Below are 115,343 nucleotides of genomic sequence, written 5' to 3'. Positions count from 1 at the left end.
ATGTAGTTATTTAACTACACAATTTTTTCTGTGAATTATTTTAGGGGAGAAAAACTGAGAAATTTAGTTTAAGAGGAACCATTACTGGAATAAGCAATATCCGCTAAGATTATGATTATGCAGAATCCCTAATGAGTGCCTTTACAAGAAAAGAAAATTTCCACTTGCAAGGGAATGCAATTCTGTCTACATTCGCAGCCCCAACAGCGAAAGTAGCTCAGTTGGTAGAGCACGACCTTGCCAAGGTCGGGGTCGCGAGTTCGAATCTCGTCTTTCGCTCAAATCCTTTCTCTGTAACGGAGTGCACTGATAGTTAAGGGCTTTTTTGCGTCTAACCTCTTCGGCAACAATTAAGTTACATGGTCGTTATTAAACCATTACCTGTTATCTTTATCATACTAATCATAAAACGTAAAAACTAAAAAATTAAGCGATGAAAAAAATTTTGTTAATGTGCTGCTTCGTTGTAGGAATTACAGCAGCGAGCCATGCACAGCAAGGCGGAATGAGAATGAGCCCTGAAGATAGAGCTAAAGCAATGCAAACCCAGTTAAAACTAAGTGATGATCAAACAACTCAAATCACAGCTATTTTAAAAACCTCCGCTGCTCAACGAGATAGCGTAAAAAGTGCTGGTGGCGACAGGACAGCAATGCGCCCGATCCAGATGGCAGCTAATCAAAAAATACAAGCTATACTTACTGATGACCAGAAAGTAGCTTACAAAAAAATGATGGATGATATGCGCGCCAAAATGCAAAATGGCGGCGGCGGTGGCAACTAAGTCTTGCCATCCAAATTAATAAAGAAAGCGCCTCGATAATATCGGGGCGCTTTCTTTATTTTAGCAGAAAATTTACCGGGTGAAATCATCAGAAGCATTTATTGAACAACGATTAGCCGAAAGGAAGCTGGCGGGTTCCTACCGTACGCTTAAGCCGGAAAATTCGCTTGTTGATTTTTGCTCGAATGATTATTTAGGCTTTGCCCGATCATCAGAACTAAAAACTAAAATTGATGCTGAAGTAAATGGACTGCAATTGGCATTGAATGGCTCTACCGGGTCGAGGCTATTGTCGGGTAATTTACAGTATACTGAAGATTTGGAGCGAGAGATAGCATCTTACCACAATAGCGTGGCGGGATTATTGTTTAACTCAGGTTATGATGCTAACGTTGGCTTATTCTCATGTATTGCGCAACGCGGCGATACTATTATTACTGATGAACTAATACATGCCTCTATTATTGACGGGGCACGCCTAAGCCATGCCAACCGTTATACTTTTAAGCATAATGATTTAGATAGCCTGGAAGCCAAATTAAAGCAGGCTAGAGGGAATTGCTATGTAGCCATCGAAAGCGTGTATTCCATGGACGGTGACACTCCTCCTCTATTAGACATACTTCTACTTACAGAGAAATATGATGCTGCTTTAATTGTTGATGAAGCTCACGCCATAGGCCTGCATAAAAAAGGCTTAATTAATAAGCTGGGTATTGAAAATAAAATATTTGCCCGGGTGATAACATTTGGCAAAGCTTTAGGCTGTCATGGTGCCATTGTTTTAGGTAGCGAAGCGTTAAGAAACTACCTAATCAATTTTGCGAGGTCTTTTATCTACACCACTGCTACATCGGTGCACCAAATAGCTTCCATAAAAACAGCATATCAAATGCTACAGCATTCAGACAAAACGATAAAGGCACTGAATAGCAATATTTCCTTATTTAAGGAGAAAATATCAACCGCATCTGCCTTACTTAAAAGCGACAGTGCTATACAGTGCCTGCTGTTAAATGATAACGAACGGGCAAGGGAAGCCGCTTTATATTTACAAAATAAAGGTTTGGATGTACGTGCTATATTAAGCCCCACCGTACCTGCAGGCACCGAACGATTGCGAATTTGCTTGCATGCATATAATACTATTGATGAAATTAATCTATTGACTAAAACCATAAACGAATTAATAAATGCCTGATAAAACGTTATTTATTACAGGAATAGGTACCGGGATAGGTAAAACTATCGTCTCGGCGGTATTGACAGAAAAACTAAAAAGCGACTACTGGAAACCCATACAGTCGGGAGATTTGGATGATAGCGATACCTTAAAAGTAAGGAATTTGGTATCAAACAACACTTCTGTTTTTCATACCGAGGCTTACAGATTGACACAACCTTATTCCCCACATAAATCTGCTGCTATTGATGGAATAACCATCGACCTAAATAAAATCATCGCTCCAAAAACCAACAATAACTTGTTAATTGAAGGAGCAGGCGGCTTAATGGTACCATTAAACGATGAGTATTTAATGATCGACCTGATCAAACAACTCAATGTTGAGGTAGTACTTGTTTCGCAAAATTATTTAGGGAGTATTAATCACACTTTATTATCTGTAGCTCTGTTAAAGCAATATGATATTAAAATAGCCGGAATAATATTTAATGGAAAAACTGATGAGAACTCGGAAAGTTATATTTTAAATTACACCGGGGTAAAATTGTTGGGGCATTTGCACGAATTCGAGACGGTAGATAAAGACGCAATAATAAAAGCTGGCGATTTTATTACCTTGTAAATTGCCAATAAAATATTAGCTTCAAAAACACTATAAGCCAATAAATAAATCATGAAGAATATTACAGTTATAGGTTCAGGGACTATGGGTAATGGTATTGCGCATACCTTCGCTCAGCATGGGTTTAATGTTTCACTGGTAGATATTAATGAGGCTGCATTAAACCGCGCCTTGCAAACTATAACAAATAACCTTGACAGGCAGATAAAAAAAGGCACAATAGATGAGCAAGCAAAAGCTGCTACACTAAACCATATTAAAACTTACACCGATTTAAAAAATGCTGTACAAAACGCAGATCTGGTTATTGAAGCGGCTACAGAAAATAGAGAAATAAAACTTAGTTTGTTTAAACAGTTAAGTGAACTATGTAGCGATAAGGTAATACTAGCTTCCAATACGTCGTCTATATCCATCACTCAAATTGCTTCGGTAACTAAAAATCCGGGAAATGTAATCGGCATGCACTTTATGAATCCAGTACCGTTAATGAAACTGGTTGAAGTAATAAGAGGTTATGCAACTACGAATGAGGTTACTAATACCATTATGCAACTATCCGCAACTTTGGATAAAGTACCAGTAGAAGTAAATGATTACCCCGGCTTTGTGGCTAACCGTATTTTAATGCCGATGATAAATGAAGCGGTTTATACGCTTCACGAAGGCGTTGCCGGGGTTTATGAGATAGATACAGTAATGAAATTAGGAATGGCGCACCCTATGGGGCCTTTGCAACTTGCGGATTTTATAGGGCTGGATGTTTGTTTAGCTATATTGAATGTATTACATAGTGGTTTCGGCAATCCTAAATATGCGCCTTGTCCACTCTTGGTAAATATGGTAACAGCTGGCCAACTGGGCATAAAATCGGGCAGCGGGTTTTATAAATACGCAACTGGCAGTAAGGAGCTAGTAGTTGCCGATAAGTTCAGCAAATAGATTATTAAACCTTTTTGGTAGTTATTTGTCCATACTTATTATCTAGCAAAAAAAATACTTATGAAAACATTACAAAAATTAGGGATCATGACGGCATTAGCGGGTTCTCTATTTATGTCAGCCTGTGCAGGAGAGTATTATGTGAGCAGTCAACCATCAGAAACTGTTTATGTGAGGCCTGGTGCGCCGTACTCTGGTGCAATTTGGATTGATGGTGATTGGGTTTGGAATGGCGGCGTTTATGTGCGCAGGCCCGGCCATTGGGCTCGGCCGCGTGCCGGAAGGGTTTGGGTAGCAGGCAACTGGCACCACGGCCCACGCGGTTATGCATGGCACAGAGGATATTGGAGATAATTAAGTCTCCCATACCCCTTAGGGAGGTCATTAAAATAGAAGGAGTTATTTCATTTTGGAATAGCTCCTTTTTATTTTAATTAATACCTACATGCCTCAACCAAGTTGAAAAGATGATTACATGCAATACTTTCACTAATTTATACAGCTTCGCAAAAACACTAACTCTACTCGTTTTCACTCCAACGTTTGCGTAGATATATACGCTAATTTCCTTCAATTTAAAAGGAATACGTTGTAATATTGAAAAAGTAAATATTATATTAATAATACATAAAGGAACACTAAGTCCTATTTAAACCCTTTATAATCATGAGAATAAAAAAAGCTATTATCATAACCTTAGTTTTTCTAAATTTCTTTACAATGAAAAATATAGCATTGGCTCAAGCTGATCAAAAAGCTGCTGAGCAATGGGTAAAAAGTAAAGTATGGAACAACGGTCTTTTAATAGATGTAAGCCCCTCTGTTAATGCATTGGAATTTTACAAACAGTACAATGCCAATAAAGCCGTTTGGGATAAGGTATTCGCATTCATGAAAAATCAGGATCTAAAAAACCTGGCTCCGGGGAAATATCCGATAGATGATAAAAATGCTTATGCCAGTATTACCCATGATCCTTCTAAAACATTAGAAAATGCGAAATGGGAATCACACCAAAAATATATCGACTTGCAATACGTCATCATCGGAGAAGAAAAAATAGGGGTTGCACCGGTAAGTACCGCTACCGTAATTAATCCCTATAACCCGGCAAAAGACGCGGCTAACTACACAGCCGACGGAACTTATTACTTAGCAACACCAAGTCAGTTCTTTTTATTTTTTCCACCTGATGCTCACCGTCCCAACATCAAAGTTGATGGATATGATACAGTGAAAAAATTAGTTATAAAAATTAAAGTGGTTAATTAATATCTGAGCAGATATAAGCCTACATAATAAAACGGTAAACAATAGCATACTAAAATGATACAAAGTAATTTATTTCAATTTGAGGAGAAATCTGACTGGAAAACAGTTGGTGCGGGAGTACAGCGACAAGTATTGGGATATGACGATAAAGTAATGCTTGTTAAGGTTAAGTTTGAAAAAGACAGCTGTGGGCAATTACATAACCATGCGCACTCGCAAGTAACCTATGTGGAAAGCGGTACTTTTGAAATGACTATGGGAGATACAAAAAAGATCATTAGCAAGGGCGATGGTTATTATGCACCACCCTATACTGTACATGGTTGTGTTTGTCTTGAGGAGGGTATGTTGGTTGATGCATTCAGCCCTTTAAGGTGGGAATTTATAGATACAGATCATAGCCAATACACGTTATAATCATAAAATTCTTATTAGGACAAGATATAATCCTACAACCTTATTCAATTAGTTTTTTCCTAATGATCATTAACTCTTCTAAATGTGTTTAGATTTATGTTGAGCTATGAATGAAAATGTTAGATTTGTAGGTACATCCTTGAAAAAAGATTAACCATTTAAATGATCAGCTATTCCAAACAAAGTCGGTTCACACAGGCAGTAGATTGTATTATATTTGGATTTGACGGTGATACCTTAAAAATTTTATTGATACAACGTGGGTTTGAACCCGAGATGGGTAAATGGAGCCTTATGGGGGGCTTTGTACAACCCGATGAAAGCCTCGATCAGGCATCAAACCGAATACTTAAACAGTTAACAGGCTTAGATGGTATGTATTTGGAACAATTACATACTTTCGGCAATCCACTTCGCGACCCTGTGGAAAGAACAGTATCTACAGCCTACTTTGCCCTGATAGATATTAACAAGTACCAAAAGCAAATAAGTGCAGATTTCCATCCTGAATGGTTCTCGCTTAAACGCATGCCTAAACTTATATTTGATCAGCAAGAAATGGTTGAAATGGCAAAAAGGCGTATTCGCTATAAGGCAGCACTACATCCAATCCTTTTTGAATTGCTGCCTAGTAGGTTTACCATCCCACAATTGCAAAGCCTTTATGAGAGCGTGTACAATACTACTATTGATAAGCGTAATTTCAGTAAACGAATATTGGCTACCGGGTTACTGATTAAACAAGCCGAAAAAGATAAAGCAGGATCAAGAAGAGGCGCATTTTACTATCAGCTGAATATGCAAAATTATTATGCCAAATTCCAGGCATTTTTAAACCTGATCCCCAACCCTACCAACCTGATATTTTAATCGAGAATAAATAATATAATAAAACAGGCATCCCGAAATTGAGATGCCTGTTTTTATTTAGGGTAAGTTTTATACTACCAAAACTTGACGTAAAGTGTTGTAAGTAATAACAACGTTATCACTATAAGCGCCAATGTTGAAGGCTCTACTTTGAACATCGATCTATCTAAAACAAAATGTTTGGGATTAATTTTAGGAGCAAATAAACTTATAACTACCATTACTATCATAGTAAACAAGAAAGACAGCCCCATACAAATCAGGAATGGAATTTCGTAGCCACCATGCCCATTAGGGAAAGCGGTATACAAAAATGTCTCGTGTCCAAATAGAGATGGTGCGTAGTTATTGAACAAAACAGAAGCTAAAAATCCTGTCAGGATACCTGCAATTGCGGCCCCGCCTGTGGTACGCTTCCAAAAAAAGCCCAATATAAATATGGCAAATATACCCGGACTGATAAAGCCGGTATATTTCTGAATAAATGTAAAACCACCCTCGCCACCTATTCCTAAAAGATCTTTCCAGGTAAGTAAAATAGAAAGGAACAAGGCTACACCGATAATGATCTTACCCATGCCAACCATCGATTTCTCATCGGCATCCCTCTTTATGTATTTTTTATAAATATCCATTGTAAATATGGTGGATATACTATTAGCCTTGCCTGCTAATGATGCAACTATGGCTGCCGTTAGGGCCGCTATAGAAAGGCCTTTTAAGCCATTTGGCAAAAACCCAAGCACAGCAGAATAAGCATTATCCGGGTTTAAGTGCCCACCTACTGTCATCTCATGTTGCAGGCCGCCGTTTTTGTATAAAACGTAAGCTGCGATACCTGGCAAAATCACAATAATAGGCATAGCCAGTTTCATCAAACCTGCAAATAAAATACCTGTACGTGCTGTTTTAAGATTGGCACCTAATGCCCTTTGTGTGATATATTGATTGCAACCCCAGTAGTTTAAGTTAACTATCCATTGGCCTGCAAAATACATGGCAATGCCGGGCAGTAAAAGATACTTGTCGACATCCTGCTGTGAGGCGTGCGGGCCGGGTTTAGGTAATATCATTTTAAAGTGATCAGGCGCATTTTTCAGCATGGCGCTAAAGCCCGCTAATGCATCTTTACCCAATCCAAAACGCTCACTAACTAAAGTTAAAGCTATATAGGTAGTAGCTAAACCGCCGATAACCAATACTAAAACTTGTATAACATCAGTAAATCCAATTACTTTCATACCACCAAGGGCGATAATAAGCGAGAACACAGCAAGTGCAATGATGATATAATGAAATGTTTCCTGACTGCCACCGGCCAAACTGTTAATAGCTAATGCGCCCAGGAAAAGAATAGAGGTTAAATTAACAAATACATACAGAAACAGCCAGAAAATAGCCATAATCAAACTTACCGTTTGGTTATACCTTGTTTCCAGAAACTGTGGCATGGTAAATATCTTATTTTTAAGATACACCGGGATAAACCATACCGCTACAATAATAAGCGCGATGGCGGCCACCCATTCATAAGCCGCAACAGCAAGCCCCACCTGGAAACCCTGCCCGCTGGCACCGATAAACTGTTCTGCTGAAATATTGGATGCGATAAGCGATGCGCCAATTGCCCACCAGGTAAGAGAGCCTTCAGCCAAAAAGAAATCGTGACTGCCGGATATGGTAGCTGTTTTTTTACGGCGATATACCCAATAGCCATAACCCGATACTACAAAAAAGTAGATAACGAATATTATGTAATCAATAGCTGAGAACTTATTCATATTTTAATAATTGGTTTAAATTGGTTTAAACCTGCCTATGCTAAATGCCCAACAAGCATAGGCAGGAATATAAAAAGCTATTATTTGTAAGCCGCATCATTCCAGCGCAGCTCATTACGGAACTGATCCAGCTTGGTATCTTTACCAATACGTACAAATTCAATACCTGCTATATCAGCAAAGTCCTGTAAATGTTCAGCCGTTAAATTCTGGCTGTATGCGGTATGGTGTGCACCACCCGCGTATATCCATGCCGCGCAACCTGTTTTCATATCCGGGTATGGTTTCCATAATACCCTTGCTACTGGCAGATTAGGTAAATCATTTTGCGGATCAACAGCTTTAACTTCGTTTATCAGTAAGCGGAAACGATTACCCATGTCGATAATAGATGCATTAAGCGCTTCGCCACCAGCCACGTTAAATACCAGCCTTGCAGGATCTGCTTTACCACCAATACCTAAAGGATGCACCTCTAACGCTGCTTTACCATTAGCTAATGAGGCATCAACCTCCAGCATATGCGAACCTAAAACTAAAGCATTATTAGGATCGAAATGATAGGTATAATCTTCCATAAAAGCATTACCGCCTGGCAATCCGCTGCCCATCACTTTAAAGGCGCGTACCAAGGCTGCTGTTTTCCAGTCGCCTTCACCCGCAAAGCCATAACCATCGGCCATTAAGCGTTGCGAAGCGATGCCCGGCAATTGCGCCATACCATGCAGGTCTTCAAACGTATCAGAAAAACCTTTAAAGCCGCCTTCTTTTAAAAACGACCTCATTCCCAACTCAATTCTGGCTGCTTCATAAACTGAAGAATGTCTTGCACCACCTTTATTAAGGTCGGCATCCATTGTGTACGAGCTTTGATACTCATCAATTAGTTCGTTAATCGCCTCGTCGCTGACTGCGTTTATTACTCCCACTAAATCTCCTATACCATAAGTATTAACAGAGAACCCGAATTTCAACTCCGCCTCAACCTTATCGCCATCGGTAACTGCTACATAACGCATGTTATCGCCAAAACGTGCAAATTTTGCACCTTGCCAATCATACCAGGCAGCGGCTGCACGCGACCATGTACTTATTTGGTCTAATACTTCGGTATCCTGCCAATGGCCAACCACTACCTTGCGATTTTTACGCATGCGCGATACCATAAAACCAAACTCCCTGTCGCCATGCGCGCTTTGGTTCAGATTCATAAAATCCATATCAATGCTGCTCCATGGAATATCGCGGTTATATTGCGTATGCAGGTGCAACATTGGTTTTTGTAAAATGCTTAACCCACGTATCCACATTTTTGCAGGTGAAAAGGTGTGCATCCAGGTAATTATACCAATCACATTCTCAGCCGCATTTGCCTCCTGTATAGTGGCATAAATTTCTTCCGATGATTTGACAATAGGTTTGAAAACTACACGTACAGGTATTTTGCCCGAAGTATCTATTCCTTTTACAATTTCCTGCGAATGTTCTGCAACTTTTTTTAACGTTTCTTCTCCGTACAAGCTCTGGCTTCCGGTTATAAACCAAACTTCAAATATTTTTAGATCGATCATATATATAATTATTGAATTAGCAATTGAGTAAGTGGTGAGTATTAACTGTTCACCAACTTATTGGCCGTAGTATGAATCAGGGCCATGTTTTCTTTCAAAGTGTTTCTTTATCAAGGAATCCTGTAACCGTTTGGCCTGTGGATTGATTTGTTCAGTAAGATAGGCCATATGCGCAACCGCTTCTAATACAGCACTGTTGTACACCGCCTTTTCAGCTGATTTCCCCCAGCTGAACGGCGCATGATTGCCTACCAATACCATCTCAACCTCTTTATGATCCAACCCTTCTTTTTTAAAATGATTCATAATTTGGAATCCGGTCTGATACTCATAATCTCCCTGGATCATTTCATCATTCATGGGTGGCGCGCAAGGTACATCTACGGTTAAATAATCGGCATGTGTTGTACCGAAAATTGGTATGCACCGCTGCGACTGCGCCCAGGCGGTTGCATAGGTAGAGTGGGTATGCACTATTCCGTTAATATCACTCCAATGCTTATAAAGCACCGCATGGGTTTTTGTATCAGATGATGGCCTTAGTTCTCCCTCAATGGTATTACCGTCAAAATCAACAATAACCATTTTTTCCGGTGAAAGATCTTCATAAGGTACACCGCTGGGCTTTATAGCAAATACGCCCAGTTCATGATCGGCCGCGCTAACATTACCAAAGGTAAACAGTACCAGGTTTAGTTTGGGCAGTTGCATATTTGCTTCGTATGCGCTTTGTTTTATATGCTGATATTTGCTCATATTGCTGATATTATTTATGATTATTTAAACTGTTCGCAACCTGAAAAGCCACGAATTCACCTAAACCATTGTATTGCTTATATCTTCTTTTATAAACTTCCTGATATTGTGGGTTGGGATAATATTCTACATCAAAGCCACGGCCCATTGCCGCCATTGCCTCTTCAACAGTTGGATAAATACCCGCGACTACTGCTGCGAACATAGCAGCACCCAAAGCACAAGTGTGTTTAAATTGATGTATGCGGATAGGCATGCCCAGCACATCCGCCATCGTTTGCATAACAAATGGTGATTTTTTAGCCACACCACCGATGCCGATAAGTCCCTTTACGGGTATTCCTTCTGATACAAATCGCTCAACTATGCTTTTAGCCCCAAAGCAAGTAGCTTCGACCAATGCCTTAAACACTCGCGGGGCATCGCTGCCCAAACCTAAACCAGTGATGGCTCCTTTTAATGATTGATCCGCATCAGGTGTACGGCGGCCATTAAACCAATCAATTGCCAGCTCGCTATCTTCCTCAATAGGAAGAAATGATGCTTGCCTGCTAAGTTCGGGTATGATTAATTCGGATAGCTCTAATTTTAATGCTTTCGCGGTTTGTGCATCAATTATGGAAGATTGAGAAAGCAGGTTATCCATAGGCCATGATACGATATTCTTAAACCAGGCATAAGTATCGCCAAAAGCAGATTGACCAGCCTCAAGGCCCACCATACCGGGTATAACGGAACCATTTACTTGTCCGCATATACCGCGTACCAGCTTATCTTTCATTTCATTGACCGGCGCCACCAGAATATCGCAGGTAGAAGTACCCATCACCTTACTTAAATGATACGGCTCTATTTGTCCGCCTACCGCGCCCATATGCGCGTCGAATGCGCCTGTACCAACTATTACATTAGTCGATAATCCAAGTCGCTCAGCCCATTCAGGGCTTAACCTACCTGCCGCCTGGTCTGCGGTATAAGTTTCTGTAAATAATTTTGAAGTAAATCCTTTCAAAACAGGGTCCAGCGTAGCGAAAAACTCATCTGGTGGTAAACCACCAAACTCCTCTGCCCACAGGGCCTTATGCCCTGCTGAGCAACGCCCGCGTTTAATTTCGTTTGCATTTTTGCCTCCTGTTAACAGGAATGGTATCCAATCACAATGCTCAACCCACGAATGTGTTGCTTTTCTAACGCTTTCATCAGCCCTTAAAACATGTAATAGCTTAGCCCAAAACCATTCCGAAGAATAGATGCCGCCAACATATTTAAGATAGTTTATACTGAATTTGGTGGCATGCTCATTAATTTCCGCAGCTTCTTTTACGGCTGTGTGATCTTTCCAAAGCACAAACATGGCATTGGGATTTTCACTAAAAGCCTGCGTTAGCGCAAGTGGTGTTCCGGTTTTATCTACCGCAACCGGAGTTGAACCGGTGGTATCAACCGATAATCCTTTTATATTACCAGCAACAGTCGCGCCGCCAGCGGTTTTAATACAATCCTTTATTGTTATTTCCAGGCCTTCTATATAATCAAGCGGGTGCTGCCTGAATTGATTATTCGGCGCGTCGCAATACAATCCCTTTTGCCAACGTGGATAATTATATACTGATGAAGCTATTTCTTCGCCATTTGTAGCATTGATAATAACGGAGCGGACGGAATCAGAACCATAGTCGACCCCTATAACAAATTTGTCTTTACTCATACTGGTTTATAATACGTGTCGAAATAACACTAATTTATTTACAAATAAAAGTTTTTACATAAAAAAGTTACCTAAAAGATAAAATAGAGTTTATATTACTCAATATAAGCTAAAACTTATAGGCATAGCTCTTAATAATATAGAAAGACAAAATCAACATTGATTAAGTTTATTAGTGTATAATACATACTTATAAAATAGAGCCTGTTGCAGCATATTTTTATATTTGTGCTCTTTACTTTGATTATATATGACTCCAAAAGCTTTGTTATTTGATTTAAACGGCACTATAATAGATGACATGACCTACCATACCAAGGCATGGCTCGACTTGTTTAATAATGAACTGGGCGCTAACCTTACCTGGGAAGATGTTAAAAAAGAAATGTATGGCAAGAATCCGGAAGTACTGGTTAGAGTATTTGGGCCGAATAGATTTACCCAAACTGAGATGGATACACTGTCAATTGAAAAGGAAAAAAAATATCAGCAGGAATTTTTACCTTATTTAAAATTAATACCCGGTTTGCATGAGTTATTGGAAAGCGCTTATCAAAAAAATATCCCTATGGCTATTGGGTCAGCAGCCATTCCGTTTAATATTGATTTTGTGTTGGATAACCTAAATATCCGCCATTACTTTAAAGTAATTGTAAGTGCCGACGATGTTAAAATGAGTAAACCCGACCCGGAAACGTTTTTAAATGCAGCCGAATTACTACAGGTTGACCCATCTGATTGTATTGTTTTTGAAGACACACCTAAAGGCGCTGAAACCGCTTTTAATGCCGGGATGAAATGTATTGTTTTGACCACCACACATCAGAAAGAAGAATTTGCTTATCTTAATAATATTCTAAATTTTTCACCTGATTACGACGATGCTTTTTTTAAAACCTTGTTAACGTAAGCAATATCATAGCAGTACAGAATTTTGAATTAGACTGATATATGTTTTCGGGCACGATTTTTAATTTTATTTACTCAAACGATGTAGTAAATAATAATTCTATAAAGTTTGAAAACGGAGGTTTTCGCCATATTTTTGAAATTCACTTCAGATAAAAGAGCTAGCTATATATTGCATTTTATTGCTCTGCTATCTGTAAGTTACCAATGTATAAACAAACTAATAAAAAGAATTTGGGTAAGGTATTATGCTTTGGCGAATTATTGTTTAGGATCAGTCTTGATGCCGAAGGTAATTGGCTTAAAAAAAATAACGTTCCATTTTATATGGGCGGCGCTGAACTAAACGTTGCTACGGCCTTGGCTTTGTGGGATGTTCCTGTACAATATTTTACAGCCCTGCCGGCTAACCACATGTCGGCACAGATCAGTACGCACTTAAAAGACAAGGGGATTGATTCCGAAAAAACCTATTATCATGGCGAACGGGTAGGTTTATATATTTTGACCAAAGGTGCAGACATAAAAAATGATTCTCTTATCTACGATCGCGCCCATTCTGCATTTGCAGAACTAAAACCCGGCATGATTGATTGGGATAAGGTGCTTGACGGAGTTAGCTGGTTTCATTTCAGCGCTATTTGCCCTGCTGTTAACCAAAACGTAGCAGATGTTTGTAAAGAGGCGTTAATTGCTGCATCCGCAAAAAACATTACCATCTCTATTGATTTGAATTATCGTTCAAAATTATGGAAGTACGGCAAAAGCCCTGAGCAGGTTATACCCGAATTGGTGAGCTATTGCGACCTGGTTATGGGGAATATATGGGCAGCAGAAACAATGCTTGGGATACCTGTTGAGGACGAGTTGTTAAGCATCAATAAAAAAGAAAACTATCTTGAGGCTGCTTTAAAAACTTCACGATACATCACAGAACATTATCCTAAATGCAAAACGGTTGCCAATACATTTAGGTTTGATGCAGATGGAGGCATTACCTACTATACATCGCTATATACCGGTGGTGAATATTATAATACAACCGATTACGCTGCCGCGAAAATAGTAAATAAGGTTGGCAGTGGAGATTGCTTTATGGCAGGCCTTATTTATGGCTTTTATAATCAAAGGTCGCCTGCCGAAATACTTGAATTTGCTACCGCAGCAGCCTTTGACAAATTGTTTTTAGAAGGTGATGCCACTTGCAGAACCAGTGACGAAATTAAAAATGTAATTACTAAATGAGCACCAACCAAAACATAGTTAACAGTATTATAGCGCAGGGCATGCTGCCGCTGTTTTTTCATGAGGACCCGGAAGTAAGCCTGCAAGTTACCCGTGCATTGTACAAGGCTGGTGTAAGAGTGCTTGAATACACCAATCGAGGCCCCGCTGCGCTGGAGAATTTTAGGCTATTAAAAAAAGCGCAACAAGATGAAATGCCGGAACTGATATTAGGTATCGGTACTATAAAAACAGAATCTGAAGCTGTTAATTTTATCAATGCAGGCGCAGATTTTATTGTGGCGCCAATTGTTAACCCAGCAGTGGCAAAAATAGCTCATGACAATGGCTTACTATGGTGCCCTGGCTGTATGACGCCTACCGAAATATTTTTAGCGCAACAACACGGCGCAGGATTAATAAAATTATTCCCGGCTAATATTTTAGGGCATTCTTTCTTGAGTGCGATAAAAGAACTTTTCCCGGGTCAGTTATTTATGCCGACTGGTGGTGTAGAGTTAAACACCGAGAATATAAGCCAATGGTTTAAAGCCGGAGTTTGTGCGGTTGGCTTAGGCAGTAAGCTTATTACCAAAGACATTTTAGCGAAAGGCTTATACGAGCAGCTATTCACCAATACACAACAAGCATTAAATCTGGTGAAAGCATCCAGGTAAAAAATTTACTCATAAGTTATGCTAAAAGAAACAAAGATCAGGAACTACAGATGGATAATTGCTTCGCTCCTGCTTTTTTCTACCACCATCAATTACATGGACAGGCAGGTGATCAGCTATGTAAAGGATTTCTTTTGTACACCAATTGCCAAAGGTGGATTTGGCTGGACTGACAACCAATACTCTTATGTAACTGCATGCTTTACTGCATTCTATGCTGGCATAACTGTTGTTGCTGGCTTGGTTGTTGATAAAATAGGCACAAAATTAGGATTGGCATTATCGCTTATCATATGGTCAGTATTTGGTATTCTCAATGCGTTTGCGGGTAGTTCCGTAGTTACCCATACAGTTATCAGAAGCTTATTTGGTGTTGGCGAAGCGGGCAATTTCCCTGCATCCATAAAAACAGTGGCTGAATGGTTCCCTAAAAAAGAACGCGCCCTGGCAACGGGTATATTTAACAGCGGTTCAAATATAGGCGCCATGATTGCAGCTATTTTTGTACCCTGGTGTTTGATCCATTTTGGTGAAGCTCAGGGATGGAAAATGGCTTACATTATAACTGGAGCTGTTGGATTTTTATGGCTTATTTTTTGGTTCGCTTTATATAACCCACCGGCTAAGTGCAAGTACATCACCAAAGAAGAATTTGACCTTATTCATGAAGATGAGGTCGCTGTACACGCTGCCCCGTCAGAAGATGTGTCCTTGCATCAGAATATTTCATGGGGTAAGTTGTTCCGTTATCCGCAAACCTGGGCCTTTTTTTGGGGTAAGTTTTTAACCGACGGAATATGGTGGTTTTTGCTATTCTGGTTGCCTGATTATTTAAAGAAGCAATTCGGTATGGATATACATCACATTATGTGGCCAACGTTCATCGTGTATTTCGTCTCTATATTTGGCAGTACATTTGGCGGCAACCTGCCGCGGATGATGATAAATCGGGGCACACCAGTATATAAAGCCCGGATGAGGGCCATGTTTATCATCGCTTTATTTCCGTTATTTTTACTACTTACTCAATATTTTGGCAATAAAGAAATATTTGGCTCTTATGCTTCCACTTTAGCTATAGCTGTAATATGTATTGGGGCTGCTGCGCACCAGGCCTGGTCGGCGAATCTCTTTACTACAGTATCCGATATGTTTCCTAAAAAAGCCATTGGTTCAGTAATCGGTATCGGTGGTATGGCAGGGGGTATTGGTGGCGTAGTTATTCAAAGACTCTCAGGTATACTAAACACCTCCTACCCTAAGGATGCTTATATGATCATGTTCTGTATATGTGCAATATCCTATATCCTTGCATGGACAATCATCAGGCTGTTAACTCTAAGACCATCTAAGATAGCGATATAACGACTGTCTTATAAAAAGGATCAGCGGAGTTTAGTTTCGGATAATATCTACTAAAACGTTTGCGTGAAAATAGTAAGGCAATAACTTTATTATTATCACACAACGCTGTACAATTGTAATACTATAAAAAATAAACACCCGTGAAAGTAATACAGAGCGTACATCCAGAAGATTTTAAAAACTATCCAACCGGTTTAATACGGTCGCGTTTTTTGATAGACAAACAGGTACAAGCCGACCAGTTAAACTGTACTTATACTCATTACGACAGAATGATAGTAGGCTTTGCAAATCCTGTAAATTCAAAACTAGAATTGCCAACTTACCCAAACCTGCGTTCAGAATATTTTCTGGAACGCCGCGAGATCGGCATTATCAATGTTGCAGGAGATGGTATTATTACGGTTGATGGCGTAGCTTATGAACTTCATAAACTGGATTGCCTTTATATTGGCAAAGGAGCTAAAGTTGTAACTTTCGCAAGTAAAAACCCTCAGGAACCAGCTGTATTTTATATGCTCTCTGCTCCTGCCCATGCAGTTTATCCAACAACACTATTAAGTAACGAGGATGCAGTAAAAGTAACCTTAGGATCGGCATCAACGGCAAATTATCGCACCATCAATAAATACATCCACCTGGAAGGTATAAAAAGCTGCCAGTTGGTAATGGGCTTAACTATTTTACACGACGGCAGCGTATGGAACACCATGCCACCGCATGTACATGACCGCCGTATGGAAGCTTATTTTTATTTTGACTTACCCCAGGGACAAAAAATATTCCATTATATGGGCGAAGGTGACGAAACAAGACATATCACCATGGATAACTACGATGCCGTAATTTCGCCACCATGGAGCATTCACGCGGGTAGCGGTACATCCAGCTATAGTTTTATATGGGGTATGGCCGGTGAAAACCTAGACTATACTGATATGGATGCTATTGCTATCACCGATATTAGGTAGTATCAGCATAAAACTAACCCGGCCATCGTTGTACTAAACACCGTTTGCATTTCTTCTTCTCTTGGGAGGATAACGATCCATCGTTAACGTAGCAGCGGTTTTACAACCTGAATTACCTTAATTGACATTTAATTTCTTATGTTTACCTAAACGGACTATTACCCAATAGTCCGTTTACTGATATAACCAATTTTTAATATAGTATAATGAATTTTGAGGCTGTTACCATTAAAGATATCGCGAAGGAATTAGGTATATCCGCTTCTGCTGTTTCAAAAGCACTGAAAGATAGCCATGAGATTAGTGAAAAAACAAAAAAGCTAGTTTTAGAGTGTGCCAAAAAACATAACTACCAACCCAACCCAATGGCGCAAAGCCTAAAACGGGGCAATAGTAAATCATTAGGTATTGTTATTTCAACTATTGATAATCAATTTTTTTCACAGGTTATCAGTGGTATCGAGTCTGTGGCATATAGCAAAGGCTATAATGTAATCATTACGCAAACGCATGAATCTTATGATCTGGAGGTTTCTAACGTGCATCACCTTACCGTTAGGGCTATCGATGGGCTATTGATCTCCCTATCTACTGAAACAAAAAACACCGATCATATCAGGAGATTACACGATAAAGGTTTACCCATTGTATTTTTTGATCGCGTAACCGAAGATATTGAAACCCATAAAGTTATTGCTGATAATTTCGGCGGAGCTTACGAAGCCACCAAGAGCTTAATTGATTTAGGTTATCGTAAAATAGCGCATATTACTAATTCGGCACATGTTTCCATTACCATTGCACGCTTAAATGGTTATATCCGTGCTTTGGAAGAAAGTAATATCAGTGTTGAAGATAAGTATATTAAATACTGCGTACATGGTGGCAGGGACATTGCAGAGGTTGAAAAAGTGTTAAATGAGCTGCTTAATTCAAAAGATCGTCCTGATGCCATTTTCGCTGCATCCGACAGGATCACGACAACTACATTAGAGCTTTTACATGATTTAGGGATTAAAATACCTGAAGATATCGCACTTTTAGGCTTTTCGAACACGCACCTGGCTAAGGTACTCAACCCATCGTTAAGCACTGTGTGCCAGCCGGGTTTTGAAATGGGTAAAATAGCCACAGAAATGATTATTAAATTGATTGAAAGCAAACGCCCGGTAACTGAATTTGAAACAGTGGTATTACCTACAGAAGTAATTATCCGCAACTCATCACAACCGGCATCAATCGCCAAATAATCAATTTATTAAATTTACTGTAACGTTGGAGTAAATAATTATGGGCTATGTGTTGGCAGATACTGGTATCTACCCTAATTTTGACATTGGCGATAAACCAATGTGCCTATATTTATGAAACCTTTTTTAGATAAAAACTTTCTTTTACAAAGCAAAACCGCGGAACGTTTATACCATGAATATGCTGCGCATTTACCTATCATCGACTACCATTGCCATCTTGATCCCGCGCAGATCGCGAACAATATAAATTTTGCTAACCTAACGGAGATATGGCTTAAAGGCGATCATTATAAATGGCGTGCCATGCGCGCGAATGGTGTTAATGAGCAATATATTACCGGCAGTAAAACCGATCTGGAAAAGTTTGAGAAATGGGCCGAAACAGTTCCATATACTCTACGCAACCCTTTATACCACTGGACGCACCTGGAATTACAGCGCTATTTTGATGTGCATGATGTAGTGTCGCCCAAAACGGCTAAAACAATATATGAGGAGTGTACCGCTAAACTACAAACAGCTGAATACAGCGTACAAAGCATCATCACAAAAATGAATGTGGAAGTTATTTGTACCACTGATGATCCTATTGATAACCTGGAGTATCACCAGAAAATAAAACAAAGTGATTGGAAAGTTAAAGTGTATCCTGCGTTCAGGCCCGATAAGGCGATGAATGCTGACGATCCAAAATCATTAAACGAATACATTAACAAACTTGAGGCTATTAACGCCAAACCAATTCAAAGCTATAGTGATTACCTCGAGGCATTAAAAAAACGCCACGATTATTTTGCAGAGAATGGCTGTAGTGTATCAGATCATGGTTTAGAGCAAATATATGCCGAAGATTACACCAATGATGAGATTGCTGCCATATTCGCCAAAATACGCAAAGGTGAATCATTGCACGCTGTTGAATCGCTTAAATTCAAATCGGCAATGCTTTATGAATTTGCCATTTGGGATCATGAAAAAAATTGGGTGCAACAATATCACCTAGGCGCGTTACGCAATAATAACGCCCGTGCTTATACTGAAATAGGCCCCGATACCGGTTATGATTCTATTGGTGATTTTACACAAGCACAGGCATTGTCGCGCTTTTTAAATAAGTTGGATACTACAAATCAGTTAGCTAAAACCATTCTTTATAATCTTAATCCGGCTGATAATGAATTGTTCGCGACAATGGCTGGTAATTATAACGATGGCACCGTTGCCGGGAAAATTCAGTTTGGAGCAGCCTGGTGGTTTTTAGATCAAAAAGATGGAATGACCAAGCAAATAAATGCTTTATCAAGTATGGGATTATTAAGCAAACTGGTGGGTATGCTTACCGACTCACGCAGCTTTTTGTCTTATCCAAGGCATGAGTATTTCCGTCGCTTACTTTGTAACTTACTGGCTGAGGATATTGAAAACGGTGAGTTACCTGCAGATATAGAATGGACAGGTAAAATAGTGCAAGACATTTGCTATTACAACGCTAAAAACTACTTCACATTCAAATAAAATTGCCGGGTAACCGGCTTAATTCCCGCATTTTAATGGGCAACTAATTTACGCAAACGTTGAAGTTGTTTTAGTTGCCCATTTACTTCCTTATTGGTTAACAGTGTCTTAATTTTGTTTTAATAGTCACATTGACATATTAATTAATTAAACCAATTGAGCTAATAGATGCATTTGCATCAATCTCGAACAACAACCAATAATATGCTTATTATCAGAAGATTGCTTATTGCTACCTGGTTACTTATTACCTGGTCATTTCTAGCATCTGCACAAACTACATCGTATTCGTGGCAACACTTGCCTATTATTGGCCATACTTCATTTAAGAAAGACACATTTAACATTATAAAGTACGGGGCTAAAGCCGATGGCATCACCCTCAATACCATAAACATTAATAAAGCCATTGCCGATTGCAGTAATAAAGGCGGCGGTGTAGTATTAGTACCACAAGGGTTGTGGCTTACAGGGCCAATCGTGATGAGATCGAATGTGAACTTATATGTTAGCCGTGCCGCGTTATTACAATTTACAAATGATAAAACACAATATCCACTTGTGGAAGGTAATTATGAGGGGCATGCCGCTGTTCGTAACCAATCACCCATCTCAGGTAGCGATCTAAATAATATTGCCATAACCGGCGAAGGTATTATTGACGGACACGGCGAAGCATGGCGTGCAATTGGTAAAGACAGACTAACCGAAAATGAATGGAATGCATTAGTAGCTACAGGCGGCATTGTAAGCCAGAATGGTAATGCCTGGTATCCATCGCAAAGTTATTTAAACGGATTAAGCACGCCTGATGCAGGTATAATAAAACCGGGTAAAAAACTGGCTGATTATCAATCGATGAAAGACTTTTTCAGGCCTAATATGGTGGTATTCACCAACTGTAAAAAGGTTTTGTTGCAGGATGTTACCTTCCAAAATTCTCCGGCTTGGTGCCTGCATACCTTAATTTGTGAAGACCTAACCCTTAAAGGCGTTCATGTACGCAACCCGTGGAATGCGCAAAATGGTGACGGCATTGATGTAGAATCATGCAAGAATGTATTGATTGAAGGCAGCACATTTGAAACAGGTGATGATGGTATCTGCATTAAATCGGGCAGGGATGAAGAAGGACGTAAAAGAGGGAAACCTACTGAGAACGTGATTGTGCGGAACGATGTAGTTTACCGTGCACATGGTGGCTTTGTTATCGGCAGCGAAATGTCAGGCGGGGCACGCAATATTTTTGTATCCGATTGTACTTTCATCGGTACCGACGTTGGCCTTCGATTTAAAACTACCCGCGGTCGTGGTGGAGTTGTTGAAAACATCTACATTAAAAACATCAACATGCGCAATATTGTTACTGATGCCATATTGTTTGATATGTACTATATGGGCAAATCCCCAGGTGAAGCTGAGACCGGTGGCACAGAAACCATTCCTCCTGTAACAGAAGCTACCCCCCAATTCAGGGATTTTTATGTAGACAATGTGGTGTGTATAGGTGCTGAAAAAGGTTTACAGGTAAGAGGCCTGCCCGAAATGAATATCAAAGATATTTATTTGAGCAACCTGATCTTAAAAACCAATAAAGGCGCTGACATTATTGAAGGCAGTAATATCAACCTAAAGAATGTTTATTTTGATTGTAAGGACACTTCTCCGCTTATTAATATAGCCAACAGCAACAATATCAGTTTTGATCATGTTGCTTACTCAAATGCGCAACTGTTATTTTCGGTAAGCGGTAAAAAAACAACTCAGATTAAAGTATCACATACGGATACAAGCAAAGCTGTTGAGGCAACCTCGTTTAAATCTGGTGCAGATAGTAACTCATTTATAAAGACTAATTAGTGTTGAGATGAAAAAGTTAACCCTACTTATCATTTTCTTTTTCGCTTCGATAGGCTTGTTCGCGCAAACCGCCACCTACCCTACCCATTTTACCGTGGCACAGGATGGCAGTGGCAATTTTAAAACTATACAGGAAGCTATTAACGCAGTACGGGATCTTTCACAACAACAGGTCACTATCTTTATTAAGAACGGTATTTATCACGAAAAGCTGGTTATTCCGTCCTGGAAAACAAAAATATCATTAGTGGGCGAGGATAAAGAACATACTATTATTACCAATAATGATTATTCGGGTAAAGCAAATCCAGGCGGGAAGGATGCTTTTGGCAAGGATAAATTCACCACTTACACTTCGTATACAGTTTTAGTACAAGGTAATGATTTTGTCGCCGAGAATTTAACTATCGAAAATACAGCTGGCCGGGTTGGTCAGGCTGTTGCCCTGCATGTTGAGGGCGACAGGTGCATCATCAAAAACTGTAACTTGTTAGGGAACCAGGATACTCTGTACACAGCTACCGAAAATAGCAGGCAATACTACACCGATTGTTTTATACAGGGCACAACAGATTTCATTTTTGGTGAAGCTACAGCCGTTTTCAATCATTGTATTATTAAAAATTTAATCAACTCTTATATTACTGCACCATCTACTACACCGCGTCAGCAGTTTGGGTATGTATTTTTTGATTGTAAGCTGATAGCAGATTCATCTGCAAAAAAAGTGTATCTGGCCCGTCCTTGGAGGCCTTATGCGCGGTCGGTTTATATACATACTGAAATGGGGGCGCAAATAATACCCGTAGGCTGGGATAACTGGCGCAATCCCGATAATGAAAAGACTGCGTTCTTCGCCGAATATGAAAGTGCCGGCCCTGGTGCAAACACCAAAGATCGTGCGGCATGGTCGCATCAATTAACAGCAAAAGAACTCAAAACATATACTATAGCAAACATTCTTTCGGGTAAAGACGACTGGAATGTTGAAGATGTTTTACAGCATTTAAATGATTCTAAATAATATGATCTTATCAAAAAGCAATTTAAAAAACATTCACGTTACGGGATTACAAATACCCGGCGAACAAATTTTTGACCTGCCTGAAAAGGTACTTCAATTTGGAACAGGCGTTTTATTGAGAGGGTTACCTGACTACTTTATTGACAAAGCCAACAAACAAGGTATTTTTAATGGCCGTGTGGTAGTGATCAAATCAACAGATACCGGTTCATCTTCAGAATTTGACAAACAGGATGGATTATACACCATTTATTCAAAAGGCATAGAAAATGGAGCGGAGGTTGAAGAAGCAACTATTTGTTCGGCTATTAGTCGGGTATTATCCGCGACTAATGAATGGCTGGCGATATTGGACGTAGCTAAAAGCCCCGATCTTCAGGTAATTATATCTAACACCACAGAGGTTGGGATACAATTAGTTAAAGAAGAAATCACAGATCAAACGCCTGCTTCCTACCCGGGAAAATTACTTGCCATTTTACATGAACGCTATACAGCATTTAATGGAAGCACGGAAAGCGGGTTGGTTATCATCCCTACGGAACTGATTGTCGACAACGGGAAAAAATTAGAAGCTATTGTAATTGAGCTGGCTCATTTAAACAATTTTGAATTTGAGTTTATAGACTGGCTTGAAAATCACAATACTTTTTGCAATTCATTGGTTGATAGGATTGTTCCGGGCAAACCCGCTAAAGAATTGGCCGCTGAACTGGAGAGTAAACGTGGCTATACCGATGACCTGAATATCATGTCTGAAACTTACAGTCTTTGGGCAATTGAGGGTGATGAGAAAGTAGCTTCGGTATTATCATTCGCCAAAGTGGATAAAGGTGTGGTGATCACACCGGATATTCAATTATTCAGAGAATTGAAATTACGCCTGTTGAACGGCTCACATACCTTAAGTTGTGCGGTTGCATTCCTTTCGGGCTTTAATACCGTTAAAGAGGCTATGGATGATGATAAGTTTTTACAATTTATTAATGGAGTAGCTTATGATGAAATCATTCAGTCCATTCCTTATGAAATAGATCCCCAAATAGCTAAGGACTTTGCAGGTAAAGTATTAGACCGTTTCCGCAACCCGCATATCAGGCACGAATGGTTGAGTATTTCCGTTCAATATTCAGCTAAATTAAAGATGCGTGTGGTACCTTTATTATTAAACTATTATAAACTAAATAATTCGGTACCAGCAAACATGGCATTGGGCTTTGCTGCTTTTATTCGTTTTATGAAAGTGAAGCGTAAAACTGATGGAACTTACGTGGGCTCAGTTAATGGCCTGGAATACACCGTTACCGATAGCCAGACCTCTTATTTTTCAAAAGTATGGAAAGCGCAGGACACCGATTTAATAGTCAATAACATTTTGAGTAATCAACAGCTTTGGGATACTGACCTTACTGCCCTACCGGGTTTTAAACAAGCTGTTATAAATAATCTTAATACATTACTAACCTACGGCATTAAAGAATTGACCGCAGTATAAGTTATCATCATGAAACAAAGAATAACTAAGGTTCATCCTAAAGATAATGTAATGGTAGCCCTCACCGACCTACAAGCCGGTGAAGAACTAACCTACAAGGGAGAAACCTATAAAACGATTGAATTTATCCCCGGTAAACATAAATTCGCCATTAACGATCTGCCCACCGGTACTGAAATTATTATGTACGGGGTATTAGTTGGTATTACACAAAGCGATATTCCTGCTGGCGGCTTATTAACTATTACCAACGTTAAACATGCCGCAAGTGGCTTTTTAACAGGAAACAAGCATGCTCACTGGGATAAACCCGATGCAACCAAATGGGAGTCGGCTACCTTTAATGGTTATCACCGCGAAAACGGAGATGTGGGTACCGCCAATTACTGGTTGGTAATACCCATGGTATTTTGTGAAAACCGCAACATCGAGGTTTTACAGGAAGCATTGGTAAAACCATTGGGGTATGGCCGCAAAAAGACTTATGAGATAAAAGCACAGCAACTGATCGACAAAATTGCTTCCGGCAGTGGCGTGGATGAGGTACTGTTTACAGAGATCGGCAGCGATGATGCTAGTGCGCATCAGCATAAATTATTCCCTAATGTAGATGGCATCAAGTTTTTGACCCACACAGGCGGCTGCGGGGGCACAAGGCAGGATTCAACTACGCTATGTGGTTTATTGGCTGGATATATTACCCACTCCAACGTAGCGGGAGCTACAATATTAAGCTTAGGCTGCCAAAATGCGGAGGTTAAAACCTTACAGGAACAAATTGCCAAGCGCGATCCTAACTTTAAAAAGCCGCTATACATACTGGATCAACAAAAAGTGGGTTTGGAAACAGATTTGATTGAACTCGCCATACGCCAAACTTTAGCAGGCTTGATACAAGCTAACGAAAACACCCGTAAACCGGCACCTTTAAATAAACTGGTTATAGGATTGGAATGTGGTGGTTCGGATGGTTTTTCCGGCATTTCTGCAAATCCTGCCATTGGTTATACATCAGACCTGCTAGTATCGCTTGGCGGAGCGGTTATATTAGCTGAATTCCCTGAATTGTGCGGTGTTGAGCAAAATTTGATCGACCGTTGTGTTGATAAGGATAAGGCGGAACGTTTTTCATCATTAGTGCGTAGCTATAGCCAGCGGGCAGATGAAGCTGGATCAGGTTTTTATATGAACCCGTCGCCGGGTAATATAAAAGATGGTTTAATAACCGATGCGATAAAATCAGCAGGAGCAGCTAAAAAAGGCGGCACTTCACCTGTTACAGACGTACTGGATTATCCTGAAAAAGTAACCAAACCTGGACTTAATCTATTGTGTACGCCGGGTAATGATGTGGAATCAACCACGGCTGAAGTTGGTTCCGGCGCTAACGTTGTATTATTTACAACAGGTTTAGGCACCCCTACCGGCAATCCTATTACACCTGTTATAAAAATTGCGACAAATACCAGTCTTTATAAACGCATGAACGATATTATAGATATTAATACAGGAACTATTGTTGAAGGTGATGAAACCATTGAACAAGCAGGTGAACGTATTTTAGATTATATTATTAAAGTGGCCAGCGGCGATGTAGAAGTTAGCGCGGTAAGACATGGGCAAAACGACTTTATCCCCTGGAAAAGAGGAGTTTCGCTATAATTGAATAAACTTAATTTGTCGCCAATCATCGTTATGAAAAGAATACTCTTTATAATAATTACCTTTTTTGCCACAACTACTTTTGTTAATGCGCAGGATCAGCCATGGTCGCAACGCATGGCAAGTACAGCTATGAAGCTGTGGGTTGACACGAGCAAGGCCCGCTGGACTTACGAACAAGGCGTTGTGCTTAAAGGCATGGAAGGTGTTTGGTTACAAACCGGCGACAAAAAATACTTTAAGTATATCCAAAATTATATGGATGCTTTGGTTGCTGATGATGGAACAATTAAAGGTTATAAGAAGGATGATTATACCCTGGATAATGTTTTGTGCGGGCGATCTGTTTTGCTTTTGTATAACGTGCTGCAGAAGGAAAAATATCATAAAGCACTGTTGCAAATACGTGATCAATTAAGCAACCAACCCCGTACTACGGATGGCGGTTTTTGGCACAAGAAGAGATACACCAGCCAAATGTGGTTAGATGGCTTATATATGGCCGAACCATTTTATGCCGAATATGCCAACACTTTTAAAGAGGATACCGACTTTAATGACATCGCCAGGCAATTCATTTTGATAGATAAACATGCCCGAGATGCAAAAACAGGCTTGTATTATCATGGATGGGACGAAAGCAAATCTGAAAAATGGGCAAATCCACAAACAGGCTTATCTCAAAATATCTGGGGACGGGCTGACGGTTGGTATGCTATGGCTTTGGTTGATGTGCTTGATAAATTCCCGGCAAACAATCCTCACCGGGCTGAATTATTGGCCATATTAAACCGTTTCGCGGCAGCGATTCAAAAATATCAGGACCCAAAATCAGGATTATGGTATCAAATAATGGATAAAGCAGGTGCAACCGGCAATTATCCGGAAGCATCCGCATCATGCATGTTTGTATATACTTTGGCTAAAGGCGCACGTGAAGGATACTTGCCTGCAAGCTATTTAGCAGTCGCTAAAAAAGGGTATAATGGCATTTTAGCTAAATTTATATCAACTGATGCTAATGGACAAGTAAACCTAAACGGAACGGTTAGCGTTGGTGGTTTAGGTGGCAAACCTTACCGCGATGGCAGCTATCAGTATTATCTAAGCGAGAAAGTTGTTCAAAACGACCCAAAAGGCATCGGCGCTTTTATACAAGCCAGTGTTGAGGTCGAGCGTTTAGCGCACATCAACGAGGGCGCAGGAAAAACAGTAACACTCGACAGTTATTTTAACGACGAACATAGAAAAAACAAACTAGGCAAAATCGAATCCTATCATTACAAATGGGGTGAGATGGACAATGACGGCTTCTCCATCTTTGGGCATATTTTTGATAACTATGGGGTAAAGAAAGAGACACTTTTTACCGGACCAACAACGCAGAATCTTAGGAAATCAAGTATCTATATTATTGTTGATCCTGACATCCCGAAGGAAAACCCAAACACTAAATATATTGAAGACGCACATATAAAAGCGATTAGCGAATGGGTACATGCAGGCGGCGTATTATTAATTCTAAATAACGATACAGGCAATGCGGAGTTTAAGCACTTAAATAACCTGATGGCAAAATTTGGCATTCAATATAATGAAGACAGCCGCAACCATGTTCAGGGCGCACAGTTTGAACAAGGGGCAATTTACATCCCCACTGGTAATGAAATATTCAAAACTGCAAAAAAGGTTTATATCAAAGAGATCAGCACGCTTAGGGTAACTTCACCTGCTTATTCAGCTTTAACTGATAAGAATGATGTAATTGTAGCGGTAGCTAAATATGGTAAAGGAACCGTTTTTGCTGTTGGCGACCCGTGGTTTTATAACGAATATACTGATGGGCGCAAACTCCCTTATGGATTCCAGAACTTCGAAGCAGCGAATGACTTGATTAAATGGTCCGTTGAGCAAACAAAAAACAATGCAAGCAAATAAATTCTTGGTCGTTTAAGTACAGTATGTGATATTCGCATAACCATATAAAACCAGCAGATGAAATTGAGGTATTTGTTATTGTGCTTATTTATAGCATTTAGTTACACAACTGTAAAAGCACAATCAACAGAGCTAAAATTCTGCGATTTAACGTGGAATAGTCAAAGTAAAAACTCAAGCGAGTCCATGCCCTGCGGTGGCGGGGATATTGGTTTGAATGTTTGGTGCGAAAACAACGAGATCTATTTCTACATCTCGAAAAGCGGCACGTTTGATGAAAATAATACTTTCTTAAAATTAGGTCGTGTTAGGATCAAGTTATCACCCAATCCATTCTCTGATACTAACTTTAAACAACAGTTATCATTGCAAGATGGTTCAGTTATCATCAATGGTAAAAATGGCAATCTGGCTACTCAAGTTAAGCTATGGGTTGATGTTTACCGGCCGGTAATTCATATCGAAATTAATAGCGATCACCCCGTAAAGGCTGAAGCCGCCTATGAAAGCTGGCGTTATCGTGACCGTGAATCGCACGGACAAGAGAACAATCAAGGTTCGTGGAAATGGGATAACGCGGTACAGGTTAAAACCATTAAAGACAGTATCCGCTTTACAAACAATGCTGTTCAATTCTATCATCAAAATAAAGATACCTCCGTTTTTGATGCTACCGTAAGTGAGGAGGGATTGGAATCAGTAAAATCACAATTATTCAATCCATTGCGTAATCTGATTTTCGGCGGTATGCTAACCGGCGAGGACATGAAACCCGCAGGAAGATATACCGGCAAATATCAAAATACTGATTTTGAAGGTTGGATTTTGCAAAGCGATAAAGCCAAAACGAAACAAGAATTGGAAGTTGACCTTAATACAACCTATGCAGATTCATCTAAAATATGGCAGGAAAGGCTGGATAGTGTAACTCACGATGCCAAAGCAAACCGATCATCGGCACTAAAAGCAACACAAAACTGGTGGAAGCAATTTTGGGAACGCAGCTACATATTCATCAACCCTGATAATACTAATCCTGATAATACTGCATGTCAGGTGGGGCGCAACTACCAGTTGTTCCGTTACATGTTGGGTTGCAATGCATTCGGCAAATACCCAACTAAATTTAATGGGGGATTATTCACTTTTGATCCTGTATACGTAAATCCGTCGTTTAATTTCACCCCTGATTTCAGAAACTGGGGCGGCGGTTTGATGACCGCCCAGAACCAGCGTCTTGTATATTGGCCCATGCTTAAAAACGGTGATTTTTCCATGATGAAACCGCAGTTTGACTTTTATCTCCACTCCTTACATAATGCCGAATTGCGAAGCAAAGTTTATTGGGGACATGAAGGTGCTGCTTTTACCGAGCAAATTGAAAACTTCGGATTACCAAATATGGCCGAATATGGCCTAAAACGCCCAGCTGGTCTTGATAAAGGTGTTGAATACAATGCATGGCTGGAATATACATGGGATACCGTACTTGAATTTTGTCAGATGATGATGGAGACCCAACATTATACCGATGCTGATATCAAACAATATATTCCGTTTATTGAAAGTTGCCTTACTTTTTTTAATGAGCATTACCAGTATTTGGCTAAACAACGGGGCATAAAAACATTTGACGGTGATGGTCATTTGGTACTGTTTCCTGGATCTGGGGCGGAGACATACAAAATGGCCTATAATTCTACGTCGACTATAGCCGGGTTGCAAACTGTCCTTAAAACTTTATTACAATTACCACCGCAGTATTTAACTGCTGAAGAACGTACAAAGTGGGAGACCATGTTAAAACGATTACCTCCGCTCAATTTCCGCGAGTTTAACGGTCATAAAACCATTTCACCTGCCCAATCGTGGGAGCGGATTAACAATGTGGAAACCATGCAGCTTTACCCTGTTTTTCCTTGGGGAATATACGGTGTAGGCAAACCTGATTTGGATATAGCTATAAACACTTGGAAATACGACACGCTTGCCATCAAATTCAGAAGCGGAGTGGGTTGGAAACAAGATAATATTTTTGCTGCCAGAATGGGTCTGACCAAAGAAGCAGCTGATCTAACCACATATAAATTAAAAAACTCAGGCCGCCGCTTTCCTGCATTCTGGGGGCCGGGTTTCGACTGGACTCCTGACCATAACTGGGGCGGATCGGGCATGATAGGATTGCAGGAAATGCTGATGCAGGTTGATGATAAAAAAATCTACCTGTTCCCGGCATGGCCAAAAGACTGGAATGTGCACTTTAAGTTGCATGCGCCTTATAACACCACGGTTGAGGCTACGGTTAAAGATGGAAAAGTAACATCATTAATTGTATTGCCTAAAGAACGCGCAAAGGATGTGGTTAACATGCTTTAGCTACCGATCAAAAGGAATCCACGTTTCCATATCTGCATGTCCGCGGTTATCCCAGGCATAATATGGTATCAAACGGATGCTATGTGTAGTGTTTAGATTGTTTAAGGAAACTTCTTTATATAGTTTATTCTTCCAGTTGTTTTCATTTCTGACTTCGGCTGTACCAGTTAAACTCATAATGTCGCTATTGGCAATTTTAATGAGTTGAGGTTGCAGGTTGGCTTTGTAACTAAGTGCAATATCAACCACTTTTTCTCCTTTTGGCAGATCCTTCGACTCCAGGCAATAAACAATTGGGCCACGCTTTACGGCAACCTGGTTGCGGGCTTCTTCAACCAAAGGGTTGGCTTCCATAAATTTAACCGGCATAGGTAGTTGTAGTTCGACTTGATCACCGGCTTTCCATTTACGGGCTATTTCGGCGTATTCACCAAGGGGTAAGCTGATATTAGTGGACTTGCCATTAACCATCAACACAGCATTTTTACACCATCCGGGGATGCGAAGAAAAACAGAAAAGTTCTTTCCGGATGTTTCGTCAAACCGGATATTGATATTACCATTCCATGGATAAGCCGTAGTTTGCGTTAATTTTATAGCTGAACCATCTTTTAGTTTGGTTGATAATTTATTACCGCCATATAAATTAAACCAAAGCCCTTTATCAGAAATATTGTAGGCATAATTGCTAACCTCGGCAATGGTACGAACCACATTCGGCGGGCAACAATCTGAATAAGCGATATAGCCTACCCTATCCCTAGACCAGCGATCTCTGAAAGGAAGATCATCATTAACGCTTAAAGGATTAGTGTAAAAGAAGCTTTTACCATCTAAACTAATGCCAGATAACATGCCATTGTATAGTGTGAGCTCCATAACATCGGCATACTTAGCATCACCTGTTAGTTGCAGCATGCGCCAGTTCCATAAAACATTGCCTACGCTTGCGCAGGTTTCGTTATGGGCGGTAAGGCTGGGTAATTGATAGTCGCGCCCATAAGCCTGATGTACTTCCTGTACATCTTTCAATAAGTACGAGGTTCCATCGGGCGATACGCCATCATACAATGCACCGCAACCACCTGTAATGTACATTTTGCGGTTAACCACATCATTCCAAACCAGATTTAGTGTGTGCATCAACGTGGTATCGCCGGTTTCGGCATAAACATCCGCAGCACCAGCATATAAATAATTTGCTCTTACCGCATGGCCTGTTGCCTCGGTTTGTTGCCTAAATGGTATGCGATCCTGATTATCATCGGTACCGTCCTTCATTAATCCCCGAATATTAATCAGATTTTTTGCCAACTCCAGGTATTTAGGATCATGTGTGGTGCGATACATCTCAACCACTCCCATATAATGCGATGGACATATGGCATTCCGGGCTAATTCTGGGGATGCTGTTTTGTAGAACCGGTATAGGTAATCAGTTGCCTTGATGGCTACATCTAAAAAGTTCCGTTTGCCTGTTACCCGATAATGAATGCAGGCGGCAGTCATTAAATGGCCCAAGTTGTAGGTTTCAAAGTTCAGCCTGTCTTCAAATGCTTTTGCATCTTTTGGGTGCTTGCGTTCTTCTATTAATGTTGGGGTGTGGATATAACCATCCGCACTTTGAGCTTTTGCTATCAGCGCAATGGTATTATCCATCAATTGATCTAATTTGGGATCATGTGTAGTCGCATACATACTTGCCACGGCCTCAAACAATTTATAAAAATCTCCATCCTGAAATGGCGGCCCAACATGCGAACCGGTATCCAATCCGGCGGCAATTTCAAAGTTTTGGATTGCATGGCCCATCTTTGGGTCGCTGTATATTTTCCATAGGTTGGGGATCATTGTTTCCCGACAAACTTTAAATCTGTCAGCCCAAAAACCTGTTGTCCAGGTTACATCGCCCATGTTAACGCTGCTTAGTTTGGCATACGGGCTAGCTGAGGTATTTACTAAGGCTTTATCCTGCGCATATAAAAAACTTGAAACGAACGTTAATCCTATCAACATCACAAATCCTTTCAGCATATTTCTCATCATCAATAATTCATTAATATTCTAATTTCACAATCCTTACAGGGCCCAATAAGCCTGCCGGTAATAAGGGTTTATCGTCCAATCTGTAAACGGCATTTGTCCAGGTGATTCGTTTATTTCCCGGTAAAGCATGATCGCCGATTAAACGGTTTGCCCAGGTATTGCTTACTTCAATCCTGATCTTGTTATTGCCATTTTTCAAGGCTTTACTAATGTTAACCCGATATGGATACGTCCATGCTGTGCCACAATGGATGCCGTTAACATACACATCTGCAAGGTTATCTACCTTACCCAAGTCGAGCCATATATTGATATTTTCATCACTTTTCCAATTGAAATTCTGAGTATAAGCAGCTGTACCGGAGTAATACTTGATAGCATCATTTGCATTTTGGCTCCAATCGGTTAAGCTATTAAAAGCTACAGATTTTTCAGGGCCTCCGAATGATTTATCGAATTGAACCTGCCAGTTTTCTTTAAGTGTTTGTACGATCTTAATCGATGGAATATTTGAATGTGTTTTCGATGCATTAGCTGTAACAGGTTGCTTCAAAACAATAAATACAGAGCCGTTGGCATCTAAACTTATTGTTAATATAGTTCTTCCGTTTTCAATTTTCCAGTCATCGGCAATTCTTATGTCGCCTGTCAGCGGATCCCATAATTCAGGTACTTTACCTGATGCTCTTAATGATAGGCTTATGGTGTGCTGACGATTATCTTGATTTGAAATAAAATAAGTATCAAACCCTATCCCTGCTCTATGATTCCAAGCAATATTTTCTGCAAAATCACCGGTTGAATCAGCAACGATCACATCCCGGTTTATACCCAACTTATCAAACGTTTCGCCTGTGTAAGGAGCTAGAAGTAACTTTTTGTTTAGGATTGATGAATTGAAAAGCTCATCAGCATTTTGTTTAACGATATTATCATCAGATAAACCGGGCGACTGAGTTGGGTGATCACCCATGATAATAGTTGCCCCATCTTTTACTAATTGTCGAATTTTCTCAATTGCTTGTATCGACATTATACTACTATCTGGTGACATTGGACGGCTACCCGGTATCACTAAAACACCGTAACTTGCCCCACCCGGTAATACAACACGGCCGTTCTTATCAACAGTTGCCAACCTTAACAAAGCATCCAGATTGAATGAATCATAGGCATAACCGCGCATCGGATTTATCCACTGTTGCGGCTCGGCCATGTTTGCTGAACTATTTACCCCATCAGGGATGGTTTGCATTGGTTCGCCTTTATTTTCAAGTCTTATCTTTTCAGATTTCACTCTTTCTTCGCCAAAAATGCCCGGCAATGTACTTACCAATCTTTCCGGCAAAATTGCGCGGCGCGGTGTTTCCTCGCCTGTAAATACAGCCACATCCACTACTGGGTGCCCCATTTGCAGCATGGCCTGGCAACGTTGTACATATTGCACCCATGCTTTGCCGGGTTTCCACCAGGTTTGATCCCGCTGAAAAAAAGAACCAATGCCATCCAAGGTCATCCCCGGTTTACGGTCAAGCCATGGGTTATGTACATCTACGTGAAAGGTAAAACGGTTAATACCAAGCGCGAATTCCCTATCAGCTATGACTTTTAACATGGCGGGATGCTCATCCCACATCAGGCGAAGCTCTGTAAAAGCCTCGGCCTGGATAATATTTTTACCATAGATATGTCCGCCAGAAATCGCATCCAATATATCGTTAGGCTTATCGTGTGTAGGGCTTCGCAACCAAAATTCGCCCATTGGTATATCAACCTGGCTATAATGCAGCATACCGTCGCTCACCATGGTTGGCGCAACGCTCTCGGCACTAAAGCTGCAATCTTGCGCATGTGCCAGTTTAACCATCGTACCAAAAAAGTTATCGGAAACTAATTCGGCAATGGTTTGCCTCACATCACTTAATACTTTTTCTGATACCGATGCGCTTTGTACCGGTACGCCGGCCATTACGGGTAAGTAAGGTAGCAGATCATAGCCCCGACGTTTTTCAAATTCGGCAGCAAATACAGGCGACCAGTTTTGGCTGCCTGCCTCCCAGCTATCTACGTGAAATATTTTCAGAACACGTTTTGCTGTTTGTTGTCCAACCTGTTTAACGGCTTCGCCAAACCACTTATCATACTGTAGTTTTACCGCCGCAGGGTTAAACTTATCACACTCTAAGCCTTTACCAGCTCCGCCTGTTGCATTGGTGTGCCCGGTTGAGGTATAGCCAACCCGTAATATTGTCCAGGTTCCAGCTGGAACCTGCCAGTTTAAAATTCCTTTAATATTCAGTTTATCAGTAATGTCAATAATTTTATCTTTCGGTACGCATAATTCATCAGGTAGTTGCTGGGTGTTGGTACGTTTACTTACCCGCCATACCTCGCCTGTTTTGCCTTCATATTGATGGATCGGTGATTCAGCAGATAGTTCAATACCGGATAATTTTAGTGATGGTTTCCACTTAGCGAAATCCAAATCTTCCGATCCTGGCTCTGAACCCGCTTTATCGTACACAAAACGGAAGAATTTTGCAGTAGTAGGTACAATATCATTGGTGATCTGGGCATCACCATCCTGCCAGCCATGGCGGGGTGGGTCTAACCGGGTTAGGGGTTTAAAGGTCTTACCATCATCACTGACCTCAATCAGTAATCGCTCCGATTCATAGTTGCTGGCATTGGTGTGAATAGTTAACGATCTGCAAGTAAAAGGTTGGGTGAATTCCAGTTGTATCCAACATGGTGTGCTACTGGCAAAATTGGTTTTATTGCCAGCTTCTGCAAGATATTGCACGTTTGCCCCTGTGCTTGCCGTTACTTTAGGTACGATAGTGTTACTGGTGACGCCACTACCGATAGGTGATGGATAAGCCAGAATTTTAATATCCCGGTAATACCCTTTGTAGCTTTGTGGCCTGGTTAAAGTGTCGTGGAATAGCTTTCCGCCACTAACTAAGGTTTTTGTCCATACCACTTTTTGCATAGATAATTCGGGAGTTATCCATGGCCCACCGGCTACCGCGAAACCATCGCAATCATGCAAGGCCAACTTCAATCCTAACCTATCTGCTTCACTAAAAGCAAATTTTACCATATCCCACCATGGTTTGCTTAATTGCTCAATGGGTGGCGTCATATAAGGTGGCGTTGCCGGGCCTTTGATAGTCATTAAATATGCACCTTCGAAACCCTCGGCCTTCATCGATTCCAAATCTGCCGTTATGCCTGCACGCGATACACTTGACTGCATCCAGTACCAGTAAACCCAAGGCTTGGCGTTTTCGGGCGGATGCAGGAAACTTTGTTTAAGCACATCATAATCCTTCTTTTTAACCGCTTGCGAAAAACCATGCAAAGCAAACCAACTATTGCAGCATATAAGAACAAGCCATAAGAGGACGAGCTTTTTCATATTAATTAGCGGCATTAAATTTAATTTCTCTTGATAATTTAACTGCCTTTTGAGCATTGACCGCACCCGGTAACAAGTAGAAACTGTAGCTATAATTCTTTGCAGGTATTTGATATTTATCCAACGGAGCACCTATATCCGACCAACTATCATTACCACCTACACCCATTTGCAGCAGATCAATATTTAAGGTGACATAGCCTGCATCCTTCAGTTTATTGGTATGCCTGGCTGCCTCTATATTTTTCTCGGTATAAGGCCAGGCATTCATGCTAAGTAAACTATCAGCCACCACCAGCAATCCAGTTGAATTTATATCCGATAAATACATCCAACGTACATCTGTGCGGTTGCCTGTTTCCTGTGGCACTACATATGGCTCATTAAACTCATTAATAGGCTGCGAATAAATACCAGCCTCAAAACCTGTACGACGATCAACATAGTTTTCGTACAAACCTCTGCCATACCAACTAATGTTATCATAATTGCGCTTGATACCGCATTGCATACCAACTTCGGGTATGTTTGGCAAACCCGGTTTACAGGTTAAGGCATAATTCACCTTTAACACACCGTTGCCGTTGACTAAATAAGTTACCCGCACTGCCGCACTATCGTTAATAAGTGTGTAGTTGCTGGTTACTTGAACCAATCCGTTTTCTATTCTCTTAGCCGATACATCTTTGAGGTTCAAGCTATCAGCATACCATGGTTTTAATTTTTTATTGGATTTCCATCCACGCTGATCATTATCCGTTAATGGGCGGGTAAAGTGTGGCAATAATGGCGCAAACACTTGTTCCTGATTATTCATAAGGTAAGAACTTAAAGCACCATTGCTTTTGCAGATGGTCACTTTAAAATTTTTGCCACTCATTATATAATTGTTTGGTGTATTCTGTAACTCAACAGAAGCGTAATGCTTAGCGGGGTTGATAATAACCGGCACATGTGTTAACGCAAACTGATCAGCCGCTATTTCAAATCCTTTAGATGCCCATGGTTCGTCTTGTGGCAAAGTGAAATGTAAATCGGCTAGATATTCATGGCCAGCTTTCATAACAGGTAAGTATTGCGCTATGGAAACTGTGGTATCCCCCATTGCCGGAACATTGATCGATGGAATTATTCTCTTCGTGATGATATTTCCATCTTCTCTTACTTGCAATGTTAAAGTATAATAGCCCAATGACCTTACCGAAGACCAATTTTTTATGTTAATAATACCTTTGGCTGTGTCAATCAATTTACATTCGGCCGGTTGGAAAACATGTTTACATTCATACATAGCGGGTTTTGGCCGACCATCGGGTGCTACCAAGCCTTTTATAGTGAAATCATCATAATACTTTTCGCCAAAGTCGCCGCCATAAGCATAATATGGCGTGCCGTTAGCATCCTTTTTTAGTAATCCCTGATCTTTAAACTCCCAGATTGCGCCGCCAATAATGCGTGGTGTATTACGCCATATATCCCAAAACTCTTTTAAATTACCATTGGAATTACCCATAGCATGCGAATACTCGACAAAGAATATAGGACGATGGTCCCCGTTCTTTTGATTTGCCAACAAATCAGCGGTAAATAAGCCTGGATACATCCTGCTGATAATATCTACATAAGGCTCATCAATAGGATTTTGCAACCTGTGTGAATGGTCGTTAGCTTTTGGGTATCTTGGATCATCCGGTGGGATATATCCTTCTGCCTGCGGCGTTCCTTGGGCAGGTTCATAATGCACGGGGCGCGTTATATCAAAATCATGCGTCCATCCTGCCATTGCCGCGTGATTTGGCCCTTCGCCTGCCTCGTTACCTAAACTCCACACGATGATACTAGGATGATTCTTATCGCGCATTACCATACGTGTCATTCTATCCATATAAGCACCGGCCCAGGTTGGATCATTGCTTAATTTTGAACCAAGTCCATGTGTTTCCAGATTAGCCTCGTCTATAACCATGATGCCGTATTGGTCGCACAGATCATAGAAATAAGGATCTTTCGGATAATGGCTGGTGCGGATACAATTAAAGTTGAACCGCTTAACCGTTTGTATGTCACGTAAAATATCCGCACGAGATAAAGCTTTACCTTTTATCGGGTCATGATCGGGCATGTTTACACCATACAGATAGGTAACCTTACCATTGATTAGCAGCTTACTATCAGTCTTGGAAAACTCGATACTGCGGAAACCAACTTTGCAGCTTTTTACCTCTAAAATATGCCCCGTAGTATCCTTTAAGGTAAGTGCCAGTGTGTATAAGTTGGGCTCATCAGTACTCCATTTAGCCGGGTTCTTGATCTTTGCCTCCATTATACCGAATTTAACATTCCCTAACCTTGGATAAATTTCGTTAAGCAGGCTCTCTACACTTTTCTCCATCGGTTTTTCAAGTACAGGCTTGTTATTCTTATCGTACAATTGTGCTTCCAAGGTATAACCATGTACTTCTTCCCCGGTAAGGTTTTCCATTCGGGGCCTTAATTGAAAAAGAGCGTCTTTATAATCCTTATCTAACTTGGCTTGATAAAAGAAATCAGCAATACGCAGCTTAGGTTCGGCTAATAGCATTACTTCGCGGTGGATGCCGCTCAATCGCCACTGATCCTGATCTTCCAGGAAATAGCCATCTGTCCAACGGATAACTTGTACCGATAAAATATTTTCGCCAGGTTGTAAGTATGGTGTTATGTTAAACTCTGATGTTAAAAAACTATCCTCGCCATAACCCAGGAATTTACCATTTAACCAAACCTTAAACCCTGAACTTACTCCGCCAAAACTTAGCGTAATGTTCATATCCTTCCAATTAGCAGGAATGGTGAATATACGCTGATAATTGCCTACACTATTATCGGTTGTAGGCATGTGCGGAGGGTTTACAGGACGGAACGGATAAACCGCACTTTTGTAGATCGGTTTTCCATATCCCTGCATCTCCATGCTTGAGGGAACGATAATCTTTTTCCATCCCTGTACCCTACTCCTGTAAAATTCTTTTGGCGTATCGGCAGGCATAGGAGAATAGGAAAAATCCCAATAACCGTTTAATGACATCATTCTGCCAGACTTGTCCCTATCACCTGTTAAGGCATCCTGTAAATTGCTGTACGAATATGCTGTGGCATGTGCTGCCTGCCTGTTTATACCGTCAACCGATGGATCTTCCCAAGGGTCAAAATGGTATACATCGGGTGCAATTGGAACCGGAGCAGGGGTTTTATCAACTAATTGGGCGTAGGATGCAATGGGCAATAACCCCAGCATTAGCAGCGTATATTTCAGGAAAGATTTCATTTATTACAAGGCGTTATAATCGACTGTAAAATAAGTTCCTTTTAGTACCTGTAGTTCAAATATGTTATCACCTTTCGCTATAATCTTAGCCTGTTTACAGGTTGGTGTAGTTTTGCTTTTAAAACGAAGTATTCCTAAGCCGTCATCACTACTTACTTTAATTTGTTTGGTGCTTACATAAACCTTTATATCGCCATTAGGGGTGGGTACACTTCCCTGCATCCATTGTAAACCACCTAAATTGGGTTCAATTATATAGTCCTTATAACCCGGTGAGGTAGGTTTTACGCCCAAATAGTATTTCCCCAATAGGTAGATCGGACTTGCACCCCAGGCGTGGCATAAGCTTTTGCCGTAAGGCCTGCCATACATGGCGTAAATATTAGCGCCTGTATCTGTGGGGTTATATTCTTCCCAAAATGTAGTTGCGCCCAGTTTTAGCATCCCGCCCCAATAATCCTTCATTTGTTTTAAAACATAGCTTTGCTCGCCCATGGCACATAGCGATTCCAGTTCGTAAAAACGCATATAAGGTGTAGTGATCTTAGGTACATCGTTATTCAGCAATACATATTTTTTAACGTCCTGTTTTTTAGCATCGTCCAAATAATTAAAAAAGATGGAGAACATATTAGCATAGCGGGTAACATTATCTGTTGGTTTACCGTCAATCCGGCTATGAACCAACGCATGTTTCTGTTCATTCCAATAATAGTTGAATATTTTAGCCCGCAAATCAGCGGCTATCGCAGCATACTTTTCAGCACCTGCATCATCATGAGCAATTTTGGCGCATTGTGCCATTGTTTCAAGGCTACGGCAGAATAAGATCTGTTCAAAGCTGACTTCACCTTGTTTACTCAATCCATCGGCCCAATCAATAAAGACCCAGTCGCCTGTTAAACCTTGCATCAAACCATCCTTATCCCGGCGGGAAAGGCAATAGTCCATCATGCTTTGCATGCGCGGGTAATTTTGTTCGATGAATGTTTTATCGCCCGTATACTGGTAATAATCATTAATACCAAGAAACCAGTAAAACGTATAATCCATTATGGTATTGATGTGGCTGGTAACCGGGTCTTTACCGCGCAAAGCAGATAGTGTATGGGTTACCGTTGGCGAATCAAAAAACAAGTAATAATTCATTAAATAGCTTTGGTAGGCGTCTCCGGACCATACCCACCTGTCGCGTTTAATTCCATCAATAAAAAATTCGCGGGTATTTAAGTGTAAAGTGTAAGCCGATACATCCCATATTTTATTGACCTCCTCATCAGAACATTTGAAACTGCCGCGCTGCTTCACCGGCGAGTATTCATAGAGCATGGATACATCATTTATACTGACGTTATCATCATAATAAACAGTTACGTATCTAAATGCCCTTGATCCGCTGAAAGTAAAATCGCCACCGTTTTGATCTATGTCTATTTTATCTGCCAATTCGCAGCGTGCGGTATCCATCGCCTCTTCAGGTGATTCACCAAAGTATAGCGAAACATGTCCTTTTCCTTTTAGTCCGTTGAGTTTGATATAACCAAAAGTTTCTTTCCCAAAATCTACAAACATAGAATGTGGTTTTCTGCTGATGCTGGCTGCTTTATGCTCTTCAACGGGTAAATGATAGGTTGACGGCAATACATTGGGATCTGTAAAATCCCAGCTTCCGGCAAGTAAGTATTTTGTGGCCGATACATCGGAGGTTTTACCGGAGGCATCAATCCATTCTTTATCTTCATAAGTTACCAGCCACGAAGTATCTGATACCAGATGAGTGCCCTGAACAAATATAGCCGGTACATTAGCCTGGTTATATACTTTTAAACTGATGCGGTGTTTCCCTGCGGGGATATGAATTACTTTAGGATAACCACGAATAGTTTTACCATCTAAACTTACGTTATATTGCCCCTCCACATATAATTTAGCGTCTTCAGGTTCGGTGAGTTCAAAATCCTTATGGAAATTCATCAATACGTAGTGGCTGTCCAATTTCCAGAATGGGGGTAGAAAGGTACCGCGCTCTGTACGCCTGGTTTGCATTTTATTACTGAGCCAAACCTCGTAATCACCCGGATACCAGATCCAAGATGCTTTTTGCGCTTTGGCGGCATCGCTAAAAAGCATTAAACCGAGCAACGCAATTAATACAACATATTTTAAGCTACTAGCTTTTTTATCCTTCATAACATTAATGTCCGTTAAATATCAGGTACAGGCATATCATCACAATGATTAAAATGCCCCAGGCAATTTTAACCCGCCTGGTAGGCTTAACAATGGTTACCAGCTTGTCGGGGATGTACATTACAGGGTTTGTATCCAGCAATGAAATAATAATAGCCAATGCCATCAGAAATGCGAAAATGTAAAACGACAGCAATAAATAATGCGGCCAGATGGGGTATTTATCGGGCGTAAAAACCCATAAATACAACACGCCCGTACCCAAACTAAATGCTGAACCAGCGGATAAGACCGTATTAACAGCTTTACGACTGGTCTTTTTCCAAAATACGGTTAATAAGAATACGACAGCCAAAGGCGGTGCAATAAAGCCTAAAACGGACTGGAAGACATCAAATAGGTTAAGTCCTTTTATATTGTCAATAGCCAAAGCTACTGCGACTGCAAACATACAGCCTGCGACTACAGCCATTCGCCCTACCTTTATAATTTGCTTGTTAGTTGCGTTTGGATTGAATTTTTTAACGTAAACATCCATTGTAAACACGGTGCTCAGTGAGTTTAATGACGAACCGATAGTACCTACCAATACAGCTATCAACACTACGATTACTAAACCATTTAATCCCGGAGGGAAAAGATGAGTGACCATGGTCATATAAGCTTCGGCGGGATCTTTTAAGCCCGGATAAAGAATAAAACACAATATCCCAGTAAGGATAAAAAGCGGCAGCGATAGTATTTTAAGCCATGCGATAAAGTTTACGCCCAATTGCCCCTGCTCTAAATTTTTAGCACCTAAAACCGACTGTACCATAGCTTGATCGGTACAAAAGAATGCTATAGCAGAAACAGGGTAGCCTAACAAAATAGCATACCAGGGATATTTTTTATCGCTCGCGGGATGTATCAGATTCCAATAATCATGCGGTACTTTGTGGTACATTGCTGATAGTCCTCCAACCTTTACAACGCCTATTACCGTTAATAATAACGATACTGCTATCAGCAATATCATCTGGAAGAAATTGACCTTGGCTATAGTTTTCAGCCCCCCTGCAAAAGTAAAAAGGCCGGCAAATGATACCAATACAATTACTGATTCCCACATCGGGATGCCTAAGATCTGCCTTACTAAAAACCCACCTGCGAACAAGCCTAATGATAACCACGAGATCAATATTTTGATCAGTGCGTACCATGCAAGTATATTTTGGGTAGAATCGCCATAGCGTTTACCCATAAATTCGGGCATCGTACTTACTTTGGACGCCAAATATTTAGGTGCAAAAACTATTGCCAGTAACAACAAGAAAACAAAGGCATACCAATCGAAATTCACAGCTACTATGCCTGTCGCATACCCAATACTGGCATAAGCCAGTAACATTGACGGACCAACGTTAGTACCCCACATATTAAAGCCGATGCTGGCCCATCCCAATGATTTATTGGCAAGGAAAAGCGTTTCATCTTTATTTTTCTTCTTTGCAAAACTAGATCTATACCCAATAATCATCAGCACGACGATGTATGCCGCTACAATGGCATAATCCAGCGGTGTTAAATTGGTAACCAAACTGCCCATCGCTAATATCATGCGCTTAATTTTTCAGGTGATAATCTGTATTCGGCAAGTATATCAGCAACTTTCACGGGTTGGCCTGTCTTTAATGACTTGTCCATTGCCTGTAACAAAGCAACTGTGCCTATACCTTCTTTAATATCAGGATATGCGGTTTCGCCACTTTCTAAACAATCAGCAAAATATTCAAGATAGTTTTGGTATTCGCCTGCGTGATGACTTTGCCCCTCAAACCTGAAATAATATTTTAACGTTTTATCTCCCCAATAAATAATCTTTTCTTCACCCGTTTTATCTGTTACGGCATAACGAAGTTCATGATAATCCGCCTGGGATGCGCCTTCTGCACATCTTAATATCACACTCATGCCACTATCGCGCTGCGTGGGTTGGGTGTAACCGGTATAAGCGCCGCTTACCCGCGCAATTCGTCCGTCTGCAGCTTTAAAAATAAAGTGCATGGTATCTTCATTCTTTAATCCCGCGATTTTACCATTGTTGCTGATCATACCATAGCCCATTACCTCTTCAACATTTGGCATGTACCAGCGTATAAAATCTACCGGATGGCTTAAACCACCATATAGCCATTTGAATGCATTTTCAAGCGCCCAGGGTTTCTCCAAAAACCAACGATGATCGGCGTGGTAGTGACTTTCAACTGTAATCAGATCGCCTAGCAAACCTTCTTCATAATCTTTCCTTTGCCTTTTTGCAGGTTCAAAAAAACGGGAGCTTTGACCTACAAAAACCTTTTTATCGGTTCTAGCTGCCAGATCAAGCAATTCCTGTGCTTTTGAAAGATCATCAATAAAGGGTTTGGTGCAAATAACATGTTTGTTATGCAGCAATGCCTGTTTTACATGTTCAGCATGTAAATGATCGGGGGTATAAATAGCGACAATATCAATCTCGGAATCATCCAGCATTTTTTGATAACTGGTTGTGTATTGATGGAAATTGAACTCTTCGGCGCGCTGTTTACACATTTCGATGTTTCTATCGCACACCATTTTAAGCTCATACTTATCGCTGTTTAATGCTGCCGACATGGTACTGCGGCCTTCTCCTAATCCTAATATGCCTAATTTTAACATGGTTATTGGTTGCTATCTTTAGCTGTTATTCAATAAATTTCTTTTCGTCAACATTTTTAAAAAACACCCAGGTTTCGCCTTTTTTAGTCCCCGCAATACCTTCCTGATAGTTTTTCATGATATTATTCCAATCGTTAACACGGGGATTATTTTTGGTGGTCAACGGATTTAACTTATCTAAACTCTCGCCTTTGGGAATGCTGATAACCAACATTAACTGTCTGCCGGTTTTAAATGCCAGCAATTGCTGAAAATTGGCATTACAAAATCCCTGTGAAACTTCCGGCCACTTTTGAAACTGTGTAGCATGATAATTAAGATACTCCTGCTGCATCTTTGGGTTGTTTACTAAATTTGCGGTAAGTATAATATTATCCCATTGTTTAGCGACAGTTTTACTGTCGCAATATTTCCTGTTAAAATCGTAGAATGGATTTTGAAACAGAATAACCTGATCCACGGAGAAATCTTTCGCTATACGTTTTTTTAATTGTTCGGGAGAGGCTGTATTTGCATAAACAATTACCCGGTTATTCCATTGCTGGATGCTCTGTATTCCGTAACCCTTCATATCTGCAAAGGCACCAAATTTGAAAGCAGAACCTTTAGGAGAAATGATTTCTACGATCACCGGTTTGCCGACAGATATTTGTGCATTTGAATATCCAAAAGCAACCATTAATAGTAATAAGATGATCAATCGCTTCAGCATGATTAATGATTTATAGGTTGATTGCCGGGGTTAACTTTTATACCTTTTAACAGGTATTGATAAGGTGTCTGCAAACCTGCTGCATCCTTTATACTTTCAGCTACCATAGGGCCATTATTCTCCCAAACATTACCGGGGCCATTGGCATTTTTGAGGAATTTCTCTGACGGGCACCAGTTGTTTTTTATGGTGAAGTATGACGATCCTTCATCGGTATATAGATAAAACCAATGTTCCGGGTCATGAGCATAGGAAACTTTATAGATGCTGTCTACATAATTGCTGTCAATAATAGAATTGGGCTGAGCCGATAAAGTATAGATACCCGCAACATCGTACATGTGCTTAGCGTAGTGATGTATTTTATTCGCACGTATTATATTGTCGCTCATGGCGTTCGCAGCTTTCGTCCAACCCCAGCCTACACTTATCCCTGAATAGGATACATCAAAAATTTCGTTGTGTTCAATTCTTATTCCCTTTACATAACCAGCGCCTATGCCCAGGCATCCCCAATCTTCATTGGTAGCATCTGCAACTAAGTTATTTTCGATATGCTCATTGGTACAAACCTCACGTAACGCTGATGGGTTATAGGGCAAATGCGCTTCAAAAGCCTCATCAGAATAAATGCCGATTTGAATAGCTGTACCGCCTATGTCGGTAAAAAGGTTTCCTTTTATTTCGTCGTCATGCGTACCTCTTGTATAATCCAATGCGGTTGATGCCAGATGGGTAAATATGCAATTCTCAAACCCGGTATGATTTGCATAGGATAACTCCACCGCGGCCGCTGGTCGGCCTACCCATGCCTGGTTTTCTAAACCACTCTTCCCGGGTGTGCCTTTTATTTTTAATTTATAGGCATCCAACAGATACATGCCAGCCTGCAAAGGTACGTGCCCTTTTTGTGATGGGCGAAGCCACGTTGTATTTTCAAAACTAATCCCTTTAAACCGCACAAAGCTTACCGGCCTTTCCATCGTTCCTTCAACCTTTACCAATGTTTCAAGCGATGGCGCGGTTACTTTTGCATCGGCCATATTTTCGCCTTTGCGTGGATAGTAATAAAGCTTATTGGTATGCATATCTTCATACCATTCGCCCGGTCTATTTAAAAATGATAATGAATTAGTTAAATAAAACGCCGAGTTGCCATTCATTTTATGTCCCTTGTCAATCACGGGTGGAGGCCAGGGATGTTCAAATTCTATTTTGCTTTCAGGCTGATAAAATGTTAACCCGGCTTGATTGCCTTTTATGGTGATAGATTTAACCCGCAAATTGGCAATTGCCCACATCTGGTGAATAACCATCTCCATTTGATCTGGATATTTAGGTAAACCACTTCCGGGTATCGGTATCCAAATTTCCTGTTGTTGTTTATCTACCGATAAAATGCGGCTCATTTCTTCATCAGTATTACTTTCCCTCGCACGGATCGCTTTAATACCATTCACCCAAAGTTGCCTGAATAACAAAGCGCAACCTCCTACCTCCGGCATAGCTGCGACCCAAACCTTACCTTGTGCTTCCTTTGGCAAGCCGGAGATATAGGCTGATGCTTTTTTCCAGCCTTTAACCACCGCTCCCCCGCTGATCACTGGTTTTTCACCGGGCGCGTTTTCAATTATTATTGGTGATGTAGAAGTACCGGAATCCTCCGGGCGAATAAATAGCAGTTCATCTAAAACGTACTCCCCGCCTTGTAAAATAATGTTTATGCCGTTCGTTATCGAAGGATCATTTAGCCTGCGCAATTCACGGGCCTGGCGCAAGGCAGCCGCTATGGTAAGTTTCGGTTGATCTTTTGTACCCGGATTATTGTCGTTACCATTTATAGCCACCCATATATTGGCAGCATGGCTCCTCTGTATGCCCATAAAGCATAGTATACAAATACTTAATAATACGGTACGAGCTAACTTCATATTATTGCTGGAAGATTGACTTTACGTAAACTATATTGGCAGTGAAATTCTTCTTTACATTTTTAGGATCGCTGGCATCCCGCGAGCGTTCTATCACCAGCCAGCCGCTCCAACCCATTTTATCCAGTGTTTGCTTAATCTTTTTCAGGTCGATCTTGGTATCATTTTGTAACCATACCCCATCATCATCAGTACAATGAATTTGAATAATGTTGCTTTTGCCCAGTGTTTTCAACTCCTGAACAATATTCCTGTTATTTTTTACCGCATTAGCGAAGTTGAAATAGCTTTTAACCGCCAGTGAGCCAACATCTTTTAGTAATTGTAATTCATCTTTTGCGCTCAATGATGTTTCGATGCCGATGATTACGCCTGCCTGTTCAGCTATTTTACCTGCGGCTTTCAAGCGTTCAACAATAGCAGGCCTGAGTTCAGGATTTTTTATCAGATCACCTTGCACGCCCAACGGCAGGAAGACGACCTTAACATTCATCAGTTTTGCCATATTGATGCAATCCTGAACCGCTTTAACTGCGGTTGGCCTTTGCGCGAAAGACTGGGAATAGAAACCGGTCATTGCCAGGGAACTGATCTGTATGTTTAGTTCCTTTGATTTAGCCAGAAACTGTGTTCTGTTAGAATCTATAGCAAGTTTATTATCGAAGGTTTCCCGATCACCCAAACCGCCCATATCTACTTCAACACCATCAGCACCTAATTCTTTTGTTAATGGGAAAGCGCCAATCTTTTGCCTTTTCAATATCATGATGTCGGCAACGGCAACTTTGTATCGCTTATCATTTTGCGCTAACGCGGATTTAGGGCATAGATTTAGTAACATCAAAAGACTGATGCCTGTAGCAATAAATTTGATCGTTTCTTTTTTCATATCGGCTTAATCAACAGGGTTCTTTTCTCTTGGAGTAGTCGCAAAAACATGCAACAAGTTTTCGTAACCATGTATAGCATCTTTAGGTAAATATTGTCCATGATCGCCAAAAACATACATTAGCGGTTCTTTCTCAATAGTTACCTGGGATTCATCTATTTTGCCGCTTTTGTCCTCAATCTTATGTATATCGAGGTTGAAGTTTTTAGCAACGAACTTATAAAGCGCATTACGTTTTGACGGGCCATAATCATGGCCTTCATTTGGCAGATGCACGTTTTCAACCAGATTAGTTTTACCGTAATAGCCATACATTTTTTGCAGGTAAGGAAAATCATGTTCAGGCATGTGCGCTGTCCAGTCTTTACCATCGGTTATCAATAGCTGCGGATTTGGGGCTGCCATAGCGGCTAGCTCTACGTTATCAGTGCCCCCGCAAACCATGTGTATAGGCATCCCGCTTTCGCAAGGGCATCCACCATAAAAATAAGACGATACGGCAACCACCGGCGCACTTAGTTTAATACGAGGATCTAACGCCGCCATTAAAACGGTATGGCTGCCACCACCGGAGCCGCCGCTGATCCCTAATCTGTTTGGATCAGTTTCTTTTAAAGTCAATAGATAGTCAATAATACGGATGGCACCTAAAGTTTGCACAACCTGGGCTATGCTTGTACGGTGATCTTCGGATTTGAACTGTAATAACGATTCGCCCCAGGCAAAAAGATCATAGCTGTAAGCAATACAACCCATACGAGCCAGCGTTGCGCAACGTAGCTGACAATCGGCGCGATAACGTTGTTTATCCCAATGCCCATCCGGACTTAACATTACCGGGATTTTGCCTTTATAATGCAATGGTTTGTAAAGTGACCCATTGATATATAAACCGGGCAAAATTTCGATAGCTATATTTTCAACCGAGTAACCGTTGTAAATTCTTTTTTGGGTGATGATCGGTTTTGAATCAGGCTTAGCGGGCAAGGGATATAAATCAAGCGCTTTATACAATGCCGGGCGAAGCAATTCCTTTCTTTTTTCCCAACTTGCTTCATCATGGTATAGTTTTGCTATGCTATCCAGCTTTGCCCAGCCATCGGCAACAGACCAAACATTATATTCGTAATCTTTTAATTTGTATGATGTTGGCCCGGTTTTATTGACCTTCATATCTACCGGCGCTAGTACATTATCTAAGGTTTCATCAACTGTGTTTCTGAACCGCCAGTCGGCGTAATTAACATATTTGTCCTTTACCTGGTCTTCCGAATATTTGATCTTCACATGAAACCTGGCCTGTATTTCATCCAATACATCTTTTAATGATTTTCGGTAAAGATGATCGGTATCTTGTTGCGCCCAGATGAGCATCGGCAACAAAGCCAAAGCAATCATCAGCGTGTATAACTTGTAATTCTTCATAGTTTCAATCTTTTAAAGATCCTTTGTATCACCTGTTACTACCGGGGCTGTATAGCCATCTACTTTAGGCCATACACCGTCTTTTATCTCTTTCAACACTAATTTATTTGGATCAATCACTACGTGCTTAATCCGCTGCCTGCGCCAGGTATAAACTATATGTACTAAACCATCCTTAGTTTGAATTACCGATGGGTAAGAGTATTGGCTAATTGGCGAATCTTCCAGTATTAAAGCAGCATACCAGGTTTTACCATCTTTTGATATAGCTACATTCAGCGGCGTACGTGCGCCTTTAGCTAACTTACCCGGAGGCAAAACATGGTTATAAACCAATAATGAACGACCATCTTTTAATGTCACCCCATCAATACCTGAGTTATTATTAGGCAACGATGTTTGTGCAAGCGGCGACCAAGTAACGCCATTATTTTTTGACCAAGTTTCATATATCGCCCTATTCTGCGTGCGGCATAATGCCTGTATGCTGCCATCCCTATGAACCAAAATGGTTGGCTGCAATGTTTTAATGGTCTTGCCATCACCAGCGGGACCGGTTATCGTCCACGTTTGGCACTTGTCCTTGGATAATTCGAAATGAATTTTAGCACCACCATTTTCCGTGCCTGATGGCGATAAAATATTTCCGTTGCCCAACATAACCGGTTTATTTTTTACCGGGCCTAAAATACTATCAGGCAAAGCTTCCTGTGTCGACCAGCTAATCCCGCCATCTTTGGAGATCCTTTGAAAACCTTTCCATTTCGCTGGTGATGGGCCTATTTTATAATACAGAAACAGATCACCATTAGGAACCTGATAAAGAACCGGGTTCCAGCAAGCATAGCGCAGGGTATCATTCTGGATGCCGTTTGCTACATTAATAGCTTCGGTCCATTTACCATTTACTAAGCGGCTTACCCATATACAAACATCAGGATTACGCTCCTTTGTGCCGCCAAACCAAGCAGCTACCAGACCTTGCTTAGTTTCGGCGATGGTGGCCGCATGACATTCAGGATATGGCGCTTTTTCAAAGATGAACTCATCGGTAACCATCCCATGCTGCCATATTTTTAATTGAGCTTTTGTTGTTAAACCAAAGCTCAAACACATCATCGTTATTAATAAACTTCTCTTGTACATCACTATTTACTCCTTACTCAAATAATTACTCGCCGCAAAATGGTAATCGCCCGATCCTATTTCTATTTTCGCTTCACCTTTATCCTGCCCTAAGTATTTAAAACCACTTGCTGCCGGAATTCTTTTTCCACCTTCTCTGATACCGGAAAAACTATTAACAGGCAGGTAAACAACCGCTTTTGAATTCGGGGGGATGGTAATTACCCAATCAAATTGTTTGTCGTGCCTTCTCCAATTGCTTTTTACCAGGCCATAAGGCGTTTGGTAAGATGCACTTACACTATCCAAACCGGCAACTTCGGCAGGTTTCATGATAATGGTTTTAAAACCGGGTTCATCGGCTTTTACTCCGCCCAAATCTTGATAAAACCAGGCGATAAGATCACCTAAGAGCATTACGTGGTTACGCGAGTTCATTGCCGGGGCGGCGGTATCTCCGTTCCATAATTCCCATATAGTTGTTGCTCCCCGTTTAACCATGTAACCCCAGCTTGGGTAATCGTCGTTAGCGGCAATATGGTAAGCGATATCAGGGCGGCCAAAATCTGTTAAGCCACGCATGAGCCACTGTGTGCCTATTACCCCTGTACTTATATGACTTTTGGCATCGATGGTTATTTTATTAACGATATTGTTGAATACCACCTTTTTATCAGCATCAGGCACCATACCGAAATACAGTGGTAGCAGGTTGGCGGTAACTGTATTGTTATCGTACCGCAAAGTCTTTTTATTAAGAAACTTATGATTGAATGCGTTTTTTGCTTCCAATGCTAATGTTGAGAATAACTGTACATCAGCCGGTTTATTAAGCAGTACGGCAAAGTGCTGCATTAAGTACAGCATGCGATAATAGTAAGCTGTAGCAATAAGCTCGCCATTGGTATTGCGCGATGAATCCCTGGAATGGATCAATTCGGGCGATTCGGGTGGCACGCACCAATCGCCGTATTTATCCTTGGTCATCAAGTTATTTTTATCATATTTCTGGCGCATATAACCGAGCCATTTTTTCATGGACGCATAATGTTTTTCAATAGGCGCTTTATCAGCAAACTGATTATATAGCATATCGGCTATCAAAATATAGGTGCCGGGCCACGTCATATTATCGCTGTAATAGTTCCAATACGCAGGTGCCACATCGGGTATCGAACCATCCGGTTTTTGCGATTGTTCAATATCATCCAACCATTTGGCGTACAGGTTTTCATTATCAAACACAAAACTTTCACCTAAAGAACCTGTAGCACGGTCACCCAACCATGGCATGCGTTCGTTGCGCTGTGGGCAATCTACCGGCATACCTTTGTAATCGCTTCGTATGCCCCAATAGGCGTTATGGTATATTTGATTGATTAAAGTATTCGACGTTTCAAACTGGCCAGTGTTAGCCATATCGTCATAAACTACCTGACCGATAAAATCGGATATAGTCGGTGCGCCCGGATATCCGGTTATCTCCACATACCTAAAACCATGATACACAAAAACCGGGTGCCATGTTTCTTCATCGCCACCTTTTAAAATATACACATCGGTTGCTTTGGCATCACGGAGGTTAGCTGTATACAAATCACCATCAGGCTTTAGTGTTTCCGCATAGCAGAGGGTAACTTTGTCGCCACGGTTGCCTTTTACCTTCATTTGCACCCATCCTGCCATATCCTGCCCCATGTCCATTATCCAGGTGCCCGGTTTTAATTGGACTATATTGATCGGCTTAACAGTATCCATTATTTTAATCGGCGCATCCATTTGGGCCTCTATCTTCCCTCCCGGCGCTTCAACCAATTCAGGCTTTAGCCAATTGTTATCGTCGTAGCCTGTTTTATTCCAACCTATTAATTCTTTAGTGGCATCGTATTCTTCACCATCATATTCATTATTCGTTCTTATTGGGCCGTCGGCGGTAAATTTCCAGCTATCGTCGCTGATGATCGTTTTTTTACTGCCATCCTGATAAGTTATTTCCAGTTGTAATAATAGCCTAGGGAATCCAAATTCTTTTATCTTTTTAGGCTTGTATTTTGGCCGCATGGTAAAAAAACGGCCATTACCTAATACCGTACCGATAACATTATCACCTCGTTGAATATCGGCAGTAACATCAAACGTATTATATAATACAGATTGGGTGTAATCTGTGGGCGCTTCCGCCAAAACCTGGTCGCCAATGGTTTTACCGTTGATGTAAAGTTCATAATGACCTAAACCAACGATGTAAACCGTAGCCTTTTTTATTGATTGCGTAGCTTGAAATTGCTTGCGGTAATAACGAGCAGATAACCTTGAAAACTTACTCACGCTATCCCAGGGGAAACCGTGTTCGTAGCCAATCCATTTTGCCTGCCAATCGCTCGGGGTTAATAACCCAACGCTCCAGTTTGCGGGTTGGTTGCTCCATTCGCTTATACCTTTGTTTGTCCATACCCGAACTTTCCAATAACATTGCGAACGGCTGATTAGCGGTTTACCAGCGTAATTAACCATAATGGATTTGTCAGATATTGTTTTACGCGAATCCCACAGGTCACCTTCATTACGTGTCAGTTTCTGCTTTGATGAGGCTACTATAATTTCATAAGCGGTTTGTACTGTATTACGCTGATCGCTGGTTATTTGCCAGCTTAAACGGGGACGCGCTGTACTAATACCTTGCGGATTGTATAGCATTTCGCAACGCAGGTTGCTTATACCAACAGCTGCAACAGCCGAATTGCACATGAAACAGCTAAAAATACCGATTACTAAAAGGACGATATGGAACGATCTTTTTATCATTGGTTATTTACCTGAAAATCAAAATACAGTTGCAGCGATAAGGCATCTTCTATGTGCTTATCGTAGTTAAAATATTGATTCAAGTCACCCGAAGGGCCCATCTTCTCAGGCTTTTGTGATTTTGTGCCGATAGGTGGTATTCCATGCATAAATGAAATATCGCCTGAAGGGAAATCGGGGGCAATGTTGTTATTGTAAGTAAGCTTCGGATATTTTGGGGTGAACAAGCGCATAAACACATCACGGCTATTGCAGATGATGGTAATTGGCTGACCTGTGGTTTTAAGCTTCATCCAATATAGGTTGGAGTAATAACCCTTAAATTCCGGATAGATCAATTTAGTACTATCTTCACCGGTTACAGTATTGTTATAAGTTTTATCCCAAACACCCAGACTTACACCCTTCAACCTGTTTTTCCAAACCCGGTAAGGGCCATCACCCATGTAGTCAACACCTTCTACATCCTTTTCAGGATAGGAGAAGCTTACGCCGAGCAAATTTGCTTCCTCACCAATAGGCCAATATTTAACGTCCAACTTTACCAAACCTGATGGATAGATCAGCCATCGCAGTTGTGCTTCGGTTGTTTTTGGTGCGAAACTGGCTTCAATCACCAGCGTATCGGCTTTATAATAATTGACCAGTTTTATAAAACCAGCTTTACTTTGGCCTTCGGCTAGTATCGGTCCGTTATTAAATGGAATTTCTCCTTTTTTATTTTCTACCTTTTTCAGTACGCCATTGTTGCGGTTGAATTCCAGTTTGATCCCGTTAGCAGATACTTTGTAAAGTGAGTCTGTTTCGGTTATGGTTGGTCTGTTGCCCTTAGTTTCGGGCATCATCCGCTGGGTAATTACCTGGTGGCTACTGATCGGCCAACTCCAGGTAAATAATTCCTGTTTATGGGGATCATAAGCGGTTACATATAACACATCATAATTTTGCCATCCGGCAGGTAAACGCATTTGCAAATCACCATATTGCCCCGGCTGTACATCAGGCGAAGGAATTGAACCTGTCAGCTGATTTTTAGCTATTTGTTGATAAGGATTGCCTAATTTCGCAAGTTTATAAGTGAATGAACATTGCTTTAAATTGGTATAGAAATAGCGGTTCTCCAACCTCAGTTTACCATCAAATTGCGGTGTTATTTCACGAGGTTCTATATGTACAGGGCTCCAGATTTCTTTAATGGTATAAAAGCTGCCTTCCTTTTCATGATATGGGCCTAAAATACCATCAGGACCATGGTCACCGTCAGAATCCAGCTTGCCGTTCTTATCGGTACGTACAACAGCCTCATCGGCAAAAACCCAAATAAAACCACCTGCCGATATAGGCGTATGCCACATCAGTTCCCAATAGTCGTCTAAGCCCGCGCCTGCGCCACCGTCGTATATGCCATGTAGAAACTCTGTCGGAAAATCAACATCATGACCGTGAATAGCGGTGTTATCGCCATAATCATAATTAGGATAGTGCTGTGTGTTGGTGCCTCTGAAAACCGCCCATGGATGGATCAGTGGCCGTTTTTGAATATCAAAATCATCAAACCAATGATCAAGGTTGAAATTGAAACCGCCTTCGTTGCCATTATCCCAGATCACTATGGAAGGATGATTCACATCCTTCAAGATCATTTCTTTAGCCAATTTTGAACCAGCCTGCGTATCATAGGCATGGTGCCAGCCTGTTAACTCATCCAACACGAATAAACCCAGTGAATCGCACACATCCAGAAAATGTTCATCTGGTGGGTAATGAGACATACGAACCGCATTCATATTCATCGCTTTGATAAGCTTTACATCGGCGATGCTTATGTATTTATTCGTTGCACGACCTGTAGTTGGCCAAAAGGAATGATGATTAACACCTTTAAACTTGATTTTAACGTTGTTTACATAAATGCCATCGTGCAAACGTAGTTCAACCGTGCGAAAGCCAAACCGTTGTTGTACGGTATGAATTATTTTTCCGTTGGATTGAAGCGTGAAAACTACATTATATAAATTAGGAAACTCCGGCGTCCACAGTTTAGGCGCAATAAAATGAGTTTTGATTAATGCAGAGGTGTCTCCAGCTTTAACGTTGGTTGAAAAAACAGCACCTGCTTTTTGACCACCAATAGTATAAAACTGTCCGATAATAGTGCCTTTGTTTTTTATATCAGATAATTTAAGCTCAGCTTTAAAATTGCCATCGGCTCTACCATCAACAGCAACATGGTTAATATGCTCTTTGGGCAAAGCTTCTAAAAACACCGGTCTGAATATCCCACCAAAAACCCAAAAATCGCCTTTGCGCTCGGCCGCGTTAACAGACGCATTTGCAGAATATTTAGATACCGTAACTTCTAGTAAATTGCTTTGTCCGTATTTAAGCAGCTTAGTTATATCGTACTTAAAACGATAGAAAGCCCCTTGGTGAATGTCGCCAGCCTGAACGCCGTTGATCATCACTTTAGTATCGGTCATGGAGCCATCGAATACGATATTGACATCTTTCCCCTGCCATGATACGGGTATGTTGAACTGGTATTTATATAGACCTTGTTCTTTCCCTTTAAGGGTGTCTTTATCCAAACCATAATTGTATTTACCGAAACCTTGCAGTTCCCAGTTTGAAGGTACCGGGATGGTTGTCCACTTACCTGAGTTTTGGCCAGCGGTACAATAGAATTGCCAGTTTACAGTATGATCGCTCCCAGTACCTGAAAGGAATTGAATTTGTGTTTTTTGCGCATAGGTATTTACTGCCGAGATGATTAGCAACAAACAAATAAATATTTTAAGACAGGCATATTTCATGCTCAGATTAATTAGCTGTTAATGTGAATTTCAATGGGTTATCTGTCCGGAAAGGCACAGCGGGTAATCCATTTTTATTGTAGAAATTGGGGTCGGCTACTTCCGTCCAGGCGAAACGTACTGCTACCGGGTGAGATACTTCGGGCGATGAAACTACAATCCTATTACCCTCAATTATAGCTTTCGCCATAACAAATTTGCCATCGCTGCCTGCTATTTCAAAATAATCGAGTGGTTTACCATCGTGGCTAACCAGTCCATTGCCTACATATTTAAAATCAAGGATGATCTTATTTCCTTTAACTTCCATGCTTTGATACATAGGTCCTGAGAAAACCATATTCTTTTTGCCATATGTATTGGCTAATGCCTGTAATTCTAGTCTGCGCCCTACCATCCATTTAAAAGCCGGGTGAATGTTGGTTAATGAATCATTCAGATCGGTAGTAACGATCATCCCGGTATGCGGGATTTTAAGCGCCATGGTTTGGGCCTCGCGGAATTCAGGTTCGGTATATATGCTATAGGTTATATTACTTTTAGCTCTGGAGTAATAAAATGGCGCTATCTGCACGTAGTAAAATGGCAGATCTTTATCGTCCCAAATTTGTCGCCACCAATTGATAAGCGCTTCCATTTTATAGGTATAGCTGATGGTTTCGCCTAAGTATGCGCCGCTTTCGCCCTGGTACCACAAAAAACCACGTACGGCATAAGGCGCAACAGGTGCTATCATATTAACATAAAGCTTGCCGGGATCACCATCCACTTTTACATTATTTTGCTTGAAATATGGAATGGCATCGAATGCTTCAGTAGGCATCCATGGTTCTATGCGGCTGCCGCTTATCGCGGAACAGATAATACCAACCGGAACATGCAGATCATGGTTAAGATTCTTCGCGAAAAAATATCCCGCTGCTGAGAAGTTTCGTAAAGCTGTGCCTTCAGCAATATCCCAGCCTGAATGGGTTGAATCGGGCATTCTTAAATTATGTTGGGTAACTAAAAATATCCTGATCTGTGGATTGTGCGCCTTGTCGAGTTCATCAATCGGCGTATTAACGGTAGTAGTATCTGGCCTACGCACTTTGCTATTCTTACGCATTTCGTATGACATATTGGATTGGCCTGAGCATAGCCATACCTCGCCAACTAAAATATTATCGAGTTTAATGGTATTAGTTCCGTTTATTTCCAATACCTGTGGCGTAGCCGATGCGGGCATGGGATCAAGCATTATCTCCCACTTGCCTGAAACATCAGCGGTGGCTTTTTTAACCTGGTTATTGAATTTAACTGTAACATTTTCACCTACAGTCGCCGTTCCCCAAATGGGTACAGGTTTCTCGCGTTGCAGCACCATTCCATTACCCAATATTTTTGGTATAACTGCAACAGCGTAAGTATTTGAAGCCATTGCGCTACAGCTTATTAAGAAAATTATAACTATGTATTTCCTGAGTAGCATTAGTAGGTAGATGTTTTAAATGATTTGATATAAAAAGCAGCAGGCGGAGCCGGTTCACCGGGATTGGGTTGATCATAATCCTGGTCTGTTGGTGTATCAGCAGTCGGGAAGCGTCTTACATCGCCGGTACGGAAAACTATGCGTTCTACGCTAAGTACAGGAGCAAAAAACAGGTTGGTTAATACATCTTTACCATTCACATTTACGGTATAGAAGCGGGTATCGGTATTTAGTTTTATGGTGATGTGATAAGCCTGGTTAGCCACATATTTCATCATATTTTTTGAGCGATATCCTGTTTTAGCCCTGAAGACTCCTGTTGAATCAAAAGTTAGGCGCAAGGCTGCATCACCGGCCGCATTTTGGAACTCAATGTCCAACATACCTGTGTTATTTTGTACGGGGATGATGGTAAAATCAGCTATCAGTTTTTTTGATTCAGGGATTACCCGTTCTGCTTTGGCGTAATCAAATTTATCCCAGTCTTTAAGCGTTAAAGCACGTGAACCATCGGGTGCTTTATCAATGCCTACCGGTGCCCATAACGAGCTGTAGGTATTCCATTGTTCCAATTCTTTTCCAGCTGGCATATCATTAAAAACATCATCGGCTTGTTGGGTCGCAACAGAAGTCAGCGGTACCGGAATTGATGATACCCAGATGTCCTCTTTATTCATGCTGTAGGTAACCCATAGCTTGCCATCGGGCGGTGTACCGTTGCCCTCAATAATTCCCCGGGTGTATTGCGGGCCGTATGATTTATAATTGCCACCGTAGCGCATGGTAGGTATCTCGCCGTTAACCAGTAAAAGGTTGGTATAATTTAACCCATTCTGACTAACCGAAGCCGCCAGCGGCCAGCGAAATTCGGACGGATTATAAACCGTAACATATTTGCCATCGGAAGTTCGTTGTCCCCAAATTTTTGCGTTGCTGGTTACAAACCTTGGTGCACGACTTGCATTGGCAGGCCATGTTTTGCCATTATCTGTACTAATAGCGGTTAAGGCATATTTCCATAGCCCAACCACACGGCCATCGGGCAAGTGATAAAAATTGAACGCTTTATAATCTTTGTGGAGAGGAATTAAAGGATCGGCACGATCTGTTTCTTCTTGCCATTGCATCATCATTAGCGGATTGGTCATTAACTCATCACATGCCTGAACGAATCCTTTATCCTTGCTGATTTTGTAAAAAGGATATGATGTATTGCTCTCATTCCATTTTGGATTGTAATGGATGAAGTAGATCGGGCCGAATTTTCCGTTTGGATAAACCTCACGTACCACCCTGCCTATCCCTTTGCCATCATTCGGATCGTCGTGCGCATCCAAGCATATCCCGTAAAAGCCGAGCGCTAATAACCGTTTTGATTTGGCAGTATAAAAGCCCATGCGCTGATGCATAACGGCATACAGATCTTTCGCAACGCCGGGGTGACCTTCTTTGGTTGTGCCGTCCGGTATCTTGTATTGTGGGAATATAACTGTTGGTTTTGACCACGCTGCGCCATCTTTTGATGTGATAAGCAAAGTTTGACCGGGGGGAACGCTTTCTCCTACTTTATCGCTTAAATACTCTACATAAAAAGTATTATTCCAATAGGCCAACATGGGTTGGTGATTATAGGTAAAACCAAAACCATCTGCTTGCTCGGGGTGTTCCCTGTTTGCTCTAAATATCTGCATGCTATGCACACCTATTACCGGCGTAAGTCTGCCGTTGTGATAGTCGACACTGGCAACGGTGTTGCCTGTGTACCGAACGGTGTCCTGCGCTGTAACTGTGAGGCTAAACCCGGTAATTACAATTAGGATAATATATATTTTAACTTTCAGCATCATATTACATTAATTAGCCGTTGATGCGGCTGCTAACTTTAAGTTTTTTAGCGTCTTCTCGTTTACTTTAAAAATTGTCCCGTGTTTGTGCCCCTGAGGCACGCTAACAGAATCTGCTATATTGGTGAATGTTTTAAAATCGGTTGTACGCATGCAGCCAAATTTTTTGAGGCGGTATGAGTCATAATAAATTAACCAATTTTTGCCTGCTTTTGTTATTGTTGGGCCTTCGGAATACATCTCCGTAAATCGTTTGGAATAGTTGGTATATGGCCCAAGCGGATTATCGCTAAAAGCCACCAAAATGTTGCGGTTTGGCCGGGTATTATCTTTCATCACCAAAACATATTTTCCTTCGGCGATCTTTATAATTTCAGGGTCTATTACACTAAAACCGGGATCAAGAAATAGCTTGGCTGGTGTAAAGGTTTTAAAATCTTTAGTGATGGTGTAATATAACCGGTGATTATTATTCTCGTCCTCCTCGCCTTTGGCAAAACGGAATGGTACTGTTGATGCCCAGGTGATTATAAATTGCTTTTGGGTATCGTCATAAAACAACTCTGGCGCCCAGGCATTAACGGCGGTTGGTTCATCAGCCATTACATTTATGTGTTGCTCAGGCGACCAGTGTATCAGGTCGGCAGATTCGGCATAGCCTATACCGGTATCATTTTTCCATCCGGTTGTCCAAACCAGGTGATAAATACCGTCCGGGCCTTGCTCTATTGAGGGGTCACGGATGATCTTGGCATCGCCTACCTCCGGTTTTATGAAGATGTGGTTTAGATCCGTCCAGTGATAGGCATCATGGCTGTATAGCAATCTTAATCCAGCACTCGCAGGTTCGTTAAAGGACGTAAAAAGGTACACGTCTTTTTTGCTTTTACAGGAAAACAATAGTATCCCTGCTAACACAAAAAGGTATATTTTTTTAGATCCCAACATAACTATTAAGTACGATTTTATATAGCATCAAGTATCAATACCCAGTCGTTACCATTTGCAGGTTGACCGGGAGGATTGAACTTCGCTGTTTTTAATTTGTTAAAAGTGCCAATAAGCGTGGTTTCGCCATTACGCGGATTATACCACGACGCTTTAATTTTTTTACCCGGCAGTTGCCCGGTATTTATATCCATATTACGGCCGGTATAGGTATAAATAAAAGCATAATCTTTACCCCTGGTTGCTATCAACCTGTTATAGCGTTGACCTTGGTTGGCCGCTATTAATGATTGGGCAGGTACACGCTCAAAATAAGGGCGTGAGAGCATCAATTTTTCTAAGTAGACCATTTGCTGCGCACCAGGATCATTGATGGATGTATACCAGTAATCCTTTGATCCATAGGCGCTGCCTTTATCCTTTGGATTATGCATTTGCATTACATCGTTATTGCCGTAAGTATAGCCGCATGCTCCCGCAAAAACCGACCAGTAACCGTAACGCCTTACATCGGCATCCGTCCAACGTGGCAGCGTTATATCATGTAACCCATAAGGGATTTTCTCGTATGATGGTTCGGCATCCAATGTGGGTTTAATTGGTATTTTGTTATAATCGTTTTGAATATAACGCCAGTTGTCTTCGCCATAGCGAAGATCATTTTTTGAAGTATCCTGGCTATAATTCCGGTGGCCGGATTGGATGCTATTGAAGCTTAACCAAGGCTCGTTATGAAACCAAATTGATGATTCTGTTCTCCCACGGGGATGAAAGGTTATCAAATGATTCGGATCAATCACATGAATGGTATTGCCGATGGTATTCCAAACTTTTATGGAATCGCTGCCTGGTATATCGCCCCCATTCATCCAAACCACGTTACTGTATGATTTATAACGATTGGCCAGAAAGGTTGCATAGGCTTTAGCCTGATTTTGGTTGATATGCGCTGATTTTACCACCGAACCCCAAACCGGAACCAATGCGATGTATATTCCTTTTTCTTCAGCTTTTTTCATCACCCAATCAATGTTATTCCAATAGTTATTGGGATAGTTGGCATTAGCGATTTTAGGATTGGTGATATTTCTGTTATTCAGGGCAGAGTCACCATAAAAATCTGTTTCTGAAAGGCTGTGCAAAACCATTACCTGTATTACATTGAACCCTTGTTTACGTCGGGTTTCCAGATATTTCTCAGCATCCTCGCGGTTCAGTTTGGAGAACAAAAGCCATCCGGTATCGCCCATCCAAAAGAAAGGCTTATCATCAGCCTGAAAAAAGCGGTGATTGGCCGATATTTTCAATTCGGGCAATACTTCGGCTTGCTGGCTTTTTATGGAAAGAAGCACACAAGAAATAACACCTACAAGAACAATATTTTTAAACATATTATTTAAATACGGACAAGCCACAAAATAGCTTCTCCCGTTCCGGGATTTTTAATTTCGGTATTGCTACCACCTTTCACCTGTTCTTCATCCGGCAAAACCTCCCCTGTTTTTGGGTTGATCCATTTTGCTTTATAGCTTGCATTTGCAGCCAGATCAAGATGAATACTATTGGTATTGCTGTAAACTATATAACCTTTCGCGGCATTACCCAAGGCCCATTGATCTTTTGGGTTACCCGGTAAATCAACGCTTTGCATTGCTGATGCAGCGGTTAAGAATTGTTTATCTGTGGTAGCTGGCAATGCAGGCAATGATCCTCCCGCAATGAATACCGCCCAGCCAAAATGGTCATAAGCATCGGCTGAATATAAAACTGCTTTAGCCGGGTATTTTTCCTTGTACTCATGCACCGCATGATAAACGTCTTCAAAAGTTGGTGCTTTAGGTTTATAAATGCGTTCTTGCTGGCGTGGCGCAAGGCTTTTGCCGCCTTGTGGGGCGTAAAGCTTGCCATTACCTTCATAATACCAGTAACGGATATCGATAGCATCAATAACTGAAGCTTTTGCAGCATCGGCAAGGATAGCATCCTGAACATCTTTTGTTGCCCCAAGGCAAATTATCTCTTTCTTTTTATGGGTTAGTTCCCATTGTTTAACGGTTTCAACCCAAAATTGCATAAAATGTAATGGACCGGTAAACTCGGCGCTTATGGATTGGATAACCCCGTTGTTATCAGCAAAGTTGTCCATACATTTATTAATGTAGGCAATTAACAATTTACGCCTTGTAGGTTCAGTTTCATCATAAAACTGTTCGGCCATAAACTGGCGTTTGTCGCCTGCATAATTAACCGGCTCAGGGAAACCTGTACTGTTGATGTTATTGGCAGTTCTCCATGGGAAATCAGCATAATGTGCACCTGCTTCAATAATATTGTGCTGGAAGAAATTGTTATGGAAAAGTACTAAGCCTTTTTCATCAGCAATATTGGCAAACTGTTTAAGCCTGCTCCAGTACCAGGTATTGTATTTAGTAAGATCATATTTACTTAAACCATCCCAAGCCAGTTCTTTTCCGCTACGCTGGAAAGGTAATTCATAAAAAGGTGGCCAAACATCGCCATCCATGCGGCGAATGCGCTCATGGTCATCACGACGACGCTCATACCATAAGCCATAGTTATGCTCAAGCACGATGATATTATCTTTTTGCATCCAGGCGGCTACATCTTCTAGATTGTCGGTTAAGCCTGTTCCTGTTCTGCCGGGTACCCAGCGTGTAACATCAGGCTTGGCTTCTTTTAAGTAGTCAGGCTTAACAGTACCGCTCCACCATGGGGCTTCAAAATGCCTGCCTTGTAAAATAGTATTCCCGCGAACAATCCATCCGTTAGTGATACTCATTTTAGGGGCCATTGCTGGTAAAGCAGGTTGTTTATAGCCTATTACATCAATGTTTTTAGCACCTGCCGAAGAGATACTGATTGGATTTCTTTTTGGTGCCTGATCAACCCAATCACCTATTGTAGTAGCTGGTTTACGAGCTGCTGCCAATAGCGCAGCGGCTTCGGCAACTGTTGGGCTGCTTGATGGCTCTGTTTCTATACGCAATATACCTGCTTGCTGACTCACGTCTTTATTTAAGCGATCGGTCAGTTGCGCATAGTAAAAACTACGCGGGCTAAGTATCTCGTTTGATGCTTGCCAGTAACCATCACCGCCAAATTGTGCCCATGTACCGAATGCCCAATTTTGAGCGGTTGGTGGTTGATAGCAGTCTACGTGTGCAGCACTGCAATTCCATAATACGCTGTTTGCAATGTTCCAGCCTGCTCCTTGCTCATCCTGGCCTTTGTTCATATAGCTTAATGGCTCGCCATCAATATTCGCTATATCAAACAAAACACCTGATGACCAGCTATCTATACCGCCGCTGTAGCCTAAAGATTGCCATGCACTGCATTGCACAAAGGCAGTAGGCCCGGGAGTACAATAACCAGTAGCAAAATCATGGATACCATTTACCGAGTAAAGGCGCTGAAAAAGTGTTTGACCGCCGGTTGTCCAGAAGGTATTGCGGCGCTGACCGCCGATCTCGGATATTGGCGACAGCGATTTACAATCTTCAACAGTTACGCGGTTAGCTGTTTCCTGTACAAAAACAGCTGAACCCGCGAAATGCTCAAAAATTACCTGGCGAACCCAGGCATCTGAAACATTTTCCATTGTGATGGCCATCCAACGATGGGCTTCATCTTTAGGGTTGCTTACATCATAAGTTGATTGTAAACGAATATTTTCTATGCCGACCCGGTCAATTCTGCCCGGCCAGTCATATTTTGCTATCAGACCGCCCCCATAGGCGCTATCTAAAGCTGTAGTAATAGGCGCATCAATAGTAACAGTATTACCATTAATGGCCGTTATTTTTCTATCCCAGTAAATATCACGCTCACCAGGTTTCCATGCTAAAGCGGTTAAATCGCCACCGAAATGATCGGTACCTAAGGCAGTGATCCAAGCTTGGGTACTTGGTCTGTGTATCACGATCATATCGCCCGGTTTTAAGCTTTCGGGATTAGCAACGTTAAATGTAAATGCATTTACAGGCACATAACCATCTGTAATTTTAATTTCTTTTGATTTCTTTCTATCGTTTTTACCGGCTACCTGTATTAAGGTTGCGCGGTCTTTTCCGGCACCAAGCAATATAGTACCATCATTCCCCATACCGCTACCGCGAAGTACGACACCTGATGCATTTATTTTTAAGCTTCCGTAAACTTCATAAATACCTTTATTTAATAGTACCGCACCGCGAAAACCATTTGCATCCGCAGGTAAAGAGGCCACATAATCTAATGCTGATTGTATACGTAAAGTGGCATCACCTTTTTTAACCGGAACTACGACCTGTACCGAAACAAAAGGAATAGGCTGATTAGAAGCCATGTAGCCGCAGTACGAAAAATCAGGTATACGATCTCCGTTAGCATCTGCCTTATAAACCAGTTTACCGTCCTTTGAGACGGTAACCGGTGCTTGTTCTTTTTGCGATTTCTTGTTTTTTTGCGCCATTGCGGGGGAACAAAATATTGTTCCCCCAATCAATAGCGACATCAATAAACCGACTGTACTATCTTTTAAAATTCTCATTTTTTAAGTAACGGAATTAATTCAATTTACCTGAACCTGGCATAGGGTGCTCTGCACGGTCGGCCACTGTATTCAAATATACTTCGATATTGCTATAACCTCCGCCATTTTTAGCAGGCTTGGCTGCATCACTTGCATCGTGTGGATTTAAACCATGCGCGATTTCCCATGAATCAGGAATACCGTCGTTATCACTGTCCTTGTAAGGAGTTCCTTTGTACTCCGGATAGCCTCCTACTTGCCAAGGCGCTGTTATAATACCTAGTTTATAAGAGTCTTTTCCTAATTTTCTTACTTTGAACTGGAAATCAGTATCGGTTTTCATTTCCTTGTAAGCGATTTTACCTGTTCTTACCTGTTCTGCAATACGTAAATCGACCGCATCACGATGTGGTAAAGTTGCACCGGCGTTGTTAACCACGAATTTGTAAGCATCCTCTGCCGACATAATAGTTACCGGCGCCATTGGGAACGGCTCATCAGATTTCATGTAGTCTTTATATTTACCTGCATCAGGTAATTCTTTACCACCGTCTTCTTCAACTTGTATACCACCTTTCCACGGATCTTTGGTGATTTCAGGATAGCCTTCCATTATATTACCGCTGGCATACACACGGCCAAAGAATTTTTCTTTAAGCTTGCTCCTGCCTGATTCCGGTTTTAATATACGGTGACCTACCGGTTCATTTTTAGGTGTTACCGGACCTGGTTTGAAATAATTGTTGATGATATTAAAATTGGTGGTGTAATCGCCGCCATCCATTGAGCGGTGGTGCCAGTTAAACACAACGTTATTTACAAATGTGTAAATACCATTCCATCCTACTGATGGGTTACGGCCTGTATTATCAGCCCACATATTACGGAGCAGGGTACTGTTTTCGCCACCTGTTGTACTACCAAAGGAGTGATTCCAGTAATCCAAAGCTTCGGCGTAGATACAGTTTTGTACAGTGATATTAACCGTACCCAGTTTTTCAGCTATCATACCAGCTCCCGGATCAAACATATGGCGGTACATAGAGAAATTCTCATCCAAGCCCCAGCTTGTAGAGGTATGGTCGACAATGATATTACCAACCGGATCACCACCTAAAGCATCATCGCGGCGACCAACATTGGTTTCACCTCTTCTGAAACGCATATAACGTATAATTACGTCATGTGTATTTACCCAGAATGATTCGCCAGCCACGCATACACCGTCGCCGGGAGCTGTTTGGCCTTCGATAGTGATGTAAGGAGCCCGTACAATGATAGGCGATTTAATATGGATAATACCAGCTACGTTGAATACGATGATACGCGCACCACCTTGTTCGCAAGCCCAGCGTAAAGTACCTGGTCCGTCATCAGCAAGACTGGTTACTACGTATACTTTACCACCGCGACCACCAAAAGTAAATTTACCACCACCTTCGGCACCGGGGAATGCAGGTATTTTAGCTTGCGGCAAATCTGTAGGCCTGCCAGCCCATGGTACATAAACCTTTCCCCTGCGCTGATCTGCCTGCACAATAGGTAATGCCACTGCCCACGCCGAATCCGAATGACGCATTGCTTTGGCCATCATTGAATCACTCTCAGCCTGAACGTTTTTGGGAACGTGAGGGTATTGAGCAAATGCACAATTGGCCAAACCCATCATCGCCGCCAACAAAAATAAACCTGTCTTCTTTTTCATAATTATTTGTATGTAATCGTATTAAATCAAGGAACAGGTTACGCACCTGCTCCTTGATGTTTTTGCTATTTAGTAGGATCGAACGGACCTCCCCAAGTATTATTCTGCTGTATATTCGGATCACTTTGCAGTGTACCAAGAGGCATACCAAAGAAATAATCAGCCGTTTGGAAAGCAATTGGTGCGGTATCCAGGTTTTTTAACTCGCCCAAAACAGAGCTACTATTGCTAACTACCATAGGCGCATAGCTGAAATACTGAGTATAAACCGCATCAAGATTGGTGACTGCAAGGCCATCACGTGTATTTACAAGATAATCAGTACCACTGCCAGTAGTACCGGATGGAATAGGTTTTAATAAGATGGTTAAACCCTCTCTTTCTGTCCCATTCAGTGTACTTTCAACTAATTTCCATCTTCTTAAATCATAATAGCGTTTACCCTCGTAAGCAAACTCTATTTGCCTTTCATACAATACGGCCATGGCAAGGCTGGTACCACTAAGGCCTGAAGTAAGGCCGTACATACCATCCGTACCGGCTTCAATACCTGCCCTTTTGCGTATAGCGATCAGGTCGTTATAAGCAACTGTAGAGTTACCTATCATAGCAGCAGCCTCGGCCTGATTTAACAATACTTCGGCATATCTAATCTCTTGCCAATCGGTTCCTGAGTAAGGAAGGTTAACAAGTGTGATGTTTGGGTCAACCGCTTTACGGCAATAGAAACCGGTACCGCTTGCTCCAACAGCTTCGGTTGTTTTAGTTGCAGTAGCCGCGGTATTAGAATAATAGTAATATGTCCACAACCTATTGGTGGGGTTACCTTGCAATGGCCACAAACAGCCATTATATGCTATTGTTTGATTAAAGCGCGGGTCGCGGTTATCAAAAAAGTGTACCGGGTCATAAGCGTATTTTGTTGAAGTGCCAGGCGCTTTACCATCCAGCATCGGGAATTCGGCTACTTCTGTCCAGGTTGGATTATCAGAACCGCTACCGCCTAATGACTTAGGTGTGTTGTTGGCTGTATAGGTGTTATTGGCCGTACCGTTTGGATCGGAAAACGTATTATATTCCGTAACCATAACGGCTTCGGGATTTTGTGGAAGCGTGCCACTTGCGCCTTCTGTAGTCCACATGGTTACATCTTCTTTTGGATATAGGCCGTAACCGTGTGCAGTAAGCGTAGTAATAGCTGCCGTACTGGCATCGTAAGCAGCCTGCCAACGTGTAACGTCACTATTAACGTTAAATTGCGGGCTTGCCCAGGTTAATAACACCCTGCCCAAAAAAGCCTGTGCCGCTCCTTGGGTAATACGCCCATAATCTACCGCCGGCCATCCGCCAGGTAAATATTTGATTGCAGTATCCAGATCGGCAACTATCTGGGTGTAAGTTTGTGTAGTTGTATTGCGTGGTAATGCGTCGGCCAATTTTGTAGCATCACCAACAACAGGTAGTGGTGTTAATACAAGCGGAACGCCACCATATAACCTCACCAAGTCAAAATACCTGTATGCCCTCCAGAATAAGGCCTGTGCTCTAAACCTGTTTTTGGTGCCTACGGGTATTGGGCTGGATGGCAGGTTGGCTATAAAATCATTTATGTTACGAATTTTGGCATAGTTATTAGAAGCCGTATTACCGGTACCAATATCTCCAACGGTAGCTGTAGTAACTGTCCCAAGGGTAAATACATTGCTTGAATAGTTTTCCTCACAAAGGTTACCAACACCAACACTGCCAAGGGCACTAAGCGACCCTCCGTTACCGGCCCATCCGGGCTGGTTATTGGTATAAATGGAGTTAATATACTGTACGGCTACTACCGAATCAGAAAAAAGAAGTGTTGTAGTATAAGTAGATTCGGGGACCTTATCAGAAAGCACCTTTTTGCAACTTGTATATAGCAGCGTTGATAACAACAGGCCTGCTAATGCTATGTAATATAATTTTTTCATTTTTTTAATATTTAAAAGCCAGCATTTAAACCTAATGTAATTGTTCTAAGTTCTGGATAACCCTCAGCGGCAGATGCCTGTGCCCTGTAACTTTCAGGATACGGATTGTATAAGCTTAATACGTTGGTACATTGTACAAATAAACGAGCATTTGCAAGGCCTACGTGTTTAATCCATGTTACAGGCAAACTATATGCTAAGTTAGCTTGTGATATATTCCAGTTAAAACTGTTAACAAACCAAAAATTAGTTGGCACATTCCATTCACTATAATAATACGGTGCAGGTAATTTTGCATTAGGTGTTTGCGGTGTCCAGTAACCTTCGTTCCATATAGCAAGCCTGTTTTCATCCAAATCGCCTTTAGTATCTGAAGTTAACTCATTACCAGGTATTGCTGTTGTACCACCCCATGAAAGCCCGGTAACCACATTAATGCTTAAGCTTTTATAACTAAAACCGAAGTTGAAACCGCCATTGTTGTGATTGCTTGATTTATTGCTCAGGTATTTCTCGTCTTTAGTATCGGTATTTTCTACTATACCATCACCATTTAAGTCGGCAAAATTTATCATACCCGGTGCCGGTGTTAAACCAAATATTTTAACATACTGAGCACCACCAGCAGCCTTAGCTCTTTCTGCAATGATCTGATTGGCTTGAGCCTGTGTGCGAATGATCCCCAAGCTTTCATAGCCAAAAACACCACCATCATCAGATTTACCGGTACGATCCTGAGCGGTACCTGCTACACCCGCCTGTATAGGTTCCCTGATATTTTTATCATCCATCCAGCCATAAAAAGCTGTAATATTATAACTCCAATCCTGGCTGATATGATCTCTCCAGGTAACGGTAAGCTCAGTACCAAAGTTGTTCACAATACCAAAGTTTTCTGCAGGTGCAGTATTACCTACGGTTAACGGAACAGCGGCCGATGTAGCGGCAAGCAAATCATAGCCATGTGTCCAATAATAATCACCAGTTATAGCCAAACGATTTTTCAATAACTGCAGATCTACACCATAATCAGTCTCAAATTTATGGTCCCAGGTAGCATAAGGGTTTGGCAACGCTGCAGGTGCAATACCGTTTCCACGCTCACCTTCATTAAATACAGCACCGCCGCTGCTACCTGTTTTTACGCCATATTGTTGAAAATACTGATAAGCAGTGCTATTTACGCCATTACCACCTAATAATCCCACGCTTGCTCTCAACTTTAACTGATCAACCCATGGAGCAGCCTCTTTAAAGAATTTTTCGTTAGATATTACGTAACCTAATGATACCTCGCCAAAGTTACCCCACCTTCTGCCTGGTGCAAAAACTGTGGTACCGTCCTGGCGAGAAGATGCCTGCACAAGGTAAGTTCCGTCATAGTCATAATTAATACGCTCAACATACGATTGAGTGGCCGTTTCATAAACAAGGCTGTTATTCTGGTTTGCTGTTTGTGTGCCAGTAGCAAAGTTATAGTTAGGCAAAGCGCCGATAATTGGGGCAGTTACAGATGTATTTACACCATCGCCAGTAGAACCTTTTTGCTCATATAAAGCTAATGCGGTTATGTGGTTTTTACCAAAGCTATGCTGGTAATTCAGCTTTGCATCTATCTGATATGATGTTACCAGATCAGGGTTAAAGGTTATATCATAACCATTTTGAAGAGTAGTTGTACTTTTTATTGTACCACCCGGTATATGGCTATTATCGCCCTGGCCCGAGTACAAATAATAAGTAAACTGTGTTCCGTATTGTGTTGGGAATGCTGCGTTTATGTTATCATTGAATGACATGCCAGCTGATAAACCCGGAATACCCGGTATTTCATAGTCAATATGACTCAAAAGGTTGGTAACATAATCAGGATGCTGTTCGAAGTTATTAGAATTTTGAAAAAGTGGAAAGTTTATGTTATCAATACCAGCACCGCCGGTTTGATAGCTTGCCACGTTAACAGGGTTACCATTTATAAAATATGGCAGCCATGGTAAATGTTCTCCAAGTATAGTAACGTCGTTGTTAAGTTGCTCTCCTGAATACTTCATCCAGAACTCTTTGTCGAATGAGTAATTAAAATCAAGATTAAGGCCAACTGTTAAACCTTTAGCCGGTTTTGTTTCAACGTTTGCACGCACACCCCATTTGTGGTTTTCGAGGCCAGAAAAGTTTGAGTTTTGGTTTGTATAAGTACCTGCTATAAAATAAGTTGCTTTGTCGGAACCACCTGATATAGTAAGGCTTTCATGTTCAACATCAGCAGCATGAAAATATTGTTTAAGCCAATTAGTATTATTAGCCGGGTTGGCAATATAAGCTAACTCGTCTGGCGTATACCATGAAGTATTTTTATTAAGAACGTTGCCATTTACATATCCATTAGCATCAATTGAGTTTCCGGTTTGTACACCTTGTGGCGCCTGAACACTCATTTGTGTATAAGCGTTACTCCATTGGGCCATTTGTATACCCGAAAGATATTTAGGCAGCTGCACAGCGTTTGCAGTACCAAACTGTGTTGAAAAAGTAATTTTTGGAGCGCCTGCTTTACCTTTTTTTGTACGCACAATAATTGCACCCTGACCACCTGATATACCATAAACGGCGGCCTCAGCATCTTTTAATACAGAGATACTTTCAATTTCGCTTACGTCAAGTAAATCAAAATCGGCTTGAGTGCGGAACTGGTCATCAATAATGAACAACGGGCTGGTGGTGCCTCCATTTGAATTTAGTGAAACAGGGTTACGGATGGTAACACTTGAAGTTGCCTGACCCGGACGATTAACACCGGATATACTGAGGTTGACAGTTTGCCCGCTTAACGTTTGAAGAAAGTTAAGGTTAGGTATATCCTGAATATCCTTAGTGCTTATCGTTGCTATCGATCCCGTTAAAGTGGATTTTTTTTGCTCGCCGTAACCTACTACCACTACCTCATCAAGGTTGTTATTATTAGGTACTAAATTAAAATCGGCATTCTTTTCGCCTACTTTTAACGTCTTTGATTGATAGGCATAGCCAACAAAGCTTACGCCTATTACAACATTTTGTAAATTAGTTACTTTTATGGCGTACTTGCCATTTACATCCGTAACTGTGGCTGCACTACTACCTTTAACCTGTACGGTTACGCCGGGCAGTGGTACACTTTTTTCATCGAGGACTGTACCTGAGACAGTTCGATTTTGTGCTTGTAGCACGTTGCTGATGCTGAGTAGCAGCAACACTGAAAATAAAAGGTAAATTTTTCTCATAAAAAATTAGGTTAATTTATAATTGGTATATATTTAGGGCTCGTTTAATAATACTTCTCACTTTATTATCAAACTCTTTTATTATCCTTTTTGGCTCGACTTATCTTTAATGCGCTGCTGCCATTCTGCTCCTTCTTTTTTCATATCGTATCCCTGGGCTGATAAATAGTTATTGATCCTTCCTTTGTATTTACCAAACCAGGCATGTTTTTTTTCTGATGATTCCGCATCTATGGCGTGCTCTCTTGCTTCTACCAGCCATGCTTTAATCTGCGTTTTTTGTACATCACTTAAATTTGGTATTTCATCCAGGTAGGCGTTATAAGTTAAAGGCAATATCCTGTAGGTCATTTGATCTTTAACCTCATCAATCTGTTGATTGTTTAGCTCGGTGCCCAATTTTGCTAAATAGGTATTGTGTAATTTATCAAGTTGCTTATCTACACTACTGTCAATTGCAGCTATTTGTGTATTAGCTGCAGCTTTATCATCACCTTGTTTTGATTTTATATCCTTTACTTGTTGATTGCGGGTATCATGTATAGCGCTTAAGTCGCGGTATTGATCTACTATTATTGCAACAACACGTTTAAACTTTGCAGAATCAGTAATATTAAGCGCAGTAACTATCTTTTCTGATCTTTTGGTAATTACTTGCGTATAATTTGCCTGTTCATTGGCATCTGTGCTTTGCGCATAAGTAAAGGTAATACTGCACAATGTTAATCCGGCTATTAAAAGGTACTTCTTCATTATTATATAGTATATCAAAAATGGCTTATATAAATTCTTACTTTTTATTATTCAATCATCAATTAAGATGATTGTTCCTAAAACACTAATTAATTATTCAACTAAACATCAAATACTTAATCCTGAAAAAATAATATATATAGTTATTAACTGGTTTTATAATCTTGCAGACATGCAATGCATTTGGACTGTCTACAATAACAAATATCATGGAAACGTAATTGCTATTACTACCCATATTTATCAACTTATTGTATCATCTTACCATAAGGATAATTAGTGTATATAGCAGTATATTTACATTGTATTTTATCAGGAAACTTGATTGGATCAATTTTTTTTCAGTAAATTTAAAATCTCAACCCGGATAGCTAATTATTTCCAAGCCAATTATCTGATTATTGTTTTAGTAGATTTTAGTTCAAAATGAAACCACATTTTCTTAAAGTAGCTGTACAACCGCAAAATTCCTTTAGTATAAGGCATGATATCTTGCCTACCTTCAGGGGTATATGGCACTATCACCCTGAGCTTGAACTGCACTATGTTATCAAAGGGGAAGGCGTACGTTTTATTGGTGATAATATCAGCAACTTTTCTTCTGGAGAAATATTGCTGCTTGGAGAAAAACTACCGCATTGCTGGCGTTGTAAAGAAGAGTACTTCCAACCGGATTCCGGACTTAATGTAGAAGTGATCGTTATACATTTTTTGCCGGATTGCCTCGGGCGCTATTTATTGAATTTACCGGAAGCTTATTTACTACCTAAGCTTTTTGAAAAAGCTAAAAACGGCCTCATTATAAATGGCAAAGCCAAGGAAGAACTGAAGCAATTAATGCACCGCGCGGTAAATGCCAATAACCTGGATAGGATTATTGTGCTGCTATCGATACTTAAAGTTTTGGCTGAAAATGAAGCATTTGAACCCATAACATTATCACATAATGAGTTTCATCAATCAAACGAATTAGATACTATACGCCTTAATAAAGTTTGCTCGTATACGCTAACTAATTATAAGAAGGAAATAAGCCTTAATGAGATCGCGGCTATTGGCAACCTGAGTGTTACATCATTTTGCAGGTATTTTAAGTTGATGACTAAAAAGACATTCTCCGACTTTTTAACAGAGATAAGGATAAGCCATGCCTGCCGCTTTTTAATTGAAGATAAATTGCCTACAGAAGTAATTTGTTTTGAGTGTGGATTTAACAATATCTCTAACTTTTACCGGCACTTTAAAAAAGTAACCGGTATGACACCGCTGGAATATAAGAGACGATACCTGAAAGGGCAAACCACTCATGTTGTTGCCCAAAGCGCTTAAAAATTAACGACTTTGCTAATTTGCGCTCAAGGATAGAGATGATGATTTTAAACCGTTTGAGTTAGCTTCAACTAAAATTTCTCCTTTGGTTTTTCTCGTGCGTACTATCAGCAGGCACATACCGTGGAATGCTTTGCGGTAGTTGGCTTTAAATGGTTCCATACTTATTTGGGAGCCGTTATCAACACCTGCTATACTGGCAGGGCCCTTTACTTTAAAAGTAACGAGGTTATCGGCATCGGGTACTATGTTTCCATCTTTATCCAAAACTTTTACCGTTATAAATGACAGGTCGTTACCATCAGCATGTATAGCCTTCCTATCGGCAATTAGTTGAATTTTAGCAGGTGCACCTGCCGTATGGACTTCTTGCGATAATACAATCTTTCCATTTTTACGGGATACTGCTTTTAATGTACCCGGTTCAAATTTCACTTTCCATGTTACATGCAGGTCATCGCCTTGTTTTTTTCTTATTCCTAATGATTTACCGTTAAAAAAAAGCTCCACTTCGCCAGCCTGGCTATAATATGCCCAAACATCAACCAGCTGGCCTGGTTTCCAGTTCCAGTGAGGCAGCAGATGCAGAACAGGCTTATCCGTCCACTCACTTTGGTACATATAATAAACATCCTTTGGAAAGCCTGCCAAATCAACAATACCAAAATATGAGCTGCGGGCAGGCCATGGATATGGTGTTGGTTCGCCTAGGTAGTCGAAGCCCGTCCAGATAAAAAGGCCGGAAAGGAAATCGTGTTTCTTAATTATCTTCCAGGTTTCCTCGTGCGTTGAACCCCAGTAAGCGGCTACGTTATCATAGGCGGTAACCGCGAATTCAGTATTCCCTTGTGTAAACGGAATTTTTGAACTTTGTGGCCAATGGCGGGTCGTATCAGTTGGAGTATCATAAAATCCACGGGTTTCCAGCGCCGACATGGTTTCGGTAGCAATAAACTTTTGGTTAGGATAGTTCTTTAAAAAATCAGCATATACTTCCTGGTGATAGTTTAGTCCAACAAGATCCAAAGCTCCAGATTGATAGATGAAATTTTTATGCGGGTCAGACTCGCTTAAGGCGGATGTAACCGGACGGGTATCGTCAAGATTCTTTACGATCTTAACCAGTTCGCGGGTTATTGAAATCCCGGTGCTATCAAATTGTTCGCGAATCTCGTTACCTATACTCCAGATAAAAACACAGGGATGGTTACGATCGCGTAGAATCTGATCTGTCAGATCCTGTTTGTGCCATTGTGCCCAGTCTTCGTGATAATCGTGTTTGTTTTTTTTCTTGGCCCACATATCAAAACTTTCATCCATCACCAAAAAGCCCATTTTATCGCAAAGATTTAAAAGCTCAGGCGCTGGCGGATTATGCGAAGTCCGAATGGCATTACAACCCATTTGTTTTAAAATTTGCAATTGCCTTTCAATTGCACGGATATTAACCGCCGCACCTAATGCACCTAAATCGTGGTGCATGCAAACGCCTTTTATTTTCATGTGGACGCCGTTTAAGGAAAAGCCTTTCTCACTATCAAACCTAAATGAACGTATACCGATATTAACTTGATAATCGTCCAATAATTCATTCCCCTTAAATAACTGCAGAACGACTTTATATAAATAAGGATGATTTGTAGACCATAAAATGGGATTTTGGATAACTACATCCCTATCAGTAGCATCATCTGGATTATTAATTGATGAAATATTATCAGCCACAACCTTACCCATTTCATCATAGATAATGGCTTTTAAACTCAGGCTTTTATCGATAGATGATATGCTGGTGCTGATATTTACAATTGCGCTGGAATTAGTTATTTGTGGTGTGGTTATAAAAGTACCCCATTGTTTAAAATGAGTTTTATTGATAGTAGTAAGCCATACATTACGATAAATGCCGGAGCCGCTGTACCAGCGTGAGTTCGGCTGTTCAGAATTATCAACCCTAACGGCGATAACATTTGATTGATTGCCGAATTTTAAATAGCCGGTAAGGTCATAATTGAAAGAGATATAGCCGTTAGGCCTTTTGCCCAGGTAGTGCCCGTTAATCCACACTTCACTGTTACGATAAACGCCATCGAAATTGATGATGATGTTTTTGCTTTTTGAAGATACGGGTAACTTGAATGTTTTGCGATACCAGCCAATTCCCGTAGGTAAACCGCCTTCATTTGCTGTGGATGGATTTTTCGGGCTGAAGTTGCCTTCAATGCTCCAATCATGAGGCAGATCGAGGGCGCGCCATTTTTTGTCGTTAAATGTGTTGTTTTTGGCGAGGCTGTCATCACCCAGCATAAACTTCCAACTACTATCGAAATTTTCGACTTTACGGGCCGATTGTGCCGATGAGCTTAACCAACCTGTTAAAATAACTATGATGAAAACAAAAAACAGCTTCATATCAAATACTTAGCAAACTTGTACAACATTTATATTAAGCAATTGCCCCAGTTTGCTAATTTTTGAGGCGATATGCCCCACGCCTACCGCGCAGTGGTGGGCTGGGCCGTAGCTATTCCAATCGTTTACAAACTTCCGGGCACCCAAGCTAAATTTATAGCGGCTATTGGTATTGCCTATTTCCAATATCGGGCCGGGTACTGATTCGCCTTCGGCTACCAGTAATATTAATTTACCGCCTGCCTGCTCCACCACCGATAATAAAGTTACCGGACCGTTTTTTACCGACATTTCTACAGATAAACCGCGGCCAACCTTACCGTGAAATACTTTTAATGGACGTACCTTAGTTTTACCTTCGGCGATGGCGATATGGCCGGGCCCATCGTGCCCCATCAGTACTACATCAGCTGCAAAATCCATCGCATAATACTCTGTGAAAGATCCTCCGGCGCCAAAAGTGTCCATTATCTTCATGGCTTGCGCGTTCTTTATTTCATACTCGCCCGCAACTGGTATGCCTCGTGCTGTTAGCATAGAATTACCCAAAATGATAGAGCTAATGGTATCTTCGTTATCAAAATTGCCTTCGCCTTTGTAATAGTAGGCTATTGAACCCAAGTTGTATTTATTCACCAATTTATCAAGCGCTACAGATGTTCTTGCTGCTCGTTCCAGTTCTTCAATTGTGCAATCTTCCTGTACGTCGAATAGATGGTCAAATTCGTTTATCCTGACAGAAATCTCCTCGCTGCTTACTTCTTTCCTAAGGCTTGCCAGTTCATCAACTTCTATTAATTCAATATGACCGCCGAAGGTTGCATATTGCTGGGTGAGATCGGTATAAATATCTAACATCCCACTGTAATAATGCCCCATACAACCCAAACGGTTATAAGCCATGGTATGAGCAACTTTAGCCGCTTGTACCCATTCGGTTACTTCGTCCCAACATTCCGGGTCATCATTCAGCATCCCGGTTATTTGGTGAAATTTAATACCAGTACGGTTAAATACATTCGCAATTTCAGGAACCGGGCAAGCAGAGCAGTATGCCAGCCACTCACCAGTCATTTTGGTGCGATCCGTCATCCGGTTAAACTTTTCGTAATCAATGGATGCTTCGGGAGACAGATTCAGAATGATAACCGGCACTTTGGCCCGCTGTACCACCGGCAATACCGTTGAGGAAAGCGCATAGGTAGTAACATATAAAAATATCAGGTCGACATCTTCTTTTCTGAAGCGGCTTCCGGCATCAAAAGCTTTTTCGGCTGTATCTATCAATCCAAGATTTATGATCTCGGGGTGAATGGCAGATAGTTTGTTATTTACCGTGGTCAGATACCCTTCCAACCGCTCCTTTAATCCGTCAAACTGCTGCCAGTAGGCATCAAGCCCAATACCGAATAATCCTATTTTCAATGTGTTTGGGTGCATGTTAACAACGATTAATTTTTGATTTTTATCGGAGGTGCTATATAATTTAATGTGCTTTTGCCCATATCTTTTGATGTTGCTACCGCGATACCACGCTGCTGTGATTTGTTAACGGCGCAGTAGAAATGATAAACAACACCTTTCCAATATATCACCTCAGATTTATGCGCGAATTCATTATCAAAAGGTTCGGATGCCTGTATTAGTTTTGCCCCGGTCCAATCTGTCCAATGCACTAAATCATACGAACAGGCAAAACGATTAAACACACCGCCCGAACCAGTCTTCCAGAATGCGCCGAAATAGAACATCACATAAACATCGCCTATTTTTTGAATATCTGGATCACCTGTAATACCGGGACCATGGTTTAATACCGGGTCTTTACCGTAACGGGTCCAATGGATCATATCATCAGAAGTGGCCATCCCAATACGTTCGGCGCCTCGTTTTTTATCTACACTATCGCCATTGGCATTGTAATACATCACAAAAGGGTGCCCGGTAAGTTTTGATTTATCCCAGATGACGGTTTCTTTATATTGCGTGTGGTTATCCCACCAGGAAACATCAGAATCATGTACTGATAATACAGGATGGTCTAAGCGATCCCATTGATGTACGGTTGTTGGATCCTGAGTAGTATAGGCCATGCCTATGGAAAGCACACCTTTTTCGTAGCCACGATCATGTCCGCCGAAATATGACATCCAGTATTTGCCGTCATATTTTTGTGGTTGATAGCTCCCTCCCCATTTGGTATCTACGAGCGCCATGTAGCCTGCTTTTTGATTATTATCCCAATGAGTAGTATCCGAAAAAGACATGATACGGCCCATGGTATTCCAATGCAACAGATCCTTACTATTTGCCAACCAGGTTTCATAACCACGCCCATTAAAAATAATGTAGGTCATGAACCATTTTCCATTCTTGCGGAATACAGTCGGGCAGTCGGTCTTTTTGATATTGCTATCGGTTACCATCACCAAACCATATTTGTAGGGCGTTTTTACCTGATCATAAATTTGCTGCATCACCTTATCGGGTACTTTGTTTATGTCCGATTGCGCATGGGCTGTGTTTAAGCTAATTATACCGATTAGGGCAATTAATAAATATTTAATTTTCATGTTGAATGATCTATTTTTCGTCTGCAATGAAATCATAGGTTCCGGAGCCAACTGCTATTAGCGCCTTATTATTTTTGTACCCTAAAAACTTGATAGTTTTAACGGCGCTAATGGGTTTTCCACTCTCCGTTAACGCTCCCTTTTCGCTGGCTGGCAGATAAACTGTAGCGGTAGTATTTGCTGGTATTTGAACCGTTAATTCAAATTTCCCATTTGTCTTTTTCCAATCTGTCGCGATAACACCATAAGGTGACTCATAAGATGCTTTAGCACTGATTACATCGCCAACCGGTTCCGGCCTTATCTCTATATTTTTCATAGCGATAACACCCGGTGCTGAACGGATGCCTGCCAATCCGCTGTAAAACCACTCCATAATGTGGCCCAGCATAAAATGGTTATTGGATACCTGCGGCAAAGCGCCCCAAGATTCTGTTAAAGCGGTAGCGCCATGTGCCAATTGATAACCATAGCCGGGAACATCCGACCTGCTGTTCATATCGAATATAACATCTGATCTACCTGCATCATCCAAAACCCTTAACAGATAACGAAAGCCAATATCGCCAGCGGTTAAAGCGTTTCCATGGTCGTGCAATTCTTTTACGATGTTGTTGATTACGGCTTCCTTATCTTTCGGCTCTACCAAACCCATGTAAACCGATATGGAGTTGGCTGTTTGACTGCCTGTGCCATATTCCTTAGTTTTTGAATCGAAAAAGGCTTTGTTATAAGCTTGTTTAACTGTAGCTGCCATTTTTTTATAAGCGATAGCATCCTGTTTTTTGCCTAAAAGATTGGCAATATTGGACACGATACCCAAATCATAGTAATAAAAAGCGGTAGCTGTAATACCTTTTGGTGTTTGTTGTGAATATCCCGGCGCTTTCGGGCCCTGATCGTACCAATCGCCCAAGCCCTCTGTCAGGATATGCCCTTTGGCTTCCTTGCCCAGATAATCCAAATAGCGTTTCATCATATCATAATTCTGCGCCAACACTTCCTTATCGCCATACCACTCATACACATACCATGGCAGGATAACAGCATTACTCCCCCATTCAGGCGAATCACGGAATGGATCACCGAACTTGGTAAACTCAGGAGCTATCTCCGGTATTAAACCTTCTGGCGTTTGCGCGAGGCGCATATCATTAATGCACTTTAAAGCAAGACGGTGTATATCATAATTATAATGTAGGGAGCTGCCTACCAAATGGGCTTCTTCCAGCCAGCCTAGTTTTTCACGATGCGGGCAGTCTGTAAATACACTTGCCATGTTGCTTTTCATGGCCCAGTCTATCAGCGTAAATGTTTTGTTTAGCAACTCGTTTGAGCAGGTAAATGAACCAATTTGAGCGGCTGAATTACGGGTATGCAAGCCTTTTATATCCACCATTACCGGCAATTGGTTTATGTTCGATTCCCCTTTAGGTACTGCTCCGTTTACCTGCAAATACCTAAAGCCATAATAGGTAAATTGCGGATGCCATGTTTCGGGGCCATCACCTTTTAAAATATAATCGTAATAATGCGGTTTACCTGATCCGGTTTGGTTAGCAGTACCATCCTCATGGATCAACTCAGCTGGAGTTATCCTAACCGTATCGCCCTTTTTACCCTGAACAGTGATTTGTGGAATGCCCGAAGCATTCTGACCTAAATCATACACCCACACGCCCGGACTTAATTGTTTTTTACTAATTGGCGTAAACTGTTGCATAACCCGCAACGGGTCGGCAGCCTGCGCGTTTAGTTGCGGAGGACCTTTTACTGTTATGGCATTTTGCCATTTTGAATCATCAAAGTTCACGGTATTCCAACCTAATTGCTCCAGGTTAGCATTATAATCTTCGCCGCCATAAATGCTGGTAAAGGTTATTGGGCCGGGAGCCGCTTTCCAACTTTCATCACTTACTAAGTTACCGATAGTACCGTCTTTATATTCCAATACCAAACGGCATATCATTTTTGGATAACCGTAAGCACCTGTCATTTTTCTGTAGCGATGGTCGCGGGGGATAAAGTAAAAACCATTGCCCAGCATTACGCCCAGCGTGTTACTGCCCTGCACTAATTTTTCGGTCAAATCAAAAGGCACATATAAAGCTTGTTTATCGTACTGTGTCCATCCCGGGTCGAGGAAGTGATCGCCAACTTTAGTACCATTCAGGCTCATATCAAAATGACCTAAGCCGGAAATATACATGGTGGCTTTTTTAAGCGGTTTATTGATGGTGAAAGTTTTGCGTAGTAATGGAAGCACATCGTTATTCGGCGGTAAACCTTTAGGGCCTTTACCTGCGGGGAACGGCACCATACGTATGGAGTCAGGCATTTTAGCGTACGCAATCCATTTAGCGCCCTGCCAATCAGCCAGAGTTAATAAGCCCATTTGCCATTTAGTAATGGCGCTCCATTCCGAATGATGGTGGTTATCCGAAACCATTACTTTCCAGTAATAAGTTTTTGCTGCCACTAAAGGCTTCCCTTTATAGCTGATTTGTATGGAAGCGGATGAAGGGATTTGTTTTGAATCCCACATATTGCCTACATTTTTGGTTAAAGCTTCCTTATTATCAGCAACCAAAACATGGTAAGCTATTTGTGCGGTGTTTCTTTCATCAGATTGTAGTTCCCAACTTAGTTTTGGTGAGGAGGACTCTATTCCTTTAGGATCAGACTTATACTCGCACATCAAATTGGCCACTTTTAAACCTTGTGCAAATACCTGTATCGGCAGCATTAAAAAAAGTATGTAGAATCTTTTGATCATCATTTTTATCATTTGTCGGTATTACTGCATCTCTAGTCCCGATATAATTAGTCCTTTTGCATCGATAGCGGTTAATATCACCTTATAGTTCCCTGCATTAATACTGCCATTGGTTGACGTACTTATCGTACCAGATTTGCCTTTAGTTAGTGGTTTAAAGTTTAATACTTCGCGCTTCATAATGGTACCATCGGCAGCTTGTAATTGCATGTTAACAGTAAAAGTCTGGATACTGTTGTTATAATATTTAAAGCTCAAATTATAGCTATCGGCTACACCGGGTGTAATTATCAGCGTTGCTTTTGCACCGGCTGGTTCTGTGAATCGTAATACTTTTTTCTTATTTAAAGTATCCTGAATTATTCCATCGCCCTGAATTAAAGCGTTAGCAACATCATATTTAACACTTCTTTTTAAGTCGACGGCAGGTTGAAGTGTGGTAACAGGTAAAACTGCTACGGTATATTTTCCATTCTTGCCATACTGGCCTAATGGAATGATAGCATTGGCTGCGTATCGTTTCTTATAGAGTACGAAATCACTGCCGCCGTCTTCATCTGTTTGCAAGGATAGGCCCGTTGGCTGATAATCCTTTAACCATTGCGGCCTGTCTTCGGCTTTAACATTCATGGCGATGTAAACATCGGCAGCAGTGGTAACCGCAAAGCGTGCCGGATGAGATGCATCGTTTGCTGTGGTTTTGATCCAGTCGGCACCATATAAGGCAGGCGGCAATTGGCTGAAACGTATATCCTCGTTTGCATAAACTTGCTGACCAATATCCATCCATGACTGTATAGACCATTTGTTTTGTTTTTCGACGTTAAGATTCTTAATAACTCCACCCGAAGATGCAGCGGGAATTACTTTTTGATTTAATGTGCTTATAGCAATAGCTGAAATAATAGCTTCGCCAGCGGCGGTATGTGGAAAGGATATTTGTAACTGTCCGCCGGTTACATGAACAGTAAACGTCTTTTTCAGCGCGTTATCACAGCCAGCTTCTTTCCAAATGTCAAAATCTTTTAGTACCGTTTTATTGTTTATGGCGATGTTGAACAAGCGCCAACCGGTGCAATCCATTCCGCCGCCTATACCATACCAGGGCTCGGTAAAATAGAGTTCTACCCGGTAATCGCCATCCGGTACCGGGAACTGGTATTTTAGTTTATTCATTCCAAAGCGGTACGACTGGAATAGCAGCTCATCATTAGTAGAATGGATTACATCAAAAGTCCGTTGCTGGCTTCCGAAAAACGCGGGCATCCCGGCATAATCATCCGTCCATGAAAGTGAACCCCATGTTTTTTTACCGCTTTTGTGTGCATCGGTTAGCCATAAGTTCCCCTGCTTGTCGGTATAATCGGGGCCGCCGCAATTTACACGATATAGATATTTGTAACCTTTGGCAGGCTTCATTATATCTGAATTGCCGGATGACAGTTGCTTTAAATTGGGTGAGGCTAGCAGATGATTTAAAACGATATAATCCTTTGCTACGGCTTTTCCATTTACATAACCAATAGCATATAATACGTTGTATTTGATGTCGACATTGTCCCATTGGAAATGGGTGCCTATACCCTGCCGTGTTTTTTTGCCAAGCGAAATTGTGCCTGCATCGTTAAATAATTCAACTTCATCACAATTGGAGTAAACTGTAATACTATCTTTTTTGCCTGGTTTAAGCCATCTATTTGGCCAGGTATGCGATACAATGTAAACCATTGGCTCTTTTACCTTATCGGCGTAATTAGCCCTGTACATATAGAAAGCATCAAGCGGTTGCCCCCAAATGGTGAATAAACCTTTATAATTTACCGGGCCAACACGATCAAGTTCCCGATAGCCTTCGCCGCCTTGCACCCTGCCGGGGTTTTCATGCGAGTAAAGCAGCCACATAAATTGGCCGGCGGCTTTATCTTTTACAGATTCAGCCAGTTGGACTTTCTTTTCCAGTAGTTGGGTCATGCGGTCTTCGCTTAGGATATTGGTTTGCGCGAATGGCCCGTTTGTATGTAAATCAAGGCTACGCCATGCGCCGTACTCGCCTACTAAAATGTCTTTTTTCAGATCTGAAGCATAATCAAATACGTTGCCGCCGTAAGTACCTGACCAGTTTTGAGGAACGTCCCAATCTATACCCCTCCCACCGTTACAAGTTGTTATTTTGCGTTGAGAGGAGGCGGTTGGATCAAGGCTGCGGATGATGGCGGAACATTCCTTGGCAAAATCCTCGGGCAAACGGCTCTCGTTTTGGAGTCCCCATAGGATTACTGACGGACTGTTGCGACGTTCGATTATCCAATCCCTTAACAGGGCTTTAAAGTTTTTCCTAAACCCGGGCGTATCATACCAAATGTGCGCTGTGTATTGCGGCCACCAAAGTATGCCCAGTTTGTCCCAATATTTTTGATATTCAAGGTTATGCGGTTGGTGCGCATCGCGGAATGCGTTAAAACCCGCTGATCTTAATTGCATTACCCTTGCTCTTATCTCCTGGTTGCTGAAGGCATGGCTGTTGCCCATTAAATGCTCATATTCAGCTATGCCGTTGATAAATACGGGTTTGCCGTTTAAATAGAAACGATTATCGCCGTTATTGCGGCCGATTGGCCAGCTAATCCAACGGATGCCGTAAGGAATAGATGTTTGATCAACCACATGGCCGTTGATCGTTACCTGTGCTTTAACGGTGTATAAATACGGATTGGTAAGCGACCATAAATGTACCTGCTTAACTTGTGGCATTGTTTGCTTCGCGGTAGCGGTTGCATTTGCATCAAGGTTAATTACTAATTTTGTTTCGGCAACTACATTTCCACCTGCATCAATTAGTTGGTTGATAACGGTTACTTCACAAGGTTTACTGCTATAGTTTTTAACTGTTGTTTCGAGGTTTAGTGTGGCTGATTTTTCGGAAACGGTAGTATCATTCCACACATGGATGCCGAATGGCTCTACCCTTACTGGATTGGTAACGATGAGATGAACGGGCCTGAATATACCCATTGGCTGCGAACCTTCGGAAAAACCAGGATCATCGGAATCGCCGCCGCTCACCCAAGGGAGATCCCTGATAAAAGCAGGATGATCTGCACGGACACAAAGCAGGTTGGAGCCTTGTTTGATGGCATTGGTAACATCAAGTGTAAAAGTAGTACGGCCACCGGCATGGTAACCTACCTGTTTACCGTTAAGCCAAACTGTGGCATAAGACCCAACTCCCTCGAACCATAAAAAATAACGTTTACCCGGTTGCTGTTTAGTAATTACAAAGGTTTTGCGGTACCAGGCGTAACCATGCAAATTGCCATTTTTTAAACGGCGGTAACCTCCGTAAGTATCCCAATTATGCGGTACATCAACGGTTAGCCAGCCTTTATCAGCGAAACCTGCTTTTTCAAAACCCTTATGAGCGTTTATGTTATGTTCATCGGCTATGGTGCGCCAGTTGCTGTTGAGCAATATTTCCTGACGAGTAGTTTGCTGCGCGATTGCGGAATGGCTGGCAAAAACTAAAAACAGCAATATAAAGATAACGAAAAACGGCCGAATTATCAACCGCAAAATCAAATCTTTATATGTTTTAGATTTTGCCATTTATATTTTTTTCAAATCACCATTAAACTGGTATGACCTGCCTTTTTGTGTATTGATGATGATTGTTTTTCCCTGATAAAGGAGTTTACAAACCCCTCCTGCTTTTGACAGTACTTTAACATTTTGCAACACTCCATTCTCCCATTTAAAATCCAACACAAAACCACCACGGGCGCAAATGCCTTTTACATCTCCGTTAGGTAAAGCTGTAGGCAGCGCGGGCAGTAATTCAATCTCTTTTCCCTGACTTTGCAGCAGCATTTCGGCAAGTCCGGCGGCTCCGCCAAAGTTGCCATCTATCTGAAATGGTGGGTGGGCATCAAATAAGTTGTGATATACGCCACCCTTTTCTTTTCCTGAGCTTACATCAGCGGGTGAAAGCAGCATATCGAATAAACGCATGGCGTGGTCGCCCTCTTTTAAGCGGGCGTATAAGTTTATTTTCCAGGCGATGCTCCATCCTGTTCCTTCATCGCCACGGTATTTGAGGGATTGTTCGGCAGCTTTCATCAAATCGGGCCTATCCCAGGTAATGTCCGTACCGGGATAAACGCCCCACATGTGCGATACATGGCGATGGGTATCGGCGGTATCGTCTTTATCTTCCATCCACTCTTGTAACTGTCCGTATTTACCAATTTTATTAGGTGCGATTTGACCGTACATGGATTTCAGCGTATCGATAAACTTAGAATGAATGCCCAAAACACCTGCCGCGGTAATCGTATTTTTGAACAGATCGCGGATGATCTGATGATCCATCGTCGGCCCGGCAACCAAGCCGCCATGCTCCGGCGAATTTGACGGGGTGCTGATGAGGTAGCCTGTTTTAGGATCTCTGGTTAAAAAATGAACAAAAAATTCAGCCGCGCCTTTCATATCCGGATAAGCACGATCTTTCAGGAACACCTGATCTTTGGTAAATAAATAGTGCTCCCATAGCTGTTGACAAAGCCATGCGCCACCACTTACCCAAATACCATGTGTAGATGAATTTACCGGGGCAGTTCCGCGCCATAAATCGGTGTTATGGTGCAAAACCCACCCCGGTGCACCATAGTGTACTTTGGCGGTGACCTTGCCTGTTTGCGCCAGATCATCAACTGCATTAAAGAATGGGGCACTGCATGCTGATAGATTTAATTCCTCGGCAGGCCAGTAGTTCATTTCTAAATTGATGTTGGTGGTAAATTTGCTGCCCCAGGGTGGCGTAAGCAGATCGTTCCACAAGCCCTGCAAATTCGCGGGCTGACTGTTGCCCGGTTGCGAAGATGAGATCAGCAAATAACGACCATACTGCACATACAATGCTATCAAAGCCGGATCGGCAGTATTACTGAATTTCAAGATACGTTCATCAGTAGGCAGCGCATCATTTGGAGTCACTCCTAAATTGATGGAGAACTTATTGAAATAAGATTGATAATCTTTAATATGGGCGGCCCTTATAATCGCATAACTTCTATCAGAAAGCTTGTTGATGATATTTTTACAGATGGTAGCAGGATTACCGGAAACATCTTTATAGCTTTTAAAATTGGTTGCAGCAGTTAGGTATAAGGTTGCCTCATTAGCGTTGCTGATGGTTATGTCATTTGAATTTACCGCTACCTTGCCCCCTATGGCATCTACATGTAAATAACTAACACCTTTTAGCACCCCATCGCTTACTTTAAGTGATAATGCCAGCGTACGGGCATCGACCCTATAAATATTAAAAGACCTGTGTAAGGTTTTAAGTAATGCTCTAAAGGTTATGCTACCGGGTTTGCTTGCAGTTAGGTGTACAGCTATAACCTGGTCTGGTGCGCTTGAAAAGTATTCGCGGGTATAGATAGTACTGTTTGATTGGTAGCTAACATGGGCGATGGCTTTTGTCAGATCAAGATCGCGGGTATAGTTTGACACCTCCAGTTTAGGGAATTGTAGATAAAGATCAGCAAAGGGTTGGTATTCGGCATTATATGCAGGATGAGCCGGTGGTGAATCGTTTTGAATGGCATATTTCCAATTTGATTTTAGCGCAATAAAATTTGTTGGTGAATCTTTTTGATAAACACCCAATTTTTCTTTTACCGTGGTTAATCCTCCTTTATCATAAAAGTTAAGCACCTGAATGGCGATGGTATTTTTGCCGGGATGAAGTAAACCAGCCGGGATTGTGTAACTACGATTTGAAGTATTATTGGAAGAGCCAACCAAATGACCATTTACATAAGTAAAATCCATATCACGAACCCGGCCGATATTTAAAACCATTGCTTTTCCAATCATATCTGCGGGCAGGTCGAAACTATTACGAAGCCAAACAGCACCATCTAAGCCCTCAAAGCCAGGAAGGACTTCCCATCCATTTGCCTGGGGTTGCGGAATGGTTTTCCATTTACTATCGTCCAAATCAGCTACAGCATACGATATATCCGAGCGCATTTTTTTGACCCATGCTACTGAATCGGCATCATAGGTAAACTCATGGCTTTTCATCCCCATAAAATGTTCCTGGGCAATTGATTCGGCTTCGGCTTGTTTGCCTTCGGCGATTAGGCGGCGGATGATGGGTAGATATTTTGAGGCTCCTTTACGAGCATACGCTCTCGGGCCGCCGGTCCATAAGGTTTGCTCATTAAACTGGATGTGATCCTCATCTGCACCGCCAAATATCATGGCACCTAAGCGGCCGTTGCCAATTGGCAGGGCATCAGTCCATTTTTGGGCGGGTTGTTTATACCAAAGTCTTAAATTGCTTTGTGAGAAACCATGCTCAGGACTAATAATTACGAACAGCAGAACTGTTACAGTAAATATTATCCGGCTTGTAAATATGTTGGTTTTCCTGTTCATTTAAATTAGTTAAACAACCATCTTAAATCTTTGATGTTACCTTCATTACTTAAGCCTGCATCATAAACCGGGATGGTGGCCGAATCATCCACAAAACCCAATACTAAACATGCGCCTTTACCTAAACTTAAGGTATTATTGCCAGCTTTAAAAGTGTAGGTATGCACATTCACCGGAGGTAAACCATCGATTTGTATGGCGTTGGAGATTTTAATATCAGCCTGACCATAATCATTTGCAGTCGCATCTGTTTCCAGCTGAGGCTCCTGTAAATACTTGCTTTCTTTACTTAAAAAGTAGCCAACCAAAACTTTAACAGGTTTGGTATTGGTAAAGTTGATGGTGGTACCATCGGTAACCTGGGTAGCTCTATTTAATTTGATACCCTGTAAGCCTGCCAGTTCGGGGGCGATGTTTTTAATCTGGGCAGTAGTATCCGCAAACACCTGGCTACCTGTTGTTACTTTGTAAAAACTGGAATTAGTTAAAGTTACCGGGGCATCAACCAATTGTATTTTTTGCTGCTTTTTGGCGATGGATTTCGGCATTTTAAGCGAATCGATATTTCGCTTAAAATTGTTTAGTTCCTTTTGGTAGAGTGGTAACAGTTCAACCCAGGTTTTATTTTTACCATCGTTACCCCCTACCGGGATCTTGCGTTGTTTGGTTTGCATACTGTTGGCATACAGATAGGTATTTTTGGTGAGATCTACCAATTGCTGGTAATAATTAAAGCTAATCTGTAATTCAGGCAAAGCCTTATCCAAATCACTGACATCATCAGAATATTTGTAGCGCAACACCCATAATGCAGCCTTTGCTTTGTGCGCATAGCTGTTAGCCATGGCGTTATAACAGTACATATCGTTTTTGAGGCGATTAAATTCTACCCTATCAGTAGTTATACCTTTATCGGCTGCATTAATAGCTTTTACCGCGTTGTTACCTTCTTCAATAATATCATTAATTACCTTAACCGGTGTTTCGCCAACGTGTGGCTGGTGTTTCCATTCTTTGGCTGCGTACTCACTTAGCATTTCTCCTTCAGGGCCTTCAGAGTTATAGAGTAATGAGAATAAACCATATTTTTCAGGATCAACCAATTCACTCATGGTCATGCCAAGCGTCATGGTTTGGCGGTTACCATCGGTTATACCGAAACGTCTTAATATCTTGGGTGATATCTCGCCAGATTGCTCGTAGGCGTCTAAAATATCTTTACCATGCTCAAAATCGCAGCCATATTTTGAGGATAGTTGCTGTGACCAGTATTTTACTTCATCCCCCCTATCACGATGGCAATTCCATGCATAGCGCGACCATTCTTTATACCAGATCCAGTCCCTATCCATTTCCAATTCACGTGTCGAGGTATTGTCGGCGGTATATGGCCAATCCCAGTAAGATGCCTGTGGGTATATGTGGATCCCGTTTGATTCGTCGGTACTATGCATCGCCTGAACGCATTTCTGTATAAAATCATCTGATCCATACCTGAACGGCTCAAGGTTAGCCAAAATATGCACATTTTCAATTTCAACAGGGCCAAGTTTACTCAACGTTTGATGCAATTCGGCCCAGGGGCCATGTGGTGTATAAGTAGTTAAAGCTTCGCCATTGTACTTGATCATGGTATACAGGTTACTGTATAATGGCTTGGCATATTTCATATCTGATGGTGCATCGGTATCATGGGCACGCAATACAATTGGCGGCTCATCTGTACGACCTAAGGCATGCAGTCCATCTTTCACGCCGGGAATTATTGTTTTAGTGAACCAATCAATATCATCCTGCCCAACGCCTTCCATTGCCTCGCCCAAAGTTACCAGCAAACCTACGTTAGGGTATTTCTGCACAAATGCAGCGATAGATTCACGAGTGTAATCAGCTATGATGGGTACAATATGGCGGTTGCGGTCTTGCGTTTTGAGGTGATTATGTTCGGCAAAAGGTTTGGAAACGATGATGTTGTAAAAACCCTGTATTACCCAGATGCCCCGTTTGTCAGCTTCACGGGTAAGGAAATTGTATATATCTACGTTCTTTTCATAGGTAGCTTCATCTACCTCCAGGGCATAAGGATAATCCTTTACCTTAACAAGTGAAGCGAAAGGGTGACCACTCCACAAGTAAAGCGAGTTCATGCGGTTTTGAGCCAATGAATCCAGATACTTAATCCAAAGCGCCTTATCGTAAAACCATGGGAAATTTTGTGGAGTATAAGGGTATTCATACGTTCCGCGACCGGGTAATAACTCTGGTTTTTGAATCCCTATGCAGGCACCGCGCAGCACCATTTCAGGTTGATCTGTTTTATTGATACTTATGGGGAGCGAATGATTTGATTTTAATTCGTCGGCCAGTTCAAGGCATCCGTACAATGCACCGGAATTATCTGCACCTGCAATAATTATATTGCCTGAGCTGCCATTTATGGCAAACCCTTCTTTACCGGGTAATTTGTTTAGGTGGATCTGCCATTTAGTATAATACTTTTTGATCAGGGGATCATTTAACAATCCGATAATTATGGTGCTGCCGTTATTTTGAAGATTGGCTTTTTCAGTTACCGCATAACCTTGCATCTTTAGCTGCTGCTCCAATTTTTGCACACCGTACTTAACACGCGCATGGGCTGAACCCGAAAATATGACGGTAACGCTTTTTGTTGATTTTACACCAGTTGCATTACCAATAACGACGCTAAACAAACAGGTACAAAAAACAATATTAAATATAATCTTCATAGACTAACAGGTACAAACACAATGAAAAGATTTGCAAATATTCGGCAACAAAACATTGCAGGAAATTGGTATTAAAATAAACTTAGGTTAAAATACTTTACGGTTATATAAACAGCCAAATCTATTAGTACAGAGGCATTAAATATTGCTGATTTTTTTCAATCTATTGTACTATGTTATCATCAAAGAATGACTTAAATTTAAAACCTGTACAATTCGAGAATGTTTCATTACTGGAACAACAGGGGTTTTAATTCGAGATTTTTTGCGGTTAAATGGTTTAAATTATGCTAAAAAATGGGCAAAAACGAGTCTTTTTCGCCATTTTCAAGGTCTATTTTGGCGTTTTTCAAATCGAAAAACGACTAAAACAAGCTTATTTGGGTCATTTTTATAACCTAAAAACGGCGTTTTCGGGTACTTTTCGGGCGTTTTTGGGGCTAAAAGTGTACCAACTGTACCACTTGTTCCATATGTGCCGTGGTACAATACGGTTATTAGTTTAACTTAACGGTTACTTTTTTCAGCTCAGTTCCATGATAGATAACTTTGCCATCAGCATACACAAAAAAGCCTGCCCCGTGGTGATATTTTGATCCCTTTTCATCCCACAGTATGCTTAGGATGTGACCGTGGTAAGCCACATTATCCAGACAAAACCATGCCCACTGTCCTTTTGGTATGAGCGGAGAAATTTCGAGCACATTGTCGGCCCTTGGCCTTAGCCCAACCAAGTCGCTGATAACCAGATCGCAGAAGCCGGAGTGGTTATAATAACTGCTTCTTGGGTTATCGCCTTTTAGCCAATAGCCTGTTTTTTCATCCTGATATTCACCCAGATAAGGTACACCCCGCTTAATATGCGACATGGCGTATTTATGAAATTGATCATAGAAAACCTTCGCCGACATATCATCATGATTGGTATAATTGTCAATCAGGTTGGCTAATGCCTTTAAGGTTTGGGTTGTAGCAAATGGCCATATTGCCCCATCCCATTCGCTGCCATGCCCGCTGCCATGTGTACGGAATAACGGGTGACGTCTTTCCGCAGTAGTTATCCCCCATGGCGCGTTAAATCCTTTAACATCTGTTAGTTGATCCCATTGTTCAGCATATTTCGCCTTATCATCCGGCAGGTTAAAATACCACGGGATAAAGCCTAACTCCTCACGGGCATCGGCAAAATGGCCATCAGGCTTTCTCACCTCGAAGAATTTAGCGCTATCGTCCCACAAACTATCTTGTACCAATTGCTTAAGCTGCTTGGCTTTTTGCTGGTAGATGGTTTTCAGCGTGTCGTTACCAGTTATAGCGGCCATTTTAGCTAAGGCATTGGCATTACCAAACATATAGCTGTTGATGGTTGGGCGTATATTCTTCACATGCCTGCCGCCGCTGATGGATTCTTCCATGGCATCCCTTACATCATACTGCCAGAATAGTTTACTGGGTAATTGATGCTCGCTTTCCCATTGGCGGTAATCATTATCCAAGGCCGGAAGGGATTGCTTGATGAAAGCCTTATCCAGGTTAGTTAGATAGAAATTATAAACAGCGTCATCTAACCAACTACTAAAGGCGTGCAGATGTGGTTTAGCTTGCTTAGGATCATCGTATAGCCAAAAATTGATATAATCCCTGATGTACTCTTGATCGCGCAGCCAGCGACCTTCATATATCTGGTGACCCAGCGCGCTGCTAACGGTATTGTATTCGCCGGCCCAGTTTACGTTGGTGATGAATTCTGTAAACACAAACCCATCGGGAGTTTTTACCAGGTGCTTGCGGAATGTCCACCAGCGGTAATAATAGATTTTCTCGATAGCGGAATCCGGGCATTCAAAAAGCGGAACGTTATCTGCCAACCAAGTGAATGCATGATCGTTGGTGACATAGTTTTTTACAGTTTCTGTATCGATGGAATTAAAATAACTAACATAGTTTTTTAATTTATCGGTAGTAAGTATATGTTTTTGCTGAGCCCCGCAGAAAAGGCTTGCGCTTAGTATTATTAGTATTGTGAAAGAAATTGACTTCAGCTTCATTTTAGATATACATTAATTGACATCCCGAAAATTATAATTGGCCTAATAATCAATGTAAATTTATAGGTATTTATCATTAAAAAACAAGCAGATAGGCCATACATGCTAAAATTGTATATCAGCTAGAAAAAATCCTATACTAAACGACTTTTTGTAGTTCGCATATTTGAAATGATAATTTTAACCTAATTATCTGGTAAATTGTATAAACTGTAACCGGTATTGATAACCAATGTGCCGGTTAACCATCACCAAATTATAATTAAAAAAAAATGAAGAGGAACATCATTGCTTTGATTGCCTTAATGGGCGCTGCCTTTACCTGTCAGACCGCTTTGGCGCAATATCCGCGTGTGCCACCGGCTATGCAGGCAAAAGCAGATTCTATTTACAAGATTGAGAAACTACGCTCTGATAAGGCATTTGAAAAAGCCATGCCAGCTATCGAGAAAGACGAAAAGAATGGCAAGCCCTATATCCCATGGGCAGCAAAACCATCGGATTTACCACAAGCCAAAATACCCGCATTCCCGGGTGCTGAAGGCGGCGGTATGTACTCATTCGGTGGTCGAGGCGGTAGGGTTATCGAGGTTACCAACCTGAATGATTATGGCCCGGGCTCTCTTCGTGATGCCTGCGAACAAGGCGGAGCACGAATAGTAGTTTTTAATGTTGCCGGTATAATTCATTTAAGCCAGCCGATCAGCATAAGGGCGCCATACATCACTATTGAAGGACAAAGCGCACCCGGCGACGGAATTTGCATTGCAGGTGAATCTGTTTGGGTAGATACCCACGATGTGGTGGTAAGATTTATGCGTTTTCGCAGAGGCGCTACTAATGTAACCAGTAGGGATGATGCCTTCGGCGGTAACCCGGTAGGTAATATTATGGTTGACCACGTTTCAGGAAGCTGGGGATTGGATGAAGTAATGTCGATGTACAGGCATGTTTATAATCGCCAGGGTAAAAAAGGAGATAAATTGCCAACTGTAAATATTACCATGCAAAACTGCATGTTTGCTGAGGGGCTGGATACTTACAACCATGCGTTCGGCAGTACGCTTGGCGGCTTAAACAGCACCTTTATGCGCGATCTTTGGGCTAATAATATCAGTCGTAACCCTTCTGTAGGCATGTATGGCGATTTTGGTTTTGTAGACAACGTAATATTTAACTGGTGGGACAGAAGTGCCGATGGTGGTGATAACAATTCACTATTTAACTTCTTTAACAACTATTACAAACCAGGGCCGATAACAGATATTAAGAAACCGGTTGGGCACAGAATATTAAAACCAGAATCGGGCAGATCGCCGGAGAGTAAGGGCTTATTTGGCCGTGTTTACGCCAATGGTAATATTATGGAAGGTGATGAAAAAGTAACCAAGGATAACTGGGATGGTGGTATACAAATTGGTGAAATGCCAGATGCCGGTAAATATACCGACAGTATCCGGGTTAATAAACCGTTCCCGATAGCGCCTATAACAGTTATTTCTGCAAAACAGGCATATGATTATGTTTTGGATAATGTAGGCTGTTTTTTACCGAGAAGAGATGCTGTTGATAAGCGTATCATCAACGACGTAAGAACCGGTAAAATAGCATATGTGGAGGGTACTGATAATAATAACGGCAGCAAATGGGTAAAACACCGTTTGCCTGATTCATCATACAAAAAAGGGATCATAACTGATATTTCACAAGTAGGTGGCTACCCTGAATACAAAGGCACACCTTACAAGGATTCGGATCATGACGGTATACCGGATGCTTATGAAATTAAACATGGCCTTAACCCGCATGATGCCAGCGATGCTGCATTACCAGCAAAAAACGGTGGTGGCTATACCAACATTGAGGTTTATCTAAATAGTCTGGTACCATTAAATACTGTAATACCGATAGGCTATAAAAACTAAATACCCCTTATCCTAATCACAACAAAACCCCTGGTTTGCAAATGCTTACCAGGGGTTTATTTTTTTATTATCGATTTTTATAGGGGTATAAGCTTAACTAGTTATTGTATCTCTACGGCGCCTTCAAAGTTTTTTTTGGTTATCTGCGGAGAGAATGAGGCCATAAATTCTTCAGCTTTCTTCACCATATTTTCCGAGCCAATAAAAATCGGGGAACGTTGATGCAGTTCTTTTACTTCCAGATCCAATGTTCTTTTATAGCCGTCGGACGCGCGGCCACCAGCCTGCTCAATAATAAAGGCCATTGGGTTACACTCATAAATTAAACGCAGCTTTCCTTTGATTGAACTTGCTGTACACGGGTAAATGAATATCCCTCCTTTTATCATATTGCGATGCAGATCGGCAACCATAGAGCCCGTATAGCGCGAGGTATAAGGCCTGTTGGTAGCTTTGTCTTCCACCTGGCAGTATTTGATGTATTTTTTCACCCCATCAGGGAAATGGGTGTAATAGCCCTCGTTGATAGAATAGATAATACCATCCTTTGGTATCGACATATCCGGGTGTGATAAGCAAAACTCGCCGATTGACGGATCGAGCGTAAAGCCATTAACTCCTTTACCTGTAGTATAAACTAACATGGTTGATGAGCCGTAAATGATATAACCAGCGGCTACCTGTTGAGTTCCTTTTTGTAAAACATCATCTTCCGTAGCTTTTCCATTGATTGATTTACGCCTGTAAATTGAAAATATGGTACCAACACCAACATTCACATCAATATTTGATGAACCATCTAAGGGATCAATAGCAACTATATATTTCGCGTCTTTTGAAATTTCTGAATCAATATAAACGTATTCGTCATTTTCTTCCGATACTACTATACAACATTCGCCACCGCTTTTAAGGGCTGCTATGAATTGCTCGTTAGCATATATGTCTAGTTTCTTTTGTCCCTCACCCTGCACATTGGTAGTGCCGGCTTCGCCTAAAATATCAACCAAGCCTGCCTTATTAATTTCACGGTTAACAATTTTCGCGGCGATTGCCAGGTCGCGCAGCAACCTTGATAATTCGCCTTTGGCATAAGGAAAATCGGATTGCCGTTCAATTATAAATTGCCCTAAAGTTCTTACTACTGTCATCTGTTCGGTTATTTGGTTAAATTCAGGAAACTTAACTGGTTTATTGTTGAGTTATGGTTGATATTATTTGTATTATAATATCTTAACTTAAATACAAATGTATTGCCGAAGTAACGTAACAACAAGCTTTAGGCCACCTATATTTACTTTAACGTTATCGTAAACAGCCACCTTTACAGTTAATTACAGCAAAACAAACCCCGATTTACCATTTAGAATATTGCTATTTAATGCTTGCTGTAGCCTCTACGTTTATACTCAAAAAAAACATTTGGCAAATTAACCCGGCAATAGAAATGGCAATATCATACAATTACTTGAACAAATTATACAACATGTAAATAGTGTCCTTTAATACATTTGTTTTATTAAATCTAAGCCGTAACTAAAATGTTACCGGTTTACATTTTTGCAAATAACAAACGAATGCTGTACAAGGGGATAAAACACGGATCGAGTATTTCAGCAAACATTTTAATTATTGCAAAGATGTTTTGCTGGACGCATGCGGAACCTAAATTTCTAAAATAAAATATGATAATTATATCAGATAATATTATCGCGATAAGTGATAGAGTAAAATATTTATATCAATAATTTTAGAAACATATGCTTTTAATAATTTTAACTAACCAATGTATCGGATATACAGACAGATAATATATGATTATAACTAATACCCCACCTCTTTCTGTTTATTTCCCTGGCAAACTGGTTTTCGCTAATGGTTCACTGGCTGATTTACCTGCCGAAATCATCAATACCGGATGCAATAATGCTTTTATTATAACGATAGAACCATTACTTGCGGTATTACAACAATTTGTAGAACAGCTAAGGGCGAATAACATTTCGGTGTCCATCAATACCAAAATCCAGCAAGAACCTTCATTTACCGACTTTGAAAATCTATTGTCGGAAGCAAAAAAAAATGCCCCTGACTTGATCATTGGCATTGGTGGCGGCAGTGTATTGGATGTTGCCAAATTAGTTGCCGCCCAATTGGATAACGATCAATCTATTAACGAAATAGTTGGCTCAGGCTTTTTAAAAGGGCGAAGCAAGAAGTTAATATGCGTACCTGCCACATCAGGTACAGGTAGCGAGGTTTCGCCAAATGCTATTTTAGTTGATGATAGCGATGGTCAGAAAAAAGGGATCATCAGCCCATACCTTGTGCCTGATATTGTTTACGTCGACCCGCTTTTAACCATCAGCGTTCCGCCTTCTATTACAGCAGCAACTGGCCTTGATGCTTTAACACATTGCATGGAAGCTTATACCAATAAGTTTGCCCATCCTTTTATTGATGTATATGCACTGGAAGGCATGCGACTTATTGCGGCGAATCTTGTACAGGCTGTTAAAAACGGAGAAGATGAAAATGCACGTTACCAGGTTGCTATGGGTAGCTTATTAGGCGGTTTTTGCCTGGGCCCTGTAAATACTGCCGGGGTGCACGCCCTATCCTATCCGCTGGGTAGCACTTTTCATTTGGCGCATGGGCTTTCCAATGCTCTATTACTGCCATATGTAATGGCGTATAACATGGTAGAAGCACCCGAACGGTACGCCAATGTGGCTTTGGCTTTGGGTTGTACAAAAGGAGCTAACGATTGCGAGACCGCGAAAAAAGGCATCGAAAAAATAAAGGAATTAATAACAGAGTGTAAGGTAATTGCACGGTTAAGGGATCTTGACATCCCTCAAAGTGCTATACCAATAATGGCGAAAGATGCCTTAAAAATACAACGCCTGTTAAAAAACAATCCCCGCCATATAAGCGAGGAGGATGCCATAGATATTTACAACGAAGCGTATTAAAACAGCATGAATAATAAACAAAAATATAAAGGAATTATAGTTCCGGCTGTTACGCCCCTAACTAAAAATCTGAAGCTGGATCACAGGGCGATAGAGAAAATGTTTCATTATTTTCATAAGAACCATGTTATGCCTTTTATAAACGGCACAACAGGTGAATCCACCTCTTTACCCTTCAGCCTTAAAAAAGAATATATAATCGCGGCATCAAAGTTAAAATCAAACAGGGATGTATTGTACGCTGGTATCAGCGCAAATTGCCTGGAAGAATCGGTAACGCTTGCAAAAATTGGCTTTGACAATGGCGTAGACGCTGTGGCTGCAACTTTGCCTTCTTATTACAACCTATCCGATTATCAAATGCTCACCTATTTTGAGCAATTGGCAAACCAAGTGCCCGGCCCGGTGATTATATACAATATTCCGGTTACAACCCGGATGTCTATCCCCTTAACCATAATTGATGAACTAAGTGCCCATGAAAATATCATCGGCACAAAAGATTCGGAACGTAGTGATGAAAGACTGAATGAATCCTTAATATTGTGGGCAGAGCGGGAAGATTTTTGTCACTTTTTAGGCTGGGCACCAAAATCAGCAAAAGCATTGATGAACGGTAGCGATGGCCTTGTGCCCAGTACCGGTAATATTTGCCCGCATATTTATGATGAATTGTACAAGGCTGTAAAAAGCGGCGATCACGACAAAGCACTGGAGCTTCAAAAGCTATCGGATATAATGGGCGATGTATACCAAAAAGGTAAGCTACTAGGCGAATCATTATGGGCGCTAAAAGTTTGCATGCAGGAACTTGGATTGTGTAATGAATTCGTAATGCCGCCGTTATATCCATTGGCGGATGAAGAGCGAAATAAAATACTTAAACACCTTCGCCATACTTTGGAGAAGGAAAATCTATTGATAAATAACGGAACTAATGTTTGATAAACCAATTGTTGGCATAACCATGGGCGATCCCGCGAGCATAGGCCCCGAGATAGCCATTAAAGCCTTACTTAACCAACACATATATGATATTTGCCGCCCACTGCTGGTAGGCGATGCAGATGTATTTAATGATATTATAAATCGCTTAAATCTTGATGCCAAAATCAACCCGATCAATAGCGTTAGTGATGCAAAGTTTGAGTTCGGAAATATAGATGTTTTTGATCTGCAAAATGTTAAATTAGATAAGCTGGTTTTCGGCGAGGTATCGGCGATGGCTGGTAATGCAGCTTTTGGTGCGGTACAAAAGGTTATTGAGCTGGCAATGGCTGGTAAAATTGACGCGACCGTTACCGGGCCTATCAATAAAAAATCAATAAACGAGGCTGGGCACCACTTTGCCGGGCATACTGAAATATATGCTCATTTTACCAATACCAGCAAGTACGCTATGCTATTGGTGGAGGATAATTTAAAAGTTATCCATGTATCTACCCATGTTTCCTTACGGCAAGCCTGCGACTTGGTAAAAAAGGAGAGAATACTAGAGGTTGTTGAGCTTTTATTTAACGGATTGATAAGCTTAGGCGAAACTAATCGTAAAATAGGCATAGCAGGTCTTAATCCGCATGCAGGTGATAGTGGCTTGTTTGGAACTGAAGATGCAGAAGAAATATTACCGGCTGTAGAAGAAGCCCGCTTACGTGGATACGATGTAGAGGGCCCTGTCCCACCGGATACTTTATTTGCCAAAGCGGCAACCGGTGCATATGGTGGCGTAGTGGCCATGTATCATGACCAGGGTCATATACCTTTTAAACTTTCGGGCTTTAAATGGGATCCGGAGAAAAAACAAATGGCTAGCGTTAAGGGTGTAAATATCACCTTAGGTTTGCCTATTATACGCACATCAGTTGACCACGGCACCGCGTTTGAAATAGCCGGCAAGGGGATAGCCAGCGCTGATGCCATGACACTAGCTATTGAATCTGCGGTTCAGTTGAGTACTTATAGAAAGCAAATTATAGTTTGATGATAGTTGTTATTGCAGATGATTTAACCGGTGCTGCCGAGTTAGGCGGCTTGGGGTTGAGATATAATTTGACTATAGAAATTGTAACGGCGATTAACGCGGTCTCAAAAGCGGACCTATTAATTATTGCTACTGATACACGCTCCATGCCCGAAGCAAATGCGCTAAAGGTGATGGAAACGGTAACAGCATTGATAAAAGACATCAATCCTGAAATCATCTTTAAAAAAGTAGATTCCGTTTTGCGCGGCTATGTGGTAAGTGAAATTAATGTGCACTTACAGCAATTAGGTTTAGAAAAAGCATTGCTGGTACCTGCGAATCCCGCATTTGGGCGTACATTAACCAATGGAAAATATTTTATCAATAATGAGCTTATACACTTAACCAGCTTTGCGCATGACCCGGAATTCCCGGTAACCAGCAGCAACGTACATCATATGTTAAGAGTAGATAAAGATGATTTATTTATAGGTAAATGTGATGCGGAAATACCCGAACAAGGCATAACCGTTGGTGAAAGCTTAACACAGGACGATTTAAGGCAATGGGTAAATAAAGCCGATAAAAAAACGCTTTTAGCAGGCGGAGCTGGTTTATTCATATCGTTACTGGAATCGCTTAAACAAAAACAGAAAACTGAGGCTGGTAAATATTCAGCTGAAGTTGAAACACCTGCCCTATTTGTGTGCGGAAGTACATACGACAAAAGCAGGAGATCAATTAAAAAAGTACTTGATAACGGCGGCCCGGTAAGCTACATGCCACTTGATATTGTGCTTTCTGTTAATCCAAGCGATGCACTTTTTGATGAATGGGCAAACGAAATTGTATCGTTATTAAATAAACACAAAAAAGCGATTATAGCAATTGATGTTAGCACCACCGAGGCCCATACAATAACTGCCGCGGGTTTGCGTGTTAAAAAAGCCATAGTTGTTGAAAAGGTATTTAAACAGGTAGCAATAAAAGAGTTACTTGTTGAAGGCGGTTCAACAGCAGCAGCTATTATAAACCGTTTAAATTTTGATAGATTTTTCCCGATAGGAGAACTTGGCCCGGGTGTAATTAAGATGAAGGTTGATGCCGTTGATGATCTTTTTTTAACACTTAAACCCGGCAGCTATGATTGGCCTGCTTATATCTGGAATTTCTAATATTCTTATCCTATATTCGATAAATGAATACAGCGCACCTGCATATTCCCGACTATATTATCATTGTTAGTTTTTTATGCATTACTGTATATTTCGGGTTCAGGTTTTCCAAAAAACAAAAAACAACCCAAAGCTATTTCGCGGCAAATGGTAAAATACCATCGTGGGCCATAGGGTTTTCTATACTGGCAACATTAATAAGCAGCATCACATTTTTGGCGTATCCCGGTGAAGGTTATTCATCTAATTGGATATTATTAGTACAGGGGATGATGGTGCCTATTGTGCTACTCAGCATGATATGGTTTATCGTTCCTTTATACCGGAAGGTCATCGGTTTAAGCACTTATGAGTATTTTGAAAAGCGTTTCGGCGTTTTTGCAAGATACTATAGCTCATTAGGTTTTGTGTTGACCCATTTCTCAAAAATGGGGACTGTATTTTTCCTTTTGGCGCTTGCGCTTGCCAATATGACGGGCGTAAATACCTTGATCATCATTTCAATAATTGGTGTGGTAATTATCATTCTTGCTTTGTTAGGCGGTATCGAGGCGGTGATATGGCTCGATGTGATACAAGGCTTTATGTTATTTGGCTGCGGTATCGCCTGCCTTGTCATGATCCTTTACTCGGTACATGGCGGCCCGGCCGAGGTATGGCGCATTGCCAAAGCGAATGGCCGAACCGGATTTGGGCCATACAATTTCGACCTAAAAAAACTTACGTTTATTGTAATGGCCATAAACGGTATATTTTATGGCATACAAAAATACGGTACAGATCAAACCATTGTGCAGCGTTACTTAACCGCAAAATCGGATAAATCGGCTATTAAGGCATCATTAATGGGTGTATTTTTATTGGTACCTGTATGGGCGTTATTTATGTTTATAGGCACTGCGCTTTTTGTTTATTTTAAACAAAACCCGTTACCCGCAGGCATACGCGCCGATGCCATTTTCCCTTATTTTATAGTTAGTAAAATACCTACGGGCGTTGTTGGGCTTATTATTGCTTCGCTGGTTTCTGCAGGGGTTTGTAGTTTAGGTGCCGATTTAAATTGCTTGGCAGCTGTTGGGGTTGAGGATTATTACAAACGCTTTTATCCAAACCGTACCGATAAAGAATATCTAAAAGCAGGCAAATGGATAGTTTTGTTTGCAGGAATTGGTTCGCTATTGATTGCCGCTTTATACCTTAATGCCGGTGAGGAAGGTGTGTTGGGCATTGTATTTACCTTATACGCCATCTTTTCAGGTGGGATTGCCGGTATATTTTTATTGGGTTTATTTAGCGCGCGGGCCAATCGGCAAGGCGTTACCATCGGCATAATTGCCTGTATTATTTTCACCGCCTACGCCTTTTTAACATCAACCAAAATAGGAACAGGCCACGAAAAACTCCTATTGCTCGACTTGGGCAAATACAACTTTACCCATAACAAATTGATGCTGGGCGTTTACAGCCATTTTGTGGTAATTATTATTGGATACGTTGCAAGCCTCTTCTTTCCTAAACCGATATTGAATAAAAATTTGTTGTATAGCGGCTGGTTGGAAACCAAACGGAATAAAAATGTACAATAGGCTAATAATTGCCAGATAATTATGAATATTTTATCTTAAAACCACTTTTTTTCTCAAAAACATGCATACCCTATGATAATATATCATAAAATAATGATAACCTTTCATCACAAATAAAACGCATATAATAATAGTTTTGGATAATATGAGAAAGAGTTTTTAAACAATTTTGGAATGTTTTTATAAACAAGTTAGATAGCACGACTGAGCGATTTATTAGGAAAACAATAATAATATTCATTTTATGGTATCCCTGTACAGTACAGTGCATAACAGTTGTTGATTTTTGATTTCCTAGATTAGTGGCGTTGTTTACCAATTAACCTATTATTTTCATGCAAGTTATTTTTGGTGTTATTTTTCACTTTATAGGCGGCTTTGCGTCGGGCAGTTTTTATATACCTTATAAAAAAGTAAAACGCTGGGCCTGGGAAAGCTACTGGATAGTCGGCGGTATTTTCTCCTGGCTGATTGTGCCACCACTTGCTGCATGGCTAACCATTCCACATTTTACCGAAATTATCCATGATACTAGTGGCAATATCTTATTGCTCACCTACTTTTTCGGCCTGCTTTGGGGCATTGGCGGGTTAACGTATGGTTTAGGTGTTCGCTACTTAGGCGTATCATTGGGCAGCACCATTATATTAGGTTTGTGCGCTGTATTTGGATCGCTGATTCCATCTGTATATTATAACTTCTTTCCAAAAGATGGCAAAGATTCGATAACCACTTTAGCAACCACCCATTGGGGGCAATTAGTATTATTGGGTATAGGATTAACCGTGGTTGGCATCGTCATTTGCGGCTGGGCAGGCACAATGAAAGAAAAAGAGCTTTCGGCAGGCAAGGCTGATGTGGAAGATAATAAAGACTACCGCTTTGGATTGGGCATAGCAGTAGCTATTGTATCAGGTGTGCTGAGTGCCTGCTTTAATTTTGGTATAGAAGCCGGTAAAACCATGGCTGACTCTGCCAATGCAATTTGGATGGCAGCTCATCACGGGCAAGGAAATTTCCTGTTTCAAAATAATGTAGTGTATATCATCATATTATGGGGTGGTTTAACCACCAACTTTATTTGGTGTATGGTGTTAAACGCCCGCAACAAAACCTTTGCCGATTATACCGATAAAAAAGCACCGCTGTTAAAAAACTACATCTTTTGCGCATTAGCGGGTACTACCTGGTTTTTGCAATTCTTCTTTTACGGTATGGGCGAAAGCAGAATGGGTAACGGCGCCAGTTCATGGATACTACACATGGCTTTTATCATCCTGATCGCAAACGCCTGGGGATTAGTATTAAAAGAATGGAAAGGTGTAAGCAAAAAAGCCCTTACAACCGTTATTATCGGTATACTGGTTATTATTCTTTCGGTTTTAATAGTAGGTAAAGGAAACTCTATTAAGGATAAGGAGATTACAGCAATTAATAGTAAATAATATCAAAATATAGTTCAACAATTCAATAGTAAAACATATGTCTACCAGCACAACACAATTTAAGCATGTAAGTTATTTATGGGATGATGCCAAAGCCGCCGAATTAGCGGGCGATGAGGTAGCATTACTTATCTACCGGTCGAACCTTTTAGGTACCGATTTACGCCTTACCAATTATGGCGGCGGAAATACTTCATGCAAGGTAATGGATAAAGATCCGTTAACAGGAAAAGAAGTGGAAGTAATGTGGATCAAAGGTTCTGGCGGTGATATCGGCACACTTAAAAAGAGCGGATTAGCTGCGTTATACGTTGATCGTTTAAGAAGTCTGAAAAATGTTTACCGCGGCATTGAATTTGAAGATGAGATGGTAGAACTGTTCAATCACAGCATCTTCGATTTGAACTCAAAAGCACCATCAATTGATACACCGCTGCACGGCTTTTTACCCTTTAAACATATTGACCACCTCCACCCTGACGCGGCTATTGCTATCGCGGCAGCAAAAGATGGTGAAAAGATAACTAAAGAATTATTTGGTGGTACTATAGGCTGGGTACACTGGCAGCGCCCAGGTTTTGATCTGGGTTTGCAACTCAAAGAATGCCTGGATAATAACCCCGGGATTCGTGGTATCATGTTAGGCTCACATGGTTTATTTACCTGGGGTGATACCGCTTACGAAAGCTATATCAACACCTTAGAGGTAATAGAAAAATGTGCCGAGTATTTAGAAGAAAATTATAAAAAGAAAGGTGCGGCATTCGGTGGCAAAAAGATCGACAGTTTGCCTGAAGCCGATCGTAAAAAGCAGGCGGTAGCCTTAGCACCTATCCTGCGTGGTTTTTGCTCCTCAAAAACCCAAATGATCGGTCATTTTACCGATGATGCCCGTGTACTGGAATACATCAACTCCAATGATCTGGAGCGCCTGGCACCACTGGGAACCAGCTGCCCGGATCACTTTTTGCGCACCAAGATCAGTCCGCTGGTATTGGAAATAAAAGCAGGGGATGATCTGTCGGATGTTGACGCGATCAAAGCAAAACTAACCCCTGCATTCGAAGCCTACCGCAAAATGTACGAGGATTATTACAATACCTGCAAACATCTAAACAGCCCTGCTATACGTGATGCTAACCCGGTAGTTATTTTATACCCAGGTGTTGGTATGTTCACGTTTGCTAAAGACAAACAAACTGCGCGTGTGGCCGCTGAGTTTTATATCAACGCCATCAATGTAATGAAAGGTGCTGAGGCTATTTCTGAATACACTTCTCTGCCTCGCCAGGAAGCTTTTGATATTGAGTATTGGCTATTGGAAGAAGCGAAACTATCGCGTATGCCAAAACCAAAAGCGTTATCGGGCCGTGTGGCTTTAATTACCGGCAGCGCAGGCGGGATTGGTAAAGCTATCGCCAAAAAGTTTGTGGAAGAAGGTGCCGTAGTGGTGTTAAATGACATGAACGCCGAACGCTTACAAAGCGCAGGTGAAGAATTTAAACAAGCTTATGGTAAAGATGCCTACACCACCGCTACTTTAGATGTAACCAAAGCAGAAGAGATACAGGAAGCCATAGCGACAGCCATATTGGCTTTTGGCGGAGTGGATTTGATTGTAAACAACGCGGGATTATCTATCTCTAAAACAATTGCAGATCATACCGAGAAAGACTGGGATCTGTTGTACGATGTGTTGGTAAAAGGCCAGTTCCTGGTTACCCAAGCAGCGGTAGCGGTCATGAAGAAACAGGCTATTGGTGGCGACATCATCAACATTGTAAGTAAAAATGCCTTAGTAAGCGGACCGAACAATGCAGGTTATGGCAGCGCGAAAGCGGCACAGCTGCATTTGAGTCGATTAAATGCCGCTGAATTGGGTCCTGACCATATCCGTGTAAATGTCATCAACCCGGATGCAGTGATCAGCGATAGTAATATATGGGCTGGTGGTTGGGCCGAAGGCCGTGCCAAAGCTTATGGCATTACCGTTGCCGAATTGCCAGCCTACTACGCCAAAAGAACATTATTAAACGAGATTATTTTACCTGTTGATATTGCCAACGCCTGCTTTGCTTTAACGGGTGGCTTGTTAAACAAATCAACTGGAAATGTGATCAATGTAGATGGCGGTGTAGCTGCAGGATTTGTAAGATAATTCAAGCCAAAAGTATAAAGTTGAAAGGCGAAAGCTAAAAACGATAAACCAATAAGGCCGGCTAACCACCGGCCTACCAAATTATACCGAGATGCAAATAGAAAAATATACTGTTGATGAGTTGAACCATCAGCAATCAAAAAAGCACCAACTCAGGTTTGAAGGCATTGCCACTGATATAAACAACGTTGAGGAAGTATTACAAAAATTAAGTGTATTTAACATCGCTATACCAAGTTGGGCTTTGGGTACAGGTGGCACCCGTTTTGGCCGTTTTTCCGGAGGAGGTGAACCACGCAGTTTAGAAGAAAAAATTGAAGATGTTGGTGTTATTCACGCGCTGAATAAATCCAGCAATTCCATATCGCTGCATATCCCATGGGATATCCCTGATAATGCAGCTGCTATTAAAGCATTAGCTGCGCAGAATGGTTTGCACTTCGACGCGGTAAACTCCAATACTTTTCAGGATCAAAAAGATCAAAAACTAAGCTACAAATTTGGCTCATTGCACCATGTAGACAAAGCTGTTCGTAAACAGGCTATTGAACATAATATCGAGGTGATCAAATACGGTAAGCAATTGGATTCCAAAGCATTGTCGGTTTGGTTATCAGATGGGTCAAATTTCCCGGGACAACTTAACTTCCGTAAAGCATTCCAAAATACATTGGAAAGCCTACAGGAAATTTATGCGGCTTTGCCGGATGATTGGAAAGTTTGGGTGGAGTATAAACCTTATGAGCCTAATTTCTACTCAACCACCATTGGTGATTGGGGACAGTCTTACTTACTATCATCCAAATTAGGCCCAAAAGCACAAACATTGGTTGATCTGGGCCATCATTTGCAAGGCACCAATATCGAACAGATCGTTTCCTTATTATTAATGGAAGGCAAATTGGCCGGTTTCCATTTCAACGATTCTAAATATGGGGATGATGATTTGACCGTAGGCAGCATCAACCCTTACCAGTTGTTCCTGATATTCAATGAGCTGGTGGAAGGCATGGATGCCCGTGGAATGGATCACGCGACTTCTATTGGTTGGATGATCGATGCATCGCACAACGTAAAAGATCCTATTGAAGACTTGCTACAATCGGTACAGGCCATTAAAATAGCTTATGCGCAGGCTTTGTTAGTAGATAAAGCTGCTTTAGTAGCTGCTCAAAACAATAACGATGTAGCATTGGCTCAGGAAATATTACAACAGGCTTATCGTACCGATGTACGCTCGCTCGTATCAGAAGCGTCACTACGCAATGGTGGTGCTTTAGACCCTATTGGCGCATATCGCAAGTTGAATATAAGAGAACACCTGATAAAAGAACGTGGATTAAAAACTGTAGCCACAGGATTATAAAATGAGCGCCATACCTGTAATAGCCATATTTGATGTGGGTAAAACTAACAAAAAGCTTTTCCTTTTTGATGAGAACTACCATATTGTTTATGAAAAATCAGCACGTTTTATTGAAACAGTTGATGAGGATGGCGATCCATGTGAGAATTTGGAAAGCCTGGAATTATCGGTATTTGACTCACTTCGCGAAGTATTTAAATTAACCGAGTTTGAGGTAAAGGCGATCAACTTCTCCACCTATGGGGCAAGTTTTGTACATATAAATGCAGCCGGTAAGCCGGTTGCACCTTTATACAATTACCTCAAAGAGTTTCCGGAGGACCTGAAAGAAAAGTTCTATAAAACTTATGGCGGAGAAACCAAACTTGCACGAGAAACCTGCTCACCAGTATTGGGAAACTTAAACTCGGGAATGCAGTTATATCGCATCAAACATAAAAACCCGCAACTGTTCAATCAAATACAATACAGCCTTCACCTGCCGCAATACTTAAGCTATCTGCTATCCGGCGTACCTTGTACTGACATTACCAGTATCGGCTGCCATACCGGTTTATGGGACTTTGAAAAAAACGATTACCATTATTGGGTTTCTGCGGAAGGCCTTACCGAAAAATTCGCTCCCATTATACCATCAAACGGCACATTTTCGGCAAATAAATTGGGCAATGGCATACCGGTAGGCGTTGGTTTGCATGATAGTTCTGCCGCGCTTATACCCTACCTGGTTAATTTTAGCGAGCCATTCATATTGATTAGTACAGGCACCTGGTGTATCAGCTTAAATCCGTTTAATCACTCGCCTATTACCGATGATGAGCTGGCTAACGATTGCCTTTGTTATATGCAATACAAAGGATCACCGGTAAAAGCATCCCGCTTATTTGCCGGTAACGAACACGAATTACAAGTAAAGCGTATCGCTTCACATTTCAATGTAAATACATCCATATTGAAACATGTGGAATATGACCCCATTACGATCAATAAATTAACGGATCATAGCGATAACCAAATTCAGAGCTCGAGACATCAGTCTGCGTTCGTTAACCGTGATCTTAGTGCGTTTGCAAATTATACCGAAGCCTATCACCAGCTAATTATTGATATTATGGAACAGCAATATCAATCGACCAAGCTTGCGTTAAAAGGCACTAAGGTAAATCGTATATTTGTAGATGGCGGGTTCAGTAAAAATTCAATCTATATGAATCTACTGGCCAAAGCATTTCCTGAACTTGAAGTATTTGCAGCATCAATGGCGCAGGCTACAGCAGTTGGAGCTGCCATAGCCATACACCGAAATTGGAACAGTAAAACATTACCTGCGGATATCATCGAATTGAAATACTATTCAACGCCGCAGCATACTGCCATATAAATTATTCTTTATCTGTAGTAGCTGGAGTTTTATCACCTGCATTTTTTTTCGCGATTTGCTGATCAGCATACGCTTTAAACATCGCTTTCCAGTTTCTGCCGTTATTTGTAAAATACTCTTCTATCTTGGTTTTATAGATCTTGAAAACCAATGAAATCTCATCTATATTTTTATAATCAATAGCCTGCTCACGTGCCAGTTTAAGGTTGGTTAATACAAATGCTTCTTCTACCGGGGTTATGTTCGGTACAATACTTTTATAACCGTTCATAGTAAAAGCTACTTTCCCGATAGTGTATTTATCGAGTATCAGTTCTATCTGTTCATCTGTCAAATATTGGTGCAGGCCAGCCATCAAGGTTTCGTGAACAGTTTTAGGGATTGTAGAATCGATAATAAACTGACGATCGAGTTTACTAAAGGCTTTGCCCGTAGCTGGATTAAGGCCCTCAGGTACTAAAGTGTAATCATGCGCATTATGCCAGTCCATCACCGTGCTAAGATGGGCCTTGATCAGATCGGTTACGTTTAACGCCTTCGCGGTATCATCCAAATGAAGCGCCGCTACAAATTGAGTTGCTTTTGAAGTAGGATCTGATTTTGACTTCTGTTTTCCCCCATCGACGTTTTGCGCCATACAGTTAACGGAAAACATGAGTACAATAAGTCCTGTAAAAAGGGAATTAGCTTTCATGAATTTAATTTAAAGGTTATATGCTATTGGTTAATGGTTACCCGTGTTTATTATCGTAAAGTTATTTACAATTACCACCTTAAATTAAAATACATTATCCAATGAATGTACAATCTTATCTTGTTGTAAACCATTACATCAACAATCAAAAAAAGATAATTTATATTTGAAACAAGGCAACAAATTATAGCTTCTCTGAGGATATAATTCGCGATAAGAGTTGCCAAAAACCAATATAAATTATCAATCAAACAACAAATGAGGTCTCGATATTTAGTACTATCTGTTAGCGCGTTTTTATGTTTTATAACTTTATGTAATAAGTCGAATGCCCAGATAAAACTGGCCAACTTATTTACCGACGACATGGTTTTACAGCAGCAGGCTTATGTACCTGTTTGGGGTTGGGACAAGGCCGGAAGCCATATTTCCGTATCAACCACATGGGATAAGAAAATATATCATACCGTGACTGATGCCGCGGGAAGATTTATGGTAAAAATTGCTACACCTGTTGCTGGTGGCCCATTTAAGGTAATAGTGAGTGATGGAAAACCGCTAATATTGAACGATGTATTAATTGGAGAGGTTTGGGTATGCACGGGGCAATCCAATATGGAAATACCAATGAAGGGTTATAAAAGTCAGCCGATATTAAATTCAAACGAAGCGATATTAAATTCAACCAATCCAAATATCCGTTTGTTCACCGTACCAAGAGGATCAAAAACAACTTTGCAGCAGGACATTAAACAAAGCCATTGGTTAGCTGCATCACCCGAGAGTGTTGCAAAGTTTAGCGCTACAGGTTATTACTTTGGCAGATTACTTAGCAAAATGTTAAACGTTCCAATCGGATTGATCAGTTGTAATTATGCCGGATCATCTATACAAGCCTGGATGGACCCGGAAACATTAAAAGCATTTCCAGAGATAAAGATCCCTACCTCTACCGACTCTATTAAAGAAGTAAGCCGCACACCGACTACACTTTACAATGCCATGCTGCAACCCATCATAGGGTTTGGCATTAAGGGTACTATCTGGTACCAGGGTGAATCAAACTATGATAACCCGGCGCAGTATGATTCGCTGTTTGTTACGTTTGTGAAAACCTTACGTACCAAATGGGGAATGGGTGATTTTCCATTTTATTACGCGCAGATAGCGCCTTATGATTATGCACAGCTGCCGCCTTATAACAAAGGAGGCAAATATAACTCTGCATTTTTGCGGGATGTGCAGCGTTTGGACGAGGACAAGATACCTAATGCAGGTATGGCTGTATTAATGGATATAGGTGAACAAGCCACCATTCACCCACCACGCAAGCAACAAGCTGGCGAACGCTTAGCATATTTGGCGCTGGGAAAAACCTATAACTTCAAAGGATTTGGCTATCAGAGCCCCGCTTATGATTCCTTTACTTTAAAAGGAAGCACTGCTGTCATTAAATTTAAAAATGCCGCTAATGGGCTTACATCCTTTTTAAAGGAAATAAATACTTTTGAAATCTCGGGTGCTGATAAACATTTTTATCCTGCAAAGGCAAAAATAACCGGCGGCTCAGTAACCGTTAGCAGCGATATGGTAAAAGAACCTGTAGCTGTAAGGTATGCCTTTAAAGATTTTGTTGTTGGCGATTTGTTTGGTACCGATGGATTACCGGTATCATCGTTCCGTACTGATGATTGGGATTATAATGTGCAATAGGGGGATGTTAGCTCATTAAAAATATCGTCATACTACGGGAACCATGAGCGCCAAGCACCAGCGACTGCTCAATATCAGCCGTTTTAGATGGGCCCGCTATGAATGTAGCAAAGCCATAATCAGTTGAACCTATTTTATTGTAAGCGTAGTGCATAGTCGGTACTATATCTTTTTGACTTACAATTACTGCCAAATGTTGGGTGATAAAAGGTAAAACACGTATGCGTATCTTGTCTTCGCTAACCCATATCGCGCCATTCTCAGCAACAGCTAAACCTGCTTCTATTATCGCGTAGTCAACATTTTCCAGTGAATGTGGGTTAGCGCTGTTATCTCCTATATATTCTGCAACATCTCCAAGCTGCGAAACAGTCGTTATTTTGCGAGATGGCTGCTCGAAGTTTTCCGCTATAAAAGCCTTAATACCAGCATGATTTTCAACCGCGATTACCTGACCGCCGATTGCGGTTAACGCCGCAATAAACTTTTCGGATATATCAACATCTTCCTGAAGCAAGAAATCAACATCCGGCAAAGTTGTCAGCTCCGGTTGGTTGGTTTTAACAGCTGATAATATCTTTTCTCTGCTAGTCATACTTCTAATTAATTACTTTCTGTTCTTTTTATACCATTCGCCGAACGATTCTTTTGGAGGCTCGGGCATATCGCGGTGTTTATACCACGGGTTTAATTTGTTGTTTACCATAAACGGCGCATATTTTAAAACCATACGACCAGCTTTTCCAGCAGTGTGATATGCTGTGGGTGATGATAAAGTCCAGTCCATGATTTTCATAGATGCCGTTTTAGCCGCAGGCACGTAACCGTTCTTTACAATCACTTGCCGCCATTTATACAATTGTTGGTGGATGTCAATTTTTACCGGGCAAACATTTGTGCAGGAACCACATAAAGTTGATGCGAATGGCAGATCGGCATATTTTTCCATATCGAGGTTTGGTGCCAGGATTGAACCTATCGGCCCCGATATGGCATTATGATAACTATGCCCACCACTACGTCGATAAACCGGGCAAGTATTCATACAAGCTCCGCAACGAATACATTTTAAGGAGTTCCTGAAAGCTTCGCGACCTAGTTGTATGCTGCGGCCATTATCAACAATGATAATGTGCATCTCTTTGCCTTTATTCGGCCTTTTAAAGTGGCTGGAATAAGTTGTTATCGGCTGTCCGGTTGCGCTGCGTGTAAGCAGGCGCAGAAAAACGCCAAGATGCTTTCTTTCAGGGATGATCTTTTCTATACCCATGCTGGCGATGTGTACATCGGCAAGGTGTGCGCCCATATCTGCATTGCCTTCGTTAGTGCAAACCACAAATTCGCCAGTTTCGGCAATAGCGAAGTTTACGCCTGTTAAAGCAGCTCTCCGGGTTAAAAAAGTATCTCTTAGATGCTGCCTTGCTGTTTCAGTTAAAAATTGCGGATCAGCATTACCAGCGGGTGTACCCAAGTGCTGATGGAACAGCTCGCCTATTTCTTCTTTTTTCTTGTGGATACAGGGTAACACGATATGGCTGGGCATCTCTTTTGCCAACTGAACAATACGTTCCCCCAAATCAGAGTCAATAACATTGATCCCATTTTCTTCAAGAAAATCATTTAAATGGCATTCTTCGGTAAGCATTGATTTGCTTTTTACCATCTGGCCGATAGAATGCTTTCTTAATATAGAAAGTACTATTTGGTTATGTTCTTTAGCATCGGCTGCCCAATGTACAATTATGCCATTTGATAAGGCATTGCTTTCAAACTGTTGCAAATAATTGCTAAGGTTTGAAAGGACGTTATGTTTAATTTGCGAAGCCGTTTCGCGCAACTCTTCCCAATTGTTTATTTTATTTACCGCGACATCCCTCTTTGATCTTATCCACCACAGGGTTTCATCATGCCAGTCTACACGCGCTTCATCGTTATTAAAAACTTCGGCTAAGTCCGCATGATTGGTTGTATTTTGAATTTCGCTCAATGTCGTTTCGTTAATTGTTATTTCGATCTTACCTATTCACCGTTCAGAATTTCAGCTATGTGTAATACTTTCACTTTGCTACCTTGCCTGTGCAATATTCCTTCCATGTGCATTAAACACGACATATCAACGCCGGTAATGTACTCAGCGCCGTTATGCAGATGATCCTCTACCCTATCTTTTCCCATTTTGGATGATACAGCCTCTTCTGCAACGCAAAAAGTACCACCAAAGCCGCAGCATTCGTCTTTACGGTTTAAATGTACAAGTTCAATATCCTTTACCATATTTAGCAGGCTTCCCGGCTTTGAAAATTCAGGGGCTACCAACTCGGTCATTTGCGAAAGGTGCAATCCACGCTGACCGTGACAACTTTGGTGTACACCAACTTTATGCGGAAAACGAGCGGGTAGAGATTTAACTTTTAACACATCCGTTAAAAAGGAAGTAAACTCGTAAAGCTTATTGCTGAGTGTGGTCGCTATTTCAGGATTATCATGATTGTGCAGATGCTCTTTTAAATGCAGCACACAACTGCCAGAAGGGCCTACTACATAATCAAAACCACTAAAGTTTTTGATGAACAGATCATTGCAGCCACCCGTTAAATGCTCAAATCCTGAGTTTGCCATGGGTTGCCCGCAACAGGTTTGATTTTTGGGATAAACAACATCAACCCCTAATTTTTCCAGCAATTGCAGGCATGCTATCGCCGCACCGGGATAAAATTGATCGACATAACAAGGAATAAACAGACCTACCTTCATATAATGCTTAAATAGTACAAAAAAATTATCATAGGTTTATATACCCACGCAAGTACTGCATAATTTGGCCGTGAATATTATAGGTTATTAGCTAAATCGTCGCCAATTTTAGCAAAACTACTTATCCATCGAAACCATTGCTTTTATTACTTGGGTTTCCGGCTTTAACCAACTTTCAAAATCATGTTCAACCTGGTTAAATGTTACCCGGTGAGTAATATAATTTAAAGGACTGATAACCCCTTTTTTGATAGCGTTAATTACCTGCTCAAAATCAACAACAGTAGCGTTTCTGCTGCTCATTAACGTTGCTTCCCGTTTGTGAAATTCAGGGTGACTAAAACAGATCTCACCTTTCTGCAGCCCGATTAAAACATAGCGGCCGCCATGCGCCAGATATTGAAAAGCATTGTTAATAGCTTTAAGATTACCTGTAGCATCAATAACTACTGTGGGCATATCACCATTAGTAATTTCCTTTAACTGCTCCAGAACATCACCTGATAATGCGTTAACAGCATAGTCTACTTTAATTACATCCCGGCAAAAGTTAAGGCGTTCTTCATTAACATCTAGCGCTATTACCTTAGCGCCTGCTATCCGGGCAAATTCCATAGTCCCTAATCCAATAGGGCCAGCGCCAATTACCAGCACATACTCACCTGGTTTAATACCGGCACGTCTTACCCCATGAGCGCCAATGGCCAATGGCTCAACCAATGCCAGCTCTTCAAAACCAAGCTGTTCCCCATGTATTAACGTATGCGAAGGAACCATAAGATACTCGGTCATCCCACCATCCACATGCACACCGCAAACTTGCATATTAACACAGCAATTAGTATTACCCATACGACAGGCGATACAATGCCCGCAGTTAAAATACGGAATAAAAGTCACCTTCTCATTAATATAAAAACCGGGTGCGTTATCAAATTCAACTAATTCACCCGACAGTTCGTGCCCCAATACACGTGGATAGTTAAAATATGGTTGTGTACCTTCAAACGCGTGTAAATCAGTACCGCAAATGCCTATTCTTTTAACCTTAATTATCGCATGATCTGGTTTCAAAACCGGTTTTTCTCTCTCCACATAGCTGAACTTTCCCGGTTCAACGCATATTAATGTTTGCATCTTTTATATATTATAAAACTCAGTGGCGTTTCCGCCAAAAAAAGCTTGTTGTTCCGTTTGGCCAAAAGCCGAAAAATAATCTTTAACAATATTTACCACCTGCCCGTAATCAGCAGCTACCTTGCAAACCGGCCAATCTGATCCATACATCAATCGGTTAGTGCCAAAACTATTGGTAACTACCTCCAGGTAATTATTAAAATCAGCAGGTTGCCAGTGTTCCCAATCGGCCTCCGTAACCATACCTGATACCTTACAATAGACATTCTCAAACGCAGCAATGGCTTTAATATCTTTTTCCCAATCTTTCAGTTCTTGTTGTTTGATATTTGGCTTCGCGATATGGTCAATTACAAAACGTTGATCGGGGAATTGAATCACAAATTCTGCTGTATATTTAAGTTGATCAGGCAGAATCAAAATATCATAGGTATAACCGTATTTTTTCAGCAGGCTGATACCATTTAAAAACGCTGGTCGTAACATAAAATCTCGCTGAGATTCTCCCTGCAAAATATGACGGAAGCCTTTCAGCTTTTCGAATTGCTGATAATAGTCTAAACGTTCCTCAATTTGTGGCGATTGTAAATCAACCCACCCTACTACACCTTTTATGAAACTATGGCTATCAGCGTTAGCTAATTGAAATTCATTTTCCTGTTCTGATTGATGGGATTGAACAGTGATGCAACCATCAAACCCATTCGCTTTTAAAATCGGGGCAAGATCTTCTGGT

General features: G+C 41.2%; 74 protein-coding genes and 1 tRNA gene. 34 read left to right on the top strand and 41 right to left on the bottom strand.

Features of this window, described 5'->3' with window-relative positions; all coding sequences use genetic code 11:
* Positions 1 to 206 precede the first annotated feature (206 nt).
* The 9 genes from GSQ74_RS19420 (at position 207) to GSQ74_RS19380 (ending at position 6,093) form a co-directional block, all read left to right on the top strand.
* Positions 207 to 279 (top strand) — tRNA-Gly (locus GSQ74_RS19420).
* A gap of 154 nt (positions 280 to 433) precedes the next feature.
* The gene (locus GSQ74_RS19415) at positions 434 to 784 is read left to right on the top strand and encodes a hypothetical protein (protein ID WP_158995868.1); all 351 of its coding nucleotides are present in this window, start codon (positions 434 to 436) and stop codon (positions 782 to 784) included.
* Positions 785 to 863: 79 nt separating this feature from the next.
* Positions 864 to 1,985, top strand: coding sequence for an 8-amino-7-oxononanoate synthase (locus GSQ74_RS19410; protein ID WP_158995867.1), 1,122 nt, complete (start codon positions 864 to 866; stop codon positions 1,983 to 1,985).
* The gene (bioD, locus tag GSQ74_RS19405) at positions 1,978 to 2,592 is read left to right on the top strand and encodes a dethiobiotin synthase (RefSeq protein ID WP_158995866.1); all 615 of its coding nucleotides are present in this window, start codon (positions 1,978 to 1,980) and stop codon (positions 2,590 to 2,592) included. Before GSQ74_RS19410 ends, bioD begins: the two co-directional genes overlap by 8 nt.
* Before the next feature lie 51 nt (positions 2,593 to 2,643).
* A complete protein-coding gene (locus GSQ74_RS19400; RefSeq protein ID WP_158995865.1) occupies positions 2,644 to 3,534 on the top strand; it encodes a 3-hydroxyacyl-CoA dehydrogenase family protein in 891 nt (296 codons plus the stop codon).
* Between the two features lie 60 nt (positions 3,535 to 3,594).
* On the top strand, positions 3,595 to 3,888 hold the full coding sequence (locus tag GSQ74_RS19395) for a hypothetical protein (protein ID WP_158995864.1): 294 nt from the start codon (positions 3,595 to 3,597) through the stop codon (positions 3,886 to 3,888).
* 366 nt (positions 3,889 to 4,254) lie between these two features.
* Positions 4,255 to 4,806 (top strand): YhcH/YjgK/YiaL family protein, encoded by a 552-nt coding sequence (locus tag GSQ74_RS19390; protein ID WP_158995863.1) that lies wholly within the window; start codon positions 4,255 to 4,257, stop codon positions 4,804 to 4,806.
* Positions 4,807 to 4,860: 54 nt separating this feature from the next.
* Positions 4,861 to 5,223 carry a cupin domain-containing protein gene (locus tag GSQ74_RS19385; protein WP_158995862.1) on the top strand — a complete coding sequence of 121 codons (363 nt, stop codon included), beginning with the start codon at positions 4,861 to 4,863 and terminating at the stop codon, positions 5,221 to 5,223.
* 162 nt (positions 5,224 to 5,385) lie between these two features.
* Entirely contained in the window at positions 5,386 to 6,093 is a 708-nt protein-coding gene (locus GSQ74_RS19380; protein WP_158995861.1) for an NUDIX hydrolase, read from the top strand.
* A 74-nt stretch (positions 6,094 to 6,167) separates the two neighbouring features.
* On the opposite strand, the gene GSQ74_RS19375 is transcribed toward GSQ74_RS19380, so the two are convergent.
* From GSQ74_RS19375 to GSQ74_RS19360, 4 genes are all read right to left on the bottom strand, one after another.
* A complete protein-coding gene (locus GSQ74_RS19375) occupies positions 6,168 to 7,874 on the bottom strand; it encodes a sodium/solute symporter (protein WP_158995860.1) in 1,707 nt (568 codons plus the stop codon).
* Between the two features lie 80 nt (positions 7,875 to 7,954).
* On the bottom strand, positions 7,955 to 9,445 hold the full coding sequence (gene araA, locus GSQ74_RS19370; protein ID WP_158995859.1) for an L-arabinose isomerase: 1,491 nt from the start codon (positions 9,443 to 9,445) through the stop codon (positions 7,955 to 7,957).
* A 57-nt stretch (positions 9,446 to 9,502) separates the two neighbouring features.
* Positions 9,503 to 10,201, bottom strand: coding sequence for an L-ribulose-5-phosphate 4-epimerase (locus tag GSQ74_RS19365; RefSeq protein WP_158995858.1), 699 nt, complete (start codon positions 10,199 to 10,201; stop codon positions 9,503 to 9,505).
* Between the two features lie 10 nt (positions 10,202 to 10,211).
* Positions 10,212 to 11,909, bottom strand: a complete 1,698-nt coding sequence (locus tag GSQ74_RS19360) for a ribulokinase (RefSeq protein WP_158995857.1) — start codon at positions 11,907 to 11,909, stop codon at positions 10,212 to 10,214.
* A 250-nt stretch (positions 11,910 to 12,159) separates the two neighbouring features.
* On the opposite strand from GSQ74_RS19360, the gene GSQ74_RS19355 reads away from it, so the two are divergent.
* The 13 genes from GSQ74_RS19355 to GSQ74_RS19295 all read left to right on the top strand — a co-directional run bounded on the left by GSQ74_RS19355 (position 12,160) and on the right by GSQ74_RS19295 (position 30,178).
* Positions 12,160 to 12,819: an HAD family phosphatase gene (locus GSQ74_RS19355; protein WP_158995856.1), complete on the top strand. Its 660-nt coding sequence runs from the start codon at positions 12,160 to 12,162 to the stop codon at positions 12,817 to 12,819.
* A gap of 206 nt (positions 12,820 to 13,025) precedes the next feature.
* Entirely contained in the window at positions 13,026 to 14,063 is a 1,038-nt protein-coding gene (locus GSQ74_RS19350) for a sugar kinase (RefSeq protein ID WP_158995855.1), read from the top strand.
* Positions 14,060 to 14,719, top strand: a complete 660-nt coding sequence (locus GSQ74_RS19345) for a bifunctional 4-hydroxy-2-oxoglutarate aldolase/2-dehydro-3-deoxy-phosphogluconate aldolase (protein ID WP_158995854.1) — start codon at positions 14,060 to 14,062, stop codon at positions 14,717 to 14,719. Before GSQ74_RS19350 ends, GSQ74_RS19345 begins: the two co-directional genes overlap by 4 nt.
* Positions 14,720 to 14,737: 18 nt before the next feature.
* The gene (locus tag GSQ74_RS19340) at positions 14,738 to 16,084 is read left to right on the top strand and encodes an MFS transporter (RefSeq protein WP_158995853.1); all 1,347 of its coding nucleotides are present in this window, start codon (positions 14,738 to 14,740) and stop codon (positions 16,082 to 16,084) included.
* Positions 16,085 to 16,224: 140 nt separating this feature from the next.
* Positions 16,225 to 17,055: a 5-dehydro-4-deoxy-D-glucuronate isomerase gene (gene kduI / locus GSQ74_RS19335; RefSeq protein ID WP_158995852.1), complete on the top strand. Its 831-nt coding sequence runs from the start codon at positions 16,225 to 16,227 to the stop codon at positions 17,053 to 17,055.
* Positions 17,056 to 17,261: 206 nt separating this feature from the next.
* A complete protein-coding gene (locus tag GSQ74_RS19330) occupies positions 17,262 to 18,305 on the top strand; it encodes a LacI family DNA-binding transcriptional regulator (protein ID WP_158995851.1) in 1,044 nt (347 codons plus the stop codon).
* Between the two features lie 114 nt (positions 18,306 to 18,419).
* Positions 18,420 to 19,823: a glucuronate isomerase gene (gene uxaC, locus GSQ74_RS19325; RefSeq protein WP_158995850.1), complete on the top strand. Its 1,404-nt coding sequence runs from the start codon at positions 18,420 to 18,422 to the stop codon at positions 19,821 to 19,823.
* 204 nt (positions 19,824 to 20,027) lie between these two features.
* A complete protein-coding gene (locus GSQ74_RS19320) occupies positions 20,028 to 21,683 on the top strand; it encodes a glycoside hydrolase family 28 protein (protein ID WP_158995849.1) in 1,656 nt (551 codons plus the stop codon).
* Between the two features lie 7 nt (positions 21,684 to 21,690).
* Positions 21,691 to 22,707: a pectinesterase family protein gene (locus GSQ74_RS19315; RefSeq protein WP_158995848.1), complete on the top strand. Its 1,017-nt coding sequence runs from the start codon at positions 21,691 to 21,693 to the stop codon at positions 22,705 to 22,707.
* A 1-nt stretch (position 22,708) separates the two neighbouring features.
* Entirely contained in the window at positions 22,709 to 24,202 is a 1,494-nt protein-coding gene (locus tag GSQ74_RS19310; RefSeq protein ID WP_158995847.1) for a tagaturonate reductase, read from the top strand.
* Between the two features lie 9 nt (positions 24,203 to 24,211).
* Complete coding sequence (locus tag GSQ74_RS19305; protein WP_158995846.1) at positions 24,212 to 25,864, top strand: UxaA family hydrolase; 1,653 nt, start codon at positions 24,212 to 24,214, stop codon at positions 25,862 to 25,864.
* Positions 25,865 to 25,897: 33 nt separating this feature from the next.
* The gene (locus GSQ74_RS19300; protein WP_158995845.1) at positions 25,898 to 27,802 is read left to right on the top strand and encodes a glycoside hydrolase family 88 protein; all 1,905 of its coding nucleotides are present in this window, start codon (positions 25,898 to 25,900) and stop codon (positions 27,800 to 27,802) included.
* Between the two features lie 57 nt (positions 27,803 to 27,859).
* Complete coding sequence (locus GSQ74_RS19295) at positions 27,860 to 30,178, top strand: DUF5703 domain-containing protein (RefSeq protein WP_158995844.1); 2,319 nt, start codon at positions 27,860 to 27,862, stop codon at positions 30,176 to 30,178.
* Here GSQ74_RS19295 and GSQ74_RS19290 read toward each other — a convergent pair whose 3' ends face one another.
* The 22 genes from GSQ74_RS19290 to GSQ74_RS19185 form a co-directional block, all read right to left on the bottom strand.
* Positions 30,179 to 32,224: a glycoside hydrolase family 127 protein gene (locus GSQ74_RS19290; RefSeq protein WP_254060930.1), complete on the bottom strand. Its 2,046-nt coding sequence runs from the start codon at positions 32,222 to 32,224 to the stop codon at positions 30,179 to 30,181. It abuts the gene before it with no gap.
* Positions 32,225 to 32,234: 10 nt separating this feature from the next.
* Entirely contained in the window at positions 32,235 to 35,645 is a 3,411-nt protein-coding gene (locus tag GSQ74_RS19285; protein WP_158995843.1) for a glycosyl hydrolase, read from the bottom strand.
* 1 nt (position 35,646) lies between these two features.
* Positions 35,647 to 38,952, bottom strand: a complete 3,306-nt coding sequence (locus GSQ74_RS19280; protein ID WP_158995842.1) for a glycoside hydrolase family 2 TIM barrel-domain containing protein — start codon at positions 38,950 to 38,952, stop codon at positions 35,647 to 35,649.
* Between the two features lie 3 nt (positions 38,953 to 38,955).
* Positions 38,956 to 41,142, bottom strand: coding sequence for an alpha-L-rhamnosidase C-terminal domain-containing protein (locus GSQ74_RS19275; protein WP_158995841.1), 2,187 nt, complete (start codon positions 41,140 to 41,142; stop codon positions 38,956 to 38,958).
* A 4-nt stretch (positions 41,143 to 41,146) separates the two neighbouring features.
* On the bottom strand, positions 41,147 to 42,742 hold the full coding sequence (locus tag GSQ74_RS19270) for a sodium/solute symporter (protein WP_254060929.1): 1,596 nt from the start codon (positions 42,740 to 42,742) through the stop codon (positions 41,147 to 41,149).
* On the bottom strand, positions 42,739 to 43,824 hold the full coding sequence (locus GSQ74_RS19265) for a Gfo/Idh/MocA family protein (protein WP_158995840.1): 1,086 nt from the start codon (positions 43,822 to 43,824) through the stop codon (positions 42,739 to 42,741). The genes GSQ74_RS19270 and GSQ74_RS19265 overlap by 4 nt, the downstream gene beginning before the upstream one ends.
* Positions 43,825 to 43,849: 25 nt before the next feature.
* Entirely contained in the window at positions 43,850 to 44,536 is a 687-nt protein-coding gene (locus tag GSQ74_RS19260) for an L-rhamnose mutarotase (protein ID WP_158995839.1), read from the bottom strand.
* Between the two features lie 2 nt (positions 44,537 to 44,538).
* A complete protein-coding gene (locus GSQ74_RS19255; protein WP_254060928.1) occupies positions 44,539 to 46,419 on the bottom strand; it encodes a right-handed parallel beta-helix repeat-containing protein in 1,881 nt (626 codons plus the stop codon).
* A gap of 49 nt (positions 46,420 to 46,468) precedes the next feature.
* Positions 46,469 to 47,356, bottom strand: a complete 888-nt coding sequence (locus GSQ74_RS19250) for a sugar phosphate isomerase/epimerase (protein ID WP_158995837.1) — start codon at positions 47,354 to 47,356, stop codon at positions 46,469 to 46,471.
* Positions 47,357 to 47,362: 6 nt separating this feature from the next.
* A complete protein-coding gene (locus GSQ74_RS19245; RefSeq protein WP_158995836.1) occupies positions 47,363 to 48,781 on the bottom strand; it encodes an acetylxylan esterase in 1,419 nt (472 codons plus the stop codon).
* Between the two features lie 12 nt (positions 48,782 to 48,793).
* Positions 48,794 to 49,927, bottom strand: a complete 1,134-nt coding sequence (locus GSQ74_RS19240; protein WP_158995835.1) for an exo-alpha-sialidase — start codon at positions 49,925 to 49,927, stop codon at positions 48,794 to 48,796.
* A gap of 6 nt (positions 49,928 to 49,933) precedes the next feature.
* Complete coding sequence (locus GSQ74_RS19235; protein WP_158995834.1) at positions 49,934 to 52,711, bottom strand: glycoside hydrolase family 78 protein; 2,778 nt, start codon at positions 52,709 to 52,711, stop codon at positions 49,934 to 49,936.
* Entirely contained in the window at positions 52,708 to 55,524 is a 2,817-nt protein-coding gene (locus GSQ74_RS19230) for a glycoside hydrolase family 2 protein (RefSeq protein WP_158995833.1), read from the bottom strand. The genes GSQ74_RS19235 and GSQ74_RS19230 overlap by 4 nt, the downstream gene beginning before the upstream one ends.
* Before the next feature lie 7 nt (positions 55,525 to 55,531).
* On the bottom strand, positions 55,532 to 56,944 hold the full coding sequence (locus GSQ74_RS19225; protein ID WP_254060927.1) for a sialate O-acetylesterase: 1,413 nt from the start codon (positions 56,942 to 56,944) through the stop codon (positions 55,532 to 55,534).
* A 50-nt stretch (positions 56,945 to 56,994) separates the two neighbouring features.
* Positions 56,995 to 58,842, bottom strand: a complete 1,848-nt coding sequence (locus GSQ74_RS19220; RefSeq protein WP_254060926.1) for an exo-alpha-sialidase — start codon at positions 58,840 to 58,842, stop codon at positions 56,995 to 56,997.
* A gap of 6 nt (positions 58,843 to 58,848) precedes the next feature.
* Positions 58,849 to 59,787 carry a glycoside hydrolase family 43 protein gene (locus tag GSQ74_RS19215; protein WP_158995831.1) on the bottom strand — a complete coding sequence of 313 codons (939 nt, stop codon included), beginning with the start codon at positions 59,785 to 59,787 and terminating at the stop codon, positions 58,849 to 58,851.
* A 17-nt stretch (positions 59,788 to 59,804) separates the two neighbouring features.
* Positions 59,805 to 61,178: a glycoside hydrolase family 140 protein gene (locus GSQ74_RS19210; protein ID WP_158995830.1), complete on the bottom strand. Its 1,374-nt coding sequence runs from the start codon at positions 61,176 to 61,178 to the stop codon at positions 59,805 to 59,807.
* Between the two features lie 5 nt (positions 61,179 to 61,183).
* Positions 61,184 to 64,339, bottom strand: a complete 3,156-nt coding sequence (locus GSQ74_RS19205; RefSeq protein WP_158995829.1) for a DUF6298 domain-containing protein — start codon at positions 64,337 to 64,339, stop codon at positions 61,184 to 61,186.
* Between the two features lie 16 nt (positions 64,340 to 64,355).
* The gene (locus GSQ74_RS19200) at positions 64,356 to 66,026 is read right to left on the bottom strand and encodes a polysaccharide lyase (protein ID WP_158995828.1); all 1,671 of its coding nucleotides are present in this window, start codon (positions 66,024 to 66,026) and stop codon (positions 64,356 to 64,358) included.
* 65 nt (positions 66,027 to 66,091) lie between these two features.
* Positions 66,092 to 67,990, bottom strand: a complete 1,899-nt coding sequence (locus tag GSQ74_RS19195) for a RagB/SusD family nutrient uptake outer membrane protein (protein ID WP_158995827.1) — start codon at positions 67,988 to 67,990, stop codon at positions 66,092 to 66,094.
* Between the two features lie 11 nt (positions 67,991 to 68,001).
* Positions 68,002 to 71,250: a SusC/RagA family TonB-linked outer membrane protein gene (locus GSQ74_RS19190; RefSeq protein WP_158995826.1), complete on the bottom strand. Its 3,249-nt coding sequence runs from the start codon at positions 71,248 to 71,250 to the stop codon at positions 68,002 to 68,004.
* Positions 71,251 to 71,331: 81 nt separating this feature from the next.
* Positions 71,332 to 72,003, bottom strand: a complete 672-nt coding sequence (locus GSQ74_RS19185) for a DUF3826 domain-containing protein (RefSeq protein WP_158995825.1) — start codon at positions 72,001 to 72,003, stop codon at positions 71,332 to 71,334.
* Positions 72,004 to 72,429: 426 nt separating this feature from the next.
* Between GSQ74_RS19185 and GSQ74_RS19180 the strand changes: the two genes are divergently transcribed.
* On the top strand, positions 72,430 to 73,332 hold the full coding sequence (locus tag GSQ74_RS19180; RefSeq protein WP_158995824.1) for an AraC family transcriptional regulator: 903 nt from the start codon (positions 72,430 to 72,432) through the stop codon (positions 73,330 to 73,332).
* A gap of 15 nt (positions 73,333 to 73,347) precedes the next feature.
* Here GSQ74_RS19180 and galB read toward each other — a convergent pair whose 3' ends face one another.
* From galB to GSQ74_RS19140, 8 genes are all read right to left on the bottom strand, one after another.
* Positions 73,348 to 75,744 carry a beta-galactosidase GalB gene (galB, locus tag GSQ74_RS19175; protein ID WP_158995823.1) on the bottom strand — a complete coding sequence of 799 codons (2,397 nt, stop codon included), beginning with the start codon at positions 75,742 to 75,744 and terminating at the stop codon, positions 73,348 to 73,350.
* Positions 75,745 to 75,753: 9 nt separating this feature from the next.
* Positions 75,754 to 77,184: an arabinose isomerase gene (locus GSQ74_RS19170; protein ID WP_158995822.1), complete on the bottom strand. Its 1,431-nt coding sequence runs from the start codon at positions 77,182 to 77,184 to the stop codon at positions 75,754 to 75,756.
* Positions 77,185 to 77,195: 11 nt separating this feature from the next.
* The gene (locus tag GSQ74_RS19165) at positions 77,196 to 78,317 is read right to left on the bottom strand and encodes a glycosylase (RefSeq protein ID WP_158995821.1); all 1,122 of its coding nucleotides are present in this window, start codon (positions 78,315 to 78,317) and stop codon (positions 77,196 to 77,198) included.
* Positions 78,318 to 78,327: 10 nt separating this feature from the next.
* Positions 78,328 to 81,096 carry a glycoside hydrolase family 78 protein gene (locus GSQ74_RS19160; RefSeq protein WP_216846785.1) on the bottom strand — a complete coding sequence of 923 codons (2,769 nt, stop codon included), beginning with the start codon at positions 81,094 to 81,096 and terminating at the stop codon, positions 78,328 to 78,330.
* 18 nt (positions 81,097 to 81,114) lie between these two features.
* Positions 81,115 to 84,696: a malectin domain-containing carbohydrate-binding protein gene (locus GSQ74_RS19155; RefSeq protein WP_158995820.1), complete on the bottom strand. Its 3,582-nt coding sequence runs from the start codon at positions 84,694 to 84,696 to the stop codon at positions 81,115 to 81,117.
* Positions 84,697 to 87,537 carry a glycoside hydrolase N-terminal domain-containing protein gene (locus GSQ74_RS19150; protein WP_158995819.1) on the bottom strand — a complete coding sequence of 947 codons (2,841 nt, stop codon included), beginning with the start codon at positions 87,535 to 87,537 and terminating at the stop codon, positions 84,697 to 84,699.
* A gap of 5 nt (positions 87,538 to 87,542) precedes the next feature.
* Positions 87,543 to 90,287 (bottom strand): hypothetical protein, encoded by a 2,745-nt coding sequence (locus GSQ74_RS19145; RefSeq protein ID WP_158995818.1) that lies wholly within the window; start codon positions 90,285 to 90,287, stop codon positions 87,543 to 87,545.
* 497 nt (positions 90,288 to 90,784) lie between these two features.
* Positions 90,785 to 92,335, bottom strand: a complete 1,551-nt coding sequence (locus GSQ74_RS19140) for a glycosyl hydrolase family 65 protein (protein ID WP_158995817.1) — start codon at positions 92,333 to 92,335, stop codon at positions 90,785 to 90,787.
* A gap of 272 nt (positions 92,336 to 92,607) precedes the next feature.
* Between GSQ74_RS19140 and GSQ74_RS19135 the strand changes: the two genes are divergently transcribed.
* Entirely contained in the window at positions 92,608 to 94,260 is a 1,653-nt protein-coding gene (locus GSQ74_RS19135) for a polysaccharide lyase family 1 protein (RefSeq protein ID WP_158995816.1), read from the top strand.
* Positions 94,261 to 94,361: 101 nt separating this feature from the next.
* On the opposite strand, the gene fbp is transcribed toward GSQ74_RS19135, so the two are convergent.
* On the bottom strand, positions 94,362 to 95,411 hold the full coding sequence (gene fbp / locus GSQ74_RS19130; RefSeq protein ID WP_158995815.1) for a class 1 fructose-bisphosphatase: 1,050 nt from the start codon (positions 95,409 to 95,411) through the stop codon (positions 94,362 to 94,364).
* 663 nt (positions 95,412 to 96,074) lie between these two features.
* Between fbp and GSQ74_RS19125 the strand changes: the two genes are divergently transcribed.
* The 9 genes from GSQ74_RS19125 to GSQ74_RS19085 all read left to right on the top strand — a co-directional run bounded on the left by GSQ74_RS19125 (position 96,075) and on the right by GSQ74_RS19085 (position 108,309).
* Positions 96,075 to 97,235: an iron-containing alcohol dehydrogenase gene (locus GSQ74_RS19125; RefSeq protein WP_158995814.1), complete on the top strand. Its 1,161-nt coding sequence runs from the start codon at positions 96,075 to 96,077 to the stop codon at positions 97,233 to 97,235.
* A gap of 6 nt (positions 97,236 to 97,241) precedes the next feature.
* Positions 97,242 to 98,180, top strand: a complete 939-nt coding sequence (locus tag GSQ74_RS19120; protein ID WP_158995813.1) for a dihydrodipicolinate synthase family protein — start codon at positions 97,242 to 97,244, stop codon at positions 98,178 to 98,180.
* Entirely contained in the window at positions 98,173 to 99,216 is a 1,044-nt protein-coding gene (pdxA, locus tag GSQ74_RS19115; protein WP_158995812.1) for a 4-hydroxythreonine-4-phosphate dehydrogenase PdxA, read from the top strand. The genes GSQ74_RS19120 and pdxA overlap by 8 nt, the downstream gene beginning before the upstream one ends.
* Positions 99,216 to 100,373, top strand: a complete 1,158-nt coding sequence (locus GSQ74_RS19110; protein ID WP_158995811.1) for a four-carbon acid sugar kinase family protein — start codon at positions 99,216 to 99,218, stop codon at positions 100,371 to 100,373. Before pdxA ends, GSQ74_RS19110 begins: the two co-directional genes overlap by 1 nt.
* 23 nt (positions 100,374 to 100,396) lie before the next feature.
* Positions 100,397 to 101,959 (top strand): sodium:solute symporter, encoded by a 1,563-nt coding sequence (locus GSQ74_RS19105; RefSeq protein WP_158995810.1) that lies wholly within the window; start codon positions 100,397 to 100,399, stop codon positions 101,957 to 101,959.
* 335 nt (positions 101,960 to 102,294) lie between these two features.
* Positions 102,295 to 103,404 (top strand): L-rhamnose/proton symporter RhaT, encoded by a 1,110-nt coding sequence (gene rhaT / locus GSQ74_RS19100; RefSeq protein ID WP_158995809.1) that lies wholly within the window; start codon positions 102,295 to 102,297, stop codon positions 103,402 to 103,404.
* 37 nt (positions 103,405 to 103,441) lie between these two features.
* Positions 103,442 to 105,562, top strand: a complete 2,121-nt coding sequence (locus GSQ74_RS19095) for a bifunctional aldolase/short-chain dehydrogenase (protein WP_158995808.1) — start codon at positions 103,442 to 103,444, stop codon at positions 105,560 to 105,562.
* A 91-nt stretch (positions 105,563 to 105,653) separates the two neighbouring features.
* Complete coding sequence (locus GSQ74_RS19090; RefSeq protein ID WP_158995807.1) at positions 105,654 to 106,928, top strand: TIM barrel protein; 1,275 nt, start codon at positions 105,654 to 105,656, stop codon at positions 106,926 to 106,928.
* Between the two features lies 1 nt (position 106,929).
* Complete coding sequence (locus tag GSQ74_RS19085; protein WP_158995806.1) at positions 106,930 to 108,309, top strand: FGGY-family carbohydrate kinase; 1,380 nt, start codon at positions 106,930 to 106,932, stop codon at positions 108,307 to 108,309.
* Position 108,310: 1 nt separating this feature from the next.
* Here the strand turns inward: GSQ74_RS19085 and GSQ74_RS19080 are convergent, their stop codons facing one another.
* Positions 108,311 to 109,003 carry a DUF3826 domain-containing protein gene (locus GSQ74_RS19080; protein WP_158995805.1) on the bottom strand — a complete coding sequence of 231 codons (693 nt, stop codon included), beginning with the start codon at positions 109,001 to 109,003 and terminating at the stop codon, positions 108,311 to 108,313.
* A 258-nt stretch (positions 109,004 to 109,261) separates the two neighbouring features.
* Between GSQ74_RS19080 and GSQ74_RS19075 the strand changes: the two genes are divergently transcribed.
* Positions 109,262 to 110,716 (top strand): sialate O-acetylesterase, encoded by a 1,455-nt coding sequence (locus GSQ74_RS19075; RefSeq protein WP_158995804.1) that lies wholly within the window; start codon positions 109,262 to 109,264, stop codon positions 110,714 to 110,716.
* A 7-nt stretch (positions 110,717 to 110,723) separates the two neighbouring features.
* Here the strand turns inward: GSQ74_RS19075 and GSQ74_RS19070 are convergent, their stop codons facing one another.
* The 5 genes from GSQ74_RS19070 to GSQ74_RS19050 all read right to left on the bottom strand — a co-directional run.
* Positions 110,724 to 111,311: an LUD domain-containing protein gene (locus GSQ74_RS19070; protein ID WP_158995803.1), complete on the bottom strand. Its 588-nt coding sequence runs from the start codon at positions 111,309 to 111,311 to the stop codon at positions 110,724 to 110,726.
* Between the two features lie 12 nt (positions 111,312 to 111,323).
* Positions 111,324 to 112,694: a lactate utilization protein B gene (locus GSQ74_RS19065; RefSeq protein ID WP_158996499.1), complete on the bottom strand. Its 1,371-nt coding sequence runs from the start codon at positions 112,692 to 112,694 to the stop codon at positions 111,324 to 111,326.
* Positions 112,695 to 112,735: 41 nt separating this feature from the next.
* Positions 112,736 to 113,470 (bottom strand): (Fe-S)-binding protein, encoded by a 735-nt coding sequence (locus GSQ74_RS19060; protein WP_158995802.1) that lies wholly within the window; start codon positions 113,468 to 113,470, stop codon positions 112,736 to 112,738.
* A gap of 117 nt (positions 113,471 to 113,587) precedes the next feature.
* On the bottom strand, positions 113,588 to 114,607 hold the full coding sequence (locus GSQ74_RS19055; protein WP_158995801.1) for a zinc-binding alcohol dehydrogenase family protein: 1,020 nt from the start codon (positions 114,605 to 114,607) through the stop codon (positions 113,588 to 113,590).
* A gap of 3 nt (positions 114,608 to 114,610) precedes the next feature.
* Positions 114,611 to 115,343 (bottom strand): amidohydrolase (locus GSQ74_RS19050; protein WP_158995800.1); only part of this gene is annotated, 733 nt, incomplete at its 5' end.

This window comes from Mucilaginibacter sp. L196, from assembly GCF_009765905.1.
Taxonomy (GTDB): domain Bacteria; phylum Bacteroidota; class Bacteroidia; order Sphingobacteriales; family Sphingobacteriaceae; genus Mucilaginibacter.
The sequence above is the reverse complement of the archived record's forward strand: the minus strand, read 5'-3'. Positions and strand labels throughout refer to the sequence as shown.

What these genes read in the sequence shown, in the direction of transcription:
- pdxA (WP_158995812.1), top strand. Translation starts at nt 98,173, where the DNA reads ATGTTTGATAAACCAATTGTTGGCATAACCATGGGCGATCCCGCGAGC.
- GSQ74_RS19270 (WP_254060929.1), bottom strand. Translation starts at nt 42,742, where the DNA reads ATGATATTAGCGATGGGCAGTTTGGTTACCAATTTAACACCGCTGGAT.
- GSQ74_RS19375 (WP_158995860.1), bottom strand. Translation starts at nt 7,874, where the DNA reads ATGAATAAGTTCTCAGCTATTGATTACATAATATTCGTTATCTACTTT.
- GSQ74_RS19275 (WP_158995841.1), bottom strand. Translation starts at nt 41,142, where the DNA reads ATGAAGGATAAAAAAGCTAGTAGCTTAAAATATGTTGTATTAATTGCG.
- GSQ74_RS19225 (WP_254060927.1), bottom strand. Translation starts at nt 56,944, where the DNA reads ATGGCTTCAAATACTTACGCTGTTGCAGTTATACCAAAAATATTGGGT.
- GSQ74_RS19255 (WP_254060928.1), bottom strand. Translation starts at nt 46,419, where the DNA reads ATGGGCATACAGAGGAGCCATGCTGCCAATATATGGGTGGCTATAAAT.
- uxaC (WP_158995850.1), top strand. Translation starts at nt 18,420, where the DNA reads ATGAAACCTTTTTTAGATAAAAACTTTCTTTTACAAAGCAAAACCGCG.
- GSQ74_RS19280 (WP_158995842.1), bottom strand. Translation starts at nt 38,952, where the DNA reads ATGAAATCTTTCCTGAAATATACGCTGCTAATGCTGGGGTTATTGCCC.
- GSQ74_RS19415 (WP_158995868.1), top strand. Translation starts at nt 434, where the DNA reads ATGAAAAAAATTTTGTTAATGTGCTGCTTCGTTGTAGGAATTACAGCA.
- GSQ74_RS19310 (WP_158995847.1), top strand. Translation starts at nt 22,709, where the DNA reads ATGATCTTATCAAAAAGCAATTTAAAAAACATTCACGTTACGGGATTA.
- GSQ74_RS19215 (WP_158995831.1), bottom strand. Translation starts at nt 59,787, where the DNA reads ATGTTGGGATCTAAAAAAATATACCTTTTTGTGTTAGCAGGGATACTA.
- GSQ74_RS19120 (WP_158995813.1), top strand. Translation starts at nt 97,242, where the DNA reads ATGAATAATAAACAAAAATATAAAGGAATTATAGTTCCGGCTGTTACG.
- GSQ74_RS19340 (WP_158995853.1), top strand. Translation starts at nt 14,738, where the DNA reads ATGCTAAAAGAAACAAAGATCAGGAACTACAGATGGATAATTGCTTCG.
- GSQ74_RS19230 (WP_158995833.1), bottom strand. Translation starts at nt 55,524, where the DNA reads ATGAAATATGCCTGTCTTAAAATATTTATTTGTTTGTTGCTAATCATC.
- GSQ74_RS19075 (WP_158995804.1), top strand. Translation starts at nt 109,262, where the DNA reads ATGAGGTCTCGATATTTAGTACTATCTGTTAGCGCGTTTTTATGTTTT.
- GSQ74_RS19095 (WP_158995808.1), top strand. Translation starts at nt 103,442, where the DNA reads ATGTCTACCAGCACAACACAATTTAAGCATGTAAGTTATTTATGGGAT.
- GSQ74_RS19080 (WP_158995805.1), bottom strand. Translation starts at nt 109,003, where the DNA reads ATGAAAGCTAATTCCCTTTTTACAGGACTTATTGTACTCATGTTTTCC.
- GSQ74_RS19165 (WP_158995821.1), bottom strand. Translation starts at nt 78,317, where the DNA reads ATGAAAATTAAATATTTATTAATTGCCCTAATCGGTATAATTAGCTTA.
- GSQ74_RS19135 (WP_158995816.1), top strand. Translation starts at nt 92,608, where the DNA reads ATGAAGAGGAACATCATTGCTTTGATTGCCTTAATGGGCGCTGCCTTT.
- GSQ74_RS19400 (WP_158995865.1), top strand. Translation starts at nt 2,644, where the DNA reads ATGAAGAATATTACAGTTATAGGTTCAGGGACTATGGGTAATGGTATT.
- GSQ74_RS19245 (WP_158995836.1), bottom strand. Translation starts at nt 48,781, where the DNA reads ATGAAGAATTACAAGTTATACACGCTGATGATTGCTTTGGCTTTGTTG.
- GSQ74_RS19180 (WP_158995824.1), top strand. Translation starts at nt 72,430, where the DNA reads ATGAAACCACATTTTCTTAAAGTAGCTGTACAACCGCAAAATTCCTTT.
- GSQ74_RS19355 (WP_158995856.1), top strand. Translation starts at nt 12,160, where the DNA reads ATGACTCCAAAAGCTTTGTTATTTGATTTAAACGGCACTATAATAGAT.
- GSQ74_RS19320 (WP_158995849.1), top strand. Translation starts at nt 20,028, where the DNA reads ATGCTTATTATCAGAAGATTGCTTATTGCTACCTGGTTACTTATTACC.
- GSQ74_RS19315 (WP_158995848.1), top strand. Translation starts at nt 21,691, where the DNA reads ATGAAAAAGTTAACCCTACTTATCATTTTCTTTTTCGCTTCGATAGGC.
- GSQ74_RS19200 (WP_158995828.1), bottom strand. Translation starts at nt 66,026, where the DNA reads ATGAAAAAGAAGACAGGTTTATTTTTGTTGGCGGCGATGATGGGTTTG.
- GSQ74_RS19155 (WP_158995820.1), bottom strand. Translation starts at nt 84,696, where the DNA reads ATGGCAAAATCTAAAACATATAAAGATTTGATTTTGCGGTTGATAATT.
- araA (WP_158995859.1), bottom strand. Translation starts at nt 9,445, where the DNA reads ATGATCGATCTAAAAATATTTGAAGTTTGGTTTATAACCGGAAGCCAG.
- GSQ74_RS19390 (WP_158995863.1), top strand. Translation starts at nt 4,255, where the DNA reads ATGAAAAATATAGCATTGGCTCAAGCTGATCAAAAAGCTGCTGAGCAA.
- GSQ74_RS19365 (WP_158995858.1), bottom strand. Translation starts at nt 10,201, where the DNA reads ATGAGCAAATATCAGCATATAAAACAAAGCGCATACGAAGCAAATATG.
- GSQ74_RS19260 (WP_158995839.1), bottom strand. Translation starts at nt 44,536, where the DNA reads ATGCTGAAGCGATTGATCATCTTATTACTATTAATGGTTGCTTTTGGA.
- GSQ74_RS19345 (WP_158995854.1), top strand. Translation starts at nt 14,060, where the DNA reads ATGAGCACCAACCAAAACATAGTTAACAGTATTATAGCGCAGGGCATG.
- GSQ74_RS19295 (WP_158995844.1), top strand. Translation starts at nt 27,860, where the DNA reads ATGAAATTGAGGTATTTGTTATTGTGCTTATTTATAGCATTTAGTTAC.
- GSQ74_RS19090 (WP_158995807.1), top strand. Translation starts at nt 105,654, where the DNA reads ATGCAAATAGAAAAATATACTGTTGATGAGTTGAACCATCAGCAATCA.
- GSQ74_RS19060 (WP_158995802.1), bottom strand. Translation starts at nt 113,470, where the DNA reads ATGAAGGTAGGTCTGTTTATTCCTTGTTATGTCGATCAATTTTATCCC.
- GSQ74_RS19070 (WP_158995803.1), bottom strand. Translation starts at nt 111,311, where the DNA reads ATGACTAGCAGAGAAAAGATATTATCAGCTGTTAAAACCAACCAACCG.
- GSQ74_RS19205 (WP_158995829.1), bottom strand. Translation starts at nt 64,339, where the DNA reads ATGAGAATTTTAAAAGATAGTACAGTCGGTTTATTGATGTCGCTATTG.
- rhaT (WP_158995809.1), top strand. Translation starts at nt 102,295, where the DNA reads ATGCAAGTTATTTTTGGTGTTATTTTTCACTTTATAGGCGGCTTTGCG.
- fbp (WP_158995815.1), bottom strand. Translation starts at nt 95,411, where the DNA reads ATGACAGTAGTAAGAACTTTAGGGCAATTTATAATTGAACGGCAATCC.
- GSQ74_RS19265 (WP_158995840.1), bottom strand. Translation starts at nt 43,824, where the DNA reads ATGTTAAAATTAGGCATATTAGGATTAGGAGAAGGCCGCAGTACCATG.
- GSQ74_RS19330 (WP_158995851.1), top strand. Translation starts at nt 17,262, where the DNA reads ATGAATTTTGAGGCTGTTACCATTAAAGATATCGCGAAGGAATTAGGT.
- GSQ74_RS19110 (WP_158995811.1), top strand. Translation starts at nt 99,216, where the DNA reads ATGATAGTTGTTATTGCAGATGATTTAACCGGTGCTGCCGAGTTAGGC.
- GSQ74_RS19150 (WP_158995819.1), bottom strand. Translation starts at nt 87,537, where the DNA reads ATGAACAGGAAAACCAACATATTTACAAGCCGGATAATATTTACTGTA.
- GSQ74_RS19140 (WP_158995817.1), bottom strand. Translation starts at nt 92,335, where the DNA reads ATGAAGCTGAAGTCAATTTCTTTCACAATACTAATAATACTAAGCGCA.
- GSQ74_RS19305 (WP_158995846.1), top strand. Translation starts at nt 24,212, where the DNA reads ATGAAACAAAGAATAACTAAGGTTCATCCTAAAGATAATGTAATGGTA.
- GSQ74_RS19125 (WP_158995814.1), top strand. Translation starts at nt 96,075, where the DNA reads ATGATTATAACTAATACCCCACCTCTTTCTGTTTATTTCCCTGGCAAA.
- bioD (WP_158995866.1), top strand. Translation starts at nt 1,978, where the DNA reads ATGCCTGATAAAACGTTATTTATTACAGGAATAGGTACCGGGATAGGT.
- GSQ74_RS19195 (WP_158995827.1), bottom strand. Translation starts at nt 67,990, where the DNA reads ATGAAAAAATTATATTACATAGCATTAGCAGGCCTGTTGTTATCAACG.
- GSQ74_RS19250 (WP_158995837.1), bottom strand. Translation starts at nt 47,356, where the DNA reads ATGAAAAAAGAAACGATCAAATTTATTGCTACAGGCATCAGTCTTTTG.
- galB (WP_158995823.1), bottom strand. Translation starts at nt 75,744, where the DNA reads ATGAAGCTGTTTTTTGTTTTCATCATAGTTATTTTAACAGGTTGGTTA.
- GSQ74_RS19160 (WP_216846785.1), bottom strand. Translation starts at nt 81,096, where the DNA reads ATGATGATCAAAAGATTCTACATACTTTTTTTAATGCTGCCGATACAG.
- GSQ74_RS19145 (WP_158995818.1), bottom strand. Translation starts at nt 90,287, where the DNA reads ATGAAGATTATATTTAATATTGTTTTTTGTACCTGTTTGTTTAGCGTC.
- GSQ74_RS19170 (WP_158995822.1), bottom strand. Translation starts at nt 77,184, where the DNA reads ATGCACCCAAACACATTGAAAATAGGATTATTCGGTATTGGGCTTGAT.
- GSQ74_RS19105 (WP_158995810.1), top strand. Translation starts at nt 100,397, where the DNA reads ATGAATACAGCGCACCTGCATATTCCCGACTATATTATCATTGTTAGT.
- GSQ74_RS19290 (WP_254060930.1), bottom strand. Translation starts at nt 32,224, where the DNA reads ATGATGAGAAATATGCTGAAAGGATTTGTGATGTTGATAGGATTAACG.
- GSQ74_RS19210 (WP_158995830.1), bottom strand. Translation starts at nt 61,178, where the DNA reads ATGTTTAAAAATATTGTTCTTGTAGGTGTTATTTCTTGTGTGCTTCTT.
- GSQ74_RS19190 (WP_158995826.1), bottom strand. Translation starts at nt 71,250, where the DNA reads ATGAGAAAAATTTACCTTTTATTTTCAGTGTTGCTGCTACTCAGCATC.
- GSQ74_RS19385 (WP_158995862.1), top strand. Translation starts at nt 4,861, where the DNA reads ATGATACAAAGTAATTTATTTCAATTTGAGGAGAAATCTGACTGGAAA.
- GSQ74_RS19220 (WP_254060926.1), bottom strand. Translation starts at nt 58,842, where the DNA reads ATGATGCTGAAAGTTAAAATATATATTATCCTAATTGTAATTACCGGG.
- GSQ74_RS19235 (WP_158995834.1), bottom strand. Translation starts at nt 52,711, where the DNA reads ATGATAAAAAGATCGTTCCATATCGTCCTTTTAGTAATCGGTATTTTT.
- GSQ74_RS19395 (WP_158995864.1), top strand. Translation starts at nt 3,595, where the DNA reads ATGAAAACATTACAAAAATTAGGGATCATGACGGCATTAGCGGGTTCT.
- GSQ74_RS19360 (WP_158995857.1), bottom strand. Translation starts at nt 11,909, where the DNA reads ATGAGTAAAGACAAATTTGTTATAGGGGTCGACTATGGTTCTGATTCC.
- GSQ74_RS19285 (WP_158995843.1), bottom strand. Translation starts at nt 35,645, where the DNA reads ATGAAAAAGCTCGTCCTCTTATGGCTTGTTCTTATATGCTGCAATAGT.
- GSQ74_RS19185 (WP_158995825.1), bottom strand. Translation starts at nt 72,003, where the DNA reads ATGAAGAAGTACCTTTTAATAGCCGGATTAACATTGTGCAGTATTACC.
- GSQ74_RS19380 (WP_158995861.1), top strand. Translation starts at nt 5,386, where the DNA reads ATGATCAGCTATTCCAAACAAAGTCGGTTCACACAGGCAGTAGATTGT.
- GSQ74_RS19055 (WP_158995801.1), bottom strand. Translation starts at nt 114,607, where the DNA reads ATGCAAACATTAATATGCGTTGAACCGGGAAAGTTCAGCTATGTGGAG.
- GSQ74_RS19085 (WP_158995806.1), top strand. Translation starts at nt 106,930, where the DNA reads ATGAGCGCCATACCTGTAATAGCCATATTTGATGTGGGTAAAACTAAC.
- GSQ74_RS19240 (WP_158995835.1), bottom strand. Translation starts at nt 49,927, where the DNA reads ATGTACAAGAGAAGTTTATTAATAACGATGATGTGTTTGAGCTTTGGT.
- GSQ74_RS19350 (WP_158995855.1), top strand. Translation starts at nt 13,026, where the DNA reads ATGTATAAACAAACTAATAAAAAGAATTTGGGTAAGGTATTATGCTTT.
- GSQ74_RS19300 (WP_158995845.1), top strand. Translation starts at nt 25,898, where the DNA reads ATGAAAAGAATACTCTTTATAATAATTACCTTTTTTGCCACAACTACT.